General features: G+C 46.8%; 133 protein-coding genes, 4 tRNA genes and 1 pseudogene (2 of these 138 cut by a window edge). 11 read left to right on the top strand and 127 right to left on the bottom strand.

Annotated elements, in window-relative coordinates; all coding sequences use genetic code 11:
• The 20 genes from SATMO3_RS11515 to SATMO3_RS11420 all read right to left on the bottom strand — a co-directional run.
• On the bottom strand, positions 1-84 hold the beginning of the coding sequence (locus tag SATMO3_RS11515; RefSeq protein ID WP_371380929.1) for a DUF262 domain-containing protein. 972 nt of this gene lie to the left of the window's left edge; only the first 84 of its 1,056 coding nucleotides appear in the window; it begins with the start codon at positions 82-84; its stop codon lies off the left edge, out of view.
• A complete protein-coding gene (locus tag SATMO3_RS11510; RefSeq protein WP_371380928.1) occupies positions 77-1,129 on the bottom strand; it encodes a DNA cytosine methyltransferase in 1,053 nt (350 codons plus the stop codon). Before SATMO3_RS11510 ends, SATMO3_RS11515 begins: the two co-directional genes overlap by 8 nt.
• On the bottom strand, positions 1,129-1,380 hold the full coding sequence (locus SATMO3_RS11505) for a helix-turn-helix domain-containing protein (protein WP_371380927.1): 252 nt from the start codon (positions 1,378-1,380) through the stop codon (positions 1,129-1,131). The genes SATMO3_RS11510 and SATMO3_RS11505 overlap by 1 nt, the downstream gene beginning before the upstream one ends.
• Before the next feature lie 243 nt (positions 1,381-1,623).
• Positions 1,624-2,178, bottom strand: coding sequence for a hypothetical protein (locus tag SATMO3_RS11500; RefSeq protein WP_371380926.1), 555 nt, complete (start codon positions 2,176-2,178; stop codon positions 1,624-1,626).
• 120 nt (positions 2,179-2,298) lie between these two features.
• Complete coding sequence (locus tag SATMO3_RS11495; protein WP_371380925.1) at positions 2,299-2,790, bottom strand: sigma-70 family RNA polymerase sigma factor; 492 nt, start codon at positions 2,788-2,790, stop codon at positions 2,299-2,301.
• Between the two features lie 21 nt (positions 2,791-2,811).
• The gene (locus tag SATMO3_RS11490; RefSeq protein WP_371380924.1) at positions 2,812-3,618 is read right to left on the bottom strand and encodes a hypothetical protein; all 807 of its coding nucleotides are present in this window, start codon (positions 3,616-3,618) and stop codon (positions 2,812-2,814) included.
• Positions 3,618-3,797: a hypothetical protein gene (locus SATMO3_RS11485; RefSeq protein WP_371380923.1), complete on the bottom strand. Its 180-nt coding sequence runs from the start codon at positions 3,795-3,797 to the stop codon at positions 3,618-3,620. Before SATMO3_RS11485 ends, SATMO3_RS11490 begins: the two co-directional genes overlap by 1 nt.
• A complete protein-coding gene (locus tag SATMO3_RS11480) occupies positions 3,794-4,675 on the bottom strand; it encodes a L,D-transpeptidase (RefSeq protein ID WP_371380922.1) in 882 nt (293 codons plus the stop codon). Before SATMO3_RS11480 ends, SATMO3_RS11485 begins: the two co-directional genes overlap by 4 nt.
• A 1-nt stretch (position 4,676) precedes the next feature.
• On the bottom strand, positions 4,677-5,168 hold the full coding sequence (locus tag SATMO3_RS11475; protein ID WP_371380921.1) for a hypothetical protein: 492 nt from the start codon (positions 5,166-5,168) through the stop codon (positions 4,677-4,679).
• Positions 5,168-5,428, bottom strand: a complete 261-nt coding sequence (locus SATMO3_RS11470) for a hypothetical protein (RefSeq protein WP_371380920.1) — start codon at positions 5,426-5,428, stop codon at positions 5,168-5,170. Before SATMO3_RS11470 ends, SATMO3_RS11475 begins: the two co-directional genes overlap by 1 nt.
• 109 nt (positions 5,429-5,537) lie before the next feature.
• On the bottom strand, positions 5,538-8,138 hold the full coding sequence (locus SATMO3_RS11465; protein ID WP_371380919.1) for a discoidin domain-containing protein: 2,601 nt from the start codon (positions 8,136-8,138) through the stop codon (positions 5,538-5,540).
• 12 nt (positions 8,139-8,150) lie between these two features.
• Complete coding sequence (locus tag SATMO3_RS11460; RefSeq protein WP_371380918.1) at positions 8,151-9,014, bottom strand: hypothetical protein; 864 nt, start codon at positions 9,012-9,014, stop codon at positions 8,151-8,153.
• Between the two features lie 52 nt (positions 9,015-9,066).
• Entirely contained in the window at positions 9,067-9,603 is a 537-nt protein-coding gene (locus tag SATMO3_RS11455) for a hypothetical protein (RefSeq protein ID WP_371380917.1), read from the bottom strand.
• Positions 9,604-9,615: 12 nt separating this feature from the next.
• Entirely contained in the window at positions 9,616-12,774 is a 3,159-nt protein-coding gene (locus SATMO3_RS11450) for a phage tail protein (RefSeq protein WP_371380916.1), read from the bottom strand.
• Positions 12,775-12,786: 12 nt separating this feature from the next.
• Positions 12,787-13,680: a phage BR0599 family protein gene (locus tag SATMO3_RS11445; protein WP_371380915.1), complete on the bottom strand. Its 894-nt coding sequence runs from the start codon at positions 13,678-13,680 to the stop codon at positions 12,787-12,789.
• Complete coding sequence (locus SATMO3_RS11440; RefSeq protein WP_371380914.1) at positions 13,681-14,898, bottom strand: hypothetical protein; 1,218 nt, start codon at positions 14,896-14,898, stop codon at positions 13,681-13,683.
• Positions 14,899-14,902: 4 nt separating this feature from the next.
• Positions 14,903-15,919, bottom strand: a complete 1,017-nt coding sequence (locus tag SATMO3_RS11435) for a hypothetical protein (RefSeq protein WP_371380913.1) — start codon at positions 15,917-15,919, stop codon at positions 14,903-14,905.
• Between the two features lie 12 nt (positions 15,920-15,931).
• Positions 15,932-17,017, bottom strand: a complete 1,086-nt coding sequence (locus SATMO3_RS11430) for a hypothetical protein (RefSeq protein WP_371380912.1) — start codon at positions 17,015-17,017, stop codon at positions 15,932-15,934.
• A 3-nt stretch (positions 17,018-17,020) separates the two neighbouring features.
• The gene (locus SATMO3_RS11425) at positions 17,021-18,451 is read right to left on the bottom strand and encodes a hypothetical protein (protein ID WP_371380911.1); all 1,431 of its coding nucleotides are present in this window, start codon (positions 18,449-18,451) and stop codon (positions 17,021-17,023) included.
• A 13-nt stretch (positions 18,452-18,464) separates the two neighbouring features.
• Positions 18,465-19,379, bottom strand: coding sequence for a hypothetical protein (locus SATMO3_RS11420; RefSeq protein ID WP_371380910.1), 915 nt, complete (start codon positions 19,377-19,379; stop codon positions 18,465-18,467).
• 87 nt (positions 19,380-19,466) lie between these two features.
• Here SATMO3_RS11420 and SATMO3_RS11415 point away from each other — a divergent pair, with 87 nt between their 5' ends.
• Positions 19,467-19,685: a hypothetical protein gene (locus tag SATMO3_RS11415; protein WP_371380909.1), complete on the top strand. Its 219-nt coding sequence runs from the start codon at positions 19,467-19,469 to the stop codon at positions 19,683-19,685.
• Here the strand turns inward: SATMO3_RS11415 and SATMO3_RS11410 are convergent.
• The 18 genes from SATMO3_RS11410 to terS form a co-directional block, all read right to left on the bottom strand.
• Entirely contained in the window at positions 19,682-20,062 is a 381-nt protein-coding gene (locus tag SATMO3_RS11410; RefSeq protein ID WP_371380908.1) for a hypothetical protein, read from the bottom strand. The genes SATMO3_RS11415 and SATMO3_RS11410 overlap by 4 nt on opposite strands.
• Before the next feature lie 9 nt (positions 20,063-20,071).
• Entirely contained in the window at positions 20,072-20,257 is a 186-nt protein-coding gene (locus SATMO3_RS11405; protein WP_371380907.1) for a hypothetical protein, read from the bottom strand.
• An 8-nt stretch (positions 20,258-20,265) separates the two neighbouring features.
• Positions 20,266-24,732 (bottom strand): hypothetical protein, encoded by a 4,467-nt coding sequence (locus SATMO3_RS11400; RefSeq protein WP_371380906.1) that lies wholly within the window; start codon positions 24,730-24,732, stop codon positions 20,266-20,268.
• Between the two features lie 110 nt (positions 24,733-24,842).
• Positions 24,843-25,349 (bottom strand): hypothetical protein, encoded by a 507-nt coding sequence (locus SATMO3_RS11395; RefSeq protein ID WP_371380905.1) that lies wholly within the window; start codon positions 25,347-25,349, stop codon positions 24,843-24,845.
• A gap of 245 nt (positions 25,350-25,594) precedes the next feature.
• Entirely contained in the window at positions 25,595-26,059 is a 465-nt protein-coding gene (locus tag SATMO3_RS11390) for a hypothetical protein (RefSeq protein WP_371380904.1), read from the bottom strand.
• A gap of 76 nt (positions 26,060-26,135) precedes the next feature.
• Entirely contained in the window at positions 26,136-27,260 is a 1,125-nt protein-coding gene (locus SATMO3_RS11385; protein WP_371380903.1) for a hypothetical protein, read from the bottom strand.
• Positions 27,241-27,687, bottom strand: a complete 447-nt coding sequence (locus tag SATMO3_RS11380) for a hypothetical protein (protein ID WP_371380902.1) — start codon at positions 27,685-27,687, stop codon at positions 27,241-27,243. The genes SATMO3_RS11385 and SATMO3_RS11380 overlap by 20 nt, the downstream gene beginning before the upstream one ends.
• Positions 27,688-27,690: 3 nt before the next feature.
• Positions 27,691-28,068 carry a hypothetical protein gene (locus tag SATMO3_RS11375; protein WP_371380901.1) on the bottom strand — a complete coding sequence of 126 codons (378 nt, stop codon included), beginning with the start codon at positions 28,066-28,068 and terminating at the stop codon, positions 27,691-27,693.
• Positions 28,068-28,550 carry a hypothetical protein gene (locus SATMO3_RS11370; protein ID WP_371380900.1) on the bottom strand — a complete coding sequence of 161 codons (483 nt, stop codon included), beginning with the start codon at positions 28,548-28,550 and terminating at the stop codon, positions 28,068-28,070. The genes SATMO3_RS11375 and SATMO3_RS11370 overlap by 1 nt, the downstream gene beginning before the upstream one ends.
• 7 nt (positions 28,551-28,557) lie before the next feature.
• Positions 28,558-29,607 (bottom strand): major capsid protein, encoded by a 1,050-nt coding sequence (locus SATMO3_RS11365; RefSeq protein ID WP_371380899.1) that lies wholly within the window; start codon positions 29,605-29,607, stop codon positions 28,558-28,560.
• Positions 29,608-29,632: 25 nt separating this feature from the next.
• A complete protein-coding gene (locus tag SATMO3_RS11360) occupies positions 29,633-30,004 on the bottom strand; it encodes a hypothetical protein (protein ID WP_371380898.1) in 372 nt (123 codons plus the stop codon).
• Between the two features lie 6 nt (positions 30,005-30,010).
• On the bottom strand, positions 30,011-30,787 hold the full coding sequence (locus tag SATMO3_RS11355; protein ID WP_371380897.1) for a hypothetical protein: 777 nt from the start codon (positions 30,785-30,787) through the stop codon (positions 30,011-30,013).
• A gap of 135 nt (positions 30,788-30,922) precedes the next feature.
• Complete coding sequence (locus SATMO3_RS11350; RefSeq protein WP_371381704.1) at positions 30,923-31,360, bottom strand: HD domain-containing protein; 438 nt, start codon at positions 31,358-31,360, stop codon at positions 30,923-30,925.
• Between the two features lie 60 nt (positions 31,361-31,420).
• Entirely contained in the window at positions 31,421-31,720 is a 300-nt protein-coding gene (locus SATMO3_RS11345) for a hypothetical protein (protein WP_371374403.1), read from the bottom strand.
• Positions 31,717-33,195, bottom strand: coding sequence for a hypothetical protein (locus tag SATMO3_RS11340; protein ID WP_371380896.1), 1,479 nt, complete (start codon positions 33,193-33,195; stop codon positions 31,717-31,719). The genes SATMO3_RS11345 and SATMO3_RS11340 overlap by 4 nt, the downstream gene beginning before the upstream one ends.
• Positions 33,192-34,589 (bottom strand): hypothetical protein, encoded by a 1,398-nt coding sequence (locus SATMO3_RS11335; RefSeq protein WP_371380895.1) that lies wholly within the window; start codon positions 34,587-34,589, stop codon positions 33,192-33,194. The genes SATMO3_RS11340 and SATMO3_RS11335 overlap by 4 nt, the downstream gene beginning before the upstream one ends.
• Before the next feature lie 15 nt (positions 34,590-34,604).
• Positions 34,605-36,020: a terminase gene (locus tag SATMO3_RS11330; protein WP_371380894.1), complete on the bottom strand. Its 1,416-nt coding sequence runs from the start codon at positions 36,018-36,020 to the stop codon at positions 34,605-34,607.
• Positions 36,002-36,799, bottom strand: a complete 798-nt coding sequence (terS, locus tag SATMO3_RS11325) for a phage terminase small subunit (protein WP_371380893.1) — start codon at positions 36,797-36,799, stop codon at positions 36,002-36,004. Before terS ends, SATMO3_RS11330 begins: the two co-directional genes overlap by 19 nt.
• Positions 36,800-37,286: 487 nt before the next feature.
• On the opposite strand from terS, the gene SATMO3_RS11320 reads away from it, so the two are divergent.
• Positions 37,287-37,817 carry a hypothetical protein gene (locus SATMO3_RS11320; RefSeq protein ID WP_371380892.1) on the top strand — a complete coding sequence of 177 codons (531 nt, stop codon included), beginning with the start codon at positions 37,287-37,289 and terminating at the stop codon, positions 37,815-37,817.
• Positions 37,818-37,824: 7 nt separating this feature from the next.
• Here SATMO3_RS11320 and SATMO3_RS11315 read toward each other — a convergent pair whose 3' ends face one another.
• A complete protein-coding gene (locus SATMO3_RS11315; protein ID WP_371380891.1) occupies positions 37,825-39,198 on the bottom strand; it encodes a site-specific DNA-methyltransferase in 1,374 nt (457 codons plus the stop codon).
• Between SATMO3_RS11315 and SATMO3_RS11310 the strand changes: the two genes are divergently transcribed.
• Both SATMO3_RS11310 and SATMO3_RS11305 read left to right on the top strand, forming a co-directional pair.
• Positions 39,169-39,483, top strand: coding sequence for a hypothetical protein (locus SATMO3_RS11310; protein WP_371380890.1), 315 nt, complete (start codon positions 39,169-39,171; stop codon positions 39,481-39,483). The genes SATMO3_RS11315 and SATMO3_RS11310 overlap by 30 nt on opposite strands.
• A gap of 54 nt (positions 39,484-39,537) precedes the next feature.
• On the top strand, positions 39,538-39,780 hold the full coding sequence (locus tag SATMO3_RS11305) for a hypothetical protein (protein WP_371380889.1): 243 nt from the start codon (positions 39,538-39,540) through the stop codon (positions 39,778-39,780).
• Between the two features lie 89 nt (positions 39,781-39,869).
• On the opposite strand, the gene SATMO3_RS11300 is transcribed toward SATMO3_RS11305, so the two are convergent.
• Positions 39,870-39,961, bottom strand: a tRNA-Tyr gene (locus SATMO3_RS11300).
• A gap of 110 nt (positions 39,962-40,071) precedes the next feature.
• Entirely contained in the window at positions 40,072-40,611 is a 540-nt protein-coding gene (locus SATMO3_RS11295) for a hypothetical protein (RefSeq protein WP_371380888.1), read from the bottom strand.
• Positions 40,612-41,064: 453 nt separating this feature from the next.
• On the opposite strand from SATMO3_RS11295, the gene SATMO3_RS11290 reads away from it, so the two are divergent.
• A complete protein-coding gene (locus SATMO3_RS11290; protein WP_371380887.1) occupies positions 41,065-41,220 on the top strand; it encodes a DUF1540 domain-containing protein in 156 nt (51 codons plus the stop codon).
• A 49-nt stretch (positions 41,221-41,269) separates the two neighbouring features.
• On the opposite strand, the gene SATMO3_RS11285 is transcribed toward SATMO3_RS11290, so the two are convergent.
• The 33 genes and pseudogenes from SATMO3_RS11285 to SATMO3_RS11125 form a co-directional block, all read right to left on the bottom strand.
• A complete protein-coding gene (locus tag SATMO3_RS11285) occupies positions 41,270-41,551 on the bottom strand; it encodes a hypothetical protein (RefSeq protein ID WP_371380886.1) in 282 nt (93 codons plus the stop codon).
• A 13-nt stretch (positions 41,552-41,564) separates the two neighbouring features.
• The gene (locus tag SATMO3_RS11280; protein WP_371380885.1) at positions 41,565-41,828 is read right to left on the bottom strand and encodes a hypothetical protein; all 264 of its coding nucleotides are present in this window, start codon (positions 41,826-41,828) and stop codon (positions 41,565-41,567) included.
• Positions 41,829-42,190: 362 nt separating this feature from the next.
• On the bottom strand, positions 42,191-42,778 hold the full coding sequence (locus tag SATMO3_RS11275; RefSeq protein WP_371380884.1) for a hypothetical protein: 588 nt from the start codon (positions 42,776-42,778) through the stop codon (positions 42,191-42,193).
• The gene (locus SATMO3_RS11270; protein WP_371380883.1) at positions 42,717-42,935 is read right to left on the bottom strand and encodes a hypothetical protein; all 219 of its coding nucleotides are present in this window, start codon (positions 42,933-42,935) and stop codon (positions 42,717-42,719) included. The genes SATMO3_RS11275 and SATMO3_RS11270 overlap by 62 nt, the downstream gene beginning before the upstream one ends.
• A 14-nt stretch (positions 42,936-42,949) precedes the next feature.
• Positions 42,950-43,558 carry an HNH endonuclease signature motif containing protein gene (locus tag SATMO3_RS11265; protein WP_371380882.1) on the bottom strand — a complete coding sequence of 203 codons (609 nt, stop codon included), beginning with the start codon at positions 43,556-43,558 and terminating at the stop codon, positions 42,950-42,952.
• A 6-nt stretch (positions 43,559-43,564) separates the two neighbouring features.
• Positions 43,565-43,792 carry a hypothetical protein gene (locus SATMO3_RS11260; protein WP_371380881.1) on the bottom strand — a complete coding sequence of 76 codons (228 nt, stop codon included), beginning with the start codon at positions 43,790-43,792 and terminating at the stop codon, positions 43,565-43,567.
• A 28-nt stretch (positions 43,793-43,820) separates the two neighbouring features.
• Complete coding sequence (locus SATMO3_RS11255; RefSeq protein ID WP_371380880.1) at positions 43,821-44,333, bottom strand: hypothetical protein; 513 nt, start codon at positions 44,331-44,333, stop codon at positions 43,821-43,823.
• Positions 44,334-44,586: 253 nt separating this feature from the next.
• Positions 44,587-47,118: a DUF927 domain-containing protein gene (locus SATMO3_RS11250; protein WP_371380879.1), complete on the bottom strand. Its 2,532-nt coding sequence runs from the start codon at positions 47,116-47,118 to the stop codon at positions 44,587-44,589.
• Positions 47,119-47,218: 100 nt separating this feature from the next.
• Complete coding sequence (locus tag SATMO3_RS11245; protein ID WP_371380878.1) at positions 47,219-47,824, bottom strand: hypothetical protein; 606 nt, start codon at positions 47,822-47,824, stop codon at positions 47,219-47,221.
• Positions 47,824-48,132 (bottom strand): hypothetical protein, encoded by a 309-nt coding sequence (locus SATMO3_RS11240; protein WP_371380877.1) that lies wholly within the window; start codon positions 48,130-48,132, stop codon positions 47,824-47,826. Before SATMO3_RS11240 ends, SATMO3_RS11245 begins: the two co-directional genes overlap by 1 nt.
• Before the next feature lies 1 nt (position 48,133).
• On the bottom strand, positions 48,134-48,787 hold the full coding sequence (locus SATMO3_RS11235) for a putative metallopeptidase (protein WP_371380876.1): 654 nt from the start codon (positions 48,785-48,787) through the stop codon (positions 48,134-48,136).
• Positions 48,777-49,598, bottom strand: coding sequence for a Bro-N domain-containing protein (locus tag SATMO3_RS11230; protein WP_371380875.1), 822 nt, complete (start codon positions 49,596-49,598; stop codon positions 48,777-48,779). Before SATMO3_RS11230 ends, SATMO3_RS11235 begins: the two co-directional genes overlap by 11 nt.
• Positions 49,595-50,920 (bottom strand): ParB/RepB/Spo0J family partition protein, encoded by a 1,326-nt coding sequence (locus tag SATMO3_RS11225; protein WP_371380874.1) that lies wholly within the window; start codon positions 50,918-50,920, stop codon positions 49,595-49,597. The genes SATMO3_RS11230 and SATMO3_RS11225 overlap by 4 nt, the downstream gene beginning before the upstream one ends.
• The gene (locus SATMO3_RS11220) at positions 50,917-51,147 is read right to left on the bottom strand and encodes a hypothetical protein (RefSeq protein WP_371380873.1); all 231 of its coding nucleotides are present in this window, start codon (positions 51,145-51,147) and stop codon (positions 50,917-50,919) included. Before SATMO3_RS11220 ends, SATMO3_RS11225 begins: the two co-directional genes overlap by 4 nt.
• Complete coding sequence (locus SATMO3_RS11215) at positions 51,144-51,548, bottom strand: hypothetical protein (protein WP_371381835.1); 405 nt, start codon at positions 51,546-51,548, stop codon at positions 51,144-51,146. The genes SATMO3_RS11220 and SATMO3_RS11215 overlap by 4 nt, the downstream gene beginning before the upstream one ends.
• A 144-nt stretch (positions 51,549-51,692) precedes the next feature.
• Positions 51,693-51,911, bottom strand: a pseudogene (locus SATMO3_RS11210) (sigma-70 family RNA polymerase sigma factor); the annotation flags it as partial.
• A 96-nt stretch (positions 51,912-52,007) separates the two neighbouring features.
• Complete coding sequence (locus SATMO3_RS11205; RefSeq protein WP_371380872.1) at positions 52,008-52,790, bottom strand: hypothetical protein; 783 nt, start codon at positions 52,788-52,790, stop codon at positions 52,008-52,010.
• Positions 52,791-52,817: 27 nt separating this feature from the next.
• On the bottom strand, positions 52,818-54,506 hold the full coding sequence (locus SATMO3_RS11200; protein WP_371380871.1) for a DEAD/DEAH box helicase: 1,689 nt from the start codon (positions 54,504-54,506) through the stop codon (positions 52,818-52,820).
• Positions 54,491-55,012 carry a hypothetical protein gene (locus tag SATMO3_RS11195; RefSeq protein ID WP_371380870.1) on the bottom strand — a complete coding sequence of 174 codons (522 nt, stop codon included), beginning with the start codon at positions 55,010-55,012 and terminating at the stop codon, positions 54,491-54,493. Before SATMO3_RS11195 ends, SATMO3_RS11200 begins: the two co-directional genes overlap by 16 nt.
• A gap of 119 nt (positions 55,013-55,131) precedes the next feature.
• Entirely contained in the window at positions 55,132-55,707 is a 576-nt protein-coding gene (locus SATMO3_RS11190; protein ID WP_371380869.1) for a hypothetical protein, read from the bottom strand.
• A gap of 14 nt (positions 55,708-55,721) precedes the next feature.
• Positions 55,722-56,681: an exonuclease SbcCD subunit D gene (locus tag SATMO3_RS11185; RefSeq protein ID WP_371380868.1), complete on the bottom strand. Its 960-nt coding sequence runs from the start codon at positions 56,679-56,681 to the stop codon at positions 55,722-55,724.
• Complete coding sequence (locus SATMO3_RS11180; protein WP_371380867.1) at positions 56,678-57,232, bottom strand: DUF5651 domain-containing protein; 555 nt, start codon at positions 57,230-57,232, stop codon at positions 56,678-56,680. The genes SATMO3_RS11185 and SATMO3_RS11180 overlap by 4 nt, the downstream gene beginning before the upstream one ends.
• A complete protein-coding gene (locus tag SATMO3_RS11175; RefSeq protein WP_371380866.1) occupies positions 57,229-57,510 on the bottom strand; it encodes a hypothetical protein in 282 nt (93 codons plus the stop codon). Before SATMO3_RS11175 ends, SATMO3_RS11180 begins: the two co-directional genes overlap by 4 nt.
• Positions 57,507-58,268, bottom strand: a complete 762-nt coding sequence (locus tag SATMO3_RS11170; RefSeq protein ID WP_371380865.1) for a hypothetical protein — start codon at positions 58,266-58,268, stop codon at positions 57,507-57,509. The genes SATMO3_RS11175 and SATMO3_RS11170 overlap by 4 nt, the downstream gene beginning before the upstream one ends.
• Before the next feature lie 12 nt (positions 58,269-58,280).
• Positions 58,281-58,514 carry a hypothetical protein gene (locus tag SATMO3_RS11165; RefSeq protein WP_371380864.1) on the bottom strand — a complete coding sequence of 78 codons (234 nt, stop codon included), beginning with the start codon at positions 58,512-58,514 and terminating at the stop codon, positions 58,281-58,283.
• Positions 58,504-59,922: an AAA family ATPase gene (locus SATMO3_RS11160; RefSeq protein WP_371380863.1), complete on the bottom strand. Its 1,419-nt coding sequence runs from the start codon at positions 59,920-59,922 to the stop codon at positions 58,504-58,506. The genes SATMO3_RS11165 and SATMO3_RS11160 overlap by 11 nt, the downstream gene beginning before the upstream one ends.
• Before the next feature lie 300 nt (positions 59,923-60,222).
• Positions 60,223-61,146: a hypothetical protein gene (locus tag SATMO3_RS11155; RefSeq protein ID WP_371380862.1), complete on the bottom strand. Its 924-nt coding sequence runs from the start codon at positions 61,144-61,146 to the stop codon at positions 60,223-60,225.
• The gene (locus SATMO3_RS11150; protein ID WP_371380861.1) at positions 61,146-61,415 is read right to left on the bottom strand and encodes an AbrB/MazE/SpoVT family DNA-binding domain-containing protein; all 270 of its coding nucleotides are present in this window, start codon (positions 61,413-61,415) and stop codon (positions 61,146-61,148) included. Before SATMO3_RS11150 ends, SATMO3_RS11155 begins: the two co-directional genes overlap by 1 nt.
• Positions 61,416-61,487: 72 nt before the next feature.
• On the bottom strand, positions 61,488-62,381 hold the full coding sequence (locus tag SATMO3_RS11145) for a transposase (RefSeq protein WP_371380860.1): 894 nt from the start codon (positions 62,379-62,381) through the stop codon (positions 61,488-61,490).
• A gap of 1,047 nt (positions 62,382-63,428) precedes the next feature.
• Positions 63,429-63,596: a hypothetical protein gene (locus SATMO3_RS11140; protein ID WP_371380859.1), complete on the bottom strand. Its 168-nt coding sequence runs from the start codon at positions 63,594-63,596 to the stop codon at positions 63,429-63,431.
• 3 nt (positions 63,597-63,599) lie between these two features.
• Complete coding sequence (locus SATMO3_RS11135; protein WP_371380858.1) at positions 63,600-63,737, bottom strand: hypothetical protein; 138 nt, start codon at positions 63,735-63,737, stop codon at positions 63,600-63,602.
• A gap of 5 nt (positions 63,738-63,742) precedes the next feature.
• Positions 63,743-64,033 (bottom strand): hypothetical protein, encoded by a 291-nt coding sequence (locus SATMO3_RS11130; RefSeq protein WP_371380857.1) that lies wholly within the window; start codon positions 64,031-64,033, stop codon positions 63,743-63,745.
• Positions 64,034-64,174: 141 nt separating this feature from the next.
• Entirely contained in the window at positions 64,175-64,519 is a 345-nt protein-coding gene (locus tag SATMO3_RS11125) for a hypothetical protein (protein ID WP_371380856.1), read from the bottom strand.
• Between the two features lie 134 nt (positions 64,520-64,653).
• Here SATMO3_RS11125 and SATMO3_RS11120 point away from each other — a divergent pair, with 134 nt between their 5' ends.
• Positions 64,654-64,971, top strand: coding sequence for a DUF6173 family protein (locus SATMO3_RS11120; RefSeq protein WP_371380855.1), 318 nt, complete (start codon positions 64,654-64,656; stop codon positions 64,969-64,971).
• 65 nt (positions 64,972-65,036) lie between these two features.
• Here the strand turns inward: SATMO3_RS11120 and SATMO3_RS11115 are convergent, their stop codons facing one another.
• Together SATMO3_RS11115 and SATMO3_RS11110 are read right to left on the bottom strand one after the other, a co-directional pair.
• Positions 65,037-65,279, bottom strand: a complete 243-nt coding sequence (locus SATMO3_RS11115) for a hypothetical protein (RefSeq protein ID WP_371380854.1) — start codon at positions 65,277-65,279, stop codon at positions 65,037-65,039.
• Positions 65,280-65,458: 179 nt separating this feature from the next.
• A complete protein-coding gene (locus SATMO3_RS11110; RefSeq protein ID WP_371380853.1) occupies positions 65,459-65,767 on the bottom strand; it encodes a hypothetical protein in 309 nt (102 codons plus the stop codon).
• Positions 65,768-65,858: 91 nt separating this feature from the next.
• On the opposite strand from SATMO3_RS11110, the gene SATMO3_RS11105 reads away from it, so the two are divergent.
• Positions 65,859-66,545 (top strand): hypothetical protein, encoded by a 687-nt coding sequence (locus tag SATMO3_RS11105; protein ID WP_371380852.1) that lies wholly within the window; start codon positions 65,859-65,861, stop codon positions 66,543-66,545.
• A gap of 34 nt (positions 66,546-66,579) precedes the next feature.
• On the opposite strand, the gene SATMO3_RS11100 is transcribed toward SATMO3_RS11105, so the two are convergent.
• The gene (locus SATMO3_RS11100) at positions 66,580-66,819 is read right to left on the bottom strand and encodes a hypothetical protein (protein ID WP_371380851.1); all 240 of its coding nucleotides are present in this window, start codon (positions 66,817-66,819) and stop codon (positions 66,580-66,582) included.
• Positions 66,820-66,969: 150 nt separating this feature from the next.
• Here SATMO3_RS11100 and SATMO3_RS11095 point away from each other — a divergent pair, with 150 nt between their 5' ends.
• Both SATMO3_RS11095 and SATMO3_RS11090 read left to right on the top strand, forming a co-directional pair.
• Complete coding sequence (locus tag SATMO3_RS11095; protein WP_371380850.1) at positions 66,970-67,719, top strand: helix-turn-helix domain-containing protein; 750 nt, start codon at positions 66,970-66,972, stop codon at positions 67,717-67,719.
• Between the two features lie 136 nt (positions 67,720-67,855).
• Complete coding sequence (locus tag SATMO3_RS11090; RefSeq protein WP_371380849.1) at positions 67,856-69,064, top strand: tyrosine-type recombinase/integrase; 1,209 nt, start codon at positions 67,856-67,858, stop codon at positions 69,062-69,064.
• 109 nt (positions 69,065-69,173) lie between these two features.
• Here SATMO3_RS11090 and SATMO3_RS11085 read toward each other — a convergent pair.
• The 30 genes from SATMO3_RS11085 to SATMO3_RS10940 form a co-directional block, all read right to left on the bottom strand.
• Positions 69,174-69,249: transfer RNA gene (locus SATMO3_RS11085), tRNA-Arg, on the bottom strand.
• Between the two features lie 18 nt (positions 69,250-69,267).
• A tRNA-Gly gene (locus SATMO3_RS11080) sits at positions 69,268-69,341 on the bottom strand.
• A gap of 22 nt (positions 69,342-69,363) precedes the next feature.
• Positions 69,364-69,440: transfer RNA gene (locus SATMO3_RS11075), tRNA-Pro, on the bottom strand.
• A gap of 114 nt (positions 69,441-69,554) precedes the next feature.
• Complete coding sequence (locus SATMO3_RS11070; protein WP_371380848.1) at positions 69,555-70,112, bottom strand: Fe-S-containing hydro-lyase; 558 nt, start codon at positions 70,110-70,112, stop codon at positions 69,555-69,557.
• Between the two features lie 14 nt (positions 70,113-70,126).
• Positions 70,127-70,972 carry a fumarate hydratase gene (locus tag SATMO3_RS11065; RefSeq protein ID WP_371380847.1) on the bottom strand — a complete coding sequence of 282 codons (846 nt, stop codon included), beginning with the start codon at positions 70,970-70,972 and terminating at the stop codon, positions 70,127-70,129.
• A gap of 11 nt (positions 70,973-70,983) precedes the next feature.
• Positions 70,984-72,216, bottom strand: coding sequence for an NADP-dependent malic enzyme (locus SATMO3_RS11060; protein ID WP_371381703.1), 1,233 nt, complete (start codon positions 72,214-72,216; stop codon positions 70,984-70,986).
• Between the two features lie 61 nt (positions 72,217-72,277).
• Entirely contained in the window at positions 72,278-73,702 is a 1,425-nt protein-coding gene (locus SATMO3_RS11055; protein WP_371380846.1) for an aspartate ammonia-lyase, read from the bottom strand.
• A 162-nt stretch (positions 73,703-73,864) separates the two neighbouring features.
• Entirely contained in the window at positions 73,865-74,911 is a 1,047-nt protein-coding gene (gene citC / locus SATMO3_RS11050; protein ID WP_371380845.1) for a [citrate (pro-3S)-lyase] ligase, read from the bottom strand.
• Positions 74,912-75,037: 126 nt separating this feature from the next.
• Positions 75,038-76,585: a citrate lyase subunit alpha gene (citF, locus tag SATMO3_RS11045; protein WP_371380844.1), complete on the bottom strand. Its 1,548-nt coding sequence runs from the start codon at positions 76,583-76,585 to the stop codon at positions 75,038-75,040.
• Position 76,586: 1 nt separating this feature from the next.
• Entirely contained in the window at positions 76,587-77,456 is an 870-nt protein-coding gene (locus SATMO3_RS11040) for a CoA ester lyase (RefSeq protein WP_371380843.1), read from the bottom strand.
• Entirely contained in the window at positions 77,456-77,746 is a 291-nt protein-coding gene (gene citD / locus SATMO3_RS11035) for a citrate lyase acyl carrier protein (protein ID WP_371380842.1), read from the bottom strand. Before citD ends, SATMO3_RS11040 begins: the two co-directional genes overlap by 1 nt.
• A gap of 20 nt (positions 77,747-77,766) precedes the next feature.
• Entirely contained in the window at positions 77,767-78,708 is a 942-nt protein-coding gene (locus tag SATMO3_RS11030; protein ID WP_371380841.1) for an alanine-tRNA synthetase second additional domain-containing protein, read from the bottom strand.
• Between the two features lie 54 nt (positions 78,709-78,762).
• On the bottom strand, positions 78,763-80,010 hold the full coding sequence (locus tag SATMO3_RS11025) for a methylaspartate ammonia-lyase (protein ID WP_371380840.1): 1,248 nt from the start codon (positions 80,008-80,010) through the stop codon (positions 78,763-78,765).
• 172 nt (positions 80,011-80,182) lie between these two features.
• Positions 80,183-81,634, bottom strand: a complete 1,452-nt coding sequence (locus SATMO3_RS11020) for a methylaspartate mutase subunit E (protein ID WP_371380839.1) — start codon at positions 81,632-81,634, stop codon at positions 80,183-80,185.
• Between the two features lie 24 nt (positions 81,635-81,658).
• Entirely contained in the window at positions 81,659-83,041 is a 1,383-nt protein-coding gene (glmL, locus tag SATMO3_RS11015) for a methylaspartate mutase accessory protein GlmL (protein ID WP_371380838.1), read from the bottom strand.
• A 13-nt stretch (positions 83,042-83,054) separates the two neighbouring features.
• Entirely contained in the window at positions 83,055-83,465 is a 411-nt protein-coding gene (gene glmS, locus SATMO3_RS11010) for a methylaspartate mutase subunit S (protein ID WP_371380837.1), read from the bottom strand.
• A gap of 5 nt (positions 83,466-83,470) precedes the next feature.
• Positions 83,471-84,445 (bottom strand): GntR family transcriptional regulator, encoded by a 975-nt coding sequence (locus tag SATMO3_RS11005; RefSeq protein WP_371380836.1) that lies wholly within the window; start codon positions 84,443-84,445, stop codon positions 83,471-83,473.
• Positions 84,446-84,704: 259 nt separating this feature from the next.
• Positions 84,705-84,902, bottom strand: a complete 198-nt coding sequence (locus SATMO3_RS11000; protein ID WP_371380835.1) for a hypothetical protein — start codon at positions 84,900-84,902, stop codon at positions 84,705-84,707.
• 275 nt (positions 84,903-85,177) lie between these two features.
• Positions 85,178-85,609: an RDD family protein gene (locus SATMO3_RS10995; RefSeq protein WP_371380834.1), complete on the bottom strand. Its 432-nt coding sequence runs from the start codon at positions 85,607-85,609 to the stop codon at positions 85,178-85,180.
• 92 nt (positions 85,610-85,701) lie between these two features.
• Positions 85,702-86,178 carry a metallophosphoesterase gene (locus SATMO3_RS10990; protein WP_371380833.1) on the bottom strand — a complete coding sequence of 159 codons (477 nt, stop codon included), beginning with the start codon at positions 86,176-86,178 and terminating at the stop codon, positions 85,702-85,704.
• Positions 86,175-86,783: an XTP/dITP diphosphatase gene (locus tag SATMO3_RS10985; RefSeq protein WP_371380832.1), complete on the bottom strand. Its 609-nt coding sequence runs from the start codon at positions 86,781-86,783 to the stop codon at positions 86,175-86,177. The genes SATMO3_RS10990 and SATMO3_RS10985 overlap by 4 nt, the downstream gene beginning before the upstream one ends.
• A 3-nt stretch (positions 86,784-86,786) precedes the next feature.
• Positions 86,787-87,530, bottom strand: coding sequence for a ribonuclease PH (gene rph / locus SATMO3_RS10980; RefSeq protein WP_371380831.1), 744 nt, complete (start codon positions 87,528-87,530; stop codon positions 86,787-86,789).
• Between the two features lie 29 nt (positions 87,531-87,559).
• Positions 87,560-88,879 carry a histone deacetylase gene (locus tag SATMO3_RS10975; protein ID WP_371380830.1) on the bottom strand — a complete coding sequence of 440 codons (1,320 nt, stop codon included), beginning with the start codon at positions 88,877-88,879 and terminating at the stop codon, positions 87,560-87,562.
• The gene (locus tag SATMO3_RS10970; protein WP_371380829.1) at positions 88,876-90,552 is read right to left on the bottom strand and encodes a hydantoinase/oxoprolinase family protein; all 1,677 of its coding nucleotides are present in this window, start codon (positions 90,550-90,552) and stop codon (positions 88,876-88,878) included. The genes SATMO3_RS10975 and SATMO3_RS10970 overlap by 4 nt, the downstream gene beginning before the upstream one ends.
• 28 nt (positions 90,553-90,580) lie before the next feature.
• On the bottom strand, positions 90,581-91,336 hold the full coding sequence (locus SATMO3_RS10965; RefSeq protein ID WP_371380828.1) for an acyl-CoA dehydratase activase: 756 nt from the start codon (positions 91,334-91,336) through the stop codon (positions 90,581-90,583).
• Between the two features lie 83 nt (positions 91,337-91,419).
• Positions 91,420-92,415, bottom strand: coding sequence for a 2-hydroxyacyl-CoA dehydratase family protein (locus SATMO3_RS10960; RefSeq protein ID WP_371380827.1), 996 nt, complete (start codon positions 92,413-92,415; stop codon positions 91,420-91,422).
• Between the two features lie 65 nt (positions 92,416-92,480).
• Positions 92,481-93,152 (bottom strand): coenzyme F420-0:L-glutamate ligase, encoded by a 672-nt coding sequence (locus SATMO3_RS10955; protein ID WP_371380826.1) that lies wholly within the window; start codon positions 93,150-93,152, stop codon positions 92,481-92,483.
• Positions 93,153-93,165: 13 nt separating this feature from the next.
• Positions 93,166-93,708, bottom strand: coding sequence for a hypothetical protein (locus SATMO3_RS10950; protein WP_371380825.1), 543 nt, complete (start codon positions 93,706-93,708; stop codon positions 93,166-93,168).
• Between the two features lie 49 nt (positions 93,709-93,757).
• A complete protein-coding gene (murI, locus tag SATMO3_RS10945) occupies positions 93,758-94,588 on the bottom strand; it encodes a glutamate racemase (RefSeq protein ID WP_371380824.1) in 831 nt (276 codons plus the stop codon).
• 92 nt (positions 94,589-94,680) lie between these two features.
• The gene (locus SATMO3_RS10940; protein WP_371380822.1) at positions 94,681-95,082 is read right to left on the bottom strand and encodes an acyl-CoA thioesterase; all 402 of its coding nucleotides are present in this window, start codon (positions 95,080-95,082) and stop codon (positions 94,681-94,683) included.
• A gap of 193 nt (positions 95,083-95,275) precedes the next feature.
• Between SATMO3_RS10940 and SATMO3_RS10935 the strand changes: the two genes are divergently transcribed.
• Both SATMO3_RS10935 and SATMO3_RS10930 read left to right on the top strand, forming a co-directional pair.
• On the top strand, positions 95,276-95,449 hold the full coding sequence (locus tag SATMO3_RS10935; protein WP_371380820.1) for a hypothetical protein: 174 nt from the start codon (positions 95,276-95,278) through the stop codon (positions 95,447-95,449).
• A 149-nt stretch (positions 95,450-95,598) separates the two neighbouring features.
• On the top strand, positions 95,599-95,883 hold the full coding sequence (locus SATMO3_RS10930) for a DUF2325 domain-containing protein (RefSeq protein WP_371380818.1): 285 nt from the start codon (positions 95,599-95,601) through the stop codon (positions 95,881-95,883).
• 242 nt (positions 95,884-96,125) lie between these two features.
• On the opposite strand, the gene SATMO3_RS10925 is transcribed toward SATMO3_RS10930, so the two are convergent.
• The 20 genes from SATMO3_RS10925 to SATMO3_RS10830 all read right to left on the bottom strand — a co-directional run.
• Positions 96,126-97,382: a zinc-binding dehydrogenase gene (locus tag SATMO3_RS10925; RefSeq protein WP_371380816.1), complete on the bottom strand. Its 1,257-nt coding sequence runs from the start codon at positions 97,380-97,382 to the stop codon at positions 96,126-96,128.
• 50 nt (positions 97,383-97,432) lie between these two features.
• Entirely contained in the window at positions 97,433-97,702 is a 270-nt protein-coding gene (locus tag SATMO3_RS10920) for an HPr family phosphocarrier protein (protein WP_371380814.1), read from the bottom strand.
• Between the two features lie 28 nt (positions 97,703-97,730).
• A complete protein-coding gene (pfkB, locus tag SATMO3_RS10915) occupies positions 97,731-98,693 on the bottom strand; it encodes a 1-phosphofructokinase (RefSeq protein WP_371380812.1) in 963 nt (320 codons plus the stop codon).
• 16 nt (positions 98,694-98,709) lie between these two features.
• Entirely contained in the window at positions 98,710-99,468 is a 759-nt protein-coding gene (locus tag SATMO3_RS10910; RefSeq protein WP_371380810.1) for a DeoR/GlpR family DNA-binding transcription regulator, read from the bottom strand.
• Between the two features lie 44 nt (positions 99,469-99,512).
• Positions 99,513-99,944: a PTS sugar transporter subunit IIA gene (locus SATMO3_RS10905; RefSeq protein WP_371380808.1), complete on the bottom strand. Its 432-nt coding sequence runs from the start codon at positions 99,942-99,944 to the stop codon at positions 99,513-99,515.
• A gap of 130 nt (positions 99,945-100,074) precedes the next feature.
• On the bottom strand, positions 100,075-101,478 hold the full coding sequence (locus SATMO3_RS10900) for a PTS mannitol transporter subunit IICB (protein WP_371380806.1): 1,404 nt from the start codon (positions 101,476-101,478) through the stop codon (positions 100,075-100,077).
• Positions 101,479-101,815: 337 nt separating this feature from the next.
• Positions 101,816-102,892: a ribosome small subunit-dependent GTPase A gene (gene rsgA, locus SATMO3_RS10895; RefSeq protein ID WP_371380804.1), complete on the bottom strand. Its 1,077-nt coding sequence runs from the start codon at positions 102,890-102,892 to the stop codon at positions 101,816-101,818.
• Between the two features lie 399 nt (positions 102,893-103,291).
• Positions 103,292-104,008, bottom strand: coding sequence for a YetF domain-containing protein (locus SATMO3_RS10890; RefSeq protein WP_371380802.1), 717 nt, complete (start codon positions 104,006-104,008; stop codon positions 103,292-103,294).
• A 283-nt stretch (positions 104,009-104,291) separates the two neighbouring features.
• The gene (locus tag SATMO3_RS10885) at positions 104,292-104,495 is read right to left on the bottom strand and encodes a DUF1657 domain-containing protein (RefSeq protein WP_371380800.1); all 204 of its coding nucleotides are present in this window, start codon (positions 104,493-104,495) and stop codon (positions 104,292-104,294) included.
• A gap of 174 nt (positions 104,496-104,669) precedes the next feature.
• Positions 104,670-105,752 (bottom strand): hypothetical protein, encoded by a 1,083-nt coding sequence (locus SATMO3_RS10880; RefSeq protein WP_371380798.1) that lies wholly within the window; start codon positions 105,750-105,752, stop codon positions 104,670-104,672.
• Positions 105,749-106,657, bottom strand: a complete 909-nt coding sequence (locus SATMO3_RS10875) for an acyl-CoA dehydratase activase-related protein (protein WP_371380796.1) — start codon at positions 106,655-106,657, stop codon at positions 105,749-105,751. Before SATMO3_RS10875 ends, SATMO3_RS10880 begins: the two co-directional genes overlap by 4 nt.
• A 565-nt stretch (positions 106,658-107,222) precedes the next feature.
• Positions 107,223-108,335: a nitroreductase gene (locus SATMO3_RS10870; protein ID WP_371380794.1), complete on the bottom strand. Its 1,113-nt coding sequence runs from the start codon at positions 108,333-108,335 to the stop codon at positions 107,223-107,225.
• A gap of 30 nt (positions 108,336-108,365) precedes the next feature.
• A complete protein-coding gene (locus SATMO3_RS10865) occupies positions 108,366-108,956 on the bottom strand; it encodes a hypothetical protein (protein WP_371380793.1) in 591 nt (196 codons plus the stop codon).
• Between the two features lie 68 nt (positions 108,957-109,024).
• The gene (locus SATMO3_RS10860) at positions 109,025-109,471 is read right to left on the bottom strand and encodes a MarR family winged helix-turn-helix transcriptional regulator (RefSeq protein ID WP_371380791.1); all 447 of its coding nucleotides are present in this window, start codon (positions 109,469-109,471) and stop codon (positions 109,025-109,027) included.
• Between the two features lie 280 nt (positions 109,472-109,751).
• A complete protein-coding gene (locus tag SATMO3_RS10855) occupies positions 109,752-110,048 on the bottom strand; it encodes a hypothetical protein (RefSeq protein WP_371380789.1) in 297 nt (98 codons plus the stop codon).
• 278 nt (positions 110,049-110,326) lie between these two features.
• The gene (locus tag SATMO3_RS10850) at positions 110,327-110,653 is read right to left on the bottom strand and encodes a YnfA family protein (RefSeq protein ID WP_371380788.1); all 327 of its coding nucleotides are present in this window, start codon (positions 110,651-110,653) and stop codon (positions 110,327-110,329) included.
• 706 nt (positions 110,654-111,359) lie between these two features.
• Entirely contained in the window at positions 111,360-111,632 is a 273-nt protein-coding gene (locus SATMO3_RS10845) for a hypothetical protein (protein WP_371380786.1), read from the bottom strand.
• Between the two features lie 271 nt (positions 111,633-111,903).
• A complete protein-coding gene (locus SATMO3_RS10840; RefSeq protein ID WP_371380784.1) occupies positions 111,904-112,350 on the bottom strand; it encodes a cupin domain-containing protein in 447 nt (148 codons plus the stop codon).
• A gap of 182 nt (positions 112,351-112,532) precedes the next feature.
• A complete protein-coding gene (locus SATMO3_RS10835; RefSeq protein ID WP_371380782.1) occupies positions 112,533-112,763 on the bottom strand; it encodes a hypothetical protein in 231 nt (76 codons plus the stop codon).
• Between the two features lie 669 nt (positions 112,764-113,432).
• Positions 113,433-113,572: the 3' end of a hypothetical protein gene (locus SATMO3_RS10830; RefSeq protein ID WP_371380781.1), read on the bottom strand. It continues 175 nt past the right edge of the window; 140 of the gene's 315 nt are visible here — the last part of the coding sequence; its start codon lies off the right edge, out of view; its stop codon occupies positions 113,433-113,435.

Below are 113,572 nucleotides of genomic sequence, written 5' to 3'. Positions count from 1 at the left end.
TATTTGTCTTTGTAATTCCTTGAGTTGTATATCTGCCTGAGTTTTTTGCTCATAAGTGATAGGTTTTTGTACCGTTTTAGCCATTTTCAGCAACCTCCCCAATATGACGTTGTATGCTCTCGCCAATAGCACGCCCAAGATTCACAGGTACAGCATTTCCGATATGTATCCCCAATTCTTTTTTGCTTAATCTAGCACCAAAAGGAAGAAATTTATAGTCGTAAGGAAATGATTGCAACATTGCACCTTCCCTTATAGACAGTGCTCTGTTTTGCTCAGGGTGCCCGAAACGGCCATTACCATAACCATAAAACTGCGTAGTTATTGTTGGTGCGGGCTCTTCCCATGACATACGGCCATATACTGAGGGATATGTGCTTCCACTTTCCTTTTTATGACAATTCAATTGCAAAGCTGCATCCCAGTCTCTCCATGTCCCGCAAGGACGTGATTGTTTAATGCGCTCAATATTTATTAATGATAAACGTGAAGAACAATGCAATGGATCTTCTTCAAACGATTGACCAGCATCAATAGGCGGGAGGTTACCAATGGTATCTCGAACGGTTAAATATGTTTCGGGGGTATATTGAGGATCTATAAGTGAAATTTCTCCCAATTTCGAAGCAAGTAAAACAAGCCGCCTCCTGCTTTGGGGAACACCATAATCGGGACAATACACTATCTTCCACGAAACATAATATCCCATTTCTATAAGTGCAGCTTTAAAATCATTAAAAACAGATTCTGCTGCTAATTCAGGAACATTTTCCATTGAGACTATCTCTGGCATAATGTCACGGACTTTATCTGCAAAAGCATAAAGGAGTCGCCATTTATCCCCTTTGTGGCCTTCTTTGCGATATCGCTGTGTATATCTCGAAAAAGGCTGGCATGGAGCGCAACCAACCAATACGCGTATCAGGCCATTAGGGTAAATATTCGAAATTATATCAGATGGTAACTGGGCGACATCAGCCTCAATAAATACAGCTTGATTATTCGTTTCATATGCATATTGACACGTCCCATCTATATCTATTCCTGCAAGTACTTGTAAACCAGACAGTAAAAGACCATGTGTCAAACCCCCGATACCACAGAATAAATCAATAGCTGCGCAAGGCATTATGTCACCTCCATGGGTGACTGTTTATTTTCAATCATTTTTTTATCTTCCACAAAAAGAAGGTATGCATCAATACCCAAAGCGGAAGCAATTTTTTCAACATTATCAAGCGCAATACTGCGCTTTTCACGCTCAATTGCACTAATATATGTTCTATGCAAACCTGCTATATCTGCAAATCCCTCTTGTGATAATCCACGTTCAGTTCGATATCGCTTAAGATTTCCAGCAAAAGTATGCAGTAACTTCATTTAATCACCCAATAAATATTATCGCGTAATTTCAGACAATAAGTCAACATACAATAAGTAACATAGCTAAAATTTTAGCCCTTCTGTGCATAAAAAAGCCGCCCACCAGGACGAACCCGGCAGGCAGCAAAAGAGTTAACATAGTGGATTAGAATAGTATACATCGCGTTTTTTAGAACTTCTTTAGAAATAAAAAAGCCCGGCAGCCTAAGCCACCGGGAAGTGCAAATCATGAAACATGAACTAATCTGAAACTTTAAAGATTGCTAAGAATGGCCGTCCTTGTGCAGAATCATTAATTACATTTAATGCTCCTCCACTTATTTGGAAGGCTTGCAATTCAACATAATCACCTGTTTGCAGCTTGTTAATACTCCCCACATTTCCCCCCCATGTGTTCGTACCATTTGCAACACTTGACTGTCCCGAAAGATTAATAGAACCGTTAAGCATAATACTTGCCGCCCTATATCCAGTACCCTGAGAATTATAAATAATTTGAGCAACAATTTGGTATACGCCATCCGAAGGAATTGTAATTCTTGTTGGATTCGTTGTGTTATACATATTATCCGAATCAAATTCTACAGAATCAAAGACAACCTTCGTAGCTACTGTATTGGGAATACTCTGGTCTACACTTCTTGATACACGACAAACTGCAGTATTTTTCTCACCGTCCGGAATCACACTCGGATCAAATTTCCCGTCATTGCCAAGCATAGCTAATTTGCCAATGTCTTCGGTTCCCTTGGATACTACGATAATCTCCTCATTGCAACTAAAGGTTCTTGCCATTTCTAAACACTTCCTCTCCAAAATTTTTTTTAAAACAGATCTTACTTTGAAGGCCTTCACTTATATACATTCAGATCAACTGGCTTTTTAAACGCCTCAACGCACTATGTTTTATTTGACTTACTGCCTGTACCGTAACCCTAATATCTGAGAGATATATGCCAGCTTGCGACCATATACAAAAATGTGAACTAACACAAGCAGCTGCCGCTGCGGCAATGCTTGCAAAGCCGCCAGCATCCTCTCAATAGTTTCCTTATATACTAACTCAGCCTGCGGATCATCCGGAGCCGCTATATATGCAAGCGCCTTGTCCCCTTGGTATTCCATTTGCTTGCGCTTTGCTTCTTTTCGCCAAAGATTTAGCAGGCCAAACTTAACCCGGCTTTCAAGATAGCCGGCCAATGGGACTCCCAAATCGGGATTGAAGTTATGTATGGCTTGTAACAAAGCTAACCATGCTTCCGATTCAGCATCAGGAACGGATTTTCTATATATACCCGCGTACTTCTTAATTAGTGGCTTAAACTGCTGACAAAGAAGTTGCTTGTCTATTTGAATCGCCTCCCAAAAAATAAAATAAGCCCCCGGTTTCCCGAGGGCTAAAATCACTCAGCGCCGTCAGTTGGCTTTTTACGGTTGCTGATTGGAGGTGGTTTCAGTTGTTGTGGCTTGCGCATTGGCCGCCACCGCAGTATTGTACTGCTGGATTGCGGCTGTCAGGGCCGTTGCCGCCATACCTTGCACCATCTGATTACGGTAGGTTGTCCAGGACGCTTCACTGTCACTGATCTTCGACGCCCCATAACTCGTTACTGCCGCCAGTGCGATTTGACCCAATGCTGCCCAGATAGAGTTATTCGTGTTTGCCATTTTACCATTCCTCATTTCATTTATTTTTAACTGCCCACCAGTTAAATAGCGATACAAATCCATTGGGGTAATACAATCGGCATCAATCCCAGGTAAAATATTAAAACCGCCTGCCCGTAATATTCGGGTGACGGTTTCGCTACAATTCATTGTCCATGCGCCGGTATCGAGATTAACCGGCAAACGCATAAATAGCATGATTGCCCAGTTAATTACCCCATTTATAATAGGATGCAAGTTTATACCCCAAAGTGTATGCGCGCCGCCTTCGATGCACCCGATATAAGAATAAAACTTGCCTAACAGTTTTTTAGCCATTAATTCAGCCGCTATTTGATTTGGCAAGTCTATGTCGAAAAATACGGCATAGGGGTTGCCCTCATATTCGTTCATATTGCGCATATGTACGCCTGGATATCTATCACCAGCTTTCATAATTCCTGTCGATTCCAGGACGCCGCCATTGATTTTAATAGCAACATGACTATAGTCACCAGATGTTACTTTCTCGATGACATCATCGACCAATGTGTCGCCGCCAACAAAAATCAGTGTCACCTTGCCCATTAGACCAGATCCGCAGTAATGACCGCTTGGCCCTTATATTCGGTAATATCAATATTGCCGTTTTCTGTTACAGCAAACTCCACTTCGATGCCGTTGGCATACACCGACTGCACTTTTCCTTCCACGCTATCCGGCAAAGAAAAAATTCCGGAATCATCAATTTTTATCAGCTCTATCATGTCCATTCCTCCCCAAATGTTTCTCGCAGAATCGCCTTGCATCTAGCCAAGTAGGTTTCCAGCAAATCCCCGAAGTAGCCGCCATGCTTCAGGGCAGCAACATAACCGTCAATGTCGGTTACTTCATATATGCCGTCAATCGCATAATACCTGAGATAACGGCCAAAATACTCGGCGTAGGCTTTGCAATTACGAAACTGCATGTAAAAATACTGGCCGTCCGGCTGGGGCGTGTTGTTGGGCGCTTCCTGCGTGAGCCCAGCCAAGTTGTTGTAATCCAGCGCCATGCCGGACATAAACGGCTGGCCGTAAAACCGGCTGTCTTTGTCTATGTTGGTGCTTTCATGCACCCATTGGGCGTAAATCCACTCCGGCTTGATGATATTGTCACGGCCCGTATTGGCAAGCTCGGCAGCAACCTTGGCAAACTCAAAAAAATACGGATTAACCACTCTGCCGGTTTTCGGTTCTTCCGTAGCAAAAGGATCTTCTTGAACCTTTAGGGGAACGCTATTACCAGAAGCAATAATAATTCGGCTAAGTTCCTGGCCGTCTGCGTTTTGCATCCGTAAGCATCCATAAGTTGGGCACCATCCTTGATAGTCGGTAAGCGGATCGTCGCACCCGCTGCCGCCGCCGTGAATATCCCGGCCCCGTGGGTCGCCAGTAGTGATATAGAAAGTACCATATGCGGCATTGTTTTCTGCCGGCGGTTCGTCGGCCGAAACTGTGTACTCACCAATAGGCAATGATTCACGCGGCTGGCCTGCATCGTTGTATCCATCTACAAAGTCACTGCGGCACTCCCATGACTTAACCTCACTATTATCCCTTTTAAGATAAATTCGCTGATCCTGCCGACTGTAGATAAGCTGCATATCAATCAACCCTTTCTAAAACAGTTTCAATGGTTTCGCCTTCCTGCGGTACCGGGCATTGGCCGTCTTTGCACACAAACTGCGCTACCCATGCCGGAAAGGTCATATTATGGATGCCGGTGCCGTTGCCCAGGAGGTTATTAATGTTGTTGTGGTACTCGGTAGCCAGCGGCAGCAGGTTGCGAATATCATCAATATGGGTTAGCGGCTGATCGGCCATTTGCTCACTATAGCCAAACGGATCTATAACCAGCAAAAAAGCCTTGAGTTTGTCAAAATCAATGACATTCGCAAGGCTAAATTCCGCAATATGATGGACTTGTATATTGGTAGTTCTGTCGGTGATCGGGCATCGGTAATTGCCGTCTTTTTTGAGCTTGGCGACGCTTCGCCTAAATTCGGCTGATCGTTGGCCGTGTTCCGGGGTAATAATAATTTCTTTAATGGTTCGCTGCTCAACGTGTTCAGTTGTTATTTTTTCTGGATTCCCCATTACTGCCCCCCTTTACCAAATAATTTTGCAACAAATTCTGCTACCCATCCGGCCACAGCACCGACAATACCGGCAGTCAGAAATATACTGTCAACCCGATGATGAGCTGACCGCGCCCTGGCGTCAGTTGCAACAATATCTTTGCCATGCTGCACCAACGTTTTGGAGTGATCTTCCACCGTTGCCATCGTGGTATCTTGCTTTGTCTCAATCCGGGCAAGCCGGTCAATAACATCTTGCTGAAAATCCTTTTCGCCCAAGCGATCACCCCGTAAAAATCATTTTTCGCATAAAAATAGCCGCTAATTAGCGGCAGTACATGGTTCACGCGGCATATTATCACCCCATAAAAACACTGATAAAAAGAAACTAGATAATGAAAGGGAATTTCCCATACCGTACACCAACAAAGTCAATTTCCACGCTGGCCGTCTGTTCTAAGGAGTCTTTTACCTCAAGGACTAAGTTGTTTTCCTTCCCTACCTTAATGCTTTTCGCCGGCAGTTTATAGCTTATACTTATTGGGCCTGTTGCAAACTCTGTCCAGGCTACCAGCACAACATCATTAAGCGTAATTTGGTAGCTCATGGTATCGGCGTCCGCGTCACTGATAACGGCTGTTAGGGTTGTCTTATCAAGTACCGCGACTATCTCAGGTATGGCATCTGTTTTGGTCAAATAGGTGGTATATTGATTTGTGGCTACTCCGTCTGTTGCCTCAATTGTTATAGCGTTTGTCCCTACGATGGTTGCGTTGCTGGGGATAACAACCGAAATGTCATATTCGAACGAATCGCCTGTATTGTAGGCTTGGAACTCTTCCCCATTTACCAGGATGCGATAGCTTGCGTTGTCGCCGTCCGAATCCGCGATATGAGCGGTCAGTGTGGATTCTGTATGCGTCTCAGCGGGCGATAGGGCAACATTGGAGATTGTTGGGGCAGAGTTGGTTTGGAACAGAGCGGTGATGCTCTGGAGGTAGGCTTGAGTGGATTTCTGATAAATGTAATAATAATTATATGAATTTGAAGTACCGTTAAAACCAAAGGTTATGGACGTAATCTTTTCGTTATCAGGTGAGACATAAGTAGATGTTACGCCGATTGTATAGTTTTTTATAACCATGGTTGCTGTCGTATATAAATTACTTAATATTTCTGCGTAGTTATAACGCGTACTTCCCTGTGCACCACCAGACCAAAGGGTTTGGATTTTTGATATCTTATATTCACTACTTGGAGCAGATACAGTCTTTGTATGCCAATCATAATCACCTGTAGGAAGTACACCCGAAGTATATAAATTTTCGGGTGCATAAGATGTAACGTGAGAAGCCAACAAAGAACTCATATAGCACATAAAATCAAGCTGTGTTCTTTGGAATATCTCTGCCCACTGCGCGTTTGTTATGGCTGACAATATGCTGGCCGTCATACCGTTGGTTGCAATATTGTCGCTATCCACTACAACCCAAGTTGAATCTTGGTAGGCATACCAAGTCTGCCTGCCATCAAAGCTAACCAGGAACAAGCAGCCATCACCGGCAATGTTTATGCCATTTATACCTTTAACCTTCGATAAATCAAATGAAATAACGTCTGTAGTGGTTAAAACACCATTGCCACCAGTTATGTTATTACCCACATACTCCATATCATCTTCTCTTAATTTACCAATGTCACCGGATAAGCTAAATCCCCCAGTATACGTGTATAACGTTCGATATGATGTAGCGCGATAGGTTTCTTCCAGGGTTACGACAAAATCAAGGTAATCCCGGCCACCATCATCATATAACAAGTAAAGCCTACAGCTATTATCTCCCGTTGCCAAGTCTGCCAGGTCTAATTGAAATGACAAAGCTGCCAAATCAATACTGGTATCCGCATAAGAGATTGATTCTGTGCCACCAATAAGCAACGAATATTTGCCTGTGGTGCTTTCCCGAGTATTAACCGTTGATGCTTCAATAGCGGAGCTTTCATAAGAGAATGTCGGCGTAACCGTAAGCCTGATATGATCGGCAGCGTTTGAGTCGTATAGTACCGTCTCGACAAGTACACCTTCATTACTCCTGCTTCTTATCCCCGGCTTCATGTTAGGCAGCATAAATCCGGTTACGCTTCTAACACGTTTGCCAGCAGTGATACTTCTGGGAATAAAGCCCGGTACTGTCCGCTGCTCCCTTGTTCCTTTGGCTATCTGAGAGCTGATATACCCAGGCGTGATTCTTTGCCGCTTGCTGAATTTTAAGTTTGGCCTAAGTATGCCGGGTAATTTCTTTTCCCTCTCTTCCATTGCCAAACTTGGCCTTAAAAAACCTGTCGCTTTTCTATCCCGCTTACCACAAGATATTGTCTTTGGAACAATTCCGGGAACATTTTTGTCACGCTTTCCACATCTGAATGTTTCTGGGATAAGCCCAGTAACTACTCGTTGTTTCTTTATTCCTTCAGATTTAATTACCTCTGAAAGTAGTAGCCCATCAACATTTTTTGAGTCTCTGGTTTCAGCAGTAAGTAAAAACATTAAATCACTTGCAGTAATGTAATAACCAGTATTTGTTGATGTGGCATAAAAACGATATTGTAGATATGCTCCGGTGGTTGTAAAATCACCAGAAACAGTTGCAGTTGAGCCAGATTTTCCAGTTCCCGTATAAAGGGTAGTCCATGTGCTTCCATCATTACTACCCTGAAAATAAAAAACAGGACAGTTGTTTGTTATTATTGAGAATCTAAAAATGGTTACAGCAGAACTAAATACAATTTTAATCCATCCAAGCGACGTTGAATAAGCCTTCCATCCGGCACCGCCCAATCCTGTATTGAATATGTTATATGCTGGATATGAAGTAGATAGTGTAGAACTGGCACTGATGGTATAAGTAATACCATCAGTGCCGGGGATAGTTCCGGTTAAATCAGTCAAACCACTCCCGAAAATGTTATAGCCATGCGTAGTTGACATTTAATCAGCCCCTTACGCGATTCGAACTAATAGAGCCAAGGAAGGAAAGGAAAGCACGTTCACCGAAGCGCATACAGCCACATAGTAAGTATACGTGCCTATGGTTATCTGGTCGCCCGTAAGTAGGTTACTATTATAGGCACAAAGGACGCCGTCTAATTTACCGCGAATACTTTCTGTGGTTGAGCCGTAATAAATCTCAGATACAGCATATTTCCCGGCCCCGTTTGGATTTTTGGACGGCAGCAGGGCGCTTGTGGCTATCGCATAAGGCGCGGTTGCAGACGCCTGGTCGTCGGAGGTATTGCAGATCATGACCGAACTTGCCGTAGTGCCGTTGTTGGTAGTGCCTGTGAGACAACCGCGATTGTTGGACTCAGTAACATACACAGTATCCGGCTGGCCCATGTAAATGAGTGTCGGGCTGTAACCCGTGGCATACGGGTATTCCAGTAGCAGGATAATCTTACTGGCATCCGCGTACACTTTATAATTTATTGGTGTAGCTGCCGCCAGCGTGGTTGTCAGCGCGGAAACCGGGGCAAGGTATAGGGCAGTCCAGGCAAGCGAAGACCGGCCAAAGGTTCCGGCTACTCCGGTAGTGCCGGGTGTGTAGGTATCCTGCAGTCGGTAAGACATAACGCAATAGTCGGTACTTACTACGGAGTTTGCAGCAGATGCGTTTGTATCCCGGATATTAAGTATTAGATTTTTGTCTCCGTTGTTGCCTGTAGACTTCAAAACTACAAAATCACTGGATGCCAGTGAAGAAGTATCCGTCCAGCCTGCGGCCACCAGCTTATCAATAATGAGCTGGTAAATTTGACTCTTTAAACAAGTTCCAGAAGAAAATACATAATCTGTAGGTACGGCCATGTTAACTCCTCCAATAATTTAAAACTATTTTAAAATACTTTAAAATCATTTCTTAACTATTTAAAATAAACAGTTGGACTGACATATCGCTATCGTCACTGGTGGTATACAGCCGCAATATATCGCCGGCAGTAATACCGTGGCTAATAGAATAATCCCCGGACACCGAACCGGCAACCAGGTTAAAAGTTTGACCGCCAATTTTCTCCCAATTGGCGGCCTGTGCTGCATAGTCGGTACTCGATTGTCGCTGAAGCTCAAAGCTGGTGTCCGTGGTGCGAACAGATTTAAGGCTTACTGTGATTTGCTTGGCCGTCCCTTTCCAAGGATACCGGACTTCATAATCCGCACTGAGGAAGGTAACGGCCCTTTCATCTTTTTTGGCAGCAACTGTAGCCGCCAGATTCGTTAACCCGGTTTCGGTAGCCAATACTCTTGTTTCCAGGGCGCTAATATCCTCGGTCTGCCCCGCTTCCAACTCCGTCAGTTTCGCTTCTAAGATATCGACATTCTCATTGAAAATGTCCTTTACTACCTTGTCGCTGTCTTCCAGCTTTTTAAGTTTGATATTCTCTGTTTCTGTCGCCACAAAATCACCACCTTATAAACTGGGGACGGCTATTTTATTAAAGTTCGTCCCGTCAAACTGGTAAGCGTACAAACTTCCCGGACTTGTAGCATCGAAATAGGTGAGGACTATATAACCGTTCCCCAGGGTTACGGTGTCATAAGTCCCTTCCCCGGTAATCGCCAGGGCTGTGCCGTTTGGCACCACATATTTGCCGTCTTTGGACAAGATCGCGCCCGTTTGCTCTGTATCCAAAACGGTTCCCAGGATGATAAGCGGCATGGCTTTGATTGGGATAGCCCTGTTTTTCGATGCGTCGCTAAAGGTTAACGCAATGCCGTCAGCGGAATAGATACTCGCCAGTATAGTTTGCGCTTCTTCTTCGGTAGCACAGGCGTCCACAATATACGGCGGCTTCCACTCCACGATCCGGCTTTGGTACTGGTAAGATTCAAGTCCATCCAGCTTGGCCGTCATCGTCAGAATCGTATCCTGGCTAAAATCGGTGCTGTCAAGGCAACGCTCTGCCCAGGTGTAAGTAAAGTCGGTTAGTGTGGTAGGCATCAAGGGATTTTCCTCATTTTCAATCTGGGATAATATCTCTTCGTGGATCATGGTGCTGCCCAGGTAGGCCCGGATCACCGTCTGCAGCCCGACAGGAGCCGCCACCGTTTGCCCGCTGTAATAATCTACTAAATCCTCTTGTGACACACAGCCATAAGAAGCATTTTTATTTCTCGTTGTCCAGGCTAATGCAACATTGCCGGCCGCTTTTGTCAGCCGGGAAACCTGACTATTTAAATGACTGGTCATGCGGATGCGTCCCGGGGGGCTTGGCCGTTCGGCCCGTCGTACCGTAGTTAAAGAGGTTACTTTGGTATCGCTAAATTCTTCTTCTTCGGTAGCCGTGGCTGTCGTAATGTTATATTTCTCCGTTGTGGTTTTTCCTTTAGCACATACGGCCCCGCCGGTTGTAACATTGGAATAATAACCGTAATCCAAAAAATAAACCGTAGCGCCAGCGGCATGAGCGGCGGGTACGGTGTCGTAAGTAGCCCGGATAACATTTGTTACTTTGAAGTTGCCATTTGAAAGCTGGGTTAACGTTCCCCAACCCATGAGTTCATTGTTAATCATTAATAATCGTGAACCATTGCGGGCTAATGCTATGCCGGACTCGCTTTTGCGTTCAGCCATTTCCAAAACATCACCGTTAATGTCGATGACCTCAAAGCCGGTAACATCTTCCGCGTCGCCATCCTCGGCAATCGAACCCACAAGCTGCCCCGCAGGTGTCCATTTCGTCATGCTGGTAGTTTTCGTCCAGCTTAAATCACGATACCGCCAAACATTCCATTTCACTGTATCCTTGGCTGGTAACACCGCAGCCGCATAGACATAGCTATCTTTGGTTTGCAGTATTTCAAACGGAGCCTCAAAATAGCGGAATAGCTGCACCCCGGTAGGATAGTTGTCCGGTTGAGTCCAGGATGTGGTGTCACTCACACCATAGCTGGTTTTCCCAACGCCAAAGACATCTTCAATCGCGTCAATGGTTACTTCCCCGGTAGTAAAATCCCCTAAATCAATGTCGTTAACCCGCATAACCAGCTTTTCTATGCCGTAGGGGTCCCAGTTGAGCTTAAATACATCCCCTTGACGAAGCGAGCTTGCTTTGCGGTTGCATACCAATCTCACCGATGCCAGCGGATAGCCCTTTTCCCTCAATTCCCGGTTCGCGGCCCAGGCTGCATTTGCAGAAGTTGTAAAATAGGTAAAATCCATATCCTCAGAATTGCGGTCGCCGTCATTGGCCTCAATGATCGCCGGGTCATTATCGGTCACGGTGCTTGTATCATACAAAGATGAGCTGTCGGAGTATTTGGCAACAATCTCGCCTTTGGAATTTGACCAAACGGTGCGGGTATAGCTGATTTCACTCACAATGGATGAATCCAGCACCGGCAGGGCATCAATATTGTAATCGTCCCGGATAAGTTTAAAAGTCAGCTTGCCGGTCTGTGGATCATCATAACGAACCATATCTAGATGCTCACAGAGGTTGTCAATAATCGTGCTTACTTCGGTCCTGGTTGTTATCTTGATGGATACGCCCCGGCCCTCTTCGGCCAGAGTTTTACCGCAGGTCAGCATCGAATCCACATTGAGTACAGACGGATCTTTTCCCAGGCCCCACTCGTTATTGACAGTCATTTCATAAATGCATTCCATGGGATTTGCGTCATTATCGCCAATGCCGCCAAGCCCCAGCCGGTTAGGTATCCACTGCATATCAAAATACATATTCGGGACTTGGGCCTGTTTGCCGACATAGGCCGTTGGGACAACCGCACTTACAAACGGACGATAGGCCGGTGTAAGGCCGCGTAATTCCTCTTGTACAGAATCGGCGCTCATTTGCTCAACCATCCAGGAGTCTGCCGGCTGCTCGGCGCCACCCAAATATACCCGCACATCCCCGATGAAGCCGCCGCCTTCGTCAGCCCCGCCAAACAGTTCATCATTATCGACGCTGATAACAAAAGGTGAAGTAAGATGATTTTCTCTTGACTCGTCCCCGGTCCATACGGGGCCGTTATTATCGTCGTCACTGTTTTTGTCGTAGCCGATGTACAAGCTACGTAGCCTTATATTCTCCCCAGTAACGCAAACCAGCACCTGATACCCCAGGTAGTATTTAAATCCCTTTTGGATGGTGGTTTTTAAAAGCCGCCCGTTTATTAGCGTAGATAGAAGCCACATAAATAAGGAATTTAACAGGCTCCCGGTTGTATCATCTTTATAAGTTGCTCCAGATGCTGTGCCAGTTACAGAACCGCCTGCCCCTTGCCCAGTAGTTACTTTACCAGTTACCTTGGCTGGTGTGACTTGGTGTCCTGTGGATGGCGCAGCTATATATGCAGCAATTAGACTTAATACTAACGCCCAGCCATCAAACTCAGCCCAAGCAGAGTAACTTTCTGTATAGGCTTTAGAACTAAAATCTCCGTAATAAATAGTTAATGGACTTTCTATTATTTGCCGTCCCATGACAACTGGCACCGGCTTTCCTAGTTCAGCAGCTTCCGCGCCTAACTCGGACGGATCACTGTCTGTATCATTATCACTACGATTCAAAAAGTAAGACAGGAGCGTGGTTAGCCCCCAGCCTACCCACTTGTTCATGGCCATAGCCGCCGCCTCCTAAAGCGATATAGTTCCAATATAGCCGTCGGTATCCCGCTGCACTATCGTCGAATCAACCCAATATACACCGCTGCCCACTTTATCATCATTGCTAAACTCTGGTGGCACATAGGGACACCCGGAAAAATTAAGCGTATTACCATAGCGAATTGCACAGATCCTAAATAAATGGTTGCAACCAGGATATATGGTCACATTACCCATTGGCGTAGTCGGAAACGGATACCGGAGGGTTAAGGTGGTCGAGGTGCTGGCGGTTATCATCCGGACATTGTTGTTATAATAAAACAGCCCGCCGGCAAAATAGTCGTCCTCATAGCCGGTCAAGTCTACGGTTACAGTCAGGCCCTTATAGCCATCAATATAGATTTCCTTGGCATAGTCCGCTTTGTTTAACCGGCAGGATGTGTCATAGATCACATTACAACAAAAAAACTGCCGCGTGAAATTGGGCAGTTTCCGGGTTAGCCAGTTCTCCATTTTTACCGTCAATTTGCATTCGGAGTCTTCAAAAGCGGCCTGTATGATCTCTCCCACAAATATGGTGTCATAGGCTGCATGGTCTTGCTCATGCAGCCGAAAAATGTTTAGGTAAACCGGCTTATCTGGTGGGGATGCCTTAAACAGTGCGGCCACGGCATTATCCTTATCCACCGTTACCACCGTGGAATTGGAGCTTCCTTTGCTGGACGGCTTGATAGCGTCTCGTTTGATGTGGTCAGCCGTGTACGTCTCTGTACTGGTCGCGCCGTCCGTTGTCACCGTCAAGGCTACGTCATGGCGGCTGGACGTATACTGATACGTGGTATCGCCATAGAAAAATTTATAGCACTCCAGAGGCTGGCCGTCCTGGGTGCTATTTTCGTAGGTAGATATATTACTGTCAGCCATTTAAGCATTTACCTCCGCAAACGATGTGCTAACATTCGCAATCCCGGTGGTGTCATAGTCGGTTGTCAGCGTGTCGCTGTCAAACCGATACCGGCAGAGAAAGGAAATCATGACTACATCTGATTTTCTGAGTGGTGCAGTCAATGCGCTTTCCAGGTAGACCTTGCCATATTCGCCGGTACTGTCAGTCGAATAGCCTGCCACTGGAAAAATCTTTACCGAACCGGACCGCAAATAAACAATGATTAATTTCCTCCGGGACAAACTGGCGTAATACTTCCAGTAAAGCGGCCACTCGACAAGCAAATAGAGCTGGCCGCTGGACGCCGTTTCTACCAGAGTCATATCACTTAGCCATGTCGGAGCATAAAAAGATTTCAACCGACCCTTGCACCTAGTAAAGAATCGCTGGAAATTGTTGATTTCCGAACGGCTGAAAAGTTCATATTCAATCTCTTTATTCTCCGAGGCGTACACGCTTTTTAAATCATATTTAACAAGCCCGGTTTCATTGTCCAATAGATTCGCATTTCGCGTGAAATTAGCCGCCAGATCGCCTGTCCAGGACGGGGCCAGGGGAAATATATCCACGCCCAGATAAGAGGCCGGTAAAGCGTCCTGAAACGGCGTTTTCTTTTTCCAAGCTTCATAATTGTACTCATTGAGAGCTGTTGGCAGAGAAGTAAGGCTGTAATCGTCCAACAGATCCACATTGAGCTGCATGGTAGTGAGATTGGAACTGTAGGCCGAATATTTATCCTCCTGTTTCAAATACCCGTAAGAGGTGGGATAAACCACCGTGGAAGCCTTTAGATAATCCTGCTCCAGTATTTCCGTCAGCTTTAAGGAACCATCGGCATAGAGCGCCTTTACAAAATACCGATCGCCGCCAGTTTTGTCATTACGCCAAAACATGACGCCGCTGCAGCCTCGAAATTGCCATAGGTTTACTGTATCAAGGCTTACATGCGAAAAATCTGTATAAGCACTTTCAGAGAGACGGCAACCAGCGTGCCACAGGGGTATTTCTATTTTTTGATTTTGTTTCGCGTAGGATAGCGCCCGCAGGTACTGGCTTTGCGCCGCATTCATGCCGTAATAGTCATAGGCAATGGACCGGCGTGGGTATACTCTGAGCGCCATGCGCTGCTCGGTGGCATCCCAGGCTTTATGTATTTGCGTTTTGAATGCAAGGGTTTCGGAAATTTCAGTTGCCAAATCATCACCACCTTGGCGATAAGTCGAATATTCTTCGGGTATTCGCTACAATATCAGAACTTTGGAAGTACCACTGGAAGAACTGCCACAGCATTGAAGGCTCATAAACAATAGCAGAATCGCTACTTAATAAATTCTGCGCAAACGCGGCAATCATCAGGTAGTCCAGACTCTTAAAATATCCATCCCTCAACTGTTCCGGCCTACTACTGGACGGGAGACTATCAATCCATTCTTTTAGCATGGAAGGCTCATAAACAATAGCAGAATCGCTGCTTAACAGTTTCTGGGCAAAAGCGGCAATCATTAAATAATTGACTGCCTTTGCGGTTGTCCCCGCTTTGGTCTGTGCTGGTCGTTCAGACGGCAAATTCGTATCTTGACTGACTAAATCTAATGAGTAGTCGTTTGTTGCCACCCAAACCCCACCGTTTTGCAGCAGCAACGGGCTAAATTCCGGCTCAATGCCGATACAATCAACCGGCACATTACCAAAATTGTTATCACCTTTACCGTCAGAGATTCGACTGAAAACCGCGTGTTGAGATCCCTCGGCCAAATACTCATTACTCCACCAGGTTACAGATTCCGCACGGGACGTTTTGGAAGCAGGCTCCGGGCTGGCGATAAGAAATACGTTATAGTTGGTGTAGTCCAAGACTTCCAGCACCACTTGCACCAGGGCCATAACCCCCCAGGAAACTTCCAAGTCCTCAATGGTTTCAATCCCCGTCCGGGTTGTAATATTGCCATTTGTGTCCGTAATGACAAACACGCCGGTAGCTACATTCCAAACATAGCTGCCAGCGGTGTCCATGTAGGTAATAGTTTGGTTGTTGCCCCACTCTTTATTGATCCGGGCCATGACACTCCAGGTTAAGGGGACGGTAACGGTACTAAGCGATTCGGCGAGCAGCTTCATGCGCAAGGGGTTTACCTTCGTTGCCCGGCCTACTATGTTGGCGCTGGCTTTACCAAAGGCTGACAGGTCCATATATCGTTGCGCTACCGTTTCAGCCATCTAAAGCGCCTCCTATTGCTTGATCGAAATACCGTCATAGCCTAAACTGCCACCTCGGCTGGTCTGAGGAAAGGATTGAAACAGGTTACCGGATGCCGGGTAATTAATATCGTAGGTGCTGGCCGGTGCCACGTTGCGTGTCGAAATAAAGTAAATACCCGGTACATAACCGACCTGACTAAAGTTTGAAAGCGCATCCGGGTCACGCAGGACATAGACGGCCAGCGGCAAGTTTACGGAAATGCAGTTAAGGGTGTTGACGTTTCGGCCTGTATCGGTGGTCGACTGCGATTGAATATAGCGATAGTGCGGAATTTTGGGATACCAGGAGTTAGAAATAACATCATCCCCGAATACCGGCAGGGCGATCCGCTTGCCTGTATAGCCAGCGTCAGCGGTGGCCGTGGCCGGTCCGGCGCTTCCCCATAGCACTTCCGGGGAGCGGTTGGGCGCGGCGTCGATATTCGCCCGCAAAAACGTGTTGGCTCTGGCATTAACGGCAAATATATAGTCGCTCGTTGCCTCAATCGTCTGCGAAGTCATGGAGGATACAAACATATTGGCGCTGTTACGGCTGGCGCTGAAGATGGTGCCGCCTGTCCAGGAGCCAATCTTGTACGTTTCACCTACCGCCATGTGCTGGAATACGCCGTCAAAGAGCTCGACAGATATAGTTATCATTTCTGCCGGGTCCGATATATGGTTGAAATAGACATTGCAGGCTTTATTAAAATAAATGGGGATACCGCAGCCAATAACTTCGCCGGTGGTCATTTGGCAAGCGCCGGTCTGGTCGAACCACTTGCCGCTTGTCGGCGATTCCGTATAGGCCGTTGAGCAGGTCAATCCCACACCATACATATAGCCAGTGGTGTTATGGGTTGTAAATATGTTTTTGCCGTTAGCGGCCCGGAAATGGGCGAAGGTGTCGCCGCCAGGGCTTTGAATGACCAGCCGCTTCCCGTCGGTGCCGGTGGTCCCGTCAATGGGGGTATCGTCCCCCTCATACAGCACCGTCCAGCCGGAGCTTGTCGCAAAGGTACTCAGCGCAACCAAGAGCTGGTTGGGTGTGGTGATGGATGTTTTTGTGTAGGCCATATGCTAAACCTCCAGTTCGATAAGCATTTTAAACTGTTTACCATATTTCAAAATTTCCTTGTACTGTGAAAAATAGCTGCTTTGTTCCACATAGCTATTCGTCCATGGGATAACATACCAAAGGCGGTCTTCCCAGCAGTTCGGGATTAACAGGCAAGCCTTGCCGTTTACAGTGATTTCCCCAAATGGCAAATCGGTTCCCGGCCAGGACATGCCCCACAGGGAACCAAATAAATCCACTTTGTAATTGGCCGAATCATTCTGTATAAGCTGTAACGGCTCCAGGGTTATGGTATCGTCACTGGACAAACAGGGGGCAACGCCGGTTAATTCCACATTGGTTGGCTTGATCCGGTAGCCGTCAGCAGTATTGCTTTCCCGAACGGGGCGCTCCACGGTAAAGTAGTAGCTGGTCACTGTGGACGAACTGCTGTAACTTCGGTTTTGCAATTCCTGCGTCCAATTACTGAAATATGTCCATGTCCCATCCGGCAGACACAAGGCAAGCTGGGAAACGCCGTTTTCGCAGGGTGCAAGCGGCAGACTCCGTGACATGGACCAGTTGCTATATGAGTAATCGATCTTATTGCCTTTAACCACTTTTCGCGTTCCGTTGACCACCGTGCTTTCGCCAACAATACTTAGTCCGGTGCAGGTTCCGGCGACAACAGCGGGAAACGGATACTGCATAACGGCTTCGAAAGGCTCCAGTAGTCCCGCGTGTCCCATATCCCACTGTATGCCGTTACGTGTAACTACGGTTAAATGGCTGTTATCCTTGATAAGCCAATAGGTGATATTGTCTGCAGAGGGTTCCCCTGATGGAAGGGATATCCCCGGATAACCCCAGCCGGGATACACTGGTGGGGCAAGCTCCGTTTGGGAAGTGGAACCCGTCTTTGTATAAAAGAGAGGGTACAAGTCAAGATCAAGTTCGGCTGTATTTATGGCCCCTGGCTGTTCATCCCAGTTAAGCCCGTCAGTAAACTGCTTGAAAACACCGAATACCAGACATTTCCCATAGGACTTTACTAAGTTGTTGTGGCCGGACAGTGTGTAGGTGACTGTGCCTTTGCTCGTGTCGAGAGCGTCATTCCATACGGCAAAGGACGCCGCGCCGCTGGTATGGGTGAAATTCGCGCCCGGTTTGTTAAGAGCGGATTTAGCCCACACGATTTTTTTCGCAATGACTTCTGTCTGTAGAAGCCAGGAGGAATACGCGGTGCTACTGGTAAAGTCCAGTACCATAAGTCCGATATAACAGCTATTTTTGCCGTCAAGCCCTTTAGCCCTTAGAATCGTTCCCTTGGGCCAAGCCTCATTTTGCATCAATGTCCAGGCATCGTCACCGTGGATAGCGGTGTCGGTAGCCCAGATTATTAGCTGGCTGATAAGGTCTTCCAGGCTTGCGGCTTCACCTTGTTTGTACGGCATCTACCCGGCCCCCTTATGACCACTTGATAGCAAAGTAAGAATCTTTGTCCCGTGCTGACACATTGTTGAATATTTTATAGCTTGAGCCTTCATACACAATGCTATCTTTGGTCGCCAAGTCCTCCCGGTTGCCGATCCAATTCACGCCGTCAAGTTGGCCGATCATGCCCACCGGGTTATTCTCATACATCAAAAACGGGTACATAATGACATTTTCCAGTGTGAGAACATCGTCCAGGATAGTCAAGGTGTCAACCGGGGCAATATTTGTCGGCCACATATTCAGATCGCCCAGGGTACTGCCTTTACAATAGCGCCAAGCCCCGTCCGGACGGCGAATGGCAACGGAGGAATAGGTGCCGGTGCCTGGATGCGTAAACATGCCGTGATTGGTGCCGGTATCCGTCCATGCACCATCTGCGTAGTAGCTGCCGCCGATCAGGAGCGGATAAGGGTACTGGTTTTCAATGGCAATCGGCGTAAATAGACCGAGGTAGGCTCCTTCGTATTGCGTGGAAAGTTCCACCATGATAATAAACCGGCTGGAATTGGCGCTTACCCAGTAAGTCATATGGGTTGCATCCACTAGCGGTATTACAGGCAGTTTATCCAGGCTAATCGCCCCCGGCTGCTCTGCCCAGCCAAGACCGGAATCATAACCGGCATAGCCATTCAGTAGGATATTTACATTTGTCGTTGATGTTCCAGTTGTGGCGACTGACATTTTCATACCAACGTAGATTTCATCGTCGCCGTCACCTACGCCCTTGAGAATGACGCCTGTCGAGGATGTAATAGCATCGACGGATGCAGGCGTTAAGAGCGTCCAGTTTTTCCCGGTATCAAAGTTTGAGGAATCAATCAAAAAAGAAACAACGCCCTTGAGTAATGCAAGGACGTTGTTGGCTGATCCAACGGTACAAGCCATGTGTTTTTTCACCTCTTTGTAGGTAATTATTGGTTATTGTCGAATTAGATGGTTGCCCAGGCATTGTCAGATGAAAGGAGGTAAACTATGTCTGTAACCAAAACTCATATTCAGCTTTTCTGTCATCGGTTGGAGAAAACTGTATGCGTATTGAAACAGCATTTGAAGAAAACAAATTATGCTACCAGGGCTCGTGCACCGCTTATTGATAAAATTATATTTACATGCGAAGAAGCCGCACAGTGTAGTGATAGCGATTGTTACCATGTAAGAGATGGCGGCATTGATTATTTGCAAAAGTATTAAGGATGTAACGGACTTGATAACGCATAGCTCTCCAGCATCCGTAAGAACAGCAATGTTTCCGAGACAGTAAACTTTTGTTCTTGAATCATGGATAGAATTTGCAGTCCCAGCCCTCTTACTTTTTCCTCGTCATGATTTCTAGCAAGCAATGCCGCAAAGCTTAAATCATCATCTTTTGATACTTCTTGTATAAACTCTAGACTCCATGCCGCGTAATGATTAGAGAATATCTCGTCACTCTTTACTGGTATACGTTCGCCATTCTCGAGTGCTTGACGAATATTGGCCTGGTATTCATCCAAGCATTTTTTTAGTACCTGTTCCGGAATAGTTACCGAGTAAAGTTCAGAACTACACCTTGGGAATGTCTTTTCCATTTTATAGCCTCACTTTACAAATAATATATTGTTCAATGCCTGGGCGTTTTCCAACACGATTTTAATAGCAGTTGCCTGCTCTATAATACTATCAGTTTGGCATTCTCCAATCTCTTGGGCTAACTGTAAATTTTTCCGCAAAAGAATTTCTACCGTTTCGTCCTGTTGTTTTATCAATTCAATACTATTCATCATTAAGCCCCCTAAATTTTTAAAATTTTGCTCATGAGAGTTGCATTGTTTTTCATGTGATTCAGGATTACTTTCTCACCGGCCCGGCCAGACATATATCTGTCGATTTCCCCCATGTCAAACAGGTTGACGTTTTTTAGGTGAATATTCGTGTCACCGGACGCCAGGGTAGCCGCAAGCTCCTGCGGTCCGGCCAACGTCCTGCCCATGGAGCCACCATCAGCGAACCGGGCTTTAACTTGCAAAAACTCTCTGGGGATTAAGCCGGAGTTCAGCCTGTCGAAGAAGTCCGTACCGAACTTTTTAACGGCGGCTGTTTTAATGACGTACTCACCGTTGCTGAGGCCGACAAACTTTTGGTAGTTACCAAGGTAAGCTAAGATGCTGTCACTGGTGCCGGTTCCCGGGCCTTTGACCGGGCCGCTGTCCATTGTACCGCCATCAGCAAACTTTGCAAAGCTCCCGCCTATGGCAAAGCCGTTTACCATGCCCTGAAGCAAATCATCCAGGTAGTCACCGTCGCCGGAATCACCGGAAACGTCCACAGAAGTGTCTAATCCCACAAAAGACCTTAGTGTAGAAGTAAGCAGATTAATGGCAGATGTATTAATACTCACTGCGGTGGTGTTTGTGGCTGTGGCAGAGTTGGTGTTTGCAGCAGCTCCACCTTTGGCACCGGTGTAATCGCCTAGTCCGAAAGCCGACATGATGTCTTTGGTTATGGTTTCGGCGTATACCCTTTGAATGGAACTTACAACCGTACTGGCGAGGTTACGGAAGGCTTCTCCCAACGTTTCGCACTTGGTTATACCGTCAGTCAGAAAGGTGAGTAGGCCGCTTTCAAAGGATTCCTTAAACGATTGCTTGACCTGATAGTTAATGTCGTTTAGCTTATTGAGTCTTTCGCTGAGTTTTTCAGCATTAGCTAGTGCCGCTTTTAGAAAATCAGTATCAATTCCTTGGGGTGGATTTGCTATCAATGCCTTAAGCGTTGTTACATTATTGGCCGCATCTTCCCTTTTTACCGCCGCTATTTGGCTTTCCCGTTGCATAGAAGTTAAGTCAGGGTTTGACTCAATATCCTGTATTTTCTTCTCCAGGTTACTATCCAGTGATTTTAATAGTTTATCAACGTAATCCTTGGCGTGGTCTTTAAGCTCAAGCAATTTAAGCTCAATTTTATTTACAAAATCGGTAAACCCTGCCCCTTTGGACTTTTCGAGGTCAGCCTTTAAGGTTGCAATATCGTCCTTAGTCTTCGCATCAAAAGCCGTTTGATATTGGGTGAGTGCATCGTTAACAGATATACTGCCCCGGGCAACCCCCTGAATTAGCTTTTCTTGCGTCATGCTTAAGGATTTAATGGCATTTTCTATGGTAGCTTCAGCCTGGGTATAGTCCGCCTGAATTGCATCATGCGTTTTATTCTCCTGCAACAGCTTTAAAGCATCCGACATGTCGTTTGTCATAAATTGCTGCTGTAAAGCCCTATTTTGCTTCTCGGAACGGAGTTTTTGAGCCTTGGAATACTGACCTTTATTCTCAAGGTTCGTAATATCAATATCCGTGGCCGCATCCTTTAGAGCTTGCATAGCGCTATCTTGGACATTGTTTAATCCGTCAATGGTAGTTTGGAGTTCAATCTCCTTCTGCCGGATCTGAGACTGCAGGTTTACGATAGTGGTTTTAACTTTTGTCGTTTCTTCAGTAGAAAAATTCTTATTTGATAACTTACTATTCTCGTTGTCTAATTGCTGTTGTAAATCAGCAATTTCGGCATTTGTCCTGGCAGTAGCAATTACTTTCTTTTGGCGGTTGTATTCCTCTGATGAAATTTTTTCTTCATCAGTTGCCGTCCCTAAATTGGTTTTTATATTGCGGCTTTCAAGGTTTTGCTCCTCTTGCTTTAATTTGGCAATATACTCTTGTAACTGACTTTTGGAAATGGCATTTGCTAATTCAATTTTGGCGTCCGCCAGGGCTTTGGCTTCCTGCTGCTCGTCTTTGAGGGTCAAGTTGCCAGAACTAGAAGTACCCTTAGCTGGAGGACTGTTTTTAGCCAATCCAGCAATAGCTTCCTCTACTTCTTCGTTATAACGAGGCGTATCGCTGGGATTAAGTTCTGCCCTAGCCCGATAAATAGCACGAAGTATGTCTTCATCTGATGAAAAATAAGACATGTTAAGATAACCGTAATCTTGAGCAGATCTATCAAAAACTTTCTGCATTCCTCCCGAGCCATGCTGAATAGCGGTTGAAAAAATAGCTGCCTGGACTGCATTGGCTCTGGTGTTGGGATCGAATCCATGAGTAGCAGCCAGATAGTTTCTAGCCGGGTCATAATACATCATTCTTGCATAGGTATCTTGCAAATCGGCAAAACGATTTCCTAAATCACTGGAAGAAAGAGTTTCCCAGTTAGTTTTAAATTGACTATCTCCTGGCCCAACTGTTACAGGAACAGAATAATCAAGAGTGTCAATACTGCCTTGCGTTAACCTGTTGAAAACTTGTGGGTCTATTCCTTGAAGCCACTCAACAAACGAGTTTACAACTTTATCCGTAGAGTTAAACTGATATGCACCATAGCTTACACCGCCGGGATCAGGTTGACCATTTCTTCCTGCTCCACTACTTACCGTACCGTAATCGCCTTCATGTGCCTGCAATAGCCATGAAATACTGCCATCACTGCCTTGATTTGTCTTTTGCTGTTGGATTCGCTCCTCTTTCCATTTATCAACCCTATTAAAACCTTCAATTATATTTTCAACAACAATACCGGCAGCGGTTGCGATTGCCCCCCAAAGTGTAGCAGAGGCTAAGCCGCGAATAGCGGTTTTTACTGCAAAAAGAGCCTTTTCCATTCTACCGATAGCAACTATAGCGTTATTAGCACCTGTTACATTAGCTATTGATGCTTGTGCGGCGGCTCTTTTTTGGGCAATCAATGCTTTTTCCGCATCAGAAATTTTTGTTTTCAATAGGACATACAAAGGAATAGCTTTTTGTACTGCTGTCCATGCCAATAGTGCAGTTGCTACCGCTTGCGTGTGTTGTATGATAAATTTTAAGATCGACAGCACAAGGTTTAATGGCGGTAATAATACTGGCCCTATTACCTTACCGGCTTCTTTTGTCTTTTCGATAAATAAGACGGTATTATCAACAATCTCCTTTATGTTGCTTAGTAAAGTAGGATTAAAGCTAACCGTCTTTGTTTTTTCATCAACTACAAATAAGGCATCTGTAATTTCATTGATTTCTTTTTTCAGTTTGACGAATACGGTTTCAGACGAACTACCAGAAGCCTGTCCAAACATAGCTTTAAATCGTTCTGTAGCTCCGGTCATTGTGTCAGGCCAGATAGTTGCAAGCTCTTTAAACCCGCTCATTTTATCCATGAGATACTTAAACAAGCCACCAGCCGTTTGCTTCGCTTTTTCAACGTCCGCATTCGTAATACCCAGTGCTTTAGCTACCTGCGAGTTCATGTCAATGGTGCCGCTTATCATGGAGCGTAGCTCCTGGGTAATTTGCATCTCATTAGCCATTGAACCCATCATAGTCTTAACGGCCTTTGTACCAGTGGTAGTAATTTGTACAATCTCTTCCATAGTCATTTTGGCTTGTAACCCTGGACCAAGAATTGATTGAAAACCACTTATCATATCTTCTGCCGGTAAACCAATCTTAACAGCGTTTTCCTGGATTTGCTTAAGTGTCTGACTTGAGATTTGCATGGCCTGGTTCAGTTTTAATTGCTCACCATTGAGTTTTGTCATAGACATTAAAATACCGGCAACACCTAACTGAGCAGTTTCCATCTGCTTGTCGTAGGTGATGCCGGTTCCGAAGATAGAACCCAAGGTATCTTTTACCGTTTGGACAGTGGCAATGATTCCATACGCCGCCATGCCGATCTTACTAAAAGTACTTAATATCCCCTCGCCTTGATTACCTATATTACGAAGCCCGTCAGCACCTTTTTTGCCGCCGGCATTTATCTTTGTTCCGGCCTTGGTACCAGCATCACCGATCTTCCTGATTGCATCTTCCGCCTCTTTGGCGGTATCCGCTAGCCCTTTGATATCCGATGCCTTGACCTTCTTGCCACTAGCCCCAGATCCAAGCGATGCCGGTCGGAACGCTCCTTCCACTCTACTACTAGTGATTGCCTGGGCCGATGTATTAATATTTACTGCAATCACAGGCTTTTGTACTCGGCTTTCTCCAATTTTCTTTATAGAAGCAGCCGTATTCTTCGCCTGGTTCTCAACCTTTTCTAATGCCTTTTCTGCATGGTTAGCTTGCTTGCCTATCTCAATAAGAGATTTATTAAACCCGTCGCCGCTTGTAGACCCTGCGGCTTTAGTTTTAGCTGCTGACTGTGCGGCCTCCTCTGCTATCTGCCTAATAGCCCTTAATGCGCTAGCATTTTGAGCTGTAATTTGGATTTCTATGACATTTTTACCCAATTATTCACCTCCGTTCGGACATAAAAAACCGCTGATTTATTCAGCGGTTCAGATGATCGGAGTACCCGCGCAATTTAACGGTTACTATATTATGCAGATTTTTTGATTGCTTATAGAGCCACTTGTTTCCATTCGTTTAGGGCATTTTGCGGTACTTGAAATTCCGAAGTATATGTTTTGGACTCATTAAACAGTAGAATTCTAACATTCGTACATGATTTCAATTTATCAACTTGCTCTTGCTTTATCTTAAACCCGGCCATTGATCTCATAGAACCGACTTCAATCTGCTTGTTGTTTATTCCGGTTGTTTCAAGAATAGTAAAATCCTTCTCATTGTCAAATTTTATTAAACATGGATAGCCATTTTTATATGAGAAATGCTCAAACAAAGGATATATACGACTAAAAACAAGTGTATATGTATCAGTACTATTTGCAGATTTTTTTATGAAATATGAAATATAAGCTTCATCAAGGCCGGTTATTGTTTGACTTGTTGTAATAACCTCGTTTTGAGTATCTCCTGTTCGTGATGTAATTTCAGCCGAGCAAAACGAGAATGAAGAGAAAACAATAAGTAAGGTGATTAGTAAAACATTGGAAATTTTCCTCATTACCACAATTCCCCTTTTTGACTCAATATTATAACATATGGCAATAAGTGTAAAGGAGATATTACATTACCGCTTAACTATGTCATCTATGTACTTGGTAAAATCGTCCTTATCGGCCCACACCCCGGCGCGAACGTCCTGCATATAACGAATCCGCTGCTGTAAGGCCGCGCCATAAAACAAGACCATCTGATCCAGCGTGTAGCCTTTAACCTCACCAAATGAGTGGCCGGCTTTTTTCAGTTCTAAGACGATTTCGCTCCAGTTGACTTCTGTTTGGCCTTTATTTCTTCCAGAATCGGGGCCAAACGTTTCATAAAAAAACCGTAGTTACGCTCAATAATCATGAGTAGCAACATAAGGCCGTCTTCACCGTCAACGCCGTTTTCTTTATTCAAATAAAACGCCGGTTCCTTGCCGGTATAAATAGCCATCAGCTCGGCTACCTCTGGGAAATGGTTCTCAAAAATTGTTCCGATGTTTTCAATAAACTTCTGATTAAGAATAAGGTTGCCGGAGTCGCTGAATTGCAGACCATCGGCACTGATCAGCTCATAAAAGCCTACGCCCATTTTAGACAGCAGTTTTACAATGCTGGGCAGCTCGGCAAACATAAACGGCTTGATAATTATTTTTTCCCCATTGATTGTAACGTCTGATTCCGGCAGCAATATATCGAGCTCGTTGCGAGTCTCTGCTTTCTGTTTCACAGGTATTCCCTCCGTTTTAAAAGTACTCTTAAAAGAATAAAAGGATTAGGCCGGGAATTACCCGGCCGCTTCACTACTAAGCCAGCTTGACCAGTCGGTACAGAGGATCGTCCGGGTGGTTTTCGCTATCATCCAGGCAAGTAAAATCAATACCGAAGGTGGCAAAATCATCAGAGATCATGCCAATTTCACCATTCGGTGTAATAGAGACATGCCAAAATTCCCCGTTATACGTCGGTCCGTGAGACGGATCGCCTAGGAATAACAGCATGCCCTCCACACTGCTGACAGTTGCCCCGGACACTTTCGGGAACGTGGCGGCAGGGACGCTGTAGCTGATTTTTACCTGCGCTCCGTCTTCAATAGATGATGTAGTCGGGAAAGTGATCAAGCCACCCCGAGCCTCAATGGTAGGCACCTTATAATCTTTTCCAAGGGTATAAGCGCCTGAAGCCGGAGTAACTGCAATCGAATAAATGTCGTTAACGGCAAAACTTTTACCAGTCGCAACAGTCAAGGTAGCCGTTACACCTTCGGCCAGCTCCTGAGCCTCCCCGGTAGCCTCAATTTCTTCACTATACACGCCGGTTAGCGATTTACGCCACTTAAACTTACAACCCGAAATATCCCCGGCGGTAGTGTTGGCGGCGGTAATGGCAACGTAGTAAGTGCCTGTCGTTGTGCCGGTATAAGTACCGCCGGACGTTACCGTACCTGTGCCAGTGACTGCGTAAGAGGCAGCCTCGCCGATTACTGGGCCGGTGGCTTCCAATGGCTCCACGACAACATCTTTCACCTTGTAATACGGAAGCTGGATAGCCTGCCCCAGTTTAACCGTATACACTTCGTCCGTTATTTCCTGGGCTTCCTGGGTGATTACACCCTCTTCGCCGTATAAAGCGAGAGCCAAATTTGCCGGGTCAAACTCCGTCATGGTGATGGAGCCTGTGGCGCCAATTTCCTTAACGGCTTCAGCATAAGTGCGGCGGGCTTTATCCAGGGAAGATTTTTTCGTTACTTTCGTAACCTCGGTTTTAAATTTAAAATCATCGGTGCTGCCTATGTTTCTTAGCCCGGTAGAATTACCATCATCGTCAAGACGGTCAAAATAAATAGGGCCTGCGCCCAGCAATAGATTTTTAGGACTCGGCGTACCAAATCGCTGCAAATCGAATACCAGGCTAGTCTTCTGAGTATCCATAATTTTTGCCACCTCTCCATTCAATATTAATAATCATGCGGCAGCCAAAGGTTGGCCGGGTAATTGTCCCTTGCGAGATAATACCCGGGCATTCCAGCTTGACCGCCAGGTTAAGCTCTTCTTTTAGGGCATTGCTCCACTCCCGAAGACTCGCAAAGATGGCCGACTGCGCCTCATACTGCTGCCGGTATACGTCATCCTGCTCAACCTCATCAGAAGCCACCCAGATGTCGATCCATAAAACAAGACTGCCCTGATTCGGCTTGTGTACCGATAGGGCAGCCTCCTGGTCCCACTGAACCTCAATACAAGGAAAGGGTTTCGCACTGCCTTTGCTGCCCGGGTAAATATTCCAGGGCTCGGCAAATTCAGTTCTTTTCCCTAAAAAGTCACTGAAATGCTTAACTATAGGCCACCAATACAGCATGTGTCAGCACCTCTGCATAGAAATCGACATGGGAAATTTAGATTTTTGACTTCCCCGTCCTAATAAGGTCTGCGCATTGATTTCCCCTTCGAGTTCAGCCACTCTGGCCGCGTAAACCCGCCGCTTCAGTTCGAAGGCATCCGCGGCGTTTTCGCCGCCAGTGCCGTTATTCATAGAAGCGTTAAGCGCAGCCTGCATCAAAGCGTATGACATGGCCAGCGTCCGCACCGCGTAAGGCGCGGGATTTGGGATCATGACCGGATCCACCCTGAGCCTGGCGGCGATATCGTCGATATAAGCCGTGCTTTCGTCGACATCTTCAGGTTTAAGTTGGCGCTTTAAAAGTTCGTCCCGCACATCTTCTTTACTAAAATAAGCCATTAGGCACCTCCTACCTGCCGATTGAGCTGAGCGACCAAATCCTCAACAGCCCGGGCAAAAATCTGATTGATTCGCGGCAAAGCGGCTTTCCCAGCTTCATACAGGAATTGGTCCTTCTGGGTACCTGGATGCCATACTTTCGTTGCAAACATAAATTTACCGCCTTGCGTCCACCGGAGAGATTTCTTTGCCTTTCGTTCAATCCAGTGCGGCTTTGTGCCGTCATGTACCCAGGGAGCATAAGAAGCTACGGATTCATCCAGTGAAACCGTAGCTTCCATTTCTGCTTTATTCACTTCATAGTCCACCGACTTTTCCAGCATGGTTGTCCTGCTTCGGAACCGATGCTTCGCCCGGGCAATGGCCTGCACTTCTCGCGCTGATTTGTTTAGGCCAAGCACCATTGCCTCATTAGCCAGTGCTGGTGATCGCTCGGCCGCCGCCAATAAACTTAGATAATCCAGCTCAAACTCAATGTTCATTTTACTATTATGACGCCACCGTCAAAATACGGATGCTATCAATCGTCTCGAAGCTCGGCAGGCAGATCGCGGACACAATGGTCTGGATGTTGACGGGATGCGGTTCGGCATAGGTGGTTACCGCGGTACCGGTATTAACAATCGACACTGTGGCCTGAGAAGCATTGGTCAGTAGATCGGCTTCTTCCGGCGTGGTGCCGAAATAGGTATTGCCCAAGTCGCCTTCCGGAATCAGAGTAAACACATTGTCCGGAAAAAACTGCTGCGAATCGCCCCCCAGTGACAACAGGTATTTTTTCGTATACACCACAACAGTCAGTCCCAGCTTGTCCAAGAAGTACTGCTTGAGTAGGTTGTCCGTCATGATGATGTTCAGGCCGCCGACCGGGTTCATGTCCTTCTTGATTTTTTCATTCTGCAACAGATATCCCCAGGTTTTCCGGCTGCAGACTGCCCGGGTGGGGCGGTTGCCGGTTGCTTCCTCCGCGGCATCCATCTCAGAAAGGATTTGCTCCACCGGATTGGAATTTTCGGTATCGGACCACATATCCGTGCCCGTCAGGGTGGTTTTTTGCGAAGAAGCCATCAAGTAATCGTAATCATAGTCAACGCCTTTTGCGCTTATACCGATCGTGCCGGCAGACAAAAGCTGCATGCGCATGCGTTCCGCGACGACGGTAACGCCGTCAACCAGGTTGGTGGCATCATCGAAAATCTTTTGGATTATGGGTTTCAGGATATCTTTATTTCTTGCCTCCATTGCCATCAAAATCTGCTGGCGGTCTTTTTCACCAATACGCATAGCCTCGCGGAAGAATGGCATTTCGGTTTCAACCCGGGACACGCCAACCCGATCCCTGATAGATGCTTTGGTATCAAATTCAGCCGGAGCCAGCGCAACTGGCAAGCCATTGCTGCCTTTGATCCAGGCAAGGTTTAATCCCAGCTTTTTCCGCGGGGGAAACAGTACCTCGCCAAGGTAGGGAATTTTATTGGAAGCGGTCTCCGTATAGTACACGCCGATTTCATCAGCATTGATCATGTCAAAAATATTCATTCGCGTCATCTCTCCTTAATTCGATTTATTTCAGAAATACAATCCGGCCGGCCAGCGCTGTGGCCGCCTCGGTAGTCGGTGCCGATGGAATTTTACTGGTCTCAATGAAGCCATGGATAATCATGGCACCGCTACGGGCCCCATGCGTAACGTCGACATCATTAAACAAAACACCCTCGGCATCCGCGTCATTTTGGACGGTTACCGAATAGGTTTCCGGGTCCGTCAACGCCTTGCCACCGGATCCGCCAACGATCGTCCCGGCCTTAACAATCTTTTTCCCATCGGAATTGGCTATAACATCGGTATCGCTCACTTTAACCGGAACGGCCACATAGTGATCCGGAAACCGCAGGATATTTTTCGTGCCCAGATAGTCGGTCTGTGTAAATTTCATTGTTTATTACTCTCCTTTACCAAAATAAAATGCCTGCCCTTTTTGCAGAGCAGGGGTTTGCTGTGTGGTGGCTTGCTGGGCAAGCGATTTGCCAAAGGCACCGGCCTCACCGTTCTTGCCAGCAGTGCCACCACCTCCACCGCCGCCGCGGTTTTGATCATTAATCACAAATTCCGGATTGGCATCCAGGTATCCCTTGACGCCGACAGTGACTTCCATTTCTTCGCCATCATCTTTTATGAAAGTCAGGCTGTCATCGTCATTCACCTTGACTTTATCGGCCAGAATCTTTAAGAGCTGATCCGGTTTGATCGCCTTATTCTCAGTAAGAGCCGCCAGTAAAGCCCGGTTCCGCTCGCTGCTTTGCCGCTTGGACCGTTCCTCAGCAGCGGTCTTTTCCGAAATAACCTGAGCCTCTGTAGCTCTCTTCAAATCACGCTGCAGCTTGGCAATGTCCTTCTGCAGTTGGGTGATTTCCGGAGCACCCTTACCGCCAGCCGCTTTCAGGGCTTCCTCTTCTTTGGCCTTGAGTTCGACCAGCGCCGCCTCAACATCCTCCACATCGTCGGCAACACCGGTATGATCATGGAATTTTTCAAGGCGGTCAGTAGTTTTTTTGAGCTTTTCCTCAGCTTCTTTGAGCGTTTTGGTTAACGTCTTAAACTGCGTACCCTTTTGAGCGATTTCGCCGTCCTTGGTAGCAATAATGGCTTTTAGGGCTTCCGCATATTTAGAGCCTTCAGGCAGTTTGGCCAGTGCGGCCAAGAGTTCTTCCAGTGTCACTGTGGTCATCCTCCTTATTTTTGCGCATAGAAAAAGCGCCCTGCGGCGCTAGCGGCTATTGTGGATACTTGCGCATCCGGACCACCTCCTTAACGGCATCAAAAAAGCACCCTTGCCTATTCAAGAGTGCTAAAATTAACCTTTTGCAGTTTTTAATTCGGCCAGAATCCTTTCATATTTTTCAATTCTGGCATAATCCTTAGCCGAAGGGCTCTGAATACGTGACAGATCCATGTTATGTATCATGTCCGCAATTTTGACGGTCAAAGCAATCGGATTTTGCTTTACCCGCTGAATATAATCCCCATACTCAACACCCGGGCGTTTGGTCAGTACGTCGACCGCAACCACAACCGACTCAGGCAAACCATTTTCCCTCAATTCCTCTAGAGTAACCGGCGTATCCTCAATCACATCATGCAGCAACGCTACTGTTTTTTCTTCTTCCGTTTCAACTATTTTAGCTACAGAGATAGGATGCAGAATGTAAGGCTTACCGCCTTTATCTATCTGCCCAGAGTGAGCTATTGTCGCCAACTTTAATGCCACTTGTACTATGGAATCTTTTTCCACACTCAATGCCTATCGCCTCCAATTAAGGCAAACGCCACCCAGTTTATATTTATTGGGTAGCTAATGAAAGCGCCTAAACTCTATGTTTAATTTGCCGGAGTCCTCTTGCCAAATGGCAAAAACATATTGATGATCAAACTTCTCATCTACATTTTTGCGTTCCCATTGGGGCACAAAAACGGCTTCCTCATCGGGATTGATTAACCAACCGCTGAGATCCTCCACATACATATCATTAACAACCTTGTCACGACCTTCGCCACTATCAATGAAAAAGGATTGACCGCGCTCCTTTGCCTTTTGTTGAACAAATTCTATAAACTTATCAGATCCCTTTTGCAATTCGCTCACTGTCATCATTTTTCACCTTCTTTTTTACTGGCGTTGAGATACGATTGATTATAAATCCCATCTTTCAAAATCGTAACAAACTGATTGTCGGGAGAGGTAACTACAATGTCGTTATCTTTTCGGTAAAAGAGAACCTCTCCTCGTGCACCACCAGGTCCTTGTCCGCGAAATGTTCCAACACGTTTTTCTTGATAATCCGTAAAAATAGCGTTAATATACGCTGTCAACCAGGCACGGTCATTTGGATTACCTGCATCTAACCCATAATCCTCGGCATGTTTGCCGATCTTTTTGCCAATTTGTCGTTCATTTATTATAAGTATAACATTTCCATTATTACTTAACAACTCTTTCAGTTTCTTCATGGGCTTCGGATCTTTATGTCCATGCCAATGCCGCAGTCGCTTCTGCCACTTACCATCCAGTGCAAAAGCCTTTGCATTATCAATCCCAAGCATTTCTCTGAGGGCTTTAGCATCCTGAGCCTTAAGCCAAGCAGCGCCTGCATCCGGATTAAACTTACCTGGTTCCGCCTCACCCTTATAAATTACTACCAAATTGCAGGTGCAAAACGGATGCGCCGGGTGCGGTGGCATCTTGCCTTTGGGATAGTTCCCCGCGCCCATACCGTAATGATCCACCTTGGCGTGAAAATCACAGATATCTACCCGGGGATGACGAGTAGACAGCCGCCAGCCAAACCCGATCACAAGAGAATCATCATAGTGCCTGGCGTAAAACATATCCGACCAAGCCCGGGCCGATTCCGTGATCGCGATGCGGTCCGCGTAATACCGTGCCTTTTCCTGTACTGCTACCCAGGCTGCCTTCTCCATAGCCTTTTCGCTCAGTTTTTGCGCTGCGTCCACTAACTGCTGATAAGCCACTTTTAGCGGCTTATCCGGCTGCTCCATCTTCTTTAGTTGTTGCTCTGCCTTGCGTACGACCAGGTTGAACTCGCGGGTGATGCGCGGATCGCCACCGACCGCCGACCGCGCCGCCGCGACCAACCGTTTCAGATATTGCGGCAGCTCAGCGCCATTTATAACCTTCTTGCCGCTGTTGTAGCCGTCATAGAGATCCATGGCCATTTGCCGGACGGTTTTACATTTGCGCATAGCCACCGCAACCGTATCGATGATCGCCTGGCGCATTTCTTTGGACGTACCGTGCAGCCGCTTGGAAAGTTTCATTTTATCCGGCGCCCAGTAATCGCTGAGCAGATGTTCCCGCATAGCAGTTTTCATTTCCATGGATGGGATTTTTATGCCATAGCCCAGTAAAGCCGCCTTACAGATGGTATCAATGAGCTGATTAAAGTATTGGCCGGTGAATTCGGCATTGGCAAGGGCTGTGTCAATCGCTTTTGCTAATGGCAAGCCAGCATTAACCTGACGTATAATTTCCTCAACCAGCTTGTCACCCAATTCGCTGCCTTTGCCCATGTGTTGTCTTAGCAAAGAGAGCAGTTCCTCGCGGTTCATTCAGGGGCACCTTCGAAGCCGACGGCCTGCTGTACTTCTTCGATCTGCTGGTCAATATCTTCCATAACGGCATCAAACCGTTCTTCCGGCAGATCGGCCAAATAGACTTCCACAGCTTTTTTCTTGACCTCTTTCTGAAATAAGCCGCCAATCTGAAGATCCAATGCTTTCGTCACATCGTCAAGTGCCTCGGTCACATCCACGATGCCGAAGTCATCCGGATATACACAGGAGTAGCTGATCGTGGAGTTAGTCCATTTCTCAAACAGAAAAGCCATCTTCATTTCGGCATCCTGACAGTTTTCGGCTAAATCGGCCAGCGCCTGGTTGGTATTTTCAAAATCCCATTCCTTGGCCACGCCGGAATTTTTCTGCTGGACGCCGACAACGCTGGTAAGGCTGGCAATACGGTAGATTTCTTCCACCAGTCGCTTAATTTCATCCTGAAGCAAAATGGCCTGCTCCGCCGGCGGGGCGATATAGGAAGGCGAGGTTCTCGCCAGGCCGTCATACCCTAACGCATTTTCGGTACCAGTGACGATTTTATTCAACTCATCAAATCCGGCATTGTCGGTAACGGGATAACAGAGCGTCGCAAAGGCCTGGTTGCGTAGTAATTCCCGCAGTTCGCTGCATAAATTAAAAATTGCGAGGTTGATCCTCGCAATCGATAACATATCGCCGATTGGCTGCATATCGCCTTCATCCGCATCGGTTCCAAACAGGGGAATGACCGGCACCACTCCCAGCTTGTGCTCCGTTTCTACCGGTTCCCCTTCCGCTTCCCGCTTCCAAGATGTTGTCGTCCAGGTCCAACGCTCCGTGGTATAGGAGACGGCCGCGCCGCTCGCCCGGCGCGCATAAATCTCATAGGTGATGGAAGTTAGTACGCCGGCCTTGTCACACTCATAGGCTTTGACCTGTTTGGGAAACACCAGATAGGCATAAGGAAACGCTCTTTTTTCTATGGCTTCACCTTTGTTCAACGGCTGCTCTGGGACATTATCCACGACAATGAAGCATACGCCGTGCAATTTAGCTTTTTTAAGTGCCCGTTTCATGAAGCGCTGAATTTTGGTGCCTTTGCCGTCAACATCGTTTTGGAACTTCGAAAACATGGCGCTGTCGGTTCCCTGCCCTTCCCAGTTTCGGGCCGCCACTTTCCGGAATACCGGATCGACCAGGGCATTGATGACAGCTTTAACATAGTTGGCGTAATACGATAGTGCCTTGCGTCGACCGTACTTGTCCGGAGTCTCCCGAACGTGCGGGATTAAGTAGTCGCCGTTCAAGAAACCGCCGCCGCCGGTATAGGCGTCATCCAATAAGGTATAATTGCAATTAACTGGAAGAAAGGGAACACTTTTTATTTCTACTCTTTCTTTCTCTCCCAAAATCTCACCTCCCGCTTAGTAAATATCAAGGCGACCGGCAACCATTTTGGCCTTCGGTTCCCACAGAGCCAAAGCCAGACCATCGCCAATATCTGGCGATTTCAGTCCACGCTTTTTCATATCTTCTTTTCTTTCCAGTTCAATTTCACCGTCGGAGTTTACCCGATACTTCCGGTTGGTCAATTGGCTGATTTGTGCGTTGTTGTACCAAAGAGTCAATTGATTCTGACGCAGCATTTCCCGGATTGTACCCCACATAAGGCCGGTGCTGTTGGCGTACCGAACGGGATCCTCCTTAGAGAGCTTGCCGCCGGCGCCGCCAAAATGCCCCTCATATACCTTGACATGGGTCATTCTTTTCTGCTTCACTACTTCCGACACGCGGTCATATGTACCGACGCCCAGGCCGTCGCAGTCGATCCGCACTGACATGGGAATATGACCATATTTACCGGTATACCGGTCCAGCATTTGAATAGTTCGTCCAGCCAATTCCATGGTGTCATTGTGATTGTATATTTCCGGTTGCTGCTGAACCTTTCGATCAAATACGGGGCATAGCACCGACTGATCGTCGCCAAACCGGGCGACATCGACGCCGATGTCAATTCGCCGCGGCACAATGATAAGTGGCACCTTAACACTATTACGCTCCACCCAATCAAGCGGGATGAAGCTGTCCGGCATGGCTTTCGGGAATTGACCGGCTACCCGCACCCGGAACACATCGCTGTCCTCACCGAACATGTCAATAATCATCTTGATATATTTCTGTGTTACCCTGGGCGAGTTACGACCATCGATGTGAAAGGTGCTGTACATTTCCCGCTTGTCATTGTGGCTGTCATAAAACCATCCAGCGAGCTGCGTCGGGTTGCCGCAAGCTAGTAGCCTGGCACCTTCGGTGGAGAGAGCTCCCAGTACCGGTTCAAAAATTTTATCTGTCACCCCTGAGGCCTCATCGATGACATAGAGAACATGATCGGCGTGGAAGCCTTGCAGGGCGTCTGGCTTGGTGGCTGTCCGCGGTACCGCGAACCATTCCTCGCGCTGGGCTTTATGATAGAATCGCTTATCGGTCCACTCAAACAAAAACGAGTCGGCCGCCTGGCGGTTCCATTTATTGAGTTCTGCCCAAAGAATATCATGGAGCTGATGCTGAGTTGGCGCAGTGCAGGGAACCTTCGGAAACGGCCGAGAATACATAAACCATTTAATGATCCAGGCTTCCACTGTTGACTTGCCCACACCGTGCCCGGACCGGACGGATGTAAGTTGCTCTCTGGCACAGCTGTTCAGAATCTCTGCTTGAATATCATCCGGCGTTGCGCCGATAACCTCTTTGACATAATCGACAGGGTTATCGGCGTAGTAACTCATGACATGCGGCTCAAGCAGCAACTCTTCCGCGCTCAGCATCGATTCGCCCACACTTCCTGCAAACGCTGCGCGTGCTTCTTGGCAATATCGCCGCCTTCGCCTTTAGCCTCGCTTTCAATGCTCTGCTTCAAGGCAACCCATCTGGCCTTTTGCTGCTGAACCCGCGTTAGGCCATCCTCAATGCGTAAAATTTCGTCAATGGCCTTGGAGTGCGTCTCCGTAATGCTGGTGATCACCATCTTAGGCACCGGTACCATGACAGTTTTGGTTTGGGCGGTTTTTTCGTCATACATTTCCACGGCCTGTTTTTCTTCCCTGAGTTCGGAAACGATTCTTTTTTCTTTTTCCGTCAGGCCATCCATCAGCCGCTTGATACGCTCCATCATGCGGCGCTCGCGGAAAGTGAAGAAAATTATCTCCTGTTCGGCCTGCACTAATGGATCCGTATTAATCTTGCCGAAAAGAGCCTGTTCCTCTTCCGTCAGGGTGTCAAACCATATCGTCTCAAACTCGCCAGTCTTAAGAGCGTTCTTGCTGCCGAGCGGAGGGCCTCCCTTGTTACCGACCGCGTTTTTGTTACCCTTGGGCGCGCCGTGACCTTTGGCGTTTTTATTGCCGAAGGGTGCGCCACCCTTTTTCGGGTGCACACTTTTTTCATTTTGGGTGAACCCTTTTTCTGTTTCGGGTGCACCCTTTTCTTTTCGGCTCCACCCATGACGCTTTTGCCATGATTTCACAGTGTTCAGCGACACGCCATACTTATCTGCAATTTCCTGGTACTTCATGCCGGCAAGATAGTCCTGCTTGGCTAGTTCATTCTTTTCCGCCATTTACACCTGTCACCACCCCCACGCGATAATAAAAAACTTAAAGCTCATCGCGCTGGAGTTCTATGTCCAGTTCGATGAGCTTCTTCAGGTCGTCTACACTATTCACTTGTATATTGCCCTTTTGAAAATCACTGACCCACTTGGCAATACCAGCCTGTACAATCTTACGGTACTTAACCTTAGATTCTGATATTCCTTCGATAATTGCAGCCTGGTGTTGTAAGAGTAAGCTTTCTTTATCATTCTTCGAACATTTGTTTGTATTTGATATTGCCGACACCCCCATCCATGTTTTACAATGGATTGTGAGATAGTAGCCAGCGGGAATCTGTGGCCACAGTGCAGCCTACTATCTCCTGCCGGGAGTGCCCGGAACAGGCCGGATGTTGATAGCATCCGGCCTTTTTGTTTTAATGTAATCTCTATCGAGTATTAAAGATATGCAAAACACAGATACTTATAGTATACGAAATAAGGAGGTATACTTATGAGTAATCAAGTTATATTATGGTCGATGTTAATCGTCCCTTGGTTAACACTATTTTTTATGCCTAAAGAAAATATCAAATATTTTATGCCTGTCGCGATATTTTCTGCACTTACCAGCATATTGGTTGTAGAGGCAGGAGAAAGTTTAGGTTGGTTTACTTACGGAGAGGAAATTTTTCTACTAAGAACGCATTCTTATATTATTTTTGGATTAAATATTATCACTACAATATGGCTATTACACTTTACTTACGGAAAATTTTGGATATACCTAGCAATAGATATAGTGCTAAATTTTGCATTTATCTATTTAGTCCATGTTTATTTTCTTGGTAATAGAGGACTGTTTCAAGAAGTAGGCATTTCTCCTTTTTTAAACGCGTCAATTACTACTCTTGATGGTGTATTAGTATACGGTTATCAAATGTGGCAAGAAGGAATATTTGTTAGATCTGAAAAAAACAGCTATAGAGCAAACTTACAACCAGCAGCTGCAAAACCACTCCATGAGGATAATCCCAATGAATAACGGGGACTTATTTCAACTTTGTGCTCATTTGCTTTGAAAGCTCTTCCCACCGCTGGACAATCACATCACAATACACCGGATCCAACTCCATCATATAGCATATACGCTCGGTCTGCTCCGTTGCCATCAGAGTACTGCCGGATCCGCCAAAAAAATCGGCCACAACCTCTCCAGGCCGACTACTATTCTGTATAGCCCGGGCGCAAAGACCAATCGGCTTCATGGTCGGATGCTCACCGTTTCGTAGCGGCTTCTCAAATCGCCAGACGGTAGATAGACCATCATCGCCAGCCTGTAACACTTCATACGACGGTACCCGGATTGTTACAGTCTGAATACCAGCCATAAAAGTAAGCAGCACCCCTTCATCGTCCTCTCTGACGCTGATCGGTGCTGCTTCTTCAATTACAGTACCTTGTTTCCGACCACCAAAGAAACGATGTGGAGCGCCTGGCTTCCACCCGTATAAAATAGGTTCATGCTGCCACTGATAATCTTGCCGGCCGAGAACGAATTGATTCTTGGCCCACACCAGGCACTGCTTGAGTAGCCAGCCAGCATCATGGAGAGCGCCACGGAAGTTACTGGCTTTAGAATCGGCGTGGCAAACATAAATGGCGCCTCCAGGCTCAATTGCCACAAACATTGCGGTAAAAGCATCTTTGAGAAACTGATTAAATTGCTCCGCCGGCATATCGTCGTTTTGGATAGTCAATTTATTGGCCGTGGCGCCTTCGTAGGCCACATTATACGGCGGATCCGTGAACACCATGGCCGCCAGGTTGCCATTCATCAGCTTTTCTACATCCGCTATTTTGGTAGCATCCCCACACATCAGGCGGTGCCGGCCAAGCTGCCAGATATCCCCGGGCTTTGTAACCGGCTCGTTAATCTCCGCAGCAGCTGCAGCCGGATCAAAATTGTCTTCACGGATCTCCATGGTGCGGAAATCAGCGAGCAGGTTGTCAATCTGTTTGTCCGAGTAACCGGTAAGGTTGGTATCGAAGTCAGTCGAACCGATCTCAGATAATAAGCTGGCCAGCAATGAATCGTCAATCTGAGATAGCTCAGAAATTCTATTATCCGCAATCAGGTCGGCCCATTCTTCGGCCTCAGTGGTATAGTCTTGGCGGTCCACAGGTACTTGGTTAACGCCAAGCAGTTGCGCCGCCAGCAGCCTGCCATGGCCGCGTACAATAAAACCAGAGCGGTTGCTCACGGTGATCGGAGCACGCCAGCCCTGGTTTTGGATGATTTTGGCCAGTAATTCGATTTGTTTTTGCGGGTGCTGGTTAGGGTTTCGCGGATTGGGCACCAGCGTTGTAATGTCGGCCAGCTCATCATAAGCACAATGAACTGTAATGTTATCAGCTGTATTCAAGCTCTCACCTCATTTCACCAGGTTAACCCGGCTGGATTTATACTTGCCGCCACCATCTTTGTGGCAGTTCGGCCGATCCACTCGCATCAGGTCCCGGTAATCTGGTTCTCGCGGTCGCCGTTTGAAGGTGATGCACCGCCTGTCAACCAAATACGGCTGGGTCTGGCAGAGCAGCTTAGTAGCGTCACAGAACCGGCAGTTGGTTTGGTTGCAGTGGGGCATGCGGCGTCACCTCGCTTTATCGATTTGTTTTTTCCGTTATCTTTGCAGGAGACGGCTGTTTAATGTGGAAATTAATGTAATCACAGCAAGTTAATTTTTAAAACAGGAGCAATGAATATGTCCACAACCAATTCAACTAAAGAAATTATTGTCGCAGGAAAAATCAGTAGTAAATTCTCTTTAGGCTTTCCGTGCCAAGGCCCTAACTCTGAAATTCTACTTGGACAAGGATTAATTCCTGATAAACACGGCAACTGGGTTTTAAAATCAGAAATAATTGAGAGAATGTTAGCCCTTTCCTCTGCAACTGGCATAATATATAAATTAACCTCAAAATATACATTTTTACCAAACAAATAGAAAATCTCTCGAAGTAAAACAAAACAAGAAAAACGCCTCGATGGACGCTGGCATATTTTACAGTAATTTTTACATACATAATATTCATTTGGTGCATCAGGCTGGAATCGAACCAGCACCCTGTCTGGCAGACTACGGTTTTACAGACCGCGCCGACTTAACCATTATTCGGCTCTGACGCATGACAAAAGCCGCCCATTTTCGGGCGGCTACAATTTTTCTATTATAAAATCATTATAGCACCTATTTGGACACATGAAAAGGACACGATTTGGACACCGTAAATGGACATTATCCTACAGCCTCAGCACCGTACAACTTTATAGCAATTTTGCGGATTAAACGGCTTTTATTCCTACGAATCGTTCTTGCATCACAGGAAAAATCTTCAGCAATTTCATCGTCTTTTTTGCTCTCAAAATACTTTTTTGTCAAGAGGGGATAGTACTCATCTTCTTTGACAACTTCCAGCGCATAATTGATTTCGTCAATCTCCGTCTGGTCGCGCTCGATTTTTTTGCGCACAATCAGGATTCGGCCTTCCTGGATTTCATCATCAGTCAACCGACTACCACCAGAAGTGCTGTAAAACACCAAATCCTTAGACCGACCAGGCTTCTCACGCAGCAAATCCTCAATGTCCTTTTTATATTGCTCAATATTGTCAAGAAGCACCGGGTAAGCGTAAAGCCGGCTCTCCGTTTTTCGAAATGCCTCCTTGGCTGCACATTTACCGCGTTCAATTCCGAAGTGTAAGACTTTCTGCAGCGCCTGTTCCACTATTTTTTCAATATCGGTTTCTTTTTTCATTTTTTGTGATTTTGCCGTCAATAGCCTCACCTCGTTATTATTTTGTGGTTAGGGGCGGCGCGAACCGCCCCGTTAAGCCTGCTACTTACTAAAAATCCCTATAAATATCCGACAAATACCGCCACTCACAGCACCAACGAGTAGCATACTGCCTAACCAGTGCCAAAAGTCCTGAAAAATAAATTGAAGTATCTCAAGCATCATCTATTTCCCTCCAGTTTCAAATACTCCAAACAATTTTTGCAAACCCGTAAGACTCTGCCATTAAACTTATTCTTGATAGTGGCCGTTGCCGGATGCTCCTCGCATAGTTGGCATTTAAGGGCGCATCCCTTGTTCGCTGTTTCAGGTGATTCCATGGCTCATGCTCCTCCCCGTCATTTAATCAATGTTAAGTCCTGTAAGATTTCTACGTAATTTACCAAAATATAAACCATGCACACTTAGACATACTAAGCACGGAGGTGATTATTTATGTCGAAGGTAACTAAATGTATGTGCGAAGAATGCCACCACAATAATAACTTCAAATGTACCGCAGATGGCATTGAGGTTAGATCAAGTGGTGACGTTCGAGTACAAACCGCTGATGGTACAGCTTGTAATACGTTTAAAACACAGCAAAGATAATCTCTTCTCATTTGAAGGACGGTTAAGGACCGTCCTTTCATTCATTTTTTTAATCGTTCAGCGTTACCTTCCTCTGGCCCTGAAAAAACTTGCAATGCTTGTCCGTATTACCGCTCAGCCTGCGCCAAGTAGTTAAATCCCGATCGCATGTCATTTCCCTGTACCCGCCGAAGGCAACCACAGCCTCACCTTTGAAACTACACGCTTCGCACTGAGGTGTTTTTCGAAATGTGCCTTTCTTGTTTAAAAATTTGATTCTTGCCATTCCTGTTGTGCTGTTGGCTGTTATGTTATATGACCGTTCAAGAAACGATTTTTCTTTTATGTCCATAAATCGGCTCCCCTTATACCCAAGTCTCCACAATCACCGGATCGTCTTCCGGACTTCGGTCAATTCGCACGAAGCACTCTGGAATCTCTTCCCGAATTTCAGAAAGAGTATCGGCAATCATCACGAAATCAGTCGGCTTATCAAGCTCCCAAAGCCTCGCTACGTACTTCCCTGGGAAGTCTTTAGGGTTATGGTATACAACAATCATCGGGCATTTTGGTGCCTCATCGGCAAAATTGACGAATAAGAAGCTATTGACTATAACGGTATTTTGCATTTTATCCCTCCTGCTTTGTATAAGTCCATCATGGCCCCTATTTAACCCATGGGAAATAAATACCGCGAAATACATAGAGAGTAATAATCTTCGCATATATCTCGCCCAAGGAATCACCAAATACCACTAACCCCTCGGTCATATATCCCAAGTATTTACGAGATTTAGCTGGACAATAGGTCTTTTGCCAATTGTTGCAAGAAGGATATAGGTCATACGCCCCATGCTCGATTCTGACTTTACGGTTTCCGCACCAGAGAACGAACAATGCAAGTGCTTTGATTATGCAGAATATTGCCCAATTAAGTATCTTTTGTGTTTTACAGCGCCTTTTCCATTGCCAACTCATCAATATTACCCTCCTAATCCATCCCCGCACACGCGCTACACAGACCCTCTTCCACCCAATAGCAGCCGCCCGGGCACGCGTGGTTATCGGTGCAGCCGCAGACCCGGCAGCGCTGTATACCTTGATTTGCTTCCGCCTCAATACGGGCGGCGATCGCGTCCCCTAAGGCCTTTTCAGTCTCATTCAGGTAATCAATGGAGCCATCCGGACTAAGCCTATATTTAATACCTGCATCATTCAATGCGTTAAAAAACTGGATAGCAAGGTCATCTTCTTTGGCAACGCCCTGGATCAATTCGTCGATCGAGTCTCGCCATCCGCAATCGTACGGAATGCCGTACTGGGCGAGCCAGGGTTCCATGGTCTCTAAACGTTCTTTTCGGACAAGCTCCATCATGTTTTTCAGGTTCGTATTCTCGGCTTGAAGCGCTGATATGATCTGGCTGCCCAGGAGAATCTGATTCCCCAGATCGATCAGTGTTTTCGGATCCGTGTTGAACTCTCTTTGCATGCCTTGATTCCAGTTTTCAAGCAGTTGCTCAAGATTTTTCATTTCCTTCTCCTTTTGAAACAAAAATAAGCTGACCGTAATCTGATTCATATTTATCTCCTGTTTTCATCAGGTGCGCTCCAACCGCATCAATCGCTTGTTGAGTTATCGCTACTTTTTCCGTAGCGACGCCCTCTCTAGCGTATCCTGCATATATCGTATTTGTTAGCGGACTTACCCATATTTGGAGCTTGTCTAGTTTAGCCATTGCTCTCCCTCCCGTTATTTTCTTTTCCGTTCCCCTATTTTTAGGTAAATATCAGCAATAACAACACCCGCTTTGGTCAGCTCAACGTCATTTGCTATAAGTCCCCGCTTATTCATGACGGCCAGCTCGCGCCGGGAAATGAGCAATAAATTTTCAAGCGTAATGTTCTGATGGTTCCCATCCGCGAAAATCACTACATGCCCCTTAGGTACCGGTCCATGAGCTGCTTCCCAAAGCAGGATGTGCTTACCTTTCCATGTGCGAGGATCGGCGATTTTGATTTCCACATACCCATCAGCATTGGTTCGCTCGCTCCCCACGGGCCTGTAATTCCAAGGTTTATGTCCCTTAGCGAACTGCGTAGGCTCCCAGCCGCCAGTTCCCTTTTTACCTTTATTATGAGGGACGTGCCCTTTCTTGAATTGCGTGGGCTCATAGCCAGTATTGAACCGACAATCCCGCTCATTACGCAAACCGTGGCGGAAGGCCAAAGAAATCATTGCTTTGGCCTTTATTCCCAGACCAAACTGCTGATTAAACATATCAGTCAATTCCGGATAACTCCGCCCCTTTATGTTGGCCGCGATATACGCAATGTGCTCCGCCGAGTATTTTTCGTTCATAGCGCTTTACTCCAGCAACATCGGCGGTATCGTTGTTCCTCTGGCAACTGTTTCAGTCGCAACCTTTGCTTTTAGGACCAAGGTACCGTTCGCTATAATCTGCTGAGCGACGTCCGTCACGGCTCTCGCCCGGTTAATCTCTTCGGCAAGCTTTTCGCCGGACAGTTCCTCATCACCGAGCCTTTCAAGCTGCATAAACAGGTGATTGTTCAAATCGGAAAGCCTATTTTGCATAATCGTATATCCCCTCCCATTATTTGTGTTAATTCCCCAAATTAGTGGGCCACATCTCGTTTCTCACTTTTTTTAAATTTGCCAACAGGAGCTTGAGCTGCGCCTCATGCGGCCTGAGCCAGCGCTCCGCCTCATCCCGGTATTCCTGGGGAGTGCGAAACCCGCAATCCCCAGAAGGATCAATGTGGGGACGTAGCGCATGCGCTTCCGTGCCTTCCACCGGCAGCAGCCTGGCGCCAACACAGCGGAATCCGAGAAGCGCCTCCCAGAGCTTGGGCTCAATTTTGTCGGCCAGGACCAAAAGCGTAACCCAGAGCTCGCTATCGTCATCGATGTCAGGACGCGGATCCAGGTACATCTTGCCGAATCCATTGCGGTACACCGGCTTGCCAAGTTCCCTAAAAACTGCATATTTCACGGATGCTTCGGCCGGCTCGGTTTTTTCTATCGGCTTTGCCGGCACGTTCCCAAAGAGGTTATTTTGAATCGCCAATCCCAAAGAAAACACCTCCAAAAATTCACAGGTGGGCATCGTGGGCACACGGTGGGCACTCTTTCAAGGCAACAATCCAGGTTTCATAGGGCTTCGCAGGCATTATGCCCACCTGCCCACCCTGCCCACCTCTTTTTTCTACACATGCGCGTGCGCACACACGTGCGCGCACGCGCGTATAGGGGGTAAAATCGAGGTGGGCAGGTGGGCATCACTATATTTTCTTATTAAGAATCCAGGATTTATAAGGCTTTGAGCCTGCCCACCTTCTGCCCACGCAGTGCCCACCTTGCCCACCTTTTTACTCATTTTTCTCCTCTTCTTTACATAAAGCATTAAAAACCACCATTCTAACTCGCTGATTTCCCCATATTTTTTTCACAGAAAACGTCTCTTTGCCCCCGCCTTTGTTTTCCCGTTGAATAATTCCCTTCTCAGCAAACTCCTTAAGCGTCCGACTTACTGAGAATCCATTATCCTGTAGCGCGGCTTTCAAGATCGCCGGCACCACCCAGTACTGCTGCTTCACACCATCGTAATACCCGTATTTCTCCTGGTGGCAGTTCTCCTTAAACCGATCCGCATTCGACGCGAGCCACGCAGTAGTGAAATCAAACGCCCGGTCCACGTAATCCGCCTCCTGCGCCGCGCCTAACAATTCTACGCCAGCTACCGCCATGCGAATCATCTCTTCCTGCGCCTGTTCCTCCGGAATCCCCCATACCCATTGCCTCGCCCAGAAGTACGCAACGCTTAGCATGGCAATCGCGCTGATATGAGGCTGTACAATATGCGGCCATTTATCCTGAAGCTGACGGTACACGCTGGTATATTCCTTATGCCAAAATTCCTTGTCTTTCCTCAGTTCCTCCATCACATGCCGCATAAAGAGAACGCCGGCGTGCCCATAGTGCATATCTGTAACTCTGTGCACATTGCTGGCCTCTCGCTCATCCGGCAGCGGAACTCCGTACAGTTCCAGCGCCCGGGTCCTCACCCCGGAATGCGACGCATCCCCGGCCAGCGATTCCTCCCCGGTCGTCAGCACCACCAGATTCCAAAAAGCCTTGGCCTGCAGCCCGCCGCCCTTGTCACCGCGGGTTTTCCCCTGTCCAGCCGATACCGCGTACACCAGCTTGTCCAAAAATTCCTGCTTATCGCCGGCGAGCTGCCGCTCATCAACACCCAGGGGCAGATTGTTCAGAAACTGGCACGTGCGCTCAAGGCCGACCTGTGTTGTATTGAACGATACCATGATCCGCTCCGGATTGCCCCAGACACTCAAAGCCGCTTTCATCGCCGCGGTTTTCCCGCCTTTGGACGCACCCCAGACGTGAATAATAAAATTCCGGTGCCCAATCACACTTAAAAGCGGCGAGGCAAAACTGCCGGCCAACATCAGTTGCGCAATCGGATTTTGAACCACATACTCGAGGCAAGTCCTCCACGTAGAGAAATCACCATTCTTTTCAAAACCATTAACCAAAAAACTCATACCGCGCTTGGCATCCATGTCCAGCGCGATCTCATTGGCGTGACCCGGCAGAAATTGCTCTTTCCCCAACCAGCCTAAATGAGAAACCGACTGCACCGTCGGCAGAAATTCCATATTCGCCGCCTCCATATCGAACAAGTACGACACCATTTCCTTGGCGTTTTTTGATGATACCGGCATACCGGTATTGGCGAGTTCCGCAATCTTTGAATACTGAAACAGCGTGGCTTTTTCCGCTTTGAGAAACTCCCATTTCCCATGGCGCCGCCACGACACCTCCAGCTTTTCCGTGTTGGTGTCAATGTCGATCAGCCGCTTGGTTACAATGACAGGCAAGGGCGAAATCTTTTCCTCAATCCCCTTTTCATCCAGACCAAACACACCATGCTCTGAATAACGCCACTTCTCGGGCTTGATCGGCGCGAACGGCTGGTCCTCTATTACCTTTTCCGCCAGGCATGATACAATCCGGATGTCAATAGGATTGGCCATACCGAATGCGGCCGCCCAGGCGGCTCGGAACGCATCCTCACCCGCTAAATGCAAATCTGACGGATCCTTGTAGCCTTGCAGTGACAAAGAATACACCTTGCCGGTAAAATGACTGTCCAAGAGTCCAATGCAGACTTTTTTCAAAAACGTCTCGCCGCCCTGGTCAGGTTCTTTGAATAAATATACATTTAAATCCTTTAAATATGCTGACCATGTTGACTGAAACGTGTCGGCGCCGGGCGACCCCAGAGCCGGAATATCATACTGCCAGAGCGTATGGCAATCGGACTCTCCTTCCACCAGCACCACAAAACCCTTTTTTCTCGCCTCCTGGAGCCGCCAGAGGCCGTACGGGTGAACCTTGGACCCTTTCATCCAGGAGAAGCGTACCGCGCCTTTAAGCGAATGCCGGTAGCGTGTTGCGACCAGATTCCCCTTTTCGTCCATATAGGGAACCGCCATGCCTTTGACTGCGTTTTTCATGCCGTATTCATAGAGCTTCGCCGCATCCAGTTGTTTGGCCGCCGCATACTCCTCCACGGTAAATGCCGGCTTCTTAGCGCGCGACTTAGACTCAGTTTTAATGCCGGCGAAATCAAGAATCGTCTTATTGGCCTGCTCCTTGGTCATCCCCTTATACTCTTGCAGAAAGGTCCAGCCGTTGCCGTTGGCGCCGCAGGACAGGCATTTATATTGACCTGTTTTAATCTTGATACCAAAACTAGGATTCTTTTCATTATGGAAAGGGCAAAGGCCGTGAAGCTCATCACCCTTTGGTTTAAGCCCCGGTAAGTACTGCGAATAGAATTGTTTCCAATCAACAAGCTGGTCTATGTTCTCTTGCACATTTAGTCTCCCCCTCTCCCGGGTAAAAGAGGGCGGCGCTGGCCGCCCCGTTGATCACTTAGGTACTTTATGGCTGTTTATTCAGTCTGCGCGGCCTTCTTTACTCATTTATTTTCTGTTCAAAGCCAACTAAACGCACACTGATAATAGCGTTTTCCATTTCTTCCATTCGGTAAAATTCAATATAATCGGCTTGTCCGCGCTCCATATTAACCATCTGGACACGGATGCAACCAGGCTCCATCCCATCCTCTTCTTTATAGGCTTCATCCGTGAATTTTTCCCAAAGGCTTTCAGCCATTTCTTTGATATAGTCAAATGCTGATATATTCCGGCTAGGCGGGGATTCATACAGGATAATCGTCCGGAATTCATCAGCCTGTAAAATGACCTCAAAGGTATATTTTTCCGTGGTATTGCAGCCGCCTTCACAATATTCGGTAACTGTCGGCAGTTCCTGAAAGCCTTCCCGCTTAGCAAAGCAAGTAGTATCCGTAGCCCCGAAAAGTCCTATATCGTCCCTATGTAACGATACGCCGTAGATATGCTTTTCTGCTTTACATGCCTGGCATTCTGTCGGAATAGGCCGGTTATCTTTTCTCAAATTCTCCGGGTGATATTCACGGCCTAAAAGAATCCCCACTAAATGCTGATCATTCTTGATTACGTCAAAAGTTTTACCACACTCGGCAATAAATTTAGCCATCACTCATCCTCCTGTGGATAACTTGTCGTTTCTTTTTGCGGCCGGTCAGCACCCTCGACGGCCTTCTTCTCCGCATCCAATATTTGGTTAACTTCTTCAATATCAGCAATAACGATAAAAGCTTGCGCTCCTTGCGGCTGTATCGGGCGCAACAGCTTTTCGGCATCATCATCGCCAATGGAAACCTTGATATATGCTGGCCTGCTCTTGCCGTTTGCTCTTGCAATTTGCATCATGTTGTTATTGGCATTATATAGTCTGACGCCTTCCGTTTGGGTCAGCTTATTGACTAAATCCCATACCTTCATATCAAGCCTCCGTACCAGTATCATGAATAACTTCAATATCAATAATATCGGCATCTACAATGTTCGGTTCCCGCTCAACATCTGCATCGGTCTCCGGCGGTGGCAATTCCTGCACCGGCTTCGAAGAAATCACCCGCAGCTCCGGCCGGCCGCCGATCGCCAAAGTCTCCCCGCCTGGCAGAGCAGCCAAATGCTCTTCCGGATCCGCGTCCTCAGGTTCCAGCTCCAATTCCGTCTGATTCAATAGGCCTTCCATTTTTCTGAGCGCCGGCGACCAGAGCCCATGGCGACGAATGATGGCGTGGAAGTCCTCCACATCGTGCCCCTGGATGTACCAAACCTTATTGCCGGCATCATCGGTACCGGCCGAGCAGTGCTGCAGCTCGTGATCTAAAAGTGCGCGCTTATCTTCCGCCTTCAATTGCTCCCATACATCTCGGTGAATGGTAACAATAAAGTCATGACCGGTTAAGAAGTTGACTTCCTTACCAACCTTCTTGGCTTGGCCCCACGTGTCGCGCTTTTTAACCTCCCAGTTGCCGGTCCGGAATAAGTACTTTATATTTGCCTCAACCAAATGGCCGTGATACTCCTCAATAATGTCACGCGCCAAGGCTTCGAGATCCTCGGACGCATCGTAAAATTCAGCTGCCATATACTTCACTCTCCCGCATATTTATACAATCTATTTTTAACTGAACGCATCGCCGCCGGTTATAAAAACGACTCTTGGCGGTGTAATTCTTTTTTCGGTCACCGCGGTTCCATTCATAGGATATTTTGATGATTCCGCGCTCTTCCAGGCCCCTTAATACAGTTATGCGATCTAGCTTCAGCCGCTCGCAGATCCTCCGCTCCTCACAAGGCGGCAGGTACAAGTAGTTCTCCCGCTGCGGGTAACGAATAAGGCTGTTTCGGATCTCCTGGAGGAATAAATCTACAGCTTGATTTTGATCCTCCTTAGGTGTTTCTGAAGTCTCCAACACGGCCAGAATCGCGCTGTAATCGGCACCTGATTCCTCGGCCGCCTCTAGGACGGCCAGGCGGCGTAGTTCTATTTGCTTGTCCCTGGGAAGACCTTTAGATAATTTAGCAGCCGTGTCAAGGTGGCGCTTTAGGATGGCGTTAGGATTGTTATGGATACTGTAATGGCCGGTTTTACGAATACTTGGAAGAACTTCTAATGCAATCCAATCAGTAAACCTTTCTGCCTCTGGTTTTCGGCTTGTAAATACAAGCTTATAGATGCCTGCTTCTGAAATAACCCCAACCTCTTGCTTACCTCCAAGGGTGTCGGTAATAGCGACACCCTTCATAGAATCAGATAATCTGCTAAGTGCGTCACTATGATTTTTAATCCCCAGTACATCACAAATATCTTTAGCTACCCACCACGGCTCACCCTTACGAATAACCGTCCTCACCATCTGCCCTTGATATTCAAAAATCTGTTTCAGATGGTTCATACCGCCTCATCCTCGCGTATATACAGCTCATGTGTTCCGTCCCGCAACGATTGCTCTTCCTTTGATGCCTCATAACCAAGCTTTTCAAGAAAGTCATACACTGTATTGAGTTCTTTATTGTCTTCATGCCGATTATCCCAGCCATAATAGGTTGCATGTGCCGAATCAAGCATTAAATAAGCAGTAACCAGTAAATGACGCTCCGGCTGAGCGGCAACGATCTCCTTAACTTTATTAAAGTTTTGTTCTTCGTCATCTTCGTCATCTTCGTCAATTTCAATATCGAGGAAATCGACTAGTTCCTCATAGTCAGTCCCACTGCCGTTATACAATATTTCCAATAGCAAATATTCAAGTATGGTACTCATATTTTTTTTGGCAGTAGTATTAGGCACGGTTTTAATAAACTCACATCTGAGCTTATATGCCCGTTTCGATATTTCATTCAGAGCGGCACGCTGTTCGTCTCGCTCTCTTTGTTGTGTAAGCCATGCCGGATCAGCTGCAGTTGATTTGTTAGCTTCACTCTTTTTGTACAGGTATACATAGCCCGAACTATTGATATAGTAAAAATATTCGACAGTATTAACATCTACAGGCGCGACAATTGCCTGTTGCAGCGCTGTAGAATAGGACGCAACATATTGTAGTCCATTGCTACTTTCGACCTGTGCTGCAAATTTCTCTAATTCTTTTATAATCAGAGCTTTATTGATATTGTTTTTTTCCGTATCAATAGCACGCTGCAATGCCCATTTGAAATCAGGTGTTCCAATCTTTTCAAGAACACTATTCTTGGTTTTAATATCCTTGATTTTATCCAACTCCGCATACTCTTGCAGCGTGGCACCACGTTCCACAGACTTCTTAAATTTATCCTTGTCGAGATCCAACAGCTTAACACGACGCCGTACGGTGGTTTCCGAAAGACCAGTCTGCGTTGAGATGTCCTCAACGGTGTCGCCAAAATTCAGCATCATCTGAAATCCCTGTGCCTGCTCCCATATGGTCAGGTCATTGCGCTGCATGTTTTCGAGCAGCATGGTGGATAGCTGCTTGTGGAAATTCATGTTAGAAATTGCACAAGGTACTTCTGTCAGCCCGGCCAGTTTTGCGGCTGCAAGGCGACGATGCCCGATAACGACACGATATAACCCGTCAATCGGCTGTCCTGTTACTTCACCAAGATAAGGAACAACGGTCAAATTTTGCAATATGCCATTAACCTTGATACTTTCCGCAAGTTCGCTTAAATCCCCTAAGTCCTTTCGCGGATTATCCGGATGCGGAGATATTTTATCAGTTCTGATATTCGTAATCATGGCTTCTCCTTTCTTTTTGCATCTTCAGTTGAAATAAACCGTAACCTTCCGGCTCTGCAACCGTATTCGCATTGTTCTACATCCAAATGCAGCATCACGGCAGTAATCGCCATTTCTGTCACATTTACTTTATTAGTTGCAACTGTGCCGTCTTTATCAACAAAGCCAGCGTATATTTCATGTGATAACGGGCTGACCCAAATTTTAAGTTCCTCTAAATTTTTCACTGCCTTCCCACCCAGGCCTGCAGCTCTTCTTCCCACTCTGCCCGGAAGCGCGCCGGCAGCGGTACTTGTTTGGATTCCAGATATACCTTCGCACTGGCGCAGGAAATAATTTTGCCTTCAGAATTCTTTCCATTCTGCCGGCAGCGAATGCCGGCGCCAGAACTGCGTATGACAAGGATCGTTCCGACTTGATTAAACAGTACTTCAATTGTTTCACCGGTTCTATATCGTTTGCCGACTTCCGCCGACATCGTGACTTTCCCAGTCTTGGTAACCGTAATATAAGCCGCATTCCTTGTAGTCATCGCATTGCTTGCGTTAAACACGACGAATGAAGATAAATCCAGTTTCGTGACAACCGGCGCCACCGGTACTGGTCTTGTGCTCTTTTGGCTTGCCATAAGCCTCCCTCCTTTTCGATACAAGTTATACCCTTCTATTGTGTCGGGGTCTGGAATCAGGTCAATAAAGCGAGTCTGGCTCTCTCCCACCTCTTGAAATAACGAAACTACGCTACCGCTACGTTTTTGTGCAGTATTACGCCTTATCTCCCTGTACAAAGCAGATTTCAGATGAAGCAATGCATAAGTGACAAAACTGGCGCCACGGGCAGGGTTATACCTTCTCCAGGCGTTGATTAAAGCAATACTGGCAATTTGAAACAAATCTTCATACTCAACATGGATCCGGTATGGATAGTAGTGGCTGATAGCGTAATGGATAAGGTTTTCGTATTCCTTAAAAACATGCTCCTCTATACCCATCTTTAAGACCTCTGCCAAAACGTGTAAAAATTATGCCCCACCTGGCGGCCACGCCGTTCCCGGCAAACAGCTACCAGGCGGGGCAGTCTTGCTCAATTAAAATGATTCGGCGCCGGCTGCGACTTTTTCCTCAGCAGCAGTTGCGGATGAAGTGGCTTCATTAGGAGCAGAAGCTGCCGCTTTTTTCGGATCCCAGTCAATACCATAGTCTCTGGGGTTAAAGAGGCCGACGGCTTCAAAGTCGATGCCGATCCAGCTTTTGTCACCCTCACCTTTTTCTACTGTTGTCATCCGTGTTACCACACGATTAACACCGGTACGGGGTGGCACCATTGCCTTAACTCCTTTACCCAGATAAATGCCCTGGGCGTATTTGCCCCACTGAATGGTGGTCGTAGACGGGAAGCTCATTAAATAGATTTTAGGGAAACCTTCCGGCTGCAGCGTCACTACAGGGACAATATAAGCGATGTATCTCAACTCCAAAGATTTTAGATCATAACGGGTCTGCGCCTCGGGATTTTCCTCAAGAAAAGCCTGTAGATCCTGTTCTGCTTCTTCCCTGTCGCGCTTGGCCACAATAAGCTGCCCTTCTTCCGGTGATTCCTTCATACCCCAAAGGGTCCAGCGTTTTTCACCATACCCAACAACAACATCTATGCTGTCGCCATAATCCTCAACAACATCATCATTGGAGTCTTTTTCTACAAATTTGCCTTTTTTGCTAACGTACAGCCATGTACCGATATTAACGAAATCGAAATCCATGCCTTCGTTAACAGCCAGGAAATCCGTTTTAATAGATTCCAACATGGCCGTTATATAATTAGTGCTGGCCACCGCGGCCACCGAATTATTTACAGTCGTTACATTACTCATGAAATCATCCTCCAAAAATTTTTATAGTTACCAAGGCATAGAGTCCAGAAAGGTCTCTACTTCATCGCGCTCGGTTTTGGGCTTTGCCGGAACCAGCAATTCCAGACGCTTGTACACAGAACGTCGGCTATAATACTGGCTCCGAAGCACGCCGACATCGTAATCGACGTAATCAAACCAAATTGCCTTTTTGTTGGGGTTACCGGGGTCCGGCCTCATCAGGCGGCCTATGGCCTGCTCGACGCTGGCGCCGTTTTTACTGCCGCCGGCATCGCCGCGCTTCGGCATGGCCAGGTGGCCGCAACAAAGATTCGGTAAATCCAGACCTTCCTGCACAAGCTGCGCGGTCGCGAACAGGATATCCACATTTCCTGCCCGGCAGGCTGCAATCTGCTCTTTGCGCACTACGTTGCTGATTTGCCAGTTCTTGAATTCTTCTTCGGTATACTGCTCAACCTGAACTTCCCAACGTTTCAAGCGTTCATTGTGCCGGCACTCCAGCGCCTCGCCGGCGGCCACCAGCTGCCGGGCATTTTTTTCGGTGCCGCCAGCAATCCACTTATAACGGCTGATCGAACCGTGAACGATGGCGATACGCGGCACGACGCCCCAGCGAGTTTTAGCAAAACACTCGACCATATCGGCGAGAATATGGCAGTAACGAACACTTTCAGTGATAACGATACTGAAGCTCTGGGCGTGTTCCAGGATGTTGCCGGCTATCAGCTTGGCCCTTGCTTCATCAGCCACCAGTCTGTCCATCAGTACGCGGTAATCCAGGTCCTCGCCGCCGGCATCCACGCTGCCTAGTTCATTTCGGTCAGCGGCTTGCTCATAATCAAATCTTGTAAATATGAATTTTATTTCGGGCTTAATCAGACGGCCAGTTTCGTAGAGACCTTCTCTTTTGATTTCATGGACAATAGGGCCAATACCACGGTACATGTAGACTTCCAACTTGTCCTTACGCTCCGGCGTGGCCGTCAAACCATACATATGAAAAGGAGCAAACTGGCCAGCGAGATCGACAAAGGATGTGGCCGGGAAATGATGTGCTTCATCAATAATACAATTGCCAATCAGTGGCTTAAGCGTCTCTACCAGCTTGGGATTGTCCCCGAGCGTTTGCACTGTGGCCAAAAATAATTTACCGTCGCCCCATTCGTGTTTTCCATCACCTAATATTCCAATCTTCCCAACAGCACTAAGCAATTTTTTGGCGGCATCCCTTGATTGATACAATAGATCTTTGGTATGAGTCAGCCAAAGCGCAGGCTGTCTCAATTCCTTGATTAGTCGGATCCCCATAACCGTCTTGCCACTGCCGGCCGGTGCTACCAATATCCCGCTTTCTGCTCCCTTTAGTGACTGAATGGCTTCATCCTGATCCATCCGCAATCTATATTGTGGATTCCACTCACCAAAATCAACGGGGGGACGAAGAACAAGCTGTACAGAAAAGGTGGTCTCTGGATTATCTTTTACACCTGGTATTTTAAGCAAGTCTGCCATATATCCACGGGGAACAATGATGTCGTTCCCGTCCAACGAATAAAGCCTAAGGTATTTTTCAATGCCCCAAAGCGGCCGCTTCTTTGCTTTTCGTGCTTCGTATTCCGGATTGGGTATCGTGAGATCGGCTGTAATTTTAGCTCTGATCGGAGTGTTAGCGCCCCGGATCCGGATATTGTTGGCAAGAGTTATAATAAGCGGCAACGTTCGATCACCTCCGTTAGGTCGTAAGCCGGACCACTCAGCTTGGCATTCTGGGGGTCATGGTAATAGGTGCGGGGAAGTTCAATAACCGGCAAGGTCATGCTCTCTTTGAACACGTTGCGGGCGATGTAGCGGTACCGGTATTCTTGCATATACTTAACCGCTGTCGATAACCGGAAAGCAAAGGCCTCATCAATGTCCTTATTTAAGAAAGATACGAATACTAACCCAAAATTGCGGGGAATAACCTCGAAATTGAGTAGCCCGCGAAACTGATTGGGGCGTATAAATCCCAGCTCAAATTTGTTTCCGGCGGTACGCTTGGCTTCAACAAGAAAATTACCGTTGATCGTCGTGACGATCTCATCAGCTGGCCTTGTCGCGCCCCTGCCATCAGTTATCCGCATGCGCCATACGTTGGGGATGAGCCTCCAGGAGCGGCGAATTTCGTTCTGGAACTCTTCGCCGCGGTCATGGCGCTCTTTTTGCAGTTCACTTTTGCTCATAGTTTAAAAATTAAAACCGGGTAACAGTTTCGGGAAACGGCGTGTGGATAGGCCCATCAGATATTTATAATCAGGGTTAACATTACGTTTCCGGGATGATTTGCGCTGTTTTTTCGAGATCAATGTAAATCCCTCCCTGCCAAAAAATTGAGCAGCGCCGCTTGCAGGTAGGCTTTGGCCCGGATGGTCTCAACAGCTTCCTTAGTCGTAAACCAGGCATCGCCAGCCTCGGCCAGTTCCACATCAATTGCATTAATCTGTGCAGTTAGATTGGCCGCCTGGCGCCGCTCTTCTGCAGACGCCCGGCGTCGAAACGCATCCCGGGCCGCATCATTATTGAGAGCGATTTTTTTATCTTCCTCCATGACATACTGGTCGCGGCCTTCCCCCTCAATCTGCATAAATGCTTCCGCTTCAGCCAGTTTCACCGCGGCCTCCATTGTAGTCTGCTGCTTAACTAGATCGGCCTTATTTCTGTAGACATTTTCCTTGGCATATCCGGCCGCTTTCACATCATCCAAAGCGCGTTCCAATTGGGCGACCGTTCTTTCCAACAGGCTCGGCGCCAGAATCGGAATATATTCCGCCGGCATCGGCCGTGACGATGCGCCTAAAAGCTTTTGAACTGCAAACTTAACCTTATCCGGACCGTATAGCGTAACTAAATGCTCTAATTGTTCTTGAACATCATTCATATGAAGTTCTCCTCTCACGCAGCGCCTAGGCGCTGTTCCTGAATTTTTTCTAACGTTTTCCTAACAACATCCGGCGCTAAACTTTCCTTTGCAGCAATGGACTCAACAATATCATTAATATTGAGAAGCACTTTTTCGCCGCTACCGGTCTGGATGAGCGCCGCGAATTCTTCCATGGCGTACTGTCTCTGCTTTTCTGCTTCAATTTTTGAACGATCCAGCACCTCGCTTCCTGGCTTGGCCGACTGCAACGGAATCAATTGAATATCAAAAGTCTGCTTATCCAGCACATCAATGAGAGCTACTTGTATTGGCCGCTCGATCTCGCCGGTACTGGCGCTGATCCGCGTCAGGCTACCCGGGTTGCAAAACACCTTGCCGTCTGAACGCCGGTAGATGCCAAAACCGTGATGGTCATGGCCGGTCAGTACCAGGTCTGCTGTCGTTTTGACATCCTGAATTAAGGTGAATCGGTCAAAGGGCGGCGTATGGTCGAGCAGCATGCCATGGGCGATGTGAATTTTAAGATGCTCATCCTTCCAGTAAGTGTCGTAACCGTGCCCTTCCCGGTCCATCCTGCCGGAGTAGGGCGAAAACGTAATGGACACATCCGGATATACCATCACCTGGCTTTCGCTGAATACCCGGAATTTCGGCACCAGCTCTGCCAGCAGCCGAAGGCTTGTCCGGTCGTAAGTATCCAGATTGTAGCCGTGAATGTCGTGATTGCCGGCGCAGGTATAGAAATCTACCGGACACTCTCGGAATACTTGCATGAACTCAACCAGCACGCCGATTGATACCTCCGGCCGGTCCCAGATATCGCCCGGGCAGAGGATGGCTTTGACTTCATGCTTCTCAGCTAAGCTGAAAACTTCCTGAAGTTTGACTTTGACGGCTTCTTTATAGTCATCAGTGCGGTTTCTGGGATTGGTGCCGCGTAGATGTAGGTCACCAACAAATAAAAACTTCATGCGGCACCTCCTTTCTTTTTCGTAGCCTTCAGCAGGGCTTCGCCGACGGCGCCAACACCTTGCTGCTCCTCAGTCTCAACATAACTGTACTGACAGATATCGGTTGCGGCCGGATTATAGGCATAAATATCATGTTTCATAAGTATCCGGCGCGCCTGGCACTCCTCAAAATCTTTTCTGGCACAAGTCCGGCAGGCATGATCAATCAAAAACTCATACCAGTCTTTGAAGTCTGCAGCCTCAAACGGTATCATGCTTTGCAATTTTGCGACTTCCTGGAAGTGCTTCTTGGCTTCATTTTTAGGAACAAAGAGCACTTCCAGTCGCTGCAGGCTTTCCATGAAATTACGCTTTGCAGTTTGATCTAGGAAAGATTGGCGGCGATTCAGGGCTTTTGTGGTATAGGTTCGGGCCCGACGCATATCGGCCATAAACTGTTTGTCTGGCTTATTTGCTTTTTCGTAGTCCTCAATAATGACATCCAGGATGCCTTCGAGAATCATTAGTCGGATAAAATTCTCTTTTTCTTGCCGGGAAAAATAAGGGTTCACACTGCTTTCACCACACTTATATCAATGAGTTTAGAAGCGACATACTCTACAGGAATGGAGACTTCTACAAGCCGTTCCTCTTTGTTGCTAAAATACGCCGCTTTTATTTCCAGTGGATCAATCTTTGTGAGTAAAGCAGTTACATTCACCTCATATAAATCAGAACCATATGGAAGTCTTGCACCTGGCGAGCCCATTCTATTATGCTTAACATTAATAGCCATGCCTGCCTTTAGCACATTGGGATCAAATTGGGGCTTTTCAATTAAAACACTCATACCGTTTTCACCACACTCTTGCCATTGATTTGCGAAACAGCAAAACTGACATCGCCAATCTCAGCCAGCGCTTCGTTATGCGTAATCAAGATCATCTGGCGACCGAACTTCTGGCTATACTCCTTTAAGAAATAGGCCACGTTCGGCGCGTATTCCGCAGATACATGTTTTCCAATTTCATCCAAGAACAATGGCCCCTTAACCTCCGACAGCTCTGCTACAGCCAATCTCAACGCCAGACTCACCACATCGGCAACTCCGCCGCCCCTGTCATAATCCGGCGGCTTAAGCTGCGTAACGATGCCCTCTGACTCCAGCCAGTAGTCGACCTCTGGCCTGTTAGCCCTGACCTCAAGGGATAGCTGAAATTTGTAATCCTTGCCGAATACCACGGAAAGCGCCGAAGTGACAATCTCTTCAATCCGGCTCTTGGCCTGTTGCCGGGCGAAGTCCGAAGTGAGCTGCAGCAGCCTTTGCACCTTTTCGTTGAGATCCAGCGCCTGTGTGGCTGCCGCGCTTTTCACTATCTCCGCATCCCTCTGCTCAAAGAGCAGATCCCGCTTGGCGATTTGCTTGGTAATCTTCTCTGCAGCTTGCCGGACGTCCAGTTTGATTTTATTGATCTGATAAGAGTTAAGAGTGAACGATTGAGCGGATTCCGTACTTAAATTACGAGTTTCTGTGAACGATTTGCCCCAATCTGTATTTAAAATGTGAGTTCCGGGTGCAGAAGGCCCTAGTAAATCACGCAATGCCATAATCATGCCTCCTTAAACCTGAGGGATAAGCCCCTCGACCGTAGTCAACGTATCAGTGATATCAGTTTCCAGTTCAGCAATCTTTGCAGCAATTGTTTCCGGCGTCACGCCTTCAGCCGCCATTTTCTGAACCACTTCCTCGCGTTGCTGCTCAGCAGCCGCTTTCTGGGTCTCGGCCACGGTCTTGGCCTGCTCCGCTCTCTTTAGATTGGTCTTGGCTGTTTCAATTCTGGTTTTAATGTCCATGCATTGTATCCCCTTTCTCAATTACCCTCTCACACAAAGGGCATATATCAACTTCCGTCCATAAATCCTGAATGACTTTTTCTTGTGCAACTACCGCTGTCACGGCGGCTGCAGCCTTCCTGCCGGCGTCCTCATAGGTGCTGTGTTTCACCCGGTATACCGTCTGCAGTTCCCGCAATCGATCCAGGAGACTACGCTGTTCATCCAAACCGACAAACAGCGGTTCCGCCTGATCAATCCCTTGTAAAGCGTCCAGTAGTTTTTCCCGGGCCGCAATTGTCACGGTATGGGCCTGGTATTGGATAGACAACAATTCCAGATTGCCCAGCCGCTGTATTCCCTGTTCCACATCGGTCAGGTCGGTGGCTGCTACATCCAGGTCCTTGGTCACTGACAGTATGGCATCCACTTTTCCCAGAACTTCAAGCTGCAGTGCGTACCGGTTAGAAGATTCACGCAGGATATCCAACTTAGAGAGCAACTGGTCGAGTGCCGCCAGATATTCGCCCGCCCAATGAAGATCAGAGTAACGGGCAAGCTCCTCCTGATGCAAGGAAATCGCCGCATCGAGCTGTCCATGTCTGCTTGCCAGCTCTGATAGCAATTGCAGTCGCTGTGCGTCAGACTCCGCAGCCTGTAGGCTTTTCCCAGCAGCCGGCAGTGACACATAGTTCTGCAGTTTCGCCTCAAGCGCCGCCAGGTGTCTATCCACCTGTGTTTTCTGAAGCTTTAAAGTAGATAATGTTTCATGCTTCATTTGCAACTGATCGAACTTTTCTAAAAGCAGTTCGCAGGCATCCACTTGATCTTTAAGCAAATCAACATTGGCATACTGCTGCAGATCCTCAGTCAGCTGTTCGATCCGCTTGTCGGCCTGCAGCTTGTCCTGCCGGGCTCCATAGGTATCCTTGGCCACCGACTTCAGAGCCTGGTCGACAATCTCCGTGCCAGCAATCTTTCCTAACACTTTGGCGCCGGCCGATGGCGGTTCAGAAATCATAAATGGCGCATCCAATTGAAACGCAAAATTCAAAGCCGTTTCAAAGTCCCCGAACGTCTGTCGGGTGATGCCGAGCGCCGTCGTGACTTCCGGCGGTACATCGGCCTGCTCAAAGATTTGAGATTTGCCGCCGGCCGGTACCAGATGATAGACGGTCCGGCCGCCTTTCCTGCGGCCTTTTGTAATGACCGCCCCATCATCCAACATAACTGTGACTATCGCTTCACCGGTCGCCTGATTAACAAAAGTCTCGCCGGCCGGCTCGTTGAAAGCCACCCAGCGTATCGCCCGGATGAGCGCTGTTTTGCCGGAGTCTGTAGGCCCGGTCAGTACCGTGAGTCCCGGACTGAGGTTAAACTGACTATCAACGTGCGATTGGAATCCTTTGATTTGAACAGATACAATCACGAAATCACCCGCCTGACCATACGTACTTGCCTACAATTGATCAATTTCTCGGAAACCTCTATTTTAACGCTTGGCTTTGGGTCCCATCCTGGCCGGCCTTCTCGCCGCATGCATTTCTTGCACTGCCGTACGGCGTCCAGTTCTTTTTTGAGCGCTCCTTCCTGGTAGATGCAAGTCGGGCAGGTGGCGCCTTCATTGATGTATAGGCTTGTCAAAAATTTTCACCTCTCTATGCATATATGGCTTGCATACTGCATATCCTATAATGGAGAAGTCTGCGATATTGGCAGGGTTAATAAATTAACCTTGATAGTCATATAACGCATCCTCTCCGTTATTCACAAGAGTACCTTCCCATACTGCCCGCGACTCGTTCCAGGACATCTGATATTTTGCCGGCAAGGGTATCCCGGAACTTGCCAGGGATTCACTGAGATAAGGATTTCTGTATCTGGACTTTTCCAGTTTTATCAGATATGCGCTGTCTTCATTAGGAACAATAACGGCATGCATCCGGTCAGGAGACAACCCGATAGCAACCAAGTAACCCTGAAAAATTCTTCGGATACCGTTCGATAAAGAGAATCTGCCGTCCCCGAATACCGTTAGAAACTGGTCTGTTTGCTTCAGGCTGCCATCGTACCAGGTGTAATCCGGATATAACGTTTGATAATCAAGGTTGCCATCTTCTGTGGAAAGATATGAGCCGATAGCTTCCGGCAACTCGCCCAACAAATCTTCACCTCCAACGTTTACTGGCTCTTCCAGCGACGCCACCTTCGTGATCAGCTCCGGCAACTCTTCCAACGTAGGGTCGGAAACGGTGCCCGTTTCCACGGCCTCGATGATAGCGGCGGTTTCCGGTGGAATATCGGGCTGTGATTCTGCTGCCGGTTCCTCCTGAAATTTATTGGTATTTAATTCCGGTGCCTGATCCTCGGGTGGCGGCCAAGGATGAAGGCCCAACACCTTTAATCTGGAATATAGCGCTGCATCGTGCTTGAAACTATACAATCGCTTTATATCCTGCTTAGTGCAGCCACACTCCAGTAAAAGCGCCCCATCGGCTTTAGTCAGGTCCATCGGCTTCATGTAGGCCGCTTCCGATATCGGCAGACCTTGCTTAACACACTCAACCGGTGTTAGGCCGATATAGGTTTTAACCTCACCAGGCGGGCAGGTGTGCGCTTGCTCGCGGGCTTTAGAGGGAATTGGTTCTCTCATTACTTCTTACCTCCACCAATGGAGACTGGTGTGCCGGCAACTTGCATTGCGCAGTCCTGGCAGACATTCTTACCCTTAAAATGAGTGATATCATTGGCATTACCGCAGAACACGCAAGCCGGCTCATACTTCCTAAGGATAATCTGGTCACCGTCGACAAAGATTTCGAGGCTGTCTTTCTCGGCAATATTAAACGTGCGGCGCAGTTCAATAGGAATAACTACACGGCCCAATTCATCAAGTTTGCGTACAATACCGATTGATTTCAAGTAAATCCCTCCCATTGTTATTTGGTTTTCAGTGTGCTAAAATATCCGTAACAGAATTTTTCTTTAGTCCGGTTAAGCCGGGCTTTTTTTATGGTGTTTAATGCCTAATTTTTCCTCGGCGTAATCCGGACGGATTTCCAAGCCTTCCAGTTCACGCCATTTTAGCCAAAGCTCCTTGAGGAAAATCTTAATCATAAACCGCACCGCGCGGTTGTGCTTGTGCAGCTTGGTTAGTTCGGCAGTTCTGGGATCGCATTCTAATCTCTGCTTTTGCCCATCATATAAATCCCGGTATGGGCTCCTGAGCTTAATGAAACTGCTACCCAGCACACCGACCAGCTTTGTTTTTAAAAACGGATTAAACGTAATTCCCTTTTTGATCTGCTCCTTACCGTCTTTGTCAAGATAAGTCTGCTCTACCAGGTGATGCGCTTTCTTGGACCGGCCTTCTGTCGTGCCATCTTCATTGACGACTACATCCAGCCCGGCATACTTCCAAAAGGCGCTGATTGAATTTGCCTTGTGCGGATCGAGCTCCGAAATAATTACCGCCGACATGAGGGGCCCGCAACCTCTGACTTGCTGCAGAAATGCTGTGTAAATCGGGAAGGCTTTCAGCATATTGGCGATATTCTTTTCTAAGATTGATTCCTTTTCCAGCATGTCCACATAGCAGCCGACAAGCTCGAATTCAAATTGGTCCGTAATCACGCCGGGATGATCCTTGATTAGTTTGGCCTTGGCCCGATTCGTACTGGAGGTCAGGGCGTCTGACAGGCGTTTGTAATCATCGGTTAGGGATTTCAGTAGCTTTTGCGCATCAATATCCATTTCCTCGGTTTTGGTTCCCGGTGTCTGTCCGAGCTTAATCCGGACGTTTTGGCAGATGCGGTTACCGATTTCAATACGCAGCTGCTGGCAGTCATAAAACGATTTGGTAAGTGACCGCATGAACTGTTTTGACAAAATAAATCGCTTCCTCTCCTTGGATTTTTAAAGTTGGTGGCTTGACGCTTAAAGTTGATGGGTTGCTTTAATGTGTTGGCTCGCAACAGATGATTGGGTTACTTATAGATAATGGCTCGCTCCGGTTTAATGGATTTCTGGCAAATAATGACCCGCTCTAATTTCTTGGTTAGCTAGATAGGCTTGGCTCGCTTTTTGCCCATGGGGTGCTACATCGCGACGACTCGCTGTTCTACAATGGATTTTTTATGAATAACGACTCGCTAAAAAAGTTTGGGTTACTTTGCAATACTGGCTCGCTATTCAGACTTGGTTTTCTCCCAAATTTTGACTCGCTTACATCTTGTGGTTTACTCGGTCTAGCTGACTCGCTTGACACGACTGGTTTTCTTGCGTTCATTGACGCGCTATAGTCCAATGGATTTCTTCCGCAACTTGGCACGCCCCTTGTAATGGGCTTCTTTCTATACTTGGCTCGCTATAAATATTTGATTCACTTTGCGACGATGGCTCGCTAAAAAAGTTTGGATAACTTTGCAATATTGACTCGCTTAAAAGCTTCGGATTCCTACCCGCTTGTGGCTCGCTAATTTGTTTTGGTTTACTAAAAGCCTGTGGCTCGCTTACTGATAATGATTTACTTGCTGTGACTGACCCGCTTATAAAAAATGGTTCATTATATTCTTCTGGCTTGTCTTACACTCAACGCTCATGTTAAAATTAACCCAACAGAATTTTTCTTTAGTCCGCTCTAATGGGCGGCTTTTTTTATGCGCGGAATTATCCGCTCTCCCAGTAAATGATTAACACGAGCCTGAGGCCCCCGAATACGATAGATCGCGTTATGAAACCTAGCAAGGATAATGAATTGACCTTGCTGGATCTTGGCGGTAATCATTTTAATGTTCACCTCCCTGCGAAGGATCCGGAGTGAAGTCCGGGCAACCTTTCATTGCATGGCAAACCTCTTCCTCCGGGCAAGGATCCTTTTTGCACTGCTTGGCACCGCAGTAGCTCGTAGCGCAGCGCCGGCACCAGCAACGGAGATTAGTCACTTCCGAACCTCCTCTGGTTGTGATTACGATTATTTACTACTAACTGCAGTTTGAGCGCGCGCCAGTCGCCAAGCTCTCGGACCGCGATGACTATGGCTGCTACAACAGCTGCGCTGGCCCCGATGATTACTGCCATGGGAATATGAAACCATGTGGGCAAGATTTACGCCTCCTTTGCTTTTTCTTCCGATTTAATGGCTTGCTTAACTTGGCTAAGAACCATCAGCGTTTCGCCTGGCGAAAACGCAAAGAGCCGGATCAGGCTGAGAATGTGGGCAGCCATGGTGTTGACTTTGAACATAGTACTCACCTCCCTAATGCCTCAGCCAATCCATTGCATATAGCCTTGTCAATTTTGCCCTTTAGTTCTTTAAAAATACGAATCAGAAATGGAATAGTGGCTATCCCTACGCATCTGGAACGGTTACTCACCTCGTGAAAAACCATAAATTCGTCAAGTCCATCCAGCACAACAGTATCTTGACCGGGTATTTCGATAGTGATTTTGGCCTTGGCAGGCTCAGTTACATCAAACATAATGGACGTATCGACTTTTTCCTGAGCAGCTTTTTTAATCATTGCGTTGATGTCTAACATCTCGTTGCCTCCTGTTTTTGTGATTTTAAAAGAACAATCTATATCAAGGGGAGTCTTGCAATACTCCCTCGTGGCGGGTTCCCGCGACTCCCGATGGCTAGAAGCTGATCGGGAATTTCGGCCAGTACCCGGCTGGCCTCATCAGGCGGGGGCATCATTGATTTCCTCCCATCCTCTTTTCTCGGCTTCGATGTTCAGGTCAATCTGGGCCTCATCGAAACTGTCGCGCCACGGTACCGGTCGCCAGCACTTACCACGTATTAACCCCTTACCGGCTTTTCCTGGTTTCCGGTAAAACGTCTTATAGGTATCTCCGCCAATTCCGGCCTGAACGAAATACTCCCAACCTCGATTGTCTTTATAAGCTTTGACAAGCCGGCAAGGTGATTCGTTCGGGTGTAGTATGCCGGGTACGCCAGGGCAAATACGGCTGGAATCATTCTTCTGCGGGCACATGCAGCAGCGGAATTTCAGGTATTCGGGCATATTGGGCCTCCTTTCAAAATATTTTTATTGATCAGCAGGATTTACAGCATATGTTCGCCAAGTAATTAGGTTGCGGTTTTACAGGAAATTACTGGATTACCGTCGAAATATCGCCTCAGAAGGAGGTGATTGAAGTGTCGTATGAATTTTACAATGCAGCCGAAAAAATTCATCAAGACTTGAGGGAAGAAATCGCTGAATTACAGGATTCATTGTCTGGTGATGAAGGTTTAGAAATTGTGATCAGCGGAAGTCCTTCGGATTTTATTCTGACCGGTATTGGCTATTCGGGCCCGGATTTACTCGTGTTTTACGGACACTGCGATAAACGCGAGGTTCGCATATTACAGCATGTATCCCAAGTAAATGTTTGTCTAAAGATTGTAAAACGGAAAAATACAGACATTCCTCGTGTGACGATTGACTTTTTTGTTCTTCCAGAAGATGAATAATCCTATCCAACTTACAGTCCAGTTGTTCCAGCAACTGGACTGCTTCTTTTTGCTTGTCCACAGTCTCACCTCGCTTTCCTATACTTCGCAGCCGCATTATACAGGTCCATCTCCACACACATGCCATACAGATACCGACTCTTCAGTGATGCTGCATCCTCCGGGTAACAATAACTGCCATTCTTCACCTGCATCCATTCCAGAGTGGCGTCAACGACCGGCTTCATAAGCTCAATCTGCGCCATGGCCTCAGCAAGCTCTTGCTGCAGCTCGCGGAGCGGACATGCTACCTTTGTAACATCCAACATGCTTATCACCACTTCCAAAAGCCATTTTTACTGCGCTTCACCCAATGCGGGTATGTTTTTAGCAGTTCGCGATATTCGCGCCGAGAGATTTTGACCAAGATTATCACCCCCTTTGCATAATTTTGAGGTTGGATGGATATACAAATACTAGAGGAGTCCGGCCTTTACGCCGGGCTTTTTTATTTAGCTTTTCGCCCCAACCTAACAGCATCCGGCGGCCGGCCTTTATGTTTGCGTTCAGAGCGCGGCACTAACTGCGGAATGTTTGCCATGTTAATTGGTATGGGCATATTCGCCTGTAATTCACTGGCTTTTTGTTCAGCGTAATGCCGTATTGCCTCCAAAGCAGCTTCAATATGAATTTTTACATGCGTCTTACCAGTCGTGACATATGGAAGCTCTCCCTGCTTTACCATGCGCCGGATAACACCATCCGGTAAATTGACCCGCTTGGCAAAGGCAGCTATGGTTTCAAATGCTGGTTCCATTTAGATCGCCTCGCATTTTTTACAAATTGTTACAAGGAAAATTTAGGTTTTTGTCGAAATCTAAAGCTATTAATTATGAGGAGTGATACCGTTGAACACAAAAAATCGGTTGGTACTATTTGGGCACTTGATAGTTATTTTAGTTATTGCACTCTTAGTAATCGGCTGCGGGAAATCAGATGCAGAAAAGGTTGATGCTGCAAACAAATTAATTATTCAAAACAAATTTACCGAAGCGGTAAAAGAACTGGAAGATGTTAAATCTCCTGATGCAGTCAAATTAAAAGATGAACTCAATAAAGTAGTTAAAGCCCCTTATGACACACAGGTTCAAATTTTATTACTTATGACCGATGAGGAAATAGGTGCTACCAAGAACAAGACTAATACCAAAAGCTATTTATCGAACCAGTACTTAAATAAATACGTGCTAGAGCAAATAGCAAACATGGATGTCCCAAAAGTCAAAGAGGAAGCAAAAAAGAAGTTTGAACAAGAGCGTAAAAATGCCCTGAAAGAGAAATTTGAAAAGCAACACTTAAGCGCTTGGGATGGTTCCAATCGTGCTCTTGAAAAATATATCAAGAACAACATGAATGATCCTAAAAGTTATGAACACGTAGAAACCAGATACAGCATTGATTATGACCAAGGCATCGCTACCGTAGTAACAAAATTTAGAGGCAAAAATGGTTTCGGTGGTGTCGTTGCCAACGCATGTATTGCCAAGCAAAACATTGAGACAGGACAGCTTTTAGAAGCTCAATGGGTTCAATAATTATTATTTCCCTTGCCGCCCTTTGGTCGGTTTTTTATGCCAACTTATCCGAGACGCGGGTATCGAATAAATACCTTATCTCAAATTCATTTTTAAAAATTTGTTCATTAATTTTCAGAGCTTCTGGTACAGTAAAGGCAGAAATTTCATTTAATTTATTTCTGGCTGTTTTTTCTGTGCAACCAAGAACATCGGCAATAATTTTTGCGGTCTGGTCTGGCTTGTGCCCAGGTCGAATAAGTTCTGCTACTAAATTTTTCACCATCATTTTCACCCTTTCTTCCGTTGGTGGAATTTTATGTTTCTATGTTAATTCCATCAACGGAATTTGTCAACCACTTTGCAACTATTTTCTTCCGTCAACGGAAGAAAATATATTTACATCATTGTTACTCAATGGTATACTTTCCCTGAGGTGATTATTTTGGATTACGATTTTCTTCCGATTTTGGAGCGTATAAAAACAACTAAGAATGAAAAGAAGATTACGACAGAAGTTCTTTCCAAAGAGGCTAATATCCCAATTGGCACTCTTAGTAAAATCCTTGCAGGTATTACCACGGAACCGAAAATTGGAACAATGATCTCTCTTGCTGAAGCCTTGGGGGTTAGTGTCGACTATTTACTATATGGCAAAGATCCGGGGGAAAAGTCAAAAACAGATTTAACACTTTCTATCCTCGAACAATCCCTCATAAAAAAATACCGTGCCCTGGATGAGCACGGTAAAAAATCCGTAGAGTTAATTTTAAATCATGAGTTTGTCAGAACGGAAATATATCATGCAAAGAAGCAAGATGCTGCTAGCATCGAATGTGTAATTCCGCTCCGCAAACTCCCATTATATGACCTACCAGCATCTGCCGGTACAGGTACCTTACTTGACGGCAACCACTGTGAAGAAATCGAAGTCGGCCCTGAAGTGCCTTTAGATGCAAACTTCGCTGTCCGTATTGTTGGCGATAGCATGAAACCGAAGATTAATGACGGCGATATTGCTTGGGTAAAACAGCAATCCTACTTAGATGAAGGCCATATCGGGATATTTCGTTTAAATGGTGAAGGTTATTGTAAAAAATACTATAAAGACAGACTCGTTTCTTTAAATCCGAATTATCCTGATATTGTATTACGCAGCTATGATGAACTTCGCATTTTTGGTGAGGTATTGTAGTAATAAAAAAAGACCGCCCAGTGCTACCAACACTGAGCGATCTCCGTACAATTCGCCGTAAAGGCCAATCGCACACTCCAATAACAGTATACCTGATTGGCCTTTCATATACAATCGTGAAAGGACTGATTTTTTTATGGCAAAACGAGCAAATGGCGAGGGCAGTTTCTATTTTGACGAAAAAAAACAATTGTACCGGGCAATGATCATTACACCTGCCGGTAACCGCCTAACCAAATCCAGCAAAGATGATGATAGCGTGAAAGACTGGCTCAATGAACAGCGTTTGTTGATCGGTCGTAATCAACACGTTGAGCCCTCTAATTTAACCCTGTATGTTTGGCTACAGTCTTGGGTTGAAACCTATGCAAAGCCCAAAATAAGACAGCGGACATATGAAGGCTACACATCACAGATTTATCATACAGAACCACTATGGAATATGCCTATTCAGAAAATTACTCCTAACCACTTACAGAATCTATATAATGACATGCAAGAAGAAGGCTTTTCCGGTGAAACCAGAAAAAAGGTTCACCAAATGATTCGTAACGCGCTGCGAAGGGCTGTAATCAATAAGTATCTCCAAAGTAATCCTGCCGACCTTGTTGATACTCCTAAAGTAATTCGTGAAGAAATACAGGTTTTTACTTCTACTGAAATCGAGCTATTGTTATCCCATGCAAAAAAAGATCGTTTTTATCCGTTGCTACTATTAGCGATTACTACCGGTATTCGATTGGGAGAATTGCTTGGTATACGCTGGCAAGATATTGATTTAAACAACAATGAGATATTTATTCGCCAAACACTCCAGGTGTCAAATAAAAAAGGTATTATTTTTGAACCACCAAAAACAAAAAATAGTATCCGTAAAATTAGTATCCCCCTGCAAACAGTTGCTGCGCTAAAAGAATATAAGAAAAAATGGGCCGAAAGCCGTCTGCTTCATCCCGGCGACGATGACCTTGCCTTTGTAACAAACAACCATAACCCAATATCCCCGCAGAACTTTTTAAAGCGCTTCTGGAATAAGCTACAACTGCATATTGAGTTTTCAATGAATAACTTCGTCGCTAAACCAATGAGCGTAAAGAAATCATATGAAGTGATACTGAAAGAGTGCCGTCAGAAAAAAGATTGGAAACTGTTTCCCAGTAAAAACTTTCACACGTTAAGACATACATTCGCCACTACGTTATTGGCCAATAATGTTCCAATTACTGATGTATCCCGCGCGCTTGGTCATGCGAGAGTCTCTACCACACTTGACATCTATAGTCACGCAATCCCCGAAAATAGTAAGCTTATTGCTGAAAAAATAGCATATGCCTTCTTAAAATAAAAAAAGGCTGTCCGTAACTGGACAGCCTTTTAAAATACTACCGTTGCACACTCGTTGCACACCAAGATAACATAAAAAGGCTTCCGAATCCTCGGAAGCCTTTATTTTCTGGCGCGCCTGGTAGGAATCGAACCTACGACCAACCGCTTAGAAGGCGGTTGCTCTATCCTCTGAGCTACAGGCGCATAATATTTGAAATAAAATGGAGCGGGTGAAGGGAATCGAACCCTCGTAGCTAGCTTGGAAGGCTAGTGCTCTACCATTGAGCTACACCCGCAACAAAGGTGATAAAAAACATGTGGTCGGAGCGGCAGGATTCGAACCTGCGACCCCCTGGTCCCAAGCCAGGTACTCTACCAAACTGAGCCACGCCCCGTAGTCACAAAATATATTATACTGACATTTTAATTGTTTGTCAAGCAAGTACTTTCATGTATTTTTTTACTGCTGCCAGGCGTCCGGTTGGACGCCGGCAGCAGTCATGCTCCAATTAAATCTCGCGGTATTTAGCCTGACCTTCGGTGTAAAAGTTCCGGCCTTCACTGTCAATAACAACGATCGCCGGGAAGTCTTCCACTGTTAAACGGGCCAGTGCTTCAGATCCAAGATCGTCGTAGGCAATTATCTCGTATTTTTTAATTGCTTTGGCAATCAGCGCCGCCGCCCCGCCGGTTGCTGCAAAATAGACGGCATTATGCTTTATCATTGCGTCAACAACTTCAGCCGAACGGTAGCCTTTACCAATCATCCCGCGCAGGCCTTCGACAAGCAGCCGCGGCGCATAGGCGTCCATACGGCCGCTGGTGGTAGGTCCGGCAGAACCGATAGCCTGGCCTGGTTTTGCCGGCGCCGGGCCGACATAATAAATAATTTGATCTTTAAAGTCAACAGGCAGCTTCTCCCCGGCTGCCAAGGCCTCTACCATCCGCTTGTGAGCAGCATCCCTGGCAGTATAGATAGTACCGCTAATAAGTACAAAATCACCGGCTTTAAGCTGGCGGGCCTGCTCCGCAGTCAATGGAGTGTTAATTCTGATAGTCTCTTGCATGTGCCAACACCCCCTTATAATTCAACTTCGGCATGACGGGTGGCATGACAGTTGATATTGATTGCCACCGGCAGTCCGGCAATATGTGTTGGATAGTATTCAATATTAACAGCCAGCGCCGTTACCCGGCCGCCAAGCCCCTGCGGGCCGACACCGGTCTTGTTGACTAATTCCAATAGTTCCTGTTCCAGTTTGGCGTATTCCGGATGGGAACTACGCTTATTTACAGGCCGAAGCAGGGAGCGCTTGGCCAGGAAGGCAGCTTTCTCCATGGTTCCGCCAATACCAATACCCACAACAATTGGCGGGCAAGGATTCGAGCCGGCGTTAAAAATGGTATCCACCACAAATTTTTTGATAGCCGGCAGGCCATCAGCCGGTTTAAACATTTTCAGAGCACTCATATTTTCACTGCCAAAACCTTTCGGAGCTAATGTAATTTTGATTTTATCACCGGGGACAATGGCAGTATGCAGCACACAGGGAGTATTATCGCCCGTGTTTTTCCGGTTAAACAACGGCTCAGCAACAACTGATTTGCGCAAATAGCCCTCGGTATAGCCCTGCGCCACACCGGCATTAATGGCATCTTCCAGGTTTCCGCCCACAATATGTACATCCTGGCCAACTTCTATAAAAATAACGGCCATACCGGTATCCTGACAAATCGGCATTTGCTCATCACGGGCAATACAGGCATTCTCCACCAATTGACCGAGAATTGCTTTGCCTAGCGGGGACTCTTCCCGTTCCCGGCCTGCTTCCAATGCTTCACGAATGTCATCAGACAGGTAATAGTTGGCATCAATAGCCAGTTTGGCAACGGCGGCTGTGATTTGGGAAACTTCAATGGTACGCATTTTTCCTCCTTTTAGCGGTTACGCGCCACCCGTTCAGCTGTTTTCTTTCTGATTTCTTCAGGGTCGGCCTTAATCCGCGCCACACCGGTCTCCATGGCGGCTTTGGCCACAGCGGCGGCAACAGCGGGCGCCACTCTGGGGTCAAAGACAGCAGGCACAACATAGTCTTCCTTAAGTTCATTCTCCGGAATTAAATCAGCAATTGCATAAACAGCGGCAAGTTTCATCGCTTCATTTATTTGATGTGCTCTTACATCCAAGGCTCCCCGGAATACACCCGGAAAGACTGTCACATTATTCACCTGATTGGGCGCATCGGAACGCCCGGTACCTGCCACCCTGGCGCCGGCGGCCTTAGCATCCTCATAGCTAATTTCCGGCACAGGATTAGCCATTGCAATAATAATCGGATCAGGGTTCATATTCTGAATAATTTCTTTGGTAAAGGCGCCGGGAGCTGATACGCCAATCAAAGCATCAGCATACTTAGACACTTGTTCAAGATTACCTTCCAGTTTGGTAAGGTTGGTTACCTTGGCAAGTTCTGTCTGTACCCGGTTAAGTCCCGGCATGCCTTTATAAAGCGCGCCATGAACATCGACCATAATAACATTTTTAGCACCGGCGTTCACCAGCAGGCGGCCAATTGCCGTACCGGCAGCACCAGCACCATTCACAACGATTTTGACCTCGGCCAAGTTCTTTTTCACAAACCTCAGAGCCCCGATGAGAGCCGACACTGCGGCGATAGCAGTTCCATGCTGATCGTCATGGAAAACCGGAATATCCATCTGGGCTTTCAAGGTATCTTCAATATCATAACATTTGGGTGAAGAAAAATCTTCCAGGTTAATACCGGCAAACGTTGGCTGCAGCAGCTTGACAGTTTCAATGATTTTATCAGGATCTTTGGTATCAAGACAAATAGGCACCGCGTCGACATCGCCAAAGGCTTTAAACAACACGGCTTTACCTTCCATTACCGGCATAGCCGCTTCCGGCCCAATGTCACCAAGGCCCAGCACCCGGGTACCGTCAGATACTACAGCAATCATATTGCCCCGGCAGGTAAGTTCAAAAGATAAATCTTTATTGTTTTTAATATCTTTGCAGGGTTCGGCAACGCCGGGCGTATAGGCTAAACTAAGATCATGCCGCGAAGATAACGGCACTTTTGATACTACCGCCAGTTTCCCTTGATTTTCCCGGTGAAGTTTTAATGCAGCTTCGCGTACGTCCATGATATAACCCCCTCATATTTTTAACACTTATCTTCTGAAATTCTGTAACCAAGCTTAAAGACTTTCAGGCAGTATCCTGACCGGTGCTGCTAAGATACTGTTTACCAGCTATACCTGGTTTGGTCATTTCACCTGGTGAGAGAATAATCTCGAGTTGGTCGTTAGGAATAAGACCTTTAGCTTTAATAATTTCCCTTACCGGGAGTGAACTACTTATGGCTTCTTTTGCAATCAACGAGGCGGCTTCATAACCAATATGCGGCAGAAGCGCCGTAATAACGCCGATACTGTCGTCCACCATCTGCTGACAACGGCAATCATTAGCTGCAATATTCATTATACACCTGTTGTTAAGCGTATTTATCGCATTTGTTAGTATGGTAAGCGAATTAAAGATATTATATGCGATAACCGGCTCCATAACATTTAGTTCAAATTGACCGGCTTCAACTGCCAGACTAACCACCTGGTCATTGCCGACAATCTGAAAAGCCACTTGATTTACCATTTCAGGAATAACCGGATTAACTTTTCCCGGCATAATGGATGATCCCGGCTGCATGGCAGGTAAGATTATCTCGTTAAAACCACATTTAGGTCCTGAAGCCATAAGTCTTAAGTCATCTGCCATCTTGGATAAGCTTAAAGCACAAATCTTAAGAGTGCTGGAAAACTCGGCTAACTCATCGGTATTTTGCGTAGCATCAACCAGATTAGGTGCCGAAACAAATGTTTCATCAGTCAACCAGCAAATCTGACGCACAACTTCCTCGATATATTCAGGTTCAGCATTTAAACCAGTCCCAACCGCAGTAGCCCCCATATTAATGGCTAACAGGTTCTGCATGGCCCGTTGCACTCGCTTAGCAGCCCGTTTTACCCCGGCAGCATAAGCGGCAAACTCCTGACCTAATGTGATAGGTACTGCATCCTGTAGATGGGTCCGGCCCATTTTAAGCACATGATTAAATTCGTTTGCTTTATGAGTCAGGCTATCTGTCAACAAGACAAGTTCATGATACAGACGGGTAGCCTTCTTGATAATAGCAATGCGGATTGCTGTAGGGATAACATCATTGGTCGACTGAGCCATGTTAACGTGATTGTTGGGTGATACAACTGTGTAATCACCTTTCTTGTGTCCCAAAATTTCCAGAGCACGATTGGCGATTACCTCGTTGGCATTCATATTCATGGATGTGCCCGCGCCGCCTTGAATAGCATCAACGACAAATTGGTCATGCCATTTACCAGCCATAATTTCGACAGAGGCCTCAACAATGGCAGCACCAATGTTGGTCGGCATACGGCCGGTTTTCATATTGGCCTTGGCAGCCGCCTTCTTGACGATAGCCAGCGCAATAATAAATTCCTTGTCCAGTTTGTGTCCGGTAATCGAAAAGTTCTGAACAGCCCGCATAGTCTGTACACCATAATAGGCTGCATCAGGTAACTCAATTTCTCCAAGAAAATCGCGTTCAACACGCATAATAGATCCTCCTAAGACAAGGCTTGCATGTTTTTTTCTATTTTAAGACATGCAAGTCGTAGTTGATGGGAATTGTCAAATAATTATACCACGCATCATGTATTTTGTATACAAAACCCTATCAACCTATTTTACTGTTCTTGGAGGAGTGCATTACGAGCATTAATGCCGGGAATCGTTGGCTTTGATTCGCTCAATAACAGGCTGGGCTTCCGGTGATATCAAATACTGGTAGGTTGTTTCCGGGATCAGTTCTTGTAAAGCAGTCCAATTATCCTGGCGAATAAGTTCCCGCACGCGCGAAGCGCTGATGACTTGCCCCTGGACTGCTATTCGCGGCATAATCTCCAGACTAATCTCATGCTGTGGCAGGATCTCGGTCAGGGCTTCATTGTATGTACAGGTCGTTGCGCAATATGGTTCTTCACCGACATAGCGCCGGGTTACACCAAGCGCCGGCGCTATGTAGCGGGCGAAAATATTGGCATCAAGGCTGGTCTGCGCGGCGACTGTGGCTTCTCCCTTGGTAAAATACGAAGGAAAGGTAGCCGCAGAAACAATATATTTACCGGCAGGTATAACAAGCACGTTCTCAAATTCGGCCAGTCCCTGCTGAACCAGACGCAGGCGCACCGCAAACGGAAATAACGAACGGTCTTCGCTGACAACCAGGACGACAACAGCCTTATTCTCGGCGCAGGCTTTGGCAATAACGGCTTTATGCCCGAGTGTAAAAGGGTTGCAGTTCACAACCAGGGCTGCCCTTGAACCAACCGGCAATTTTTCGGCTTGTTTGGCTATTTCCCGGCAATATTCGTCAATTGAACCAATGCCGGATTCCAGCAGGACGGCATACGGCTCAACCCGCGAGATTTCTTTGAAGCCCAGGGCCGTAAACATGGGTGCGGCTGTGGGTTTGGTGTAGATAAAATAGTGGTAAAGGCCGCGCTGCCCGGCCTGCTGCATCAGATGACTTACCACATTGGCTGTCAGCCCTTCACCCTGTAGACGGGGAGAAACGGCAATGTTTCTCAGAACTTCGCCAGAGAGAGAACCGGTAGCAACGATTTCATCGTCTTGATAGAATGCAACTGTATAGTCAACAGCGCCGTCAAAAGTCAGTTCAAAGCCGGCAAGAAACGTTCTTACCGCCTCAACTTCCCGGGCACTGTCCAGATTTATATCTCGTATTTCGTAATTAGCCCACATGCCACTGCCCCCTGTTTAACGCCTGGATACGAATTGTAAAAAGAGAGATTGTCACGCTGGCGCCAGCAAGTACAAAGGAAATCCCCTGGATGTTGCAAACGTTGGTGAAGCAATCTCTTATTTGTTCTAGCCTACTTGCTTAACAACATCAATTACGGTACCGTCACGATACTCAACTACCGCAACAACTTTGTCCCGGGTTGTTATCCTTTCAGGCACACCGGCAATTTTTTCAGCCAGTTCTTTTAATTCTTCCACAGTCTTTAGCGGCAATCCTGCCGTCTTAAACTTTTCAATCAAATCTGTCCGGCGCGGATTGACGGCCACACCCCGCTCAGTAACCAGCACATCGACTGTCTCACCGGGAGTGGTTGCAGTCAGTACCTTATCCATAATGATCGGCAGCCGGCCACGCAGAAGATTGGCCACAACAATAGTAACCTTAGCGCCGGCAGCCGCATCACTATGTCCGCCGGAGCCACCCATGATAACACCGTTAGAGCCGGTGACCACATTGATGTTGAAATTGGTGTCAATTTCGGTAGCGCCCAGTACCACTACATCCAGTTTATTAACGGCAGCTCCCAGGTTAAACGGGCTGGCATAAAAACCAGCACCCACTTCGAGGTGATTCGGGTTGGCCGCCAGCGAGCGCACAGCATCCAGGTCAAACCCCTGCACATCGATCAACTTTTTAAACAGTCCGGCTTCCAGCATTTCTACCATGTAGCCGGTAATGCCGCCTAAGGCAAAACTGCCGGTAACACCGGCTTCGGCCATCATCTGGCGGACATAATGGGCAGCAGCCAGGGAAGCTCCCCCCGCTCCGGTCTGGAAGGAAAATCCGTCTTTGATAAGTCCGGCAGCCTTGATGATCTTGGCCGTTGTCTCGGCAATTTTAAGACCTACCGGATCACGGGTAATCTTGGTTGTACCGGATACAATGCCTTTTGGATCACCGATGGAATCCACTTTGACAACATAATCTACCCTGGTTTGCGGAATAGAAACAGGCGAAAGAGGGTATGGCACCAAATTGTCGGTAAGAGCAACAACATGCTGAGCGTACTCGGCATCAGGAATGGCGTATCCCAGTGAGCCGCAGGCCGCCGGACCTTCAACGCCGTTTAAATTGCCGTAATCATCAGCCGTAGGAGCGGCGATAAATGCAACATCTATTTTTAACTGGCCGCATTCGATGGCTCTGGCCCTGCCGCCGTGCGTTCTAAGCACAACCGGCTTGGGGAACAGCCCACGCGATACGGCCTCAGCTACCGGTCCTGACATATAGTTGGTGTCAAGTCCGGTAACTACACCGGTTTTCACATGCTCTACAATGGGGGCATGCACCGGAAAAACTGAACTTAGCGCAACTGTCAGATCTTTAATGCCCAATTTGGCGGCAACTGCCAAGACCATATTAACAACGCCGTCACCATTGCGTAAATGATGATGAAATGACAAGGTCATGCCATCGGTAACAGGAATGCATTTAAATACCGTTTCCAAATCGGCAGCCAGTTTTTGCGCACCGGGCAAAATCCGTTTGACGCCCGGCGCTTGACGCTGCATATCAGGCGCAGTGGCAAACGCACCGCTAAAGGGCCTCACCTGCCCATAACCTTCAATATACTCAGGCAGGATACGGCCTATGGAATTTGTTAATTGATTCATACTAAGCCTCCTCCGCCAAACCCAGCAAGCGGGCCAGATACAGTATGCGCTCGGCTCTGGCGACAATGGGTGCGTCGACCATTTTGCCGTCAAGCGAAGCTACACCTGAACCTTCGGCTTCCGCTTTGCGAATGGCTTTGATTACCCGGTCCGCCCACTCAATATCCTTACCGGAAGGATTAAAGACAGTATGTATGTCATCAATCTGGCGAGGGTTGATGGAAAGCTTGCCTTTGAAACCCAGACGTTTAGCAAGCTCAGTATCGGCAAGCAGTCCCTCCCGGTCATTTACATCGGTAAATGGAGTATCAATCGACTGAATACCGGCGGCAGCCGCGCTGTTAACCACAGTGGTACGGGCGCTGAAAATTTCCGTGCCTTCTTTCGTCCGTTTTGCGCCAAGCGATGCCGTATAATCTTCTGCGCCAAACGCCAGCGCAACTACCCGATCATCGGCTTTGGCAATACGGTATGACTCGGCAATACCGCAGGGGGTTTCGAGGAGAGCAATGAGTTTGACCGGAGCTTGTCCCGGACGTTCAGCGGCGGCGACCAGACGGGCTACTTCACTGATATCTTCCGGCCGTTCCACTTTGGGAATCAATAGCGCGTCCGGACCGCAGGGGACGATGGCTTTGATATCCCGGCGGGCAAAAGTGTCCAGTGGATTGATGCGCACTACTTTTTCGCTCATGCCGTAATCAACAGTTTTCAGAGCTTGCGCTACCAGCAGCCGGGCGGCATCCTTCTCCTGCGGCGCAACGGCATCCTCCAGATCCAGAATAAGCGCATCGGCGCCGAACACACCGCCATTTTGCAACATGCCGGGGTTATTGCCCGGCATAAATAACATAGTTCTGCGTAAATCCATCAGATCAGCTCCTCCCGGAGAATAATCCCTGCCCGGGCCAAAGCGGCAAGGGTCCGCGCCTGAATGGTACAATCAAGCGCCCCTCTGTCAACAGCTTTAACATATATGTCGGTAACATTTTGCTCCGCAAGCATTGCCTCAATGGTTCTTCTGATCGCCTGACCGTATTGCGCCAGAACAATACTTTCCAGTTCCAGTACAATACCGCTGCCTTTCTCGCCCGGAGCAACTGTTATCATAATATCATTGGATTCCAGAGTGCCGGCCTGGGCCGGTTTGAGTTCGTTCATACTAACCTCCTAAAAAACCTCTAACAATTGATGGTATTTAAGAGCGTAAAGCCATCAAGTGTATCGGACATCGGTCCAACAAGACCGATAATAAGATAGGTACGGGTCTTGGGATCATATTTATATTCAGGAATAAGCCGGAAGTTTTCAATGTCTTCGGTATTGCGCACATGGGTGCGCGGACCGGAGCAGGACCAGCTCAAATCGCCTATTTTAATATGCTCTTCATCACAATAACTTATATTAATACCTTCATCGATAAGGTGTTTCACTTTGCGCTCCACTTCTTTCAGATCAGCCGACAACTCGAGCGGATATTCAAGCACAAAGCCATGGTGCACATCACGATGGCGGAATTCTAAGATAGCGCCGTAATCATTGACCAAAATACGGTTGGTAAGGTCTTCTGCCGTATGGGCCATCTTGCGGAACTGCAGCGTCCTTACAACAACGTCGCGTATTTCCTGCGGCACAGGTCCGAACACCGTGGGTCTTACAACAATGACCTCGCCGCCAACGCCGATAAGAACATCGGCGTTAGTTTTGAGCAGGGGAAACAAAAGATCAAAATGTTCAACAATGACCCGTTTACCATGAGCCAACGCCTGCGTGACGGCTTCAGCCAAAACATGTATCTGCGTAAAAGCCAGTTCAAACCGGATGTCCACATGGTAGGTGTGACTGGAGAAAAAGCCTCTGTCAATATTTTTCAAAAGCGGCAGCGGCCTGATATTGACGCCGTCGTCATCATTGGTAAGTTCAAGGCCGGGAAACATGCCTTTTACCATGGAAGACTTACCCGCGCCGGCATCACCGATGATGCCGATCAGACGGTCCAGCGGCGATAAATAACGTTCACTTAGCTGCTGCCCCAAAATATACATCCGGTTGCGCCCGCGCGGCGCGAAATAACTGGAATACATGAGCTGGTCGCCGAGACCGAGAGTAACGGTTGACTTCATAATAAACGGGTCCCCCTCACAAGACCTGCCATACTATCTGACAGGGTAAAATAATTAATGTTTACGCGCTTTGCGTACTGCTAAAATACGCTGCATTTCATTATAAACAATCATATAGCCTTCGTCTACACCCATGCCAGGTTTAGCCAGCATTTGAACAGGCTGGGTCGCCATGGCTACATGAACGCACACTTCGGCCGAACGGTTGGTTTCGTTGCAGGTGCCGCCTTGATAAGCACCAACCCCTTTTTGTTTGCAGTACAGTACGGCCTCGATAATGTTGTTAATGCCGCCAAGATCAGGGGTCTTGATTTGCAGCATATCGCCGGCTCCTTTGTCGGCAAAGTCTTTAATATCTTCGAAAGTGTTGCACCATTCGTCAGCCACGATTTCCACCTTGATATTCTCTTTATGCAGGCGGGAGGTAATTTCGGCCAAGATTTCAATTTGCTTTTCGCGGTCTTCTACGTCAACAGGTCCTTCAATGCGGAGAGTTAGCGGAGCAGCCGCTTTTTCCAGCTTGCGGAAGTATTCCACGATACGGTCAACATCATTGTTGAAAGCCAGGCCAATAGTGCCGTACACGTCAATATGCAGTACAGGCGCGTAGTCGGCGGTGGTTTTGAGTTTTGCCACCCGTTCTCTCAGCCAGCTAACATATTCAACAAGCAATTCACCGTTTTCACCCAGTTTTTCTTTAACATTGTTAATGAGGCCGTGCGGCAGCACTTCAGCATGCTTGATAATCATCTTATCAACATTATTATAACGGTCATCACCGGACTGGGTAAAGATAGCAATTTCTTTAGCGCTGACTTCGGTATTATATTCGCCGGCAATAACTTCACACATAAGCTGTTTTTTAGCTTTAGCAACGGCATCCAGAATTGCCTGGGTAACACCATAGCGCAGTGCAGTATGAATGCGTTTGCCATTTTCATCGCTAAGATGGTCGATTTCTTCAGCCAGTTGCTTGAAGGAAGCAAGTTCACGGCCCACCAGGCGGGGCTTAATCATTTTTTCAATTACAGGAATGAAGTCTTCGGCTAAGAACAACGGATCCCGTCCGCCGGCACCGCTATATTGAACAGCAGCGCAGTCACCGTAGGCGATTTGTCCGTCTTCGAGAATAATCATGACCGATACGGCTTCGCCGGCTTGACGCACGGCTTTGAAACCATCGGTAATAGGCTGTCCTATGTAGGTAAAACCATCATGAGCAGCACCGGCCTTAATCGCCCGTTGATCGTCAAAATAGAAACCGGTACGGCCTTTCGAACAAACTACATCAATAATTTTCATTATGAATTACTCCCCTTTAAAATGATTTGTTTTTTCAAAACAAGAAGAAACGGAAGATGATTGCGCGGGCACTAGTGACGTGGCGGTTGTTCGCCAGTTTCGGATACAGCGCCACTAGCACAGCAATCTCACCTCCGTTTCACATTACTTAGCTTAAGTAAACTATTCTTTTTTAGCGCGGACGGCCTACCAGATTGCCTTTGGAGATGGCATAGATATCGTCAATTACCATCTGGAAGCTCGGCTCACGGCCTTCGGCCTTCGCCCGCTCCGCCATCTTGTCTTTATGGAACGCAACAAGATCAGGGGTAAACGGCAGGTTGCCTACATCGAACAGACGGACAGCGCCGTTATTGTCGCGTGCCGGCAGGATCTTGTTCAGGCTGAATTTGCTGGGAGCGAACGGTACGTCAAGCACACCGGCTTCAAAGGCGCGAACCGAGCCAATAGCATAATCGCTGCCGCCTAACTCAAACACTTTGTCAAGAATACAACGGGTTTCCGCTTTAATGATATTGATTTCAGTTTCCAGCTCTTTGGTTAGCGGGAAAGCCTGGTCTTTAAGCATATTGATCATTTGTTTGGTGGTTCTGAGACCTTGCGCATTGGCCTCTTTCGTCGGGATACCCAGTGCCTCATGCGGCGTCTTAACAATAACCTTAGTGGCTTTTGCCAGCGCAGCAGCGGCAGCCCCCCAGGAAATAACGCCAAAGGCTTTGGCTTCATCTTGCGGGAAACCGCCCATCCACTGATGGAATACAGTAGTAAGTAAACAATCATTGTAGCCGTGCTTGACCATATATTCTTCAGCAAGCTGCTCAAGAGCCTTAATGGCGGCGATATCCTGAATCAGGTTGCCGCATTGGCCATAGCCCAGAGTGATATTTTTTACACCCTGTTCGGCGGCGAGAATACCTTCGATAATGGCAACGGCATGGGAGACACTGGGCGGTACCAGTGTACCGGTCAGCGGACCAAACGGTTCGCGGTTAATTTCGATACCATGTTCGTCGTAGATGCCGATCATACGGTCGCAGTACTGCCAGTCATAGATAGTTTGTTCCAAGGAAACGCTCTTGGCATACGGTATGTTATAGGAGATACCGCCGCCCTCATAGGAAGTATAGCCGGCAGCTATAGTAATTTCGCCGAGCAGACGGGCATCGGGCGTACCATGGCGCACCTGCAGCGGCGCGTCTACGCTTTCCACTACCCGGCGTACACCGGCAACACCGTGGTTGACAGCCGGGAAGCCATTTAAGAGTGAACGGCCGGCTTTGAGACTTTCCTCAATGCCGTTTTGCGCTTCCTTATATTGATTCTGGCGGGTATAGCTGTCAATGGTTGTCGGCAACAGATCGGCTTCGCCCTCGTTTTTCAGGAAGTTTAAGAGATTGATATGCTCATCGATGAGGGCAACACCGGCGCGGGGCTGGGTCAGCGTCTCGCCGTTTTTCTTAGCCTTTATCAGTCGTTTAGCAAAATGGCGCTTGGCCGGAATGGCTTCGTGATACTTTACAGCCTCTTCAAAATTTACATCCTTACCTGTTGGCCAGTGAGTAAGAACTTCTTGGCGGATAGCATAAAACTCGTCATGAGTCCACTTTTTATTCTTAAGTTCCATGTGGCAAAAGCCTCCTCAATTAATCTATTTCTTCACAATATACTTCTTCATCATGCGCACAGCCACTTCCGGATAGGCTTCCCCCAACAATCCCATAGAGGACATGATGTAGTCTTTATCAATCAAAAACTCCGAGTCTTTGGGTTTGAGTATCTGGGGGTTGGTTTCATCAAATAATATGCCTTGCAGAATGGCCTCCGGCTCAGGATTGTTGACAATTACCCCGCCGGTGCCGATAACGGTGGTTACCTTGGTAAGGTCTTTACCATTCTGGACAAAGGTAGTGCCCATGGGTGTGAAATAGGTTACCAGTTGCCCAGCATGCCTGTCGGCGCTTAACCGTACGCAGGCTTTGCCCATGGCAATCTCAATACGGGCTTCTGTTGGCGATTGAGGCAGGTGATCAATATCAGCTTCCACTTTGGACACATATTCCGTCACTTCCGCCTCTGTGGAGCCGGCATAACCAGCAATCATCCCGGCTCCGGCCGCTTTCAGGAGCGCACCGGCACTGTACCTCATGCCCAGATCGCCTTCTACCGTGCGTTTGCCGAACGGCTCGGGCAGTCCTTTTAAGGCAACGCCGCCTACTGTCGGATCCCCTTTGGCGATGGAGTACACATCGGTAGTAGCGCCACCGATATCCACCACCATCAGGTCACCTAGCCCTTTTTCCTTGCCACCGCCCTGGCTCAAGAGCTCCGCAGCCTTGAGAACGGCCGCCGGCGTCGGCATAACCAGCCGGTCTACCATTTTATTCGCGCGGTTTAGACCCTTTGCTTCGGTTATCCGGCGCAAAAATATGTCGCGAATAACGGCGCGAGCCGGTTCAATATTAAGTTCATCCAGTTTTGGCATAACGTTTTCGGTGGGACAAACCTCAGTCATTTTCTCGCCCAAGATTTTGACAACTGTCGGTGTAACCGATTTATTGCCTGCCACTACTACCGGCACGTCCCAGCCAAGTCCGGCCAGCATTTTAGCATTATGCAGTATAACTTTTTGGTTGCCGCCGTCTGTGCCTCCGGCTAACAAAAGGATGTCCGGCTTTAGGGCGGCAATTTCCTCAATCTCGTATTCACTTAATTCGTGACTGAACACCTTAAGTACTTTCGCACCGGCTCCCAAAGCCGCCCGTTTGGCTGCTTCGGCCGTCATCTCAGGCACCAGGCCGACAGCCACCATCTTAAGACCACCGGCAGCGCTTGAACAGCCAAGTACCGTTTCAAATTCAAGTTTGCCGGTCTTTGCAAAAAGCGCAGCGAGAGCCTGGTTCAAACCATCCATAATGTCAGTCTCAACGGTAGTAATACCTCTGGCAGTACCTAAAACCTGTTCCTGATCAACGTCTACTGCTGTAATTTTGGTATATGTACTGCCAAAATCGATAAGCAAAACGTTATTCAAAATAAAGACCCCTTTATTTCAAGTCCTCTTTCAGATCGGCAAGTACTTTGTCAGGCAGTGTGCCTGGCTCATATACCTTGTCATACCCCATTGCGAGGAACTTTTGTTCAACTTCTTTAAAATCAGTTTTACCAACCACCAGGTTGCCGCCAACATAGAGCAAAACATCTTCGATACCAGCTTCACGGCAGCGATCCCTCAAACCACGGCAGTCGATTTCACCATGACCGTATAAGGATGCAACCAGGATGGCCCTGGCATCGGTTTCGATTGCTGCGTTAACAAATTCTTCCTGCGGAACCAGCACTCCCAGATTAATTACTTCATAACCGGCTGCTGTAAGAGCATGGTTCAGGATTTTGTTGCCAACTGCATGACAGTCAGCGCCAATTACGCCTAATATAACCTTTGTCTTGTTTGTCATTTCCACTACTCCTTTGCTTTATCAGACTCTGCAACCAACCGGTTGATAACCTGTTGGAGCGACCCCTGGTCGATTTCATAATAAAAAGCGATGATTTCCTGTGTTTCTACAGCCACTTGGCGGACAATATGCTGCGCAGCCTCGGCGGTAACAATAACCTTACAATCTGCAATACAGTGTCTGATTGGTTCCCGTTCTACCCCGATACAAGGTATTAACCGGATACCGTTACAGCCAATTTTACGCAGGAGTCTCTCTAATGCTTCCACAAAAGCCTGCGTCTTGGCGACGACAACTACCTCAGAACCAGACTGCAAACGGGCAAGCTTAATGACTGCCTCCAGGTTGGGTACGGTCGACACGGCTAATAGCTTAGAATGATTGCCCAAAATTTCAGCAACCGACGACTGATGCTCCACTGTTGTGACCACCAAATCGCAAGCGGCCAGAAACTCCGTTTTTACAACACCGGTCATCAAATCAGTTAAAACTACCGGTTCAAACCGGGCCTGGGCTGTTTGGGCAAGCTGAGAAATAAATCGTTCGACATATTCGAGCGTACAGTCAACAACAGCCACTCTTAACTGTCTTGTCGACAATTCCCTCTCTTTAGCCCGGATAGCAGTAATACTGGCAAACTGTTCAACGGTAAAGCCAAGTTCTACTACCTGGGCCATGGCGGCATCAATCACTCTTAGTGCCCGTTCAAGCCGGCTGCCGGCCACATCGGCGCCTGCCGTTATGTCGGTTGTCTGTTCCCGGACAAAAGTTCCCCGTCCCTGCCGCGCCTCCAAAACGCCTTCCAGCAATAGCTCTTTGTAAGCGGCGCTGACTGTATTGCGGCTAATCCCCAGATCTTCCGACAATTGACGTTCTGTCGGCAGCTTGTCGCCTGTTTTGTAACAGCCTGTTTTTATCTTGTCCAAAATGTATGCTTTCACTTGCAGGTATATTGGCACACCAAGCTTTTGTACAATCACAGCCACCACTCCACCAATTGGATTAATGGATTAATCCAATTTAACTTCACAGTATTATTATCTCACACGTGAATACAAAATGCAAGAAAATTCTATTATGGAATACATTACGTATTGAGCACCTTTAGTGTTGCATACGCCCTCACTAAAAATGCATAGCGAACCACGGCTGCGCGAGTCTTGAGCAAAAGCGCAAGCCGATGCTGCTTTATCGTTAGCAGGAAAAGAAAAAGAGCCCTCCCCGGGCTCACTAAGGTAGTTATTGAAAATCCGGAAAAGCTTCAAATTTCCCCAGCAATTTCAACGCGTCTTTAGCTTCTTCGATTGTATCGCCTAATCGCTCCACTCTTCTGGTATTAGAATTCAGCAGAATAAACTGACCGTCGGAAACCACCACCTGCTCTTCCATATCCTCACTATACCAGAAACTTGTAAATCCCGGTCCAACAACTGGCACGTGAACCAGCTCCTTTTTTTTGCTATTTCATAGAATATTCGGTTATTTAAAGCAAGAATCCTGCATTTTCAACTTAAAATTCGGATTATTTTAAAAATAATTAGTTAGCTGCGCCTTGCAAACTTTATTTCCTCCTCAACCTTTAACTGCAATGCCTGATCTCCCATAAGACCGTAAGGCGATGCATATTGCTTACTATTATTTACCAACCTGCCGTAAAATATAAATAACCTACACCAAGCCCAAGAGCTGCATGCAGGTTATTTTTTTGCAGATTACTTCGCTTTAACAACCAAAGTACCTGCTATTTTATCTCCTAACCGTTGGTTACGGTCAGATATCCATATCAGAATAGCCCCCACCAAATAGGCGAACAGACCGTCAATGATCCGGCAGGCGGTACGTATGGCGGCAGCCCTGACATCGCAGGCAGTACCATCAGTGTTAACTACTTTAAGGCCAAAGAGCATCTTGCCGGGAGTTGCCCCGTTGTTGCCTTCAAAGTATGTGTAGTAGCAAAAACCTATTGCTAGTGACCACAGATACTCCAGGCCGCCGACACTTCCATGACTATAATCAGACCCAAACGCAGCCAGCAAGGCTCCACTGACAATAGCCAGAATGATTCCATCAATAATTGCTGCTAAAGCACGAATACCAACACCGGCGCCGTTGGTAAAGTAATTATTCGTATCAGGTGTATTCAAATTTCCACCTCCTTTAGTGTTATTACCCTGACATAATAATATATGCGTTAAAGTTCACGTAAGTGAAAAAAAAACCCGCCACCAGGGCGAGGTTACAATTTCACAATTTGCGCTTCAACAATGCCATTATCGCGGATATGTAAGATACCATAAGTCGGGCCTGTTTCGCCCCTCGGCGCACTGGGACTGCCAGGATTAAACAATAAGATGTCGTCGTGCCAGCGGTTATATGTTACATGCGTATGTCCGAAAATGACGATATCTGAGCAATATTGCCGGCCCCAAAAGGTCAGGTCTTGCGTCCCATACTTTACTTTGTGCCGGTGACCATGGGTCAACCAAATGGTCTTACCTGCCAATTCCACATACTCATCGGCAGGAACAGCAGCGGCGCGGTCGCAGTTGCCGGCCACAACCGTTACCGGCAACTGCGACAGTTCTGCCAGCCGCCAGCCATCCTGGTAATAATCACCCGCATGCAGCCAATGTTCAACCGGGCCGGCAGCAGCTATTACCCGCTTTAGCGACTGTATGTCGCCATGCGTGTCACTGACAACACCGATCCTCATTTTCCGAGTTCTGCCAATTGGTTTGTTAAGCTACTTAGCGCCCGGCCCCGGTGGCTAATACTGTTTTTTTCCTCCGCTGAAATTTCCGCCAGCGTACGGCCCAATTCCGGCACCTGAAACAGCGGATCATAACCAAAGCCCTTCTCACCACGCGCCTCAGCCAAAATAATACCTTCGACGGTTCCCTCGGCCGTAAGCAGGGTTTGCTCCTGATTGGCAAGGGCCAATACACAACGGAATCTTCCTGTTCTTTTTTCCGCTGGTACACCGATCAAATTGTCCAGCAGCTTTTTGTTATTATCGGCATCGCTGGCATACTCACCCGCATAGCGGGCGGAATAAACGCCCGGTTCTCCCTTAAGATAATCCACTTCCAAACCAGAGTCATCGGCCATACATAGCAGGCCTGTAAGACGGGCGTAATATTCGGCTTTTGCACAGGCATTTTCCATAAACGTTACCCCGTTCTCAGGAGCTTCCGGGTAGTTGCCCAAATCCGTCAGGGAGATAACCGTATAAGGAAGATTTTGCAATGCTAATTTAAATTCGGCAACCTTGCCGGCATTTTTCGTAGCCACAACAATCTGTTCAATTGTTTTATGCACCGTTTAACCCTCCCGGCCTACTTTCCACGCCAGTTGTCCAAGCGTTTCTTTCTGAATATCTAATAAAATCTCAATACCCTCTCTGCCGACAGAGAGCATTGCATTCAGTTCTTCCTGAGTAAATGTGCCTTTTTCACCGGTGCCCTGCACTTCCACAAATTGTCCGCTGCCAGTCATGACCAGATTCATATCAACAACTGCGTTAGAATCCTCGCTATAGCATAAATCCAGATATACGCCGTTAGGTAAAATCCCAACACTAACAGCGGCCAGGAAATCTTTTATCGGAAAGGGTTTTGAGTTCTCGCCCCAAATACTGTTGACGGCATCCACAAGCGCAACAAACGAACCGGTTATAGCAGCCGTGCGCGTACCGCCGTCGGCCTGCAGAACGTCGCAGTCCAGCCAAATGGTTTTTTCGCCCAAAGCCTTCAGATCAATAACACTTCTAAGGGCCCGGCCAATAAGCCGCTGAATTTCATGGGTACGTCCGGTCAGCTTGCCTCTGGCAGCCTCTCTCACATTGCGGCTTTGCGTTGACCTCGGCATCAGCGAATACTCGGCGCTAACCCAGCCTTCACCCGATCCTTTCAAAAATGGGGGCACTTTCTCTTCAACCGTTGCGGCGCAAATAACCTTAGTGTCCCCGAACTCAACCAGCACTGAGCCTTCAGCATATTTCAAATAATTACGGGTAATTTTTACTTTTCTTAGTTCGTCGGCTGCACGTCCGTCTGCTCTGGTCATAATGACCTCCTTAAGTTTAAATAGTTTTTTTAGATTTGTTCCAATATGTCCTGCTGCTTATCCTGAATAAAGTAATAGTCGTGTTGATCAGTCTTCCTGGCTTTATTTGCGGCATCTCGCGCCTGCTGCCTGCAGATGGGGCAACTGTTGCGGGGTATAGAGGCAATAAAGGCTGTTTGTATGCCAAGCGGCTGACCCTGGGCCTGGGTGGAAATGGTCTGATAGCCATTACACTCGGGGCATAGCCGGACTGTTTCAGTCTGCTGTTCCTGAATACCGCTGTCATCATAATAGATATTCCGGCGGCGCTGCCAGAATTCCCCGGCCTTGGCCACGGCAGCCCGTCGCAGTTTTTCTTTCTCCGCCCAGATATCGCGCCACTCTTTAACCAGGTTGGCAATGTACCCGGTTGTCGCATCCGACTGGCGCGGGCAGCGGGCAATATCCGGTTCCACCACCCGGCTGTAATCCAGTCCGGCCATGGCAAGAATAATGCCGGTATTTACGTACGGCAATGCGTCCTCAATCGAATAACCGCCTTCCAGTACGGCGATATCGGCTTTTAGCTTCTCAGCCAGTCGGGCATAGCCCTGAGCCGTTACCGCCATGTTAGCCAGTGGATCGCTATAATGATTATCCTGCCCGGCGGAGTTGATAATAATGTCTGGCTGAAAATCCTCCAGTACCGGCAAAACCAGATTATCCAGCACGTAATGCAGTCCGGTATCGGTCGTTCCCGGCGGCAGGGGAATATTGACAGTTGAACAAAATGCTCCCGGACTGCCCATTTCATTAACAGCGCCGGTTCCAGGATAAAGCGTACGCCCATCCTGGTGAAAGGAAATAAACAGAGTATCGGGATCATGATAAAAGATATCCTGGGTACCGTCACCGTGATGCACATCGGTATCGACAATGGCGACCCGGTTCAATCCATAGTGGCGGCGTAAATATTCGACCATGACGGCCTCAATGTTGATAGTGCAAAAGCCCCGCGTCCCATGCACTACCCGCATGGCGTGATGGCCAGGCGGGCGCACCAGGGCAAAAGCATGCTTGACCTCCTGGCGCAAAACAGCTTCGGCCGCAGTAATGGCCCCACCGGCGGAAACCAAGTGCGCATCGGTAATGAGCGAGGCAATATTAGGAATACCAATATGAACCCGCTCGGCATCTTGGATTTTAGCGAGCTGCGGCTTGTATTCCCTGATTGCCGGCAAATCCAGAAGTCCTTCTTCGACGATTTGGTCCCGTGTATACAAGAGACGCTCTTCCCGTTCCGGATGCGAAGGAGTTATAGCCCAGTCAAACGCCGGAAAGAACACCAAACCTAGCGACTTTTGATTCATTGTCCCGCCTCCCGCATGTGTACAGGCATAAGCACACCCGGTTTTAGCTGCAGCTTACAAGTAATAATTTTGCCAATAGTATTAAAACCCCGAATTACGTTAAATTGTTCTTCATAAAGACGTTCACTGTATACTGAAGCTTCGGCCATACCGCCGACGGCTGCCCGCTCGGCAATATGCGTTTCGGCCGCCTGCCAGGCTTCCGCTATAGTGAACCGTTTTGCAGCAAGCTCCTGTTTGATTCCGAGCTCCGGTACAGTATAAAATCCCTGTGCCGTATCGGCTCTTAGCGTAATCTCGGTTGTCGGCCTGGCCGACGCGGCCCCGATAGCATTGGCAACCATATGTCCGGGCGGAACCTGCCAGGGCAACTCCAGCCGTTCGGCAACAAGCGGCGCAAGCCCCAGGGCTGCCCCGCCAACGCCAACAACCAGCTCAGGAGTGAACGTTTCGCCATAAACAATATCTTCTACTTTATACACAGGTCTTGCCGCCTCTTCAGCCAACATGCCCTGAATGGTCTCTGCTATTGTATTTACTGCCAGCTGCAGCGTCTCATAGGCAGCATCTTCCGGAGTTTGATTGTCTTTTGCCACGCTGCTCATAGCTCTACGGGCCGCCGCCAAGTCACCATACTCAATTAGTCCTGCTGTCCGCAGCGCATCTGTCAGCGCCGGCTCGGTCCCGCCATTGGCCATGGCCGGTCCGCGGCGCATCGGCCCAACGGCCAACAACCCGTTTTCCCGCCGCACATAACTGTCGCCGCCGATTCCCACCGAACGCAGCCAAAAAGAACGCACTGCTGTGGGATAATTGTTTACCGTTGCTCCCCCCGGAGCGAAAAGCGGCACTCTCCCCTGCCACAAAGCAATATCCGTTGTAGTACCGCCAATATCCAAAGAGACGGCTGCCTCAGCCGGGTTGGCCAACGCCATTATGCCCAGCACACTGGCGGCCGGTCCGGTAAAAATAGCTTCGAGCGGCTGAAGCCGGGCAGACGCCAGCGGCATAGTACCGCCATCCGCTTTTAAGATATATACAGGCGCAGCTATCTTGCGCTCGGCTAAAGAAGCTTCGATGGCCGCCGCAAAATTATTAAATATGCGCCATACGGCCGAGTTGTAATAAGCGGAGTTAATCCGCCGGAGATAGTTGAGCGAGCCGGACGCCTGTGCGCCGAGTGTTATATACGCCGGTTGCATATATTCTTTTACCCAGCCGGCCACAGTTTGCTCCTGCAGAGGGTTGCGCACCGCAAACTTTCCGGCTACAGCAGCAACGGATGCAGTACCTTTTAATCCCTGGCAGGCAGCCGTCACTTCCGCCTGCACCGGCTTAGCCTGTTCCCGGCCGCGATGATCGGTATACCCGCTCAAAAAATAGGGTCGCCCCGGTATCAGTCCAGAGAGATTAATACCTGGCCCTGGCATTAGAAACAAAGCCACCGGATCAGTCTTATCCTCAACTAGCGCATTGGTTACAATAGTTGTTGACAATGCCACCCGCTTGATTTTTTTTACATCAATGCCGATGAGCACTTTGTCAAAGGCGGCTACAATACCACCCAGCAATTCCTGGTGGGTGGTCGGTGTTTTGGCCGTGGCCAGCACCTGGCCGTCTTTTATAACCACAGCATCGGTAAATGTCCCGCCGACATCAATTCCCAGCAGCATACCTTTCGCCTCCCTACAGCCAAACCGGCTATCTATACACGGCACAGCCAATAGCCCCGTTCAATTGGGGATACTGAGGTATAATGACTTCTACATCCATTTCCCGGGTAATAAACTCCTTGATCGAAGTACCTAACGCCACACCGCCGGTAAAAACGATCTGCCCGCTTTTAAGCGCGCTCAGCATAGGCTTGATGCGTTTAAATATAGTATAGTTAACACCGGCCGCCAATTCTGCCGTTGTATATCCTTCCACTATCCGGCCAATCAGTTCCGACTCACCAAAAATGGCGCAGGTGGCACTCAGTTCAACCGGATTGTCGCTATAGCCGGCCAATTCTTCCAGACTTATGCCAAGTACGGCAGCCATATTTTCAAGATACCGACCGGTACTGGCGGCACACTTATCATTTGTTTGGAAATCGACCATCTTCCCGTTGCGCACTTTTATAACTTTGCTATCCTGCCCACCCAGGTCAAGCAGGGTAAAATTAGTCAAACCGGTCTGATGAATAACCCCGAGCATATGTGCTTTAAGTTCAGGTATTACTGTCGCCCCGACAATATTAATAGTATTACGGCCGTAGCCGGTTGCCGTCAGGGAAGTAACCCCCGGAAACCCCAGTACCGCAAAATCAACCGCCAGACCATTTTCCGTTCGCTGGCCGTATTCACGGTAAAACTGCGCCGTTTCATACACATTGGCCGCCTTCTGTTCTTTAGTGTCCAAATCCATTATTACCAATTTAACACTGCGACTACCTAAATCTATACCACAACGCATGACTGTCCACCTCCTTGCCGGAAAATAATTGAAAAATTTAGATTGCGACATTTTATCTCTGGCGTGATTTTACGCCACTATTATCAGCGCAGCATTTCCAGAAAGCTTTCGATTCGCAGTCTGGTACGGGCATCAATTTTTCCAGGCTTATCGCCTTCAATTGTCAAAATGGGCACGTCCAGCTTTTCCCGCAAAATCATATCCTCAATCTGGCGGAAGCAAAAGCTCTGCACATAATGAATGATGCCGTCCAGATTGCGTCGTTCAATTTCAGTCTGAATATCTTTAATCCGGCCAAACACGCCATAGGGATACGTATACATTCTGTATTGCTCTACAAGGTCATCTGTGACAAACGGCATAGCAAACTGCCTTTGCACCTCGTTAAAGACAATTCTGGCTCCCATCGTCTCCAAGTACGGGTATAGATCAGTAAAAATAGGCGGGACACCAATATATCCCAATCTAAGCTCATCCGAATATTCCGAGGCATTCCCGGAGTGGGACAGAAATATGTCCACATCTTGTTCAAAACCGGTCACGTCACTGTTAAAATCGCTGCAGCTCACCTGGTACAAATGATTATGAAAACCGCTGACAGTATTATCATGCCAGGTTCGCCGGTCGATTTCGGCTACCTTAAGCCGGAGCCTGTCCAGCTGTCGTTTGGTAGTTTGCACAGCTTCCCAGTCGGTCCCTAAAAGTTTCATTAGCTTTTCCATTTGCAGTTTCAACAGATCGTAGTCCCGGTCAAACGGGTAAGCAAACGGAATTGTTTCAATTCCGGCCAGCTCATAGGTTTCCATTAGAGCATGCGTATTGCTGCAGTCTCCCTGGGTGACGGCAATAACTTTGTCTATACCGCCAAAATTAGCATTAAGTTCTTTATTTACCACTACAGCGTATAATCCCTTTATCCAGCCGCAAATATTCCGGGGATAGCCGGCTTCCTCCGCTGTTTCCACCATGTGCCCGGCATCCGGACTGGTAATAAAAATATTATTAAGATCTACAGGGACATGGCCTGCTGCCAGAATAATTTCTACCGGTACCGTTGTCGTGATACCGATGCGAGCCATAAATTCACCTCCCAAGATATTTAAGACAGAGGATAGTATCCCTACCCTCTGTCTTTAGTAAGTACTTATTGCGCAACAGCTTTTTGTGCAGCTAAAGCATAGTTTTTAATAATTACGATAGGGGTTTTCTGGCTGGCATTGCCAAACGGGTTATCGATCAGAATCCTGGCCACCTCTTTGGGGTCCAGTCCCTGCGTGGCTCCTAAGACAGCCGCCCGTTTGAGATCATTTACATCGGCTACGGCGGCTCCATAACAGCCCAGCCTTTTTTTGATCGTCTCAGCCACACCGTTTGGATCGGCCGGACCATATACCAGGCATTTATCAAAAGGCGGCATTGTCCCGGTAACATCATCAATCAACGCCGCCTGCTCTCCGGCCAGCTCATAAAACAAACCGTTCCTGCCGACTACTTTGCCGAGCATCCCCAAAAACATCGCCCAGGCAACCCGGAAGCTTCCCTCGGCATCTATAGCAGCCTGCATGCCATAAACACTGGACAGACTGCCTTTCTGCGGCACAAACCGGCAAAGCACCCTTGCCAAAAAAGAAGGATTCATATCTTCAGGACGTATAAACCGTCCCTGGGTGATGGCCACAACGCTTTCGGCAACAGATACCACGTCATTGGGGCCAATATCCTCTTTGGCATAATGCTCAATTACATCAACAATGTTGTCTTTATCCGTAAGTATGCGAGTAGGGACCGGTTTTAACGATAGCGCCTGCTCTGTCATATGTATATTCCTCCTATCTGGCTGCAGCCTCTCCACCAGCGGCAAGTGCCTTATGTATTTCATCGGCTTTCATAATCAGGCGGTTTTTATGTATGTACCAGGGACTGCGGGCAACTACCTGAAAGATAATATCAATCGGCATATCCACCATATCTCTCAGGGCAGCTTTAATATCGCCTGACTTGGCCGTGAACTTAACAGACAAAACAATTGATCCGCCTGTACTTTTAGGAACAATATAAGCTTCCCAATAACCGTCACTGCGGTTAGCGCTATCCAGCGTCAGCCGCACATCGGTATCGACAGCGTCAAACTGCTCCACGGGCAAAAAATGACGGGGAAACACGTCCATAAAAGTTCCATCCTGAGTACCGTCATTAACAAAGGGTATTGTTGTTGAAAACGTTGCGGTATCCTGGGTTATGCTTTTCAAAGTAAAATCTGTATGCTGCTCAACAAGAAACTTAAAGTGGGCATCTCCCTGGTTGGCAATATACAGCCATATACCAACAATTGCCCCTAGCACAAGGATTAATAAAACTGCTAACAATTCCACACTACTGCCTCCGTTTCCGGGTATCGGCAAGAAACCCTATAATTACTTTTTACAATTTCACACTATAATCTTGGAGATTAACCAGTTCAAACTCAGGCGCCCGGGCCCGCGTATGGCCGAAATCAATGGCACAAGTTGTAAATCGCTCCGCCCGCGGCAGATCGGCGGAAAAACACAGTCGCACATTTCCTTGCGCGCGAGTTGCCAGCATATCCTGATGCGCCAGCAAAGTACGCGCTTCGGCCGCCGTTTCTCTGGCCGGATTAATCAGCGCCACCTCAGACCCCATAATCTCTCTAATTAAAGGACTAATGAACGGATAATGCGTACACCCCAGAATCAACGCATCAACCCCGGCTGCATTGAGCGGTGTAAGATACTCCCTTGACGCCTGCTCGATTTCCGGACCAAAAAGTTTTTCCTGCTCAATCAGCGGTACATATTGCGGACAGGGTTGCGGAAAAACTTCCGCGGCCGGATTTAGCGCCTTAATGGCAGCAACATGCTTACCGCTATTGATTGTAGCTTCTGTAGCAACAACCCCAATATGTTTATTACGGCTGGCAGCAAGCGCAGCTGCAGCTCCGCTATTTACCCCGATTATCAGAAAGGGATATTCTTTTTTAGCCTGTTCGAGCCCGAGAGCCGTCATCGTATTACAGGCAGTTATTGCCAGCTTTACTTTTTGTGACGAAAAAAAATCCAATATTTCATGCATGAACCGCAAAATCTCGGCCGGCGGTCGCGAGCCATACGGAGTACGGGCAGTATCGCCAAAATATATAATATCTTCTCCCGGCAGTAGACTAAGTACTTCTCTGACAACGGTAAGTCCACCCAGGCCAGAATCATAAATCCCGATTGGCGCATTATTTCCCATGACGCCACCTCCTATCAAGTTAGTCTCTCTTGGCGCCATATATTATATGCAGCAGCCGAAACCGCTGACAATTCAATTGCCAACAGTCTCATTCACCGGCAAGACTTATGTAGTTTTTCAAAATACTTGTCCGGCAGACGAATTATTTTTCCTTGCTTGTTTGTAAATGCGTTTTGGGTACGCCCGGTAGCAAGCAATACACCATCCAGTTCTCTAAATATCTGGTAGGTAAAAACCATTTTGACTTTTGATACCTCAGCTAATTCGGCTTCTATCAGAATATAGTCGTCGAATCTGGCCGATGCCCGGTACTTACACTCTACATCGGTAATTGGGAAAACAATGTCTTCTGCCATCATATCATTAAGCAAAATGCCAATCTGCCGCAAATATTCGACCCTGGCCATTTCGAACCAGCGAAAATAGTTAGAGTGGTGCACCACCCCCATCATATCTGTCTCGACAAACCTTACTTTTTCTCGAACTGAAATCATAATCGCCTATCCTATTCCTGTTAGTAATAAGAAAAAAAGCACGCTATCAGCATGCTGGTAGAAGAATTTACTAATATATTGTACTCTTTTTTGGGCATTATTGTCAATGGCAGATTGCTGTAATTGGGCAAACTAGTAGTACGAGGCAAAGCGCTTCGCCCGAAATATTTTACGATCTAAAGGAGTATTTGATATGACAACCTACAAAGTTATTATTAATGGCCGGGAAACCGGCGAAACGGTAACTGCCGGCAGCTACGAGGATGCCTATTTTGATGTCGCCAGTACGGTAACGCTAACCTATGACACGACTGTAGATTTAATACCGGTTGCAAACAAAGAAACTACTGCCCAACTCCCCGGTTAAGGCGACCGGTAAGATTTTCCCGGATTATGAACAGTATTTATTGAGAAACAATATCAAAATTTTAAAATAATCGTTATTTCCTATTGACTTAGGTAAAAATTAGCTTTATAATCTAAATGAGAATTATTTTCAATTATGGAGTGAGACTTATGTCAGTATTTATCGTTGGTGCCGATGACCTAGGCAATATACCCTCCAATCTCTCGAAAGCAGGCGTAAAATCCATGAGACACTTTAAGGGACGCAAACGGGTATCTGAAGACATCCAAATACCGGCAAACACTGACTTAATCCTGGTATTTTCCGATTACATATCGCATAACATTGCTGAGATAATCAAGCGTAAAGCCAAAGAAGCCTCTTTGCCTGTTGTGTTCTCCAAGCGTTCCTGGAGTCATCTGCAGGGAAAACTTCAGCCTTTCATGGCTAACTAACCGGCAAAAAGAAAGAACCCCTTGCATGGATTGCAAGGGGTTAGCAAACTGGAATGTATGCCAAACGAATGGAGAAGAGAAAATAGCATTACTGCTATTAAGTCAATTCTATATTAATCACAAGAATCTGTCAATAATAATTATTTGTAAGTATTCAGTTTGTAGTTTGTCCGCCTGGGCGCATTGCAAACAAATAACAGTACCCACATTTGTGCAGGGTACTGTTTTCGTTATTATAGCCCTTATTTCCAGTTGTTCAGCAGATAATTTTCTGCTTCAGCGCACCACAAGCCACGGTTACGCGCCGTAATCTCGGCCAGTTTGGCAAAATGCGGATTATCTTTGCCTTTGAGCGCAAATTCAGCAATGGCGGTTAAATCCATATTAATGCCGGTGTAGATTAACTTTTTGCCGCCGGGAATATCAGGCAAATTCAACGTGGCAGCCGCAACACTGTCAAGTCCGCCAACATGGGTTACCATCACCGCGGGATTGATCAGCTTCTTCTCTGTCAGCCGCAGTGATTCGATCATATCATGGGTATTCCCGCCCGTAGTCCCCATCACGTGAGCCGCATTGTAATGAACATTGTAATAGTTAAGCATGCCGGAAAAAGCAGCGTCAGTGGGACCGGCAAAGAAATTCAGGCAGCCATCCCGCCCCAGAATCTGATCAGCCTGCTCCACTACGGCTTTTACGGGTGCATAGACATGCACATCGTCAAAGCCCGCGCCGCCGGTAAGGGCCTTCAAACAGCCCGGCACGTCTTTAATGTCTTTGGTATTTACAAAAACAAGTTCAACACCCTCTTTTTTTGCCTCCGCCGGTGGAAAAATCGTCTCTGCCCGGATAATTCTGGCTGCCTCCACATCGGTTACCACAATCAGGCCCGGTCGGCGGTCGCAGTGCAGCGCATAATCCACCGCACCCAGCCCCATGGGGCCGGCCCCGGCTAAAATAGCCAGTTTTCCGCCTTCAGCAATACCCATTTTATGCTCATAAGATCCCATATTAGTGTGATAACTGGCATGAAAGGCACCAATAATGCAGGACATAGGCTCGGCCAGCGAGGCGTCATAGTAGGCCTCGCCCTCATATTTTAGCAAACACCCCAGTTCCATAACCTCTTGCGGCATGATGGCAAAGGTAGCCGCGCCGCCGCAATAACGATAAGAGTACCCCGGTGAATCCATGCTTCCTTTATAATTTAAGGCCGGCTGCATCGCAAATTTTTCGCCCGGCCTAAATAGATGCCGCCACTTAGCACCCACAGCCACAATATTGCCGGCCATTTCATGGCCGATAATAACCGGCTGCTCCGCTACGTCCCTGGGGACACGTTTATGATCCGGACCCAGAACAGCCGCTTTATAGCTCGACATACAAATACTGTCGGAAATGACTTCAACCAAAATCTCATCTTCTTTGATTGCCGGCAAATCGAAGGTTTCCAGACGCAAATCCCTTTTGCCATATAACCGTACTGCGCGTGTTTTCACCGTAAAATCCCCCCTCATTGGACCTGGGTTAAAGCCGCCCACATGGCCGGCTAGCTTTCCTTTTCTCCCAGCTCGGCAACTAACTGTGTTAGCGCGTCAGCCGCCGCTTCGGCATCCGGACCGTCGACCATCAACTGCACTGTGCTGCCGGCAGATAATCCCAGCGAAAGAATGGCAAGCAAACTTTTGCCGTCAACTTCCCGGTCTGCTGTTTTAAGGCGTATGCTACTCTGGTACTTGGCCGCTGCCTGAACCCAGAGCGTAGCCGGCCGAGCATGCAAACCGTGCTTATTCAAAATAAGCAATTCCCGTACAATCATCTTTCACCCGCCCTTATACTGATTTTATTTAAAATGCAGCTAGTTCACGGGTAACGTGAACCTGCGCCAGCAATTTTTCCACTTCTGCGACCGAGCCCGCCTGTGTACCGGGCTGGATAACCGACGCCGTAGCCGCCGCTGTCCCCAGACGGGCGCAATCGATTAGCGACAGTCCCCTGGTTTGACCAACCACAAAACCGGCCACCATGGCATCGCCGGCGCCAACCGTGCTGTTGGCCACAACCGCCGGCGGCTTAACCCGGATCATTTCACCTTTTTCAGCAACAAGGGCCCCCTCTGCCCCCAGTGTTACTATTACCTGTTCCATACCGCCGGCAAGTAAGTCGGCAACGGCAGTTTTAATCTCAACAGCGGTTGTCAGCTGCCGGCCAAGCAACTGGCCAAGCTCTTCCAGATTCGGTTTTATAACATGAGGCCTGGCCTTGATGCCTTCGCTTAGCGCCGCCCCGCTGCTATCAAGCAATACTTTGGCCCCTTGTTTTTTCAGCAACGTAACCAATCGTCCGTAAACGGCATCCGGCACTCCCTGCGGTAAACTGCCCGCAATAACAAACCACTGTTGTTCCCCGGCCAGTTTTTGAATAACCTTCTCCAAAGCCGCCAGATCATGACCGGTGCAATTTAGGCCGGGAAAGTTAATCTCGGTTACCTTGCCATTTTGATCATCGACAATTTTAATATTAACCCTGGCAGCACCGGCAATCTCGATAAAAAAGTTATTAATACCCTGTTTGCTAAAATATTCAAAGAAAAGCTTGCTATTGTCCTGACCTAAGAGGCCGGTAACCGACACCGGCTGCCCTAGAGCCCGGACTACTTTGGCTACATTGATGCCTTTGCCGCCCGGATCAATGCGTTGCCCGGAAACACGGTTTACCTCACCTAATTGAAACTGCGGAATATATACAGTCTGATCAAGCGCGGGATTAAGCGTAATTGTCACAATCTGCTGCTGTCCATTATTGTCCATAACCGGATACCTCCCGCTATCTGGGTTGTGTCATGACCGTAACCAACGCAGCAAGCTGCTGTTTTTCATCGGCCGCCAGCCCCTGATCGGTTATCAACAGTTCAATTTCCTCTAAGCCGCAAACCTTGCACAGGCTGCGCTGTCCGAATTTTGAATGATCGGCTACCAAAATCTTCTCTTTAGCGGCCTGGAGCATATACCGCTTGGTTTCAGCCTCACTCAGATTCGGAGTGGTTATACCAAATTCAAGATCAATCCCGTTAGCCGCCAAAAATACTTTGTCAAAATACATGCGGCGCAAAGCATCATTAGTAAGTGATCCCACCAAAGAGCGTGTATTTTTGCGTAATGTTCCCCCGAGCAAAACGGTTTCCACATTGGCATCTTCGCTAAAGACTTGAGCAATATCCATACTGTTGGTAGCAACAGTAATTTTTTTATTGCGCAGCAAGCGGGCGATCTCCAATGTGGTTGTTCCGGAATCGAGCAGCACTGTCTCACCCGGACATACCAGATCAGCCGCCAAAACAGCAATCTGCTGCTTTTCCGCTAAAAAGCAGACTTCCTTTTCCTGAAAACTCATTTCAAAACCCGTCTGTACCGAAATAGCTCCCCCGTGTGTCCTTTGGATTAGCCCGTTATCCTCCAGTTCCTGTAAATCCCGGCGCACAGTGGATTCCGAAACGCCGAAACGCTGGCTTAGACTGCTTACCGTTACAGGACTGCCTAATTTAACAAGCTGCAATATCTCCGTTTTTCGTTCTTCAGCAAACATAATTTCCTCCAGTCACACTTTTTCAAGCAAACTTCCTGCGTTTATTATTCAATATTCTCTTCAAGATAGGCAAATAATTCCTCGGCACTTTGGGCAGCCATAAGTTTTTCCTTCCGGCCGGCGTCCATAAGAATGGTTGCCAGGCTTCCTAATAACGCCACATGATCTTCATTATTGCCGGCAATCCCAAAGGCTAAATAAACCTTCTGGCCATTTATCCATTCAATCCCCTGCGGTATTTTCAATACTACAATAGCGGCTCTTTTGACCAGGCTGCGGCTTTCTTCCGTACCGTGGGGAATGGCTACGCCTTCGGTAATATACGTACCGATATCCTGCTCGCGCTTGTGCATGGCCATTACATAATCCGGATGTACCGCACCGGCACTGATCAGTTGATTGCCCAAGAACTCGACAATTTCTCCTTTACTGCCAAAGTCACCGTTAATGAATACCAAGTCACGGTTAAAACGCATATATCTTTCTCCTTACTATCGTTCTATCGTGATAAAGAAACCTTGCGCGCCGCGAACAACTGGAACACACAAATTCACGGCGCGCTATCAACTGCCCCTGACAAAATTCTCTTAACTCATGAGTTCAGCTTCAGCATTGCCTGATCACTTCGTCATAAACCGGAGTATTAATAAAGTCCTGGACGCCATAAACTCGAGTTCCTGGATGAGCTTTTTTCTTTGCGCTTTCGACCAGCCCCATAGCGGTCAGTACAATATCAGCATCCTGGGGAATCTGGTTCACCGGACTGTGAACCACTTCGATATCTTTTTTTCCGGCCTGGGCTAGTTTTTTCTTAAGTACGGAAACAGCCATAACCGATGATCCCATACCTGCCTCACAGGCAAAGACAATTTTTTTCACGCTGGCAGCTTCTTTTGTTGCAAGCGTTTGGCTGTTGGCAGCTTGCTCTTCGATCTTGGCCGGCTTCAAAGCTTTGACCATTTGCTGCGCTTTCGCAAAATCCTCGCCGCTGGTCTCGTCGACATTGCTGCTGTACGCCCGGACAAACGGGCTGGATACCACAAAAGATACAACAGTACCTACCGTAATACCTGCCAGCACACCGAAAAGCCCGCCTTTGGGCGTCATCGCCAGCTCGGTAAAAATACTCCCCGGTGAGGGAGTGGCAACCAATCCGGCGTTAAACAGCAGGAAGGTTAAGTCTGCGGCCATACCGCCGGCAATAACGCCAATAATGCATAAAGGATTCATTAGTACGTAAGGAAAATAAATCTCGTGAATACCACCAAAAAAATGAATAATAATGGCACCTGGCGCAGACTGTTTTCCCATTCCTTTGCCAAATACCCAGTATGCCAGCAGCAGACCAAGACCGGGACCCGGATTGGTTTCCAGCAAGAAGAAGATGGACTTGCCAAACTCTTTTACTTCTGCTACGCCAATTGGCGTGAATACCCCGTGATTGATAGCGTTGTTCAGAAACAATACTTTACCTGGTTCAATTAATAGCGCCAATAAAGGCAGCAGTTTGGCCTCGGCAATGACTTTGGCGGCATTCCCCAAAAAGGTGGCAATACCTGCGACTACCGGTCCAACAAGGTGATAGGCTATCATGACCAGGAACATCCCTAGGATACCGGCGGAAAAGTTGTTAATTAGCATTTCGAAGCCTGTCGGAATTTTGTTTTCGATCATTTCGTCCCACTTTTTAATTACCCAGCCGCCAAAGGGCCCCATCACCATGGCCCCCATAAACATCGGGATTGAACTGCCGACAATTACCCCCATGGTGGCTATGGCGCCAACAACGCCGCCACGCAGGCCATATATAAGCCGTCCTCCCGAAAAGCCAATTAAGATAGGTAAGAGATACTGAATCATTGGCCCGACAAGTTTGGCAAAATACTCATCCGGCAACCAGCCTGTGGGTATAAAGAAAGCCGTAATAAAACCCCAGCAAATGAAAGCGGCAATATTGGGTATTACCATTCCAGCCAGAAATCCCCCGAACCTTTGCAGACTTTCTCTCATGTTCTCCCTCCTCATATTTGGCAAAAATTAAATAAGAACAATAGCCTTTCACCTACCTTTATCTTATTTTCATAATCATTTCCGAGTATATTGCTTGTTACTTTTGCTTTTTTCTGCTCATTTGTTATCATTTGTGCTCATTATAATTCCATTCCTAATAATTGTCAATACAATTTAGAAAAAACAGTCATTTGTATCAAATGACTAGCGTAATCATTTAGCCTGACTGAAAGCACAGATGTGTCGATTCATAAAAAGAACAGCCAGTAACCGGTGTAGCCGGATTTACTGACTGTTTTTTTCAATTCCAGGTCTCTTAAGTTCTAAAATATAAACACTATCTTTTTTTCTTATTTTTTGCATATCTCATGACTTGCTTCATTTCTCCGAGACCGCCAAACATATTTTTGATTTTTTCCTGTTCCAGCTGACGGGAGTTCAAACCTGCATAGCAAGCTTCTTTAAGCAGCTTTTTATAACTTTCCAAGCGTTCCTCTGGCAATTCGCCTGTATTAATTGCGTTCCGGACCGCACAACCCGGTTCAGTGGCGTGGGAACAGTCCCTGTATTTACAGTTGGCCGCCAAATCCTCAATATCCGCAAAAGCCTTGGCCAGATTAACGGAATCAAGCTGCAATTCGCGCATCCCCGGTGTATCAATTACGATTCCCCCGCCAGGAAGAAGCAGCAGCTGCCGGTGTGTTGTCGTGTGCCGGCCTTTATCGTCTTCCCTGATTTCCCGTGTGCTTAATACAGTCTGCCCTAGCAGACGGTTAATCAGCGTCGATTTGCCAACTCCCGAAGACCCGATAAAGGCTATTGTTTTTCCTGGTGTAATATGGGAAAGAATAGCTTGGCAGCCACTTTCTGTCATACCCGAACAGACGACAACATTTGTCCCACCGCTGACAGTGGCAATGTCTGCAAGACGCGCCTTCAAATCATTGCACAAATCAGCTTTTGTAAGCACAATGACAGGTATGGCCATACTGTCCCAGGCTATGGACAGATATCGTTCTAACCGGCGCAGGCTAAAATCCGCGTTTAGCGACATACAGATAAAAATTACATCAATATTGGCGGCTACAATCTGTAGTGAGTGTGACGTGCCCGCCGACTTCCTCGCAAACATGCTTTTACGCTGCAAAACATGAAGAATTACAGCATTGCCTGCATAATCATTCGCTCTGTCGACCATAACCCAGTCGCCAACCGCCGGAAACTCCGTACTGTTACTTGCATTATGGGCCAACCTGCCTGAAACCACAGCGGCAAACTCACCGCATTCCCCTACTAGCTTATACAGTTCACGGTGTTGCGAGCACACCCTTGCAAGGTACATGCCTTCATATAACTCCGCCTCTTGTCTAAAGCGGGGATTGAGCCCATAGTCCGCCAAATTAATATTTGTCATTTTGATCCTCCAAAATTGCATTCAATGTTTTTGGAGGGACAGTTTTAGTCTTTTCCCTCCCCGGCAGATAGAGTAACGGCAATCGGCATTTGTAACATATCTATTTCCCCTTTCAGTCTTTTAATTCGGTTTGCTGTATTAGCGGATAGTAAAACCGGTAATGTAATTAACTATCCATAGTGATATTATAGCATGAAGTTAGTTTAAAAAGAAAAATCCGCGTACCCGGAGAAGACAGGTAAGCGGAAAACAATCTATATGATAATCATTGGCAACTATATTATCAGATATATTAAGTATACTACAAGACAGCAATAATGTATAGTAATTTATAAGAATTAATTGAAATAACAGGTCTTCTCTATGGCCTAAATTGCCCGAGCTGTGCAATATCCACACCTAATCGTGCTCATTATTACTCAAGGCTGATTTAGTTTGCTGATTAACAAAGAGTTTCCCTTTAGAATCAATCCCGGCGTAGGTTACTTGGGAGATATCAGAAATGTTTCTCTCCGCCAGTTGTTTCTCCAGCCAGTCCTGCGAGCGGTTTTGCCTGCGCAAATTGCGTTCGATAACTACTCCATCCATGATTAATTCTACCGGAAAGGAAGGATCCGCCAGATGGATATTGAAGTCGCTTTTAGTTAAAGGCTGGTAGTCAGCCTTTTTTATTACACTTAAATCACCCGTAGTTTCTAAAATAGCATATTGCACCTCTGCCGGATCTAAGATTCCCTGTTGGCGCAAATGCCCGTTCAACTCATCTAGATCGTAGCGCAGGCCATGCATGTTTTCTGCGATAATACGTCCGTTTTCTATTACAATTGTAGGAGAACCATCAATTAATTTCCGGAGTGGGCGACTCTTGATTGTCACAAGTGATACTGAATAAGTAAGTGCCACAAACAATATAAGGTCATAATAATGATTCCATACTTTATCGGCATCTGCTGCTGCAATGTTGGCAGCCAGCGAACCTATTGTTATGCCGCTCACATATTCGTAAAACGTCAGCTGTCCGACCTGCGTTTTACCCAGGATGCGAGTAAAAAGCAGCAGACTTATGAATACTAGCGAAGTCTGCCAGGTGTCACGCAAAAATTCCTGCCATTCCATAATTATCCCCCTGTTTGTAAACTCGTACGATGATAGGTTGTGCAAAGCGCAAAAAGATATCCTGTCTATTTGGGGTATTTTTACCATGCCCGGATACAACAGACTAAATAAGCATTAGCTACTCTAAGAAGTACGCAAGGCGCTTTAAGAGCAACAATCAAGACTGACTGGAGAAGTGCTCCTGCGTTGATCTTCGTTATAAAATGCTTTTAATCCAGCCGATGTATTTTTCCGTAATGGAAAATGAATGGAATAGGGAGGTAATTCTACCTCCCTATTCCTGTTACTCCTGATTACTTAACTTGTTTTCTGCTGTAGAGCTTAAGCGGCTATTAATCTGCACAACATGCCGATCCATGTCTTGAGCCATTTGCTGATACATTGTTTTCGCACTTTGGTCATCAGTGGATGCGGCAAATGTAGAGTATGTACCCTTTGCTGATTCAGCGGCGGCCAGAGCTTTTTCTAAATCCTTTTTGACAGTCATAATACAGCCTCCATTCACTTGTTTACTGGACCCTTCACTATTGTTTGCAGAGTGTACTAGATTATAAGTGGAAGCATATGGCATCAGGCTAATGGTATATCACTGCAATGAAAGCCGAATTTCTCCAGCCTGCCAAAAGAGAATAAAGTAAACGGCCAGTTCGGTGAAATAAGATCAAGCTTTATTTTTTCGCCGCTGCAGACAATCTATAAAGGCTTCAATGCGGGTAACAATCCCAACATTGCTGGAGTGTTCATCAAGACTTAGCGTTAACATAGGGATCGAATAGTCTGCGGCAATGTTTTTCAAGGCATACTGGGCCACTATCTCGGGCATACAGCCAAAAGGATAGGCATGGATGATACCATCATAGCCGTTTTTCGCACACCAGACCGCACTTCCCGCAGATTTAAGTCCATCGCCGCCAACATGATAATTCATATAGGGGCGAGCCTGCCGCAGGTATTCCGTTTCTTCGTTATATAAGCCGAATATCCTGAGTAAGGTCTGCGCGTAAGCCCACTCACCGGTAGACACCAAACGCCTTACTTCTACACCCATTTTAACCAGCATATCCTCAATTTCAAAATTAACATATGGCTCTACCAGGACATAAAATTCACCAATAATCCCCACCTTAACAGGCTGAGCTTCACCGGCCAGGGCTTTCATAGCGCCAATGGCCTGTTCCTTCACATAGTCTACATCGCCAAAAGATTTACATACTCCGACTTCCGCCGCACCCGCTTTACAAAGTTCAATAATTCTCTCGGGCTGAGAACACCGCGGTCCGTAGTAGTTTTTTGCATGACTAATCGCATCAATGGCTTTTAGCATTTTCACAGCCTTGGCTATATGATACAAAATAGCGATACGGCTCTTATCGCAGGTAACAGTTCGCAAAAACCGGTAAAGGCTGGTGAAAAGCCCAGTCGTTGAGTTAATGGTGTGAAGGCTGATGTTTTGATTTGTAGATTTAGTAATTCCGATTTTTTGCACGGCGTTATAAAAGCCCAGTCGGCATTTGCCTTCTCCGCAAATAGTTACCAAAGTGTCTGCCCCACATTGTATCCCTTCCAGGAGATTACCCATCGTGATTTTATACGGCAAACAAATACCTTCCGGTGAATAACTTGAACCTAGCTCAACTGTTTTTTTCGTGATGGACGGAGTAGGAAGGTATGGAATTTCTAAACCTGCCAGCATATGATTCAGGGCAATATTTAAATAACCCATATGTGGGTAAATAATCTTCAAAGCTTACCCCTCCGTTCAATCAAGTCCAGAAAAGCTTCCAGACGGGTAATCAATCCCGCATTTCCTGTTTGCTCATCAAAATTCAATATCATATAGGGTATTTTCGACCTGCCAAGTTCATGATACTCCAGATAATCGTTCATCAGAGAGTCAGGCCCGCAGCCAAAACTAGAGATTACCAGTATTCCTTGAATGTTGGCCTGGTGGGTGAAATAATGCGCAGCCCCGGCTAACTTGGCTGATAACTGCCAATATATCTCGGGATGGTGCTGTGCGGCAAGCTGATATAACAATCTTGCCGGAACATTGTCGGGAAAAACAGGCTCGATTCCGCGTGACGCCAGAAGAGCTCGGATATCTGTTATAAAAAAGGAATCCTTTAAAAGATAGCTGTGGCCTAAGACAGCTATCTTTCTGCCTCCGGCCGGAGGCAGCACCTGGTTATCTTGTTGAGAAACTTTTCTTGCCTGGTGGTAAGCCCAGCAGTTTTTTAATGAGCTGATACCCAATTGGTGACTTATGGAGTAACATTCTTTGTAATTTTTCAGGAATGAAAACCCTTCGATGTTTGGGGAGATCAACCGGTCAGCCGGCAAATTAAAGGTATTCCTTACAATATCGGGAAGACCGGCAAATTTTGCGCAAAAAAAATAATTGTCATGGTAATGGGAAATGCGGGGAACAAATAAATGCGAGCAGTTGCCCAATAATGAATTTACATGGCCAAGGTATATTTTTAGAGGCAGGCAGGATTCATCTACCGATAGATAGCTGCCAATATTTACAATGCCTTTGGCGGTTGGTGCGGAAACAAGTGTTTTGACTCCGGCATTATCGAAATAGCGCTGCCAGAAGGAGCCAAACTCATGATAGTGTAATCCCTGTGGTATGCCAACTGTAATCATACATAATCACCTATCAGTAAATAGTGCACGCAGATAAGAGGTAGTAAACCTACCTCCATGCGCTAAACTTATTATTAACCGTCATTCATTCTGTATGAATGGTATGATGTACCAATAGGCACCTTTTATCACAAATCGCCTGCGAATAAAAGTCTAACCTTCTAACTCATGGCTAATACGAGAAATTAAAAATGGCCTTCCTGCAATATTGCTGGAAAGCCATTTTTGATGTCCTCGCATCGGTCAACAGTGCCCGCTGCCAACTTCAACTGATTTTTACGGACTTTAGCCTGATTTAAATTCTTGGACAAAACAATAACAATAGCAACGCACTAACAACAAAAGACTGCAGCAACAGTTCCAAAACATCCCTAAATCTAACTGGAGGCATCTGATAGCACCTCGCCGTTCATTGTCAGTTACCCGCTTGCCGAGACGACTCACCGATTATGCAGTTTTAATTATAGCAAATAAGCGAAAATTCATTGTTATATTATAATTAAGAACATGTTAATTATTTCCCGAAAAACCGGCTAATTCCCGGAGCTCAATGGCCGATGAACTCTCATAATATTATCTTCTGCAGGGACATCCGCGGACTCACCGGACGGGGATAATGGTTGACATACCCTACACGCAGCAACAACTGCATGTTGCCGGTAATGCCCAGTATTGACGGAAGCTCTTTACCAGTCGCTGATTCCTCTATTGCCTGGGTCATCGGATGAAGCGCAATGTTCCTATCCCTTACCATAAGCCAGATTTGCTGCAGGTTTCGCCCGGTTCGAATCAGTTCAGATACAGTTGTATCTTTGCTCGTAAGCACCAGCCACCCACTGCCAGTTCCAGTCTGCTCCTTTACCTTCTTAATGGTTGCTGCCCGAAATTCTTTCTTCAACACAGATTCATACGTATAAAAATTTTTTACATACCAGCGTGATACGCCTTCGATTTCCATTGTCTCCGCTGTTAACCCATTGCCATACCGCCTACTGTCCTGATTTGACCATCGAATCCATCCTGCCAATTCCTGTTGAGTTGAATCGCGATATGCTTGTATCTCATTCGCTAAGATAGTGGCTTCCGCCAAAACCTTACTTTCTTTTGAGTTTCTTGGGTAATAGAGGACATCATCCTGATATCCCTGCGTAATCAGTCTTATATCCTCACCCGATAGTTCTCTTGTTATAAGATTACTTCTTAAAGTCCGGCGTAATTCAATCTGCTGAATGAGCGAATTAGCAGCTTGACCTAATTTATGCAGTTTTACAGCGGCAATCTCTGGATCTTTTGTACTTTGCGCAAAGATTCGTATTTCTGCTTCATACCCGTGGCTGCTTGCCGCCGTTACCAGGTTCTCCAAAAAAGCTCCGATGGAAATCATCATTTCCCGATTTTCCGGATCAACAGCCGGCAGCCAGCGGCTACTATCTGTACCAATTATCCAATGATAGCTGGTAATCATCTTTACTGTCCAGGGTTGCGCATTATGCCCGCTGGGAGCTAAGGCAGCGAGGTATAATATATCAGCAATCTCCGGTTCCAGTACCACTGTAAAAGCAGGAGTTTTCTCCCGCTCAGTGCTCTGTAACTGGTCCAGTGACTGAAACAGCGGAAAACCACCTGCCATGATAAGAGCGCTGCCGCTGTAGGTAATAAATTGCCGCCTATTCATCATTCTGCCTCCTAAATCGGGGATGTACATAACTTAGCTTCTTGCTAACCCGCTTTGATTGATTTTTTGTGCTGCAGCCTTGGCCGCTTTGCGTACAGCTTCCCATACTGTCTGCTTTTTCCCTACAGAGGTATACGGTATATACGTTTTGTTTACCCCTATTCCGGCTACCTCTTCAGTCAGTATGTACCGCCTTTTTACAGCATCATACAAGCGAATTCTGAGTGTGGCTTCCGATTTGATCGCCTTATAAAATAAGATATCGCTAAAATCAGATTTAATTGGCAATATCTCTACTTCTAATACCTGATTGGCCCCGAAACGATTAGCTAGCTCCAACAACTCAGCTGTTCCGGCCCAATTGATTTCATTAAGCGCATTGCCGGCATTTTCATTTCTAATTTCGCTTTCTTTGTTCACTGAGCCCTTTAACTGGTATCGTATTTGCAAAAATACTTCATTCTTAAGCTGTGGGCCGTAAGCTTCTTTTGAACTATCTGTAACAATTAAAAATATTCCTGGCGCTTGACTTTCTTTATACTCGTTGGCATAGCAACTAACCGCTACTCCAGCACTAACTATTAGCATGGCCACAACATAAAAAAGACACTTTACTTTGTTCATAGGTTCCTCCTTAATGCTTTTATAAATAGTTAGTTTATATAAACTAACATTTGTTTATATAAACCCGCTTACTTGCGGGTAATATTATTTATCACTTTATTTAAAAGAAAAGTAAATGTATTTTGTTCTTCTTCATTCAACATTGCTAAAATGCCAGCAGCAAACTGACGATAGCCCTTGCCTTCCAGTTCAATTATTTCCTTACCTTTTTCGGTCAAACTGACATACACTACCCGCAAATCACTTTCTGACGCAAGCTTTTCAATAAATCCACACTGCAAAAGTTTATTGACCGTCACGGTAACAGTAGATTTTTGTACACCAAATATTTCTGCAAGCTCAGTAATGGTAATATTATTTCGTTCCTTTATCACATGCAGATAATGCAATTGGGTTATCGATAAATTAAACAACTCTTTTGAGCTCTGCGTTTCTTCTTTATATCGGCGCATGCTTTCGCGCATTGATTCTGAGATGATGTTTATCGCTTTAACAATGACTTCCTCTTGCTGCATTATGATATACTCCTTAATTTAGTTAGTTTTATATAACTAATATAATGATATGACTAGTTATTGTCAAGCTCTTTTTTAATGAATCAATCGAACATCATTCACCCTTATTCTTATCACTAGCAAAATCTTCAGTAACAAAACCTTCTAGCAAAATCGCCAGAAGGCCTGATTTTCTGCTGGTGCGCCGGCAGGAATCGAACCTGTGCCTTTATTTTAATTGGCCATTTCTAGAATTGTTAAAATGGGAAAAGCCACACTTTGGCAATGTGGCTTAGTTTAATCAATTATTCGACGAACCAGAACCAATTGCAACGCCAATCAAGAGGGCTGCTATTTCACGCAGCGACTGGTCATGACGCTTTTTCTCCTGCTCTTGCCGCTTGTGCCAGTTCCGGTCACTTTCATTGGGCCGGCGCTTCATTTCTCTTTCATGCCGCTCGTTTTCCTGGCGTTTGCGTTCATCGTGATTACGCCGACGTTCATCATCATGCCTATCATCACGATCAAGATATGCTACTCGTTGTGAGCCATTGTTATGTAGTGGTCCTGGTGCTGCTGCGGCTACCGACGAGAACATCCCTACTTGCAGTAACCCAAGCATTGAGTATACGATTATTTTTTTACCTGTAAATTTCATGGGAATACTCACTTCCTTGTTCAATATTGAATCCATGTATTAATAATAACAACCATTATTTAGAATTTCTTTTGAAAACTTGGAAATAGTGAAGATACAATTGCCAAATCCCAATTCATTACAGCAATATTTGGATTCATAGCTTGAGTATTAAATCGTTTAAATTGCACAAAACAAAAGCCGCCCGCCAGGACGAGTCCGGCAGACGGCCCCTATGATCATCTGGGCCAATACATTATTACTAATACGCCAATCAGAGAAATAAAACCGCCAATTATATCAAATCTATCAGGAATAACCTTTTCCACACCCCAGCCCCATAAAATCGATAAGACTATAAATATCCCGCCGTACGCAGCATAAACTCTTCCAAAGCTTGCCGGCTGCAGAGTTGGGATTACACCATATAAAATAAGTATAATTGCGCCTGCAACTGCATAACTAATACCTTTTCCTTCGCGTAACCAAAGCCAAATTAGATATCCACCACCAATTTCGAATAAACCAGCAAGAATAAAATAACCTATTGATTTTATAAATTCCATATGTCCTCCCAGCAATTGAAAATTGTTATCATCAATTATACTACATAAATGCTAATAAGCCCATCCCCTGGCAATGTGATATGGGCTTAAAACGTATTTTATTGTATGGAAAATGCCCGGCCACACAGGCCGGGCAGAACTAAAGGAGACAAACCTTTCAAATAAGTAATGATCCGGGTTGGCAGATTAGGTTAGCAAATTGAGCTACATTCATCCTCGAAACCGCAGAATAATAATAAGATGATTATAATGATTATTATAACAATCCAACTACTACCGCGACCACCGAAGCCTCCACATCCCATAGAACAAACCTCCTTAGATTTGAGTCGTTAAGTATCATGTATGTCGTATCTTATGATTCACAAGAAGATTTTGTTACGGTGGAAATAAAAAGAACCCAGCGCACTGTCCGGGTATAGAGAGGAAGTTCTATGTAAAGGAGATGAATTTATTATAGTTGGCTAATTTTAGAATTACTTTAGAAAACCTAACCAGGCTCGCGCTGGCAGGGGTTAGCGCAAACCGCTCACCAGGACGAGCCCGGCAGGCGTATATAGATATGGCAGCTAATACGCTACTGGAATTACCTCAAAGCTGATAATTTATCAAAAACTAAGTAGCGGTTGCTACTTTGTTTGCTTGGTAAAAATATTTCATATGCGAAAAGCCCGGACAGCGAATAAACGCTATCCGGGTTATGTATTTATTTATTACATTTCTTTTGAAATTGTTGATAGAAATTATTCGAATCTCTGCTTTTTTCCGGAAGAACTTGCTCGTAATCCGTCTGTAAATCGCTACCATTTTTCACAGAGAAGATATTTTCGCAATATTGCATTAGATATGCTAAAACGGATGACGGATTTGATGTTTCAGCAGCATATTGAGGAGCTGCCGATGCTACACCAGTAAACAATCCCGCTTGCATTAATCCTAACATAGAATACACCATAATTTTCTTTTTTACACTTTTCATGTAAAACCTCCTTGTAGAATATTGAAATCACGTTTACATAATATCAATCAAGTTTTAGATTTTTTTTAGAATCGTTCAGTTAAAAAGTTCCAGCGGACAACTTTTCTTACTTAAAATATACCGCTTCCCTGCCGGAGGGTTCTGCACATCTGCGAGCTTTTTTATAAATACTGAAAAAGTCCCCACCAGAATAAACCCGGCAGGCGACTGTTTAGGAACTAAAGGACTTAAAATCTTATATTTCTTAGGGACATAATCTTTGGTTGTTTTTTTAATAGCTGTGTTCATCTGCCTTTGTTAGATGTACGGTTCCTTTCGGATGCTGGGGTGGCGCATAAATTGAAAACAGTTTCAATGGGCTATCCCCTGTATTAATTAGGTTATGCCAAGTCCCTGCTGGAATAACAAAGGCATAACCGTCACCAACATTTCTTTGGAAACACAAATCATTTTTACGAGCGCCCATTTTAACAATCCCCAACCCTTTTTCAATATGGATAAACTGGTCAAGATGAGGATGAATTTCCAGCCCAATATCACCGCCAACAGGGATACACATTAGGGTTAGCTGCATAAAGCCGCCCGTCCATATAGCAGTGCGAAATGTCTTATTTTGTTTTGTTGCCTGCGATATATTTACGACAAAAGGTTTTGGACCATGGTCAATTGTCTGATAAGCGCTTGGCGCTTTATTCATGTAATATTTGGGACAATTCATATTATCCTCCTTTGCCGGGCGTTTGTTATCATTATATGACGCTACGCAAAATTAGGTGATATGTATACTCACTATGTCTACATTTTCAAAACAGGAGAGCTAATATCTTTTTTGACCTTCACGATCAAACAGAATATGATGTTTCTTCAGATCCCAAACCAAACACGCCTTTCCATTCAGCATTATTTCTCAATAAACCACTTACCTTCATCGCAGGATAGATACACCTGTTTATTTGCTATACGGCAGGTATACCTGATTCCCTGGCCCCCTGCTTTGAGTGATGCCGTCATGCGAACGTCAAAGGCTTTATCTATTTCCCATTGGCGGCCGTCTGGCCAGTGTAGAATTTTCGGCATGACAACACCATTAATATCATGATCCGCTGTGATTTTTACGAATGTCTTACCCATTACAAACGCCTCTTACAGAACACCTGTTTGCATTAGCACAGAACGTCCGTTCCGGAATTGCAAGCAGAAATAATTGGAAATAGAAAAGAACCCGGCGCACTGGCCGGGCAAAGTGGAGAATCATTTGTAAAACAGGAACCAACTGCTTACAGAGTTATTATAGGAAGTGATTATGAAAAATCAATGAAAAACCGCACCTCGAATGATGCGGAACTGGTAGTAATTGCGCTGCATTGACCAGCTTTACGGGAGCAGGCTGCCCCCTGTTGCCTACCTAAGTATTTTATATAAAAGTTAAAATGAAATGCTCATAGTGAGCCGGGAAAACGGTCTATACGTCAAAGCCAGGCCGAAAATGCTGTTTAATCAATAAATAGTTTATATACAAAGATTGCAAATAATAGTGCCATCAGCAGCATATTTAGTATCGGAATCTGGCCATCACGGCGAACTTTAAATAAATCAGTAAAGGACATTGCCGTAATCCTCCTTTAAATGTTCTTTAAATAAATATATCGCGACTACATAGTCAAGATTTTTAAATTAATGTAAATTTATTGTACAACCCAATTCTGAAAAAAGCCTGAAAAGAATACCTGCATTCCCTGCCATAAAAAAAAGCCACCCACCAGGACGAACCCGGCAGGCGGCAGTGGTTAAACTATGTAATTATCTGGGGCCTCTATGCATAATCTCATATATTGCTCTTTCGTGACGTTCCTTTTCGCGTTCTTGCCGCTCGTGCCAGTCTCTTTTACTCTCGTGAGGGCGCCGCTTCATTTCATGTTCATGGCGTCTATTCTCTTCTT

This window comes from Sporomusa aerivorans, assembly GCF_041428895.1.
Lineage (GTDB): Bacteria > Bacillota > Negativicutes > Sporomusales > Sporomusaceae > Sporomusa > Sporomusa aerivorans.
The sequence above is the reverse complement of the archived record's forward strand: the minus strand, read 5'-3'. Positions and strand labels throughout refer to the sequence as shown.

Coding starts and splice junctions, on each gene's coding strand:
- SATMO3_RS11510 (WP_371380928.1), bottom strand. CDS start 1,129: ATGCCTTGCGCAGCTATTGATTTATTCTGTGGTATCGGGGGTTTGACA.
- SATMO3_RS11505 (WP_371380927.1), bottom strand. CDS start 1,380: ATGAAGTTACTGCATACTTTTGCTGGAAATCTTAAGCGATATCGAACT.
- SATMO3_RS11500 (WP_371380926.1), bottom strand. CDS start 2,178: ATGGCAAGAACCTTTAGTTGCAATGAGGAGATTATCGTAGTATCCAAG.
- SATMO3_RS11490 (WP_371380924.1), bottom strand. CDS start 3,618: ATGGGCAAGGTGACACTGATTTTTGTTGGCGGCGACACATTGGTCGAT.
- SATMO3_RS11485 (WP_371380923.1), bottom strand. CDS start 3,797: ATGATAGAGCTGATAAAAATTGATGATTCCGGAATTTTTTCTTTGCCG.
- SATMO3_RS11480 (WP_371380922.1), bottom strand. CDS start 4,675: ATGCAGCTTATCTACAGTCGGCAGGATCAGCGAATTTATCTTAAAAGG.
- SATMO3_RS11475 (WP_371380921.1), bottom strand. CDS start 5,168: ATGGGGAATCCAGAAAAAATAACAACTGAACACGTTGAGCAGCGAACC.
- SATMO3_RS11465 (WP_371380919.1), bottom strand. CDS start 8,138: ATGTCAACTACGCATGGCTATAACATTTTCGGGAGTGGTTTGACTGAT.
- SATMO3_RS11460 (WP_371380918.1), bottom strand. CDS start 9,014: ATGGCCGTACCTACAGATTATGTATTTTCTTCTGGAACTTGTTTAAAG.
- SATMO3_RS11450 (WP_371380916.1), bottom strand. CDS start 12,774: ATGGCCATGAACAAGTGGGTAGGCTGGGGGCTAACCACGCTCCTGTCT.
- SATMO3_RS11445 (WP_371380915.1), bottom strand. CDS start 13,680: ATGGCTGACAGTAATATATCTACCTACGAAAATAGCACCCAGGACGGC.
- SATMO3_RS11435 (WP_371380913.1), bottom strand. CDS start 15,919: ATGGCTGAAACGGTAGCGCAACGATATATGGACCTGTCAGCCTTTGGT.
- SATMO3_RS11430 (WP_371380912.1), bottom strand. CDS start 17,017: ATGGCCTACACAAAAACATCCATCACCACACCCAACCAGCTCTTGGTT.
- SATMO3_RS11425 (WP_371380911.1), bottom strand. CDS start 18,451: ATGCCGTACAAACAAGGTGAAGCCGCAAGCCTGGAAGACCTTATCAGC.
- SATMO3_RS11420 (WP_371380910.1), bottom strand. CDS start 19,379: ATGGCTTGTACCGTTGGATCAGCCAACAACGTCCTTGCATTACTCAAG.
- SATMO3_RS11415 (WP_371380909.1), top strand. CDS start 19,467: ATGTCTGTAACCAAAACTCATATTCAGCTTTTCTGTCATCGGTTGGAG.
- SATMO3_RS11410 (WP_371380908.1), bottom strand. CDS start 20,062: ATGGAAAAGACATTCCCAAGGTGTAGTTCTGAACTTTACTCGGTAACT.
- SATMO3_RS11405 (WP_371380907.1), bottom strand. CDS start 20,257: ATGATGAATAGTATTGAATTGATAAAACAACAGGACGAAACGGTAGAA.
- SATMO3_RS11395 (WP_371380905.1), bottom strand. CDS start 25,349: ATGAGGAAAATTTCCAATGTTTTACTAATCACCTTACTTATTGTTTTC.
- SATMO3_RS11385 (WP_371380903.1), bottom strand. CDS start 27,260: ATGGATACTCAGAAGACTAGCCTGGTATTCGATTTGCAGCGATTTGGT.
- SATMO3_RS11380 (WP_371380902.1), bottom strand. CDS start 27,687: ATGCTGTATTGGTGGCCTATAGTTAAGCATTTCAGTGACTTTTTAGGG.
- SATMO3_RS11375 (WP_371380901.1), bottom strand. CDS start 28,068: ATGGCTTATTTTAGTAAAGAAGATGTGCGGGACGAACTTTTAAAGCGC.
- SATMO3_RS11370 (WP_371380900.1), bottom strand. CDS start 28,550: ATGAACATTGAGTTTGAGCTGGATTATCTAAGTTTATTGGCGGCGGCC.
- SATMO3_RS11365 (WP_371380899.1), bottom strand. CDS start 29,607: ATGAATATTTTTGACATGATCAATGCTGATGAAATCGGCGTGTACTAT.
- SATMO3_RS11360 (WP_371380898.1), bottom strand. CDS start 30,004: ATGAAATTTACACAGACCGACTATCTGGGCACGAAAAATATCCTGCGG.
- SATMO3_RS11345 (WP_371374403.1), bottom strand. CDS start 31,720: ATGATGACAGTGAGCGAATTGCAAAAGGGATCTGATAAGTTTATAGAA.
- SATMO3_RS11340 (WP_371380896.1), bottom strand. CDS start 33,195: ATGAACCGCGAGGAACTGCTCTCTTTGCTAAGACAACACATGGGCAAA.
- terS (WP_371380893.1), bottom strand. CDS start 36,799: ATGGCGGAAAAGAATGAACTAGCCAAGCAGGACTATCTTGCCGGCATG.
- SATMO3_RS11320 (WP_371380892.1), top strand. CDS start 37,287: ATGAGTAATCAAGTTATATTATGGTCGATGTTAATCGTCCCTTGGTTA.
- SATMO3_RS11310 (WP_371380890.1), top strand. CDS start 39,169: ATGAACTGTAATGTTATCAGCTGTATTCAAGCTCTCACCTCATTTCAC.
- SATMO3_RS11305 (WP_371380889.1), top strand. CDS start 39,538: ATGTCCACAACCAATTCAACTAAAGAAATTATTGTCGCAGGAAAAATC.
- SATMO3_RS11290 (WP_371380887.1), top strand. CDS start 41,065: ATGTCGAAGGTAACTAAATGTATGTGCGAAGAATGCCACCACAATAAT.
- SATMO3_RS11285 (WP_371380886.1), bottom strand. CDS start 41,551: ATGGACATAAAAGAAAAATCGTTTCTTGAACGGTCATATAACATAACA.
- SATMO3_RS11280 (WP_371380885.1), bottom strand. CDS start 41,828: ATGCAAAATACCGTTATAGTCAATAGCTTCTTATTCGTCAATTTTGCC.
- SATMO3_RS11275 (WP_371380884.1), bottom strand. CDS start 42,778: ATGAATCAGATTACGGTCAGCTTATTTTTGTTTCAAAAGGAGAAGGAA.
- SATMO3_RS11270 (WP_371380883.1), bottom strand. CDS start 42,935: ATGGCTAAACTAGACAAGCTCCAAATATGGGTAAGTCCGCTAACAAAT.
- SATMO3_RS11265 (WP_371380882.1), bottom strand. CDS start 43,558: ATGAACGAAAAATACTCGGCGGAGCACATTGCGTATATCGCGGCCAAC.
- SATMO3_RS11260 (WP_371380881.1), bottom strand. CDS start 43,792: ATGCAAAATAGGCTTTCCGATTTGAACAATCACCTGTTTATGCAGCTT.
- SATMO3_RS11245 (WP_371380878.1), bottom strand. CDS start 47,824: ATGGCTAAATTTATTGCCGAGTGTGGTAAAACTTTTGACGTAATCAAG.
- SATMO3_RS11240 (WP_371380877.1), bottom strand. CDS start 48,132: ATGAAGGTATGGGATTTAGTCAATAAGCTGACCCAAACGGAAGGCGTC.
- SATMO3_RS11235 (WP_371380876.1), bottom strand. CDS start 48,787: ATGGCAGCTGAATTTTACGATGCGTCCGAGGATCTCGAAGCCTTGGCG.
- SATMO3_RS11230 (WP_371380875.1), bottom strand. CDS start 49,598: ATGAACCATCTGAAACAGATTTTTGAATATCAAGGGCAGATGGTGAGG.
- SATMO3_RS11225 (WP_371380874.1), bottom strand. CDS start 50,920: ATGATTACGAATATCAGAACTGATAAAATATCTCCGCATCCGGATAAT.
- SATMO3_RS11215 (WP_371381835.1), bottom strand. CDS start 51,548: ATGGCAAGCCAAAAGAGCACAAGACCAGTACCGGTGGCGCCGGTTGTC.
- SATMO3_RS11205 (WP_371380872.1), bottom strand. CDS start 52,790: ATGAGTAATGTAACGACTGTAAATAATTCGGTGGCCGCGGTGGCCAGC.
- SATMO3_RS11195 (WP_371380870.1), bottom strand. CDS start 55,012: ATGAGCAAAAGTGAACTGCAAAAAGAGCGCCATGACCGCGGCGAAGAG.
- SATMO3_RS11190 (WP_371380869.1), bottom strand. CDS start 55,707: ATGAATGATGTTCAAGAACAATTAGAGCATTTAGTTACGCTATACGGT.
- SATMO3_RS11185 (WP_371380868.1), bottom strand. CDS start 56,681: ATGAAGTTTTTATTTGTTGGTGACCTACATCTACGCGGCACCAATCCC.
- SATMO3_RS11175 (WP_371380866.1), bottom strand. CDS start 57,510: ATGAGTGTTTTAATTGAAAAGCCCCAATTTGATCCCAATGTGCTAAAG.
- SATMO3_RS11170 (WP_371380865.1), bottom strand. CDS start 58,268: ATGGCATTGCGTGATTTACTAGGGCCTTCTGCACCCGGAACTCACATT.
- SATMO3_RS11165 (WP_371380864.1), bottom strand. CDS start 58,514: ATGGACATTAAAACCAGAATTGAAACAGCCAAGACCAATCTAAAGAGA.
- SATMO3_RS11155 (WP_371380862.1), bottom strand. CDS start 61,146: ATGAGAGAACCAATTCCCTCTAAAGCCCGCGAGCAAGCGCACACCTGC.
- SATMO3_RS11135 (WP_371380858.1), bottom strand. CDS start 63,737: ATGTTCAAAGTCAACACCATGGCTGCCCACATTCTCAGCCTGATCCGG.
- SATMO3_RS11130 (WP_371380857.1), bottom strand. CDS start 64,033: ATGTTAGACATCAACGCAATGATTAAAAAAGCTGCTCAGGAAAAAGTC.
- SATMO3_RS11125 (WP_371380856.1), bottom strand. CDS start 64,519: ATGCCCGAATACCTGAAATTCCGCTGCTGCATGTGCCCGCAGAAGAAT.
- SATMO3_RS11115 (WP_371380854.1), bottom strand. CDS start 65,279: ATGTTGGATGTTACAAAGGTAGCATGTCCGCTCCGCGAGCTGCAGCAA.
- SATMO3_RS11110 (WP_371380853.1), bottom strand. CDS start 65,767: ATGGAACCAGCATTTGAAACCATAGCTGCCTTTGCCAAGCGGGTCAAT.
- SATMO3_RS11090 (WP_371380849.1), top strand. CDS start 67,856: ATGGCAAAACGAGCAAATGGCGAGGGCAGTTTCTATTTTGACGAAAAA.
- SATMO3_RS11070 (WP_371380848.1), bottom strand. CDS start 70,112: ATGCAAGAGACTATCAGAATTAACACTCCATTGACTGCGGAGCAGGCC.
- SATMO3_RS11065 (WP_371380847.1), bottom strand. CDS start 70,972: ATGCGTACCATTGAAGTTTCCCAAATCACAGCCGCCGTTGCCAAACTG.
- SATMO3_RS11055 (WP_371380846.1), bottom strand. CDS start 73,702: ATGCGTGTTGAACGCGATTTTCTTGGAGAAATTGAGTTACCTGATGCA.
- citC (WP_371380845.1), bottom strand. CDS start 74,911: ATGTGGGCTAATTACGAAATACGAGATATAAATCTGGACAGTGCCCGG.
- citF (WP_371380844.1), bottom strand. CDS start 76,585: ATGAATCAATTAACAAATTCCATAGGCCGTATCCTGCCTGAGTATATT.
- SATMO3_RS11040 (WP_371380843.1), bottom strand. CDS start 77,456: ATGGATTTACGCAGAACTATGTTATTTATGCCGGGCAATAACCCCGGC.
- citD (WP_371380842.1), bottom strand. CDS start 77,746: ATGAACGAACTCAAACCGGCCCAGGCCGGCACTCTGGAATCCAATGAT.
- SATMO3_RS11030 (WP_371380841.1), bottom strand. CDS start 78,708: ATGAAGTCAACCGTTACTCTCGGTCTCGGCGACCAGCTCATGTATTCC.
- SATMO3_RS11025 (WP_371380840.1), bottom strand. CDS start 80,010: ATGAAAATTATTGATGTAGTTTGTTCGAAAGGCCGTACCGGTTTCTAT.
- SATMO3_RS11020 (WP_371380839.1), bottom strand. CDS start 81,634: ATGGAACTTAAGAATAAAAAGTGGACTCATGACGAGTTTTATGCTATC.
- glmS (WP_371380837.1), bottom strand. CDS start 83,465: ATGACAAACAAGACAAAGGTTATATTAGGCGTAATTGGCGCTGACTGT.
- SATMO3_RS10990 (WP_371380833.1), bottom strand. CDS start 86,178: ATGAGGATCGGTGTTGTCAGTGACACGCATGGCGACATACAGTCGCTA.
- rph (WP_371380831.1), bottom strand. CDS start 87,530: ATGACCAGAGCAGACGGACGTGCAGCCGACGAACTAAGAAAAGTAAAA.
- SATMO3_RS10975 (WP_371380830.1), bottom strand. CDS start 88,879: ATGAATCAAAAGTCGCTAGGTTTGGTGTTCTTTCCGGCGTTTGACTGG.
- SATMO3_RS10970 (WP_371380829.1), bottom strand. CDS start 90,552: ATGCTGCTGGGAATTGATGTCGGCGGGACATTTACCGATGCTGTGGTT.
- SATMO3_RS10965 (WP_371380828.1), bottom strand. CDS start 91,336: ATGCGTTGTGGTATAGATTTAGGTAGTCGCAGTGTTAAATTGGTAATA.
- SATMO3_RS10960 (WP_371380827.1), bottom strand. CDS start 92,415: ATGGCTCGCATCGGTATCACGACAACGGTACCGGTAGAAATTATTCTG.
- SATMO3_RS10955 (WP_371380826.1), bottom strand. CDS start 93,152: ATGACAGAGCAGGCGCTATCGTTAAAACCGGTCCCTACTCGCATACTT.
- murI (WP_371380824.1), bottom strand. CDS start 94,588: ATGGGAAATAATGCGCCAATCGGGATTTATGATTCTGGCCTGGGTGGA.
- SATMO3_RS10940 (WP_371380822.1), bottom strand. CDS start 95,082: ATGATTTCAGTTCGAGAAAAAGTAAGGTTTGTCGAGACAGATATGATG.
- SATMO3_RS10935 (WP_371380820.1), top strand. CDS start 95,276: ATGACAACCTACAAAGTTATTATTAATGGCCGGGAAACCGGCGAAACG.
- SATMO3_RS10930 (WP_371380818.1), top strand. CDS start 95,599: ATGTCAGTATTTATCGTTGGTGCCGATGACCTAGGCAATATACCCTCC.
- SATMO3_RS10920 (WP_371380814.1), bottom strand. CDS start 97,702: ATGATTGTACGGGAATTGCTTATTTTGAATAAGCACGGTTTGCATGCT.
- pfkB (WP_371380812.1), bottom strand. CDS start 98,693: ATGGACAATAATGGACAGCAGCAGATTGTGACAATTACGCTTAATCCC.
- SATMO3_RS10910 (WP_371380810.1), bottom strand. CDS start 99,468: ATGTTTGCTGAAGAACGAAAAACGGAGATATTGCAGCTTGTTAAATTA.
- SATMO3_RS10905 (WP_371380808.1), bottom strand. CDS start 99,944: ATGCGTTTTAACCGTGACTTGGTATTCATTAACGGTGACTTTGGCAGT.
- SATMO3_RS10900 (WP_371380806.1), bottom strand. CDS start 101,478: ATGAGAGAAAGTCTGCAAAGGTTCGGGGGATTTCTGGCTGGAATGGTA.
- rsgA (WP_371380804.1), bottom strand. CDS start 102,892: ATGACAAATATTAATTTGGCGGACTATGGGCTCAATCCCCGCTTTAGA.
- SATMO3_RS10890 (WP_371380802.1), bottom strand. CDS start 104,008: ATGGAATGGCAGGAATTTTTGCGTGACACCTGGCAGACTTCGCTAGTA.
- SATMO3_RS10885 (WP_371380800.1), bottom strand. CDS start 104,495: ATGACTGTCAAAAAGGATTTAGAAAAAGCTCTGGCCGCCGCTGAATCA.
- SATMO3_RS10875 (WP_371380796.1), bottom strand. CDS start 106,657: ATGATTACAGTTGGCATACCACAGGGATTACACTATCATGAGTTTGGC.
- SATMO3_RS10870 (WP_371380794.1), bottom strand. CDS start 108,335: ATGATGAATAGGCGGCAATTTATTACCTACAGCGGCAGCGCTCTTATC.
- SATMO3_RS10865 (WP_371380793.1), bottom strand. CDS start 108,956: ATGAACAAAGTAAAGTGTCTTTTTTATGTTGTGGCCATGCTAATAGTT.
- SATMO3_RS10860 (WP_371380791.1), bottom strand. CDS start 109,471: ATGCAGCAAGAGGAAGTCATTGTTAAAGCGATAAACATCATCTCAGAA.
- SATMO3_RS10855 (WP_371380789.1), bottom strand. CDS start 110,048: ATGTTCTCGTCGGTAGCCGCAGCAGCACCAGGACCACTACATAACAAT.
- SATMO3_RS10850 (WP_371380788.1), bottom strand. CDS start 110,653: ATGGAATTTATAAAATCAATAGGTTATTTTATTCTTGCTGGTTTATTC.
- SATMO3_RS10845 (WP_371380786.1), bottom strand. CDS start 111,632: ATGAAAAGTGTAAAAAAGAAAATTATGGTGTATTCTATGTTAGGATTA.
- SATMO3_RS10840 (WP_371380784.1), bottom strand. CDS start 112,350: ATGAATTGTCCCAAATATTACATGAATAAAGCGCCAAGCGCTTATCAG.
- SATMO3_RS10835 (WP_371380782.1), bottom strand. CDS start 112,763: ATGGGTAAGACATTCGTAAAAATCACAGCGGATCATGATATTAATGGT.